This window comes from Marinococcus luteus (genome assembly GCF_900106595.1).
Taxonomy (GTDB): Bacteria; Bacillota; Bacilli; order Bacillales; family Marinococcaceae; genus Marinococcus; species Marinococcus luteus.
This window is the reverse complement of sequence record NZ_FNNC01000005.1, coordinates 171,788-264,582: the sequence shown is the minus strand read 5'-3', so window position 1 is coordinate 264,582 and position 92,795 is coordinate 171,788. Positions and strand designations below refer to the sequence as shown.

General features: G+C 49.4%; 93 protein-coding genes and 2 pseudogenes (1 of these 95 cut by a window edge). 35 read left to right on the top strand and 60 right to left on the bottom strand.

Annotated elements, in window-relative coordinates; all coding sequences use genetic code 11:
- Positions 1 to 181: 181 nt before the first annotated feature.
- On the bottom strand, positions 182 to 1,183 hold the full coding sequence (gene iolC / locus BLV22_RS11925; RefSeq protein WP_091615587.1) for a 5-dehydro-2-deoxygluconokinase: 1,002 nt from the start codon (positions 1,181 to 1,183) through the stop codon (positions 182 to 184).
- A gap of 257 nt (positions 1,184 to 1,440) precedes the next feature.
- On the opposite strand from iolC, the gene iolG reads away from it, so the two are divergent.
- From iolG to BLV22_RS15100, 3 genes are all read left to right on the top strand, one after another.
- Positions 1,441 to 2,466, top strand: coding sequence for an inositol 2-dehydrogenase (iolG, locus tag BLV22_RS11920; protein WP_245724087.1), 1,026 nt, complete (start codon positions 1,441 to 1,443; stop codon positions 2,464 to 2,466).
- A 15-nt stretch (positions 2,467 to 2,481) separates the two neighbouring features.
- Positions 2,482 to 3,279 (top strand): 5-deoxy-glucuronate isomerase, encoded by a 798-nt coding sequence (iolB, locus tag BLV22_RS11915; protein WP_091615581.1) that lies wholly within the window; start codon positions 2,482 to 2,484, stop codon positions 3,277 to 3,279.
- A gap of 108 nt (positions 3,280 to 3,387) precedes the next feature.
- Positions 3,388 to 3,540 (top strand): hypothetical protein, encoded by a 153-nt coding sequence (locus BLV22_RS15100; RefSeq protein WP_176967760.1) that lies wholly within the window; start codon positions 3,388 to 3,390, stop codon positions 3,538 to 3,540.
- Between the two features lie 19 nt (positions 3,541 to 3,559).
- Here the strand turns inward: BLV22_RS15100 and allB are convergent, their stop codons facing one another.
- The 10 genes from allB to BLV22_RS11865 form a co-directional block, all read right to left on the bottom strand.
- A complete protein-coding gene (gene allB / locus BLV22_RS11910; RefSeq protein WP_091615578.1) occupies positions 3,560 to 4,894 on the bottom strand; it encodes an allantoinase AllB in 1,335 nt (444 codons plus the stop codon).
- 15 nt (positions 4,895 to 4,909) lie between these two features.
- On the bottom strand, positions 4,910 to 6,163 hold the full coding sequence (locus BLV22_RS11905; protein WP_091615576.1) for a pyridoxal-phosphate-dependent aminotransferase family protein: 1,254 nt from the start codon (positions 6,161 to 6,163) through the stop codon (positions 4,910 to 4,912).
- A 14-nt stretch (positions 6,164 to 6,177) separates the two neighbouring features.
- Positions 6,178 to 7,419: an allantoate deiminase gene (gene allC / locus BLV22_RS11900; RefSeq protein WP_091615574.1), complete on the bottom strand. Its 1,242-nt coding sequence runs from the start codon at positions 7,417 to 7,419 to the stop codon at positions 6,178 to 6,180.
- 27 nt (positions 7,420 to 7,446) lie between these two features.
- Entirely contained in the window at positions 7,447 to 7,797 is a 351-nt protein-coding gene (gene uraH, locus BLV22_RS11895) for a hydroxyisourate hydrolase (RefSeq protein WP_091615571.1), read from the bottom strand.
- Positions 7,798 to 9,375, bottom strand: coding sequence for a factor-independent urate hydroxylase (pucL, locus tag BLV22_RS11890; protein ID WP_091615568.1), 1,578 nt, complete (start codon positions 9,373 to 9,375; stop codon positions 7,798 to 7,800).
- 14 nt (positions 9,376 to 9,389) lie between these two features.
- Complete coding sequence (locus BLV22_RS11885; protein WP_091615566.1) at positions 9,390 to 10,700, bottom strand: nucleobase:cation symporter-2 family protein; 1,311 nt, start codon at positions 10,698 to 10,700, stop codon at positions 9,390 to 9,392.
- A gap of 157 nt (positions 10,701 to 10,857) precedes the next feature.
- Positions 10,858 to 12,477 (bottom strand): PucR family transcriptional regulator, encoded by a 1,620-nt coding sequence (locus BLV22_RS11880; protein WP_176967759.1) that lies wholly within the window; start codon positions 12,475 to 12,477, stop codon positions 10,858 to 10,860.
- A 146-nt stretch (positions 12,478 to 12,623) separates the two neighbouring features.
- Positions 12,624 to 13,232, bottom strand: coding sequence for a TetR/AcrR family transcriptional regulator (locus tag BLV22_RS11875; RefSeq protein ID WP_091615561.1), 609 nt, complete (start codon positions 13,230 to 13,232; stop codon positions 12,624 to 12,626).
- Between the two features lie 27 nt (positions 13,233 to 13,259).
- The gene (locus tag BLV22_RS11870; protein ID WP_091615559.1) at positions 13,260 to 14,864 is read right to left on the bottom strand and encodes an ABC transporter permease; all 1,605 of its coding nucleotides are present in this window, start codon (positions 14,862 to 14,864) and stop codon (positions 13,260 to 13,262) included.
- On the bottom strand, positions 14,861 to 15,760 hold the full coding sequence (locus BLV22_RS11865; RefSeq protein ID WP_091615556.1) for an ABC transporter ATP-binding protein: 900 nt from the start codon (positions 15,758 to 15,760) through the stop codon (positions 14,861 to 14,863). Before BLV22_RS11865 ends, BLV22_RS11870 begins: the two co-directional genes overlap by 4 nt.
- Before the next feature lie 168 nt (positions 15,761 to 15,928).
- Here BLV22_RS11865 and uvsE point away from each other — a divergent pair, with 168 nt between their 5' ends.
- Positions 15,929 to 16,888: a UV DNA damage repair endonuclease UvsE gene (uvsE, locus tag BLV22_RS11860; protein WP_091615643.1), complete on the top strand. Its 960-nt coding sequence runs from the start codon at positions 15,929 to 15,931 to the stop codon at positions 16,886 to 16,888.
- A 40-nt stretch (positions 16,889 to 16,928) separates the two neighbouring features.
- On the opposite strand, the gene BLV22_RS11855 is transcribed toward uvsE, so the two are convergent.
- Positions 16,929 to 17,903, bottom strand: coding sequence for an NAD(P)H-quinone oxidoreductase (locus BLV22_RS11855; RefSeq protein WP_091615554.1), 975 nt, complete (start codon positions 17,901 to 17,903; stop codon positions 16,929 to 16,931).
- Between the two features lie 189 nt (positions 17,904 to 18,092).
- On the opposite strand from BLV22_RS11855, the gene BLV22_RS11850 reads away from it, so the two are divergent.
- Complete coding sequence (locus BLV22_RS11850) at positions 18,093 to 19,184, top strand: nitric oxide synthase oxygenase (RefSeq protein WP_091615551.1); 1,092 nt, start codon at positions 18,093 to 18,095, stop codon at positions 19,182 to 19,184.
- A gap of 107 nt (positions 19,185 to 19,291) precedes the next feature.
- Positions 19,292 to 19,621 (top strand): four-helix bundle copper-binding protein, encoded by a 330-nt coding sequence (locus BLV22_RS11845; RefSeq protein WP_091615548.1) that lies wholly within the window; start codon positions 19,292 to 19,294, stop codon positions 19,619 to 19,621.
- A gap of 44 nt (positions 19,622 to 19,665) precedes the next feature.
- Here the strand turns inward: BLV22_RS11845 and aroA are convergent, their stop codons facing one another.
- The 4 genes and pseudogenes from aroA to BLV22_RS11825 all read right to left on the bottom strand — a co-directional run.
- Complete coding sequence (gene aroA, locus BLV22_RS11840) at positions 19,666 to 21,012, bottom strand: 3-phosphoshikimate 1-carboxyvinyltransferase (RefSeq protein ID WP_091615545.1); 1,347 nt, start codon at positions 21,010 to 21,012, stop codon at positions 19,666 to 19,668.
- A gap of 78 nt (positions 21,013 to 21,090) precedes the next feature.
- Complete coding sequence (locus BLV22_RS11835; protein ID WP_091615543.1) at positions 21,091 to 21,387, bottom strand: hypothetical protein; 297 nt, start codon at positions 21,385 to 21,387, stop codon at positions 21,091 to 21,093.
- A gap of 68 nt (positions 21,388 to 21,455) precedes the next feature.
- Positions 21,456 to 21,797 (bottom strand): YolD-like family protein, encoded by a 342-nt coding sequence (locus tag BLV22_RS11830; protein ID WP_176967758.1) that lies wholly within the window; start codon positions 21,795 to 21,797, stop codon positions 21,456 to 21,458.
- Positions 21,798 to 21,918: 121 nt separating this feature from the next.
- Positions 21,919 to 22,284, bottom strand: a pseudogene (locus BLV22_RS11825) (family 4 glycosyl hydrolase); the annotation flags it as partial.
- Between BLV22_RS11825 and BLV22_RS11820 the strand changes: the two are divergent.
- The 5 genes from BLV22_RS11820 (at position 22,237) to BLV22_RS11800 (ending at position 26,013) form a co-directional block, all read left to right on the top strand.
- Complete coding sequence (locus BLV22_RS11820; protein WP_281241111.1) at positions 22,237 to 22,575, top strand: PTS sugar transporter subunit IIA; 339 nt, start codon at positions 22,237 to 22,239, stop codon at positions 22,573 to 22,575. The pseudogene BLV22_RS11825 and the gene BLV22_RS11820 sit on opposite strands and share 48 nt — an antisense overlap.
- 261 nt (positions 22,576 to 22,836) lie before the next feature.
- The gene (locus BLV22_RS11815; RefSeq protein WP_091615535.1) at positions 22,837 to 23,397 is read left to right on the top strand and encodes a copper resistance CopC family protein; all 561 of its coding nucleotides are present in this window, start codon (positions 22,837 to 22,839) and stop codon (positions 23,395 to 23,397) included.
- Complete coding sequence (locus BLV22_RS11810) at positions 23,394 to 24,485, top strand: copper resistance D family protein (RefSeq protein ID WP_091615532.1); 1,092 nt, start codon at positions 23,394 to 23,396, stop codon at positions 24,483 to 24,485. The genes BLV22_RS11815 and BLV22_RS11810 overlap by 4 nt, the downstream gene beginning before the upstream one ends.
- 105 nt (positions 24,486 to 24,590) lie before the next feature.
- Positions 24,591 to 25,220 carry an ABC transporter ATP-binding protein gene (locus tag BLV22_RS11805; protein ID WP_091615529.1) on the top strand — a complete coding sequence of 210 codons (630 nt, stop codon included), beginning with the start codon at positions 24,591 to 24,593 and terminating at the stop codon, positions 25,218 to 25,220.
- Between the two features lie 4 nt (positions 25,221 to 25,224).
- Positions 25,225 to 26,013, top strand: a complete 789-nt coding sequence (locus BLV22_RS11800) for an ABC transporter permease (RefSeq protein WP_091615527.1) — start codon at positions 25,225 to 25,227, stop codon at positions 26,011 to 26,013.
- A 339-nt stretch (positions 26,014 to 26,352) separates the two neighbouring features.
- On the opposite strand, the gene BLV22_RS11795 is transcribed toward BLV22_RS11800, so the two are convergent.
- Together BLV22_RS11795 and BLV22_RS11790 are read right to left on the bottom strand one after the other, a co-directional pair.
- The gene (locus tag BLV22_RS11795; RefSeq protein WP_245724086.1) at positions 26,353 to 27,150 is read right to left on the bottom strand and encodes a sulfite exporter TauE/SafE family protein; all 798 of its coding nucleotides are present in this window, start codon (positions 27,148 to 27,150) and stop codon (positions 26,353 to 26,355) included.
- 99 nt (positions 27,151 to 27,249) lie between these two features.
- Complete coding sequence (locus tag BLV22_RS11790) at positions 27,250 to 27,819, bottom strand: DJ-1/PfpI family protein (RefSeq protein ID WP_091615524.1); 570 nt, start codon at positions 27,817 to 27,819, stop codon at positions 27,250 to 27,252.
- A gap of 136 nt (positions 27,820 to 27,955) precedes the next feature.
- Here BLV22_RS11790 and BLV22_RS11785 point away from each other — a divergent pair, with 136 nt between their 5' ends.
- The gene (locus tag BLV22_RS11785; RefSeq protein ID WP_091615521.1) at positions 27,956 to 28,366 is read left to right on the top strand and encodes an ion channel; all 411 of its coding nucleotides are present in this window, start codon (positions 27,956 to 27,958) and stop codon (positions 28,364 to 28,366) included.
- On the opposite strand, the gene BLV22_RS11780 is transcribed toward BLV22_RS11785, so the two are convergent.
- The 3 genes from BLV22_RS11780 to BLV22_RS11770 are packed head-to-tail and all read right to left on the bottom strand — an operon-like array spanning position 28,361 to position 32,088.
- Complete coding sequence (locus BLV22_RS11780) at positions 28,361 to 29,368, bottom strand: LacI family DNA-binding transcriptional regulator (RefSeq protein ID WP_091615519.1); 1,008 nt, start codon at positions 29,366 to 29,368, stop codon at positions 28,361 to 28,363. The genes BLV22_RS11785 and BLV22_RS11780 overlap by 6 nt on opposite strands.
- Positions 29,369 to 29,383: 15 nt before the next feature.
- Positions 29,384 to 30,892 (bottom strand): UDP-glucose--hexose-1-phosphate uridylyltransferase, encoded by a 1,509-nt coding sequence (locus tag BLV22_RS11775; RefSeq protein ID WP_342706676.1) that lies wholly within the window; start codon positions 30,890 to 30,892, stop codon positions 29,384 to 29,386.
- Positions 30,893 to 30,909: 17 nt separating this feature from the next.
- Positions 30,910 to 32,088, bottom strand: coding sequence for a galactokinase (locus tag BLV22_RS11770; protein ID WP_176967757.1), 1,179 nt, complete (start codon positions 32,086 to 32,088; stop codon positions 30,910 to 30,912).
- Positions 32,089 to 32,232: 144 nt separating this feature from the next.
- On the opposite strand from BLV22_RS11770, the gene BLV22_RS11765 reads away from it, so the two are divergent.
- Entirely contained in the window at positions 32,233 to 33,270 is a 1,038-nt protein-coding gene (locus BLV22_RS11765; protein ID WP_091615516.1) for an ion channel, read from the top strand.
- 96 nt (positions 33,271 to 33,366) lie between these two features.
- On the top strand, positions 33,367 to 34,332 hold the full coding sequence (locus BLV22_RS11760) for a Gfo/Idh/MocA family protein (protein WP_091615513.1): 966 nt from the start codon (positions 33,367 to 33,369) through the stop codon (positions 34,330 to 34,332).
- A gap of 62 nt (positions 34,333 to 34,394) precedes the next feature.
- Here BLV22_RS11760 and yidA read toward each other — a convergent pair whose 3' ends face one another.
- Entirely contained in the window at positions 34,395 to 35,210 is an 816-nt protein-coding gene (yidA, locus tag BLV22_RS11755) for a sugar-phosphatase (protein ID WP_091615511.1), read from the bottom strand.
- Positions 35,198 to 35,482, bottom strand: coding sequence for a hypothetical protein (locus tag BLV22_RS15095; RefSeq protein ID WP_091615508.1), 285 nt, complete (start codon positions 35,480 to 35,482; stop codon positions 35,198 to 35,200). Before BLV22_RS15095 ends, yidA begins: the two co-directional genes overlap by 13 nt.
- Before the next feature lie 194 nt (positions 35,483 to 35,676).
- On the opposite strand from BLV22_RS15095, the gene BLV22_RS11745 reads away from it, so the two are divergent.
- Positions 35,677 to 36,696 carry a zinc-dependent alcohol dehydrogenase family protein gene (locus BLV22_RS11745; RefSeq protein WP_091615505.1) on the top strand — a complete coding sequence of 340 codons (1,020 nt, stop codon included), beginning with the start codon at positions 35,677 to 35,679 and terminating at the stop codon, positions 36,694 to 36,696.
- An 80-nt stretch (positions 36,697 to 36,776) separates the two neighbouring features.
- Positions 36,777 to 38,006, top strand: a complete 1,230-nt coding sequence (locus BLV22_RS11740) for an NADH:flavin oxidoreductase/NADH oxidase family protein (RefSeq protein ID WP_176967756.1) — start codon at positions 36,777 to 36,779, stop codon at positions 38,004 to 38,006.
- 10 nt (positions 38,007 to 38,016) lie between these two features.
- On the opposite strand, the gene BLV22_RS11735 is transcribed toward BLV22_RS11740, so the two are convergent.
- Positions 38,017 to 38,808: an SDR family oxidoreductase gene (locus tag BLV22_RS11735; protein WP_091615628.1), complete on the bottom strand. Its 792-nt coding sequence runs from the start codon at positions 38,806 to 38,808 to the stop codon at positions 38,017 to 38,019.
- A 35-nt stretch (positions 38,809 to 38,843) separates the two neighbouring features.
- Complete coding sequence (locus BLV22_RS11730) at positions 38,844 to 39,542, bottom strand: TVP38/TMEM64 family protein (RefSeq protein WP_091615502.1); 699 nt, start codon at positions 39,540 to 39,542, stop codon at positions 38,844 to 38,846.
- 209 nt (positions 39,543 to 39,751) lie between these two features.
- On the opposite strand from BLV22_RS11730, the gene BLV22_RS11725 reads away from it, so the two are divergent.
- The 3 genes from BLV22_RS11725 to BLV22_RS11715 all read left to right on the top strand — a co-directional run bounded on the left by BLV22_RS11725 (position 39,752) and on the right by BLV22_RS11715 (position 43,976).
- Positions 39,752 to 40,960, top strand: coding sequence for a multidrug effflux MFS transporter (locus BLV22_RS11725; RefSeq protein WP_091615499.1), 1,209 nt, complete (start codon positions 39,752 to 39,754; stop codon positions 40,958 to 40,960).
- 209 nt (positions 40,961 to 41,169) lie between these two features.
- Positions 41,170 to 42,885 (top strand): bifunctional metallophosphatase/5'-nucleotidase, encoded by a 1,716-nt coding sequence (locus BLV22_RS11720; protein WP_091615497.1) that lies wholly within the window; start codon positions 41,170 to 41,172, stop codon positions 42,883 to 42,885.
- 122 nt (positions 42,886 to 43,007) lie between these two features.
- Positions 43,008 to 43,976: a S8 family peptidase gene (locus BLV22_RS11715; protein ID WP_091615493.1), complete on the top strand. Its 969-nt coding sequence runs from the start codon at positions 43,008 to 43,010 to the stop codon at positions 43,974 to 43,976.
- A gap of 63 nt (positions 43,977 to 44,039) precedes the next feature.
- Here the strand turns inward: BLV22_RS11715 and BLV22_RS11710 are convergent, their stop codons facing one another.
- The 3 genes from BLV22_RS11710 to BLV22_RS11705 all read right to left on the bottom strand — a co-directional run bounded on the left by BLV22_RS11710 (position 44,040) and on the right by BLV22_RS11705 (position 45,621).
- Positions 44,040 to 44,759, bottom strand: coding sequence for a Na-translocating system protein MpsC family protein (locus tag BLV22_RS11710; protein ID WP_091615491.1), 720 nt, complete (start codon positions 44,757 to 44,759; stop codon positions 44,040 to 44,042).
- 276 nt (positions 44,760 to 45,035) lie between these two features.
- On the bottom strand, positions 45,036 to 45,200 hold the full coding sequence (locus BLV22_RS15090; protein ID WP_176967755.1) for a hypothetical protein: 165 nt from the start codon (positions 45,198 to 45,200) through the stop codon (positions 45,036 to 45,038).
- 91 nt (positions 45,201 to 45,291) lie between these two features.
- Positions 45,292 to 45,621 carry a hypothetical protein gene (locus BLV22_RS11705; protein WP_091615488.1) on the bottom strand — a complete coding sequence of 110 codons (330 nt, stop codon included), beginning with the start codon at positions 45,619 to 45,621 and terminating at the stop codon, positions 45,292 to 45,294.
- A 229-nt stretch (positions 45,622 to 45,850) separates the two neighbouring features.
- Here BLV22_RS11705 and BLV22_RS11700 point away from each other — a divergent pair, with 229 nt between their 5' ends.
- On the top strand, positions 45,851 to 47,050 hold the full coding sequence (locus tag BLV22_RS11700) for a DUF418 domain-containing protein (protein ID WP_091615485.1): 1,200 nt from the start codon (positions 45,851 to 45,853) through the stop codon (positions 47,048 to 47,050).
- Positions 47,051 to 47,083: 33 nt separating this feature from the next.
- On the opposite strand, the gene BLV22_RS11695 is transcribed toward BLV22_RS11700, so the two are convergent.
- Positions 47,084 to 47,272 (bottom strand): hypothetical protein, encoded by a 189-nt coding sequence (locus BLV22_RS11695; RefSeq protein ID WP_091615483.1) that lies wholly within the window; start codon positions 47,270 to 47,272, stop codon positions 47,084 to 47,086.
- Positions 47,273 to 47,290: 18 nt separating this feature from the next.
- Positions 47,291 to 47,533 (bottom strand): hypothetical protein, encoded by a 243-nt coding sequence (locus BLV22_RS11690; RefSeq protein ID WP_091615480.1) that lies wholly within the window; start codon positions 47,531 to 47,533, stop codon positions 47,291 to 47,293.
- 120 nt (positions 47,534 to 47,653) lie between these two features.
- On the opposite strand from BLV22_RS11690, the gene BLV22_RS11685 reads away from it, so the two are divergent.
- From BLV22_RS11685 to BLV22_RS11670, 4 genes are all read left to right on the top strand, one after another.
- Entirely contained in the window at positions 47,654 to 48,427 is a 774-nt protein-coding gene (locus BLV22_RS11685) for an ABC transporter ATP-binding protein (protein WP_091615477.1), read from the top strand.
- The gene (locus BLV22_RS11680) at positions 48,424 to 50,085 is read left to right on the top strand and encodes a putative ABC transporter permease subunit (protein ID WP_091615474.1); all 1,662 of its coding nucleotides are present in this window, start codon (positions 48,424 to 48,426) and stop codon (positions 50,083 to 50,085) included. The genes BLV22_RS11685 and BLV22_RS11680 overlap by 4 nt, the downstream gene beginning before the upstream one ends.
- A gap of 144 nt (positions 50,086 to 50,229) precedes the next feature.
- On the top strand, positions 50,230 to 51,111 hold the full coding sequence (locus BLV22_RS11675; protein ID WP_091615471.1) for a TetR/AcrR family transcriptional regulator: 882 nt from the start codon (positions 50,230 to 50,232) through the stop codon (positions 51,109 to 51,111).
- Positions 51,108 to 52,583: an MDR family MFS transporter gene (locus BLV22_RS11670; RefSeq protein WP_091615467.1), complete on the top strand. Its 1,476-nt coding sequence runs from the start codon at positions 51,108 to 51,110 to the stop codon at positions 52,581 to 52,583. Before BLV22_RS11675 ends, BLV22_RS11670 begins: the two co-directional genes overlap by 4 nt.
- Before the next feature lie 47 nt (positions 52,584 to 52,630).
- Here the strand turns inward: BLV22_RS11670 and BLV22_RS11665 are convergent, their stop codons facing one another.
- Positions 52,631 to 53,506 (bottom strand): NAD(P)-dependent oxidoreductase, encoded by an 876-nt coding sequence (locus BLV22_RS11665; protein ID WP_091615464.1) that lies wholly within the window; start codon positions 53,504 to 53,506, stop codon positions 52,631 to 52,633.
- 141 nt (positions 53,507 to 53,647) lie between these two features.
- On the opposite strand from BLV22_RS11665, the gene eutB reads away from it, so the two are divergent.
- Positions 53,648 to 54,610, top strand: coding sequence for a hydroxyectoine utilization dehydratase EutB (eutB, locus tag BLV22_RS11660; protein WP_091615462.1), 963 nt, complete (start codon positions 53,648 to 53,650; stop codon positions 54,608 to 54,610).
- A 17-nt stretch (positions 54,611 to 54,627) separates the two neighbouring features.
- Here the strand turns inward: eutB and BLV22_RS11655 are convergent, their stop codons facing one another.
- Positions 54,628 to 55,215 (bottom strand): hypothetical protein, encoded by a 588-nt coding sequence (locus tag BLV22_RS11655; RefSeq protein ID WP_091615459.1) that lies wholly within the window; start codon positions 55,213 to 55,215, stop codon positions 54,628 to 54,630.
- 166 nt (positions 55,216 to 55,381) lie between these two features.
- Between BLV22_RS11655 and BLV22_RS11650 the strand changes: the two genes are divergently transcribed.
- Complete coding sequence (locus BLV22_RS11650) at positions 55,382 to 56,593, top strand: cytochrome P450 family protein (RefSeq protein WP_091615457.1); 1,212 nt, start codon at positions 55,382 to 55,384, stop codon at positions 56,591 to 56,593.
- Between the two features lie 55 nt (positions 56,594 to 56,648).
- Here the strand turns inward: BLV22_RS11650 and speB are convergent, their stop codons facing one another.
- The 6 genes from speB to BLV22_RS11620 all read right to left on the bottom strand — a co-directional run bounded on the left by speB (position 56,649) and on the right by BLV22_RS11620 (position 62,308).
- Positions 56,649 to 57,524 (bottom strand): agmatinase, encoded by an 876-nt coding sequence (gene speB, locus BLV22_RS11645; RefSeq protein WP_091615455.1) that lies wholly within the window; start codon positions 57,522 to 57,524, stop codon positions 56,649 to 56,651.
- Positions 57,525 to 57,526: 2 nt separating this feature from the next.
- The gene (gene speE / locus BLV22_RS11640; protein WP_091615452.1) at positions 57,527 to 58,366 is read right to left on the bottom strand and encodes a polyamine aminopropyltransferase; all 840 of its coding nucleotides are present in this window, start codon (positions 58,364 to 58,366) and stop codon (positions 57,527 to 57,529) included.
- Positions 58,367 to 58,427: 61 nt separating this feature from the next.
- A complete protein-coding gene (locus BLV22_RS11635) occupies positions 58,428 to 58,976 on the bottom strand; it encodes a YwhD family protein (RefSeq protein WP_091615450.1) in 549 nt (182 codons plus the stop codon).
- 51 nt (positions 58,977 to 59,027) lie between these two features.
- Complete coding sequence (locus tag BLV22_RS11630; RefSeq protein WP_091615447.1) at positions 59,028 to 59,531, bottom strand: YwgA family protein; 504 nt, start codon at positions 59,529 to 59,531, stop codon at positions 59,028 to 59,030.
- 70 nt (positions 59,532 to 59,601) lie between these two features.
- The gene (locus BLV22_RS11625; protein WP_091615625.1) at positions 59,602 to 60,915 is read right to left on the bottom strand and encodes an HD domain-containing protein; all 1,314 of its coding nucleotides are present in this window, start codon (positions 60,913 to 60,915) and stop codon (positions 59,602 to 59,604) included.
- Positions 60,916 to 61,063: 148 nt separating this feature from the next.
- A complete protein-coding gene (locus BLV22_RS11620; protein WP_091615444.1) occupies positions 61,064 to 62,308 on the bottom strand; it encodes a dicarboxylate/amino acid:cation symporter in 1,245 nt (414 codons plus the stop codon).
- A gap of 238 nt (positions 62,309 to 62,546) precedes the next feature.
- On the opposite strand from BLV22_RS11620, the gene BLV22_RS11615 reads away from it, so the two are divergent.
- The 3 genes from BLV22_RS11615 (at position 62,547) to BLV22_RS11605 (ending at position 65,844) form a co-directional block, all read left to right on the top strand.
- Positions 62,547 to 63,389: a lipoate--protein ligase family protein gene (locus BLV22_RS11615; protein ID WP_091615442.1), complete on the top strand. Its 843-nt coding sequence runs from the start codon at positions 62,547 to 62,549 to the stop codon at positions 63,387 to 63,389.
- A gap of 132 nt (positions 63,390 to 63,521) precedes the next feature.
- A complete protein-coding gene (locus BLV22_RS11610; RefSeq protein WP_091615439.1) occupies positions 63,522 to 64,868 on the top strand; it encodes a sugar porter family MFS transporter in 1,347 nt (448 codons plus the stop codon).
- A 109-nt stretch (positions 64,869 to 64,977) separates the two neighbouring features.
- Positions 64,978 to 65,844: an MBL fold metallo-hydrolase gene (locus BLV22_RS11605; RefSeq protein WP_091615436.1), complete on the top strand. Its 867-nt coding sequence runs from the start codon at positions 64,978 to 64,980 to the stop codon at positions 65,842 to 65,844.
- Between the two features lie 47 nt (positions 65,845 to 65,891).
- Here the strand turns inward: BLV22_RS11605 and pta are convergent, their stop codons facing one another.
- Positions 65,892 to 66,896 (bottom strand): phosphate acetyltransferase, encoded by a 1,005-nt coding sequence (pta, locus tag BLV22_RS11600; protein ID WP_091615434.1) that lies wholly within the window; start codon positions 66,894 to 66,896, stop codon positions 65,892 to 65,894.
- Between the two features lie 363 nt (positions 66,897 to 67,259).
- Here pta and hemQ point away from each other — a divergent pair, with 363 nt between their 5' ends.
- Positions 67,260 to 68,009, top strand: a complete 750-nt coding sequence (gene hemQ / locus BLV22_RS11595; RefSeq protein WP_091615431.1) for a hydrogen peroxide-dependent heme synthase — start codon at positions 67,260 to 67,262, stop codon at positions 68,007 to 68,009.
- A gap of 118 nt (positions 68,010 to 68,127) precedes the next feature.
- On the opposite strand, the gene BLV22_RS11590 is transcribed toward hemQ, so the two are convergent.
- Positions 68,128 to 69,732 carry an FMN-binding glutamate synthase family protein gene (locus BLV22_RS11590; RefSeq protein WP_091615428.1) on the bottom strand — a complete coding sequence of 535 codons (1,605 nt, stop codon included), beginning with the start codon at positions 69,730 to 69,732 and terminating at the stop codon, positions 68,128 to 68,130.
- Between the two features lie 36 nt (positions 69,733 to 69,768).
- Positions 69,769 to 71,040, bottom strand: coding sequence for a kynureninase (gene kynU / locus BLV22_RS11585; RefSeq protein ID WP_091615424.1), 1,272 nt, complete (start codon positions 71,038 to 71,040; stop codon positions 69,769 to 69,771).
- A 257-nt stretch (positions 71,041 to 71,297) separates the two neighbouring features.
- Between kynU and BLV22_RS11580 the strand changes: the two genes are divergently transcribed.
- Complete coding sequence (locus BLV22_RS11580) at positions 71,298 to 71,903, top strand: trimeric intracellular cation channel family protein (RefSeq protein ID WP_079474554.1); 606 nt, start codon at positions 71,298 to 71,300, stop codon at positions 71,901 to 71,903.
- Positions 71,904 to 71,933: 30 nt separating this feature from the next.
- Here BLV22_RS11580 and BLV22_RS11575 read toward each other — a convergent pair whose 3' ends face one another.
- The 4 genes from BLV22_RS11575 to BLV22_RS11560 all read right to left on the bottom strand — a co-directional run bounded on the left by BLV22_RS11575 (position 71,934) and on the right by BLV22_RS11560 (position 74,632).
- Complete coding sequence (locus BLV22_RS11575) at positions 71,934 to 72,263, bottom strand: YnfA family protein (protein ID WP_091615422.1); 330 nt, start codon at positions 72,261 to 72,263, stop codon at positions 71,934 to 71,936.
- A 114-nt stretch (positions 72,264 to 72,377) separates the two neighbouring features.
- Positions 72,378 to 73,535 (bottom strand): cation:proton antiporter, encoded by a 1,158-nt coding sequence (locus tag BLV22_RS11570; protein ID WP_091615419.1) that lies wholly within the window; start codon positions 73,533 to 73,535, stop codon positions 72,378 to 72,380.
- A gap of 5 nt (positions 73,536 to 73,540) precedes the next feature.
- Entirely contained in the window at positions 73,541 to 74,038 is a 498-nt protein-coding gene (locus BLV22_RS11565) for a cation:proton antiporter regulatory subunit (protein ID WP_091615417.1), read from the bottom strand.
- Between the two features lie 27 nt (positions 74,039 to 74,065).
- The gene (locus BLV22_RS11560) at positions 74,066 to 74,632 is read right to left on the bottom strand and encodes an NADPH-dependent FMN reductase (RefSeq protein WP_176967754.1); all 567 of its coding nucleotides are present in this window, start codon (positions 74,630 to 74,632) and stop codon (positions 74,066 to 74,068) included.
- A 219-nt stretch (positions 74,633 to 74,851) separates the two neighbouring features.
- On the opposite strand from BLV22_RS11560, the gene BLV22_RS11555 reads away from it, so the two are divergent.
- From BLV22_RS11555 to adhP, 3 genes are all read left to right on the top strand, one after another.
- Positions 74,852 to 76,150 (top strand): arsenic transporter, encoded by a 1,299-nt coding sequence (locus tag BLV22_RS11555; RefSeq protein WP_091615411.1) that lies wholly within the window; start codon positions 74,852 to 74,854, stop codon positions 76,148 to 76,150.
- 263 nt (positions 76,151 to 76,413) lie between these two features.
- The gene (locus BLV22_RS11550) at positions 76,414 to 76,695 is read left to right on the top strand and encodes an iron-sulfur cluster assembly accessory protein (protein WP_091615408.1); all 282 of its coding nucleotides are present in this window, start codon (positions 76,414 to 76,416) and stop codon (positions 76,693 to 76,695) included.
- Between the two features lie 209 nt (positions 76,696 to 76,904).
- Entirely contained in the window at positions 76,905 to 77,921 is a 1,017-nt protein-coding gene (gene adhP, locus BLV22_RS11545; RefSeq protein ID WP_091615407.1) for an alcohol dehydrogenase AdhP, read from the top strand.
- Between the two features lie 89 nt (positions 77,922 to 78,010).
- Here adhP and BLV22_RS11540 read toward each other — a convergent pair whose 3' ends face one another.
- The 8 genes and pseudogenes from BLV22_RS11540 to BLV22_RS11505 form a co-directional block, all read right to left on the bottom strand.
- Positions 78,011 to 79,390, bottom strand: coding sequence for a sigma-54-dependent transcriptional regulator (locus BLV22_RS11540; RefSeq protein ID WP_091615404.1), 1,380 nt, complete (start codon positions 79,388 to 79,390; stop codon positions 78,011 to 78,013).
- On the bottom strand, positions 79,371 to 81,050 hold the full coding sequence (locus tag BLV22_RS11535) for a GAF domain-containing sensor histidine kinase (protein WP_091615402.1): 1,680 nt from the start codon (positions 81,048 to 81,050) through the stop codon (positions 79,371 to 79,373). Before BLV22_RS11535 ends, BLV22_RS11540 begins: the two co-directional genes overlap by 20 nt.
- A gap of 12 nt (positions 81,051 to 81,062) precedes the next feature.
- Positions 81,063 to 82,208: an iron-containing alcohol dehydrogenase gene (locus BLV22_RS11530; protein ID WP_091615399.1), complete on the bottom strand. Its 1,146-nt coding sequence runs from the start codon at positions 82,206 to 82,208 to the stop codon at positions 81,063 to 81,065.
- Between the two features lie 174 nt (positions 82,209 to 82,382).
- Complete coding sequence (locus BLV22_RS11525; protein WP_091615397.1) at positions 82,383 to 83,636, bottom strand: MFS transporter; 1,254 nt, start codon at positions 83,634 to 83,636, stop codon at positions 82,383 to 82,385.
- A 152-nt stretch (positions 83,637 to 83,788) separates the two neighbouring features.
- Positions 83,789 to 84,618 (bottom strand): annotated as a pseudogene (locus tag BLV22_RS11520) (ZIP family metal transporter).
- Positions 84,619 to 84,749: 131 nt separating this feature from the next.
- Entirely contained in the window at positions 84,750 to 85,097 is a 348-nt protein-coding gene (locus BLV22_RS11515) for a YflT domain-containing protein (protein ID WP_091615395.1), read from the bottom strand.
- Between the two features lie 88 nt (positions 85,098 to 85,185).
- The gene (locus tag BLV22_RS11510; protein WP_022793031.1) at positions 85,186 to 85,638 is read right to left on the bottom strand and encodes a hypothetical protein; all 453 of its coding nucleotides are present in this window, start codon (positions 85,636 to 85,638) and stop codon (positions 85,186 to 85,188) included.
- 679 nt (positions 85,639 to 86,317) lie between these two features.
- On the bottom strand, positions 86,318 to 86,578 hold the full coding sequence (locus tag BLV22_RS11505; RefSeq protein WP_022793030.1) for a metal-sensitive transcriptional regulator: 261 nt from the start codon (positions 86,576 to 86,578) through the stop codon (positions 86,318 to 86,320).
- Positions 86,579 to 86,806: 228 nt separating this feature from the next.
- On the opposite strand from BLV22_RS11505, the gene BLV22_RS11500 reads away from it, so the two are divergent.
- On the top strand, positions 86,807 to 87,442 hold the full coding sequence (locus BLV22_RS11500) for a class I SAM-dependent methyltransferase (RefSeq protein WP_245724085.1): 636 nt from the start codon (positions 86,807 to 86,809) through the stop codon (positions 87,440 to 87,442).
- A 19-nt stretch (positions 87,443 to 87,461) separates the two neighbouring features.
- On the opposite strand, the gene BLV22_RS15085 is transcribed toward BLV22_RS11500, so the two are convergent.
- From BLV22_RS15085 to BLV22_RS11470, 7 genes are all read right to left on the bottom strand, one after another.
- Positions 87,462 to 87,629 (bottom strand): hypothetical protein, encoded by a 168-nt coding sequence (locus BLV22_RS15085; RefSeq protein ID WP_176967753.1) that lies wholly within the window; start codon positions 87,627 to 87,629, stop codon positions 87,462 to 87,464.
- A gap of 32 nt (positions 87,630 to 87,661) precedes the next feature.
- Positions 87,662 to 88,210, bottom strand: a complete 549-nt coding sequence (locus BLV22_RS11495; protein WP_091615389.1) for a DUF2812 domain-containing protein — start codon at positions 88,208 to 88,210, stop codon at positions 87,662 to 87,664.
- Between the two features lie 149 nt (positions 88,211 to 88,359).
- Positions 88,360 to 88,794 (bottom strand): MarR family winged helix-turn-helix transcriptional regulator, encoded by a 435-nt coding sequence (locus BLV22_RS11490; RefSeq protein WP_091615386.1) that lies wholly within the window; start codon positions 88,792 to 88,794, stop codon positions 88,360 to 88,362.
- A gap of 1 nt (position 88,795) precedes the next feature.
- Positions 88,796 to 89,965: an MFS transporter gene (locus BLV22_RS11485; protein ID WP_091615383.1), complete on the bottom strand. Its 1,170-nt coding sequence runs from the start codon at positions 89,963 to 89,965 to the stop codon at positions 88,796 to 88,798.
- A gap of 120 nt (positions 89,966 to 90,085) precedes the next feature.
- The gene (locus tag BLV22_RS11480) at positions 90,086 to 91,066 is read right to left on the bottom strand and encodes a sodium:calcium antiporter (protein ID WP_281241110.1); all 981 of its coding nucleotides are present in this window, start codon (positions 91,064 to 91,066) and stop codon (positions 90,086 to 90,088) included.
- Positions 91,067 to 91,311: 245 nt separating this feature from the next.
- On the bottom strand, positions 91,312 to 92,163 hold the full coding sequence (locus BLV22_RS11475; RefSeq protein ID WP_091615378.1) for a MurR/RpiR family transcriptional regulator: 852 nt from the start codon (positions 92,161 to 92,163) through the stop codon (positions 91,312 to 91,314).
- 82 nt (positions 92,164 to 92,245) lie between these two features.
- Positions 92,246 to 92,795 carry the 3' portion of an aspartate aminotransferase family protein gene (locus BLV22_RS11470; protein WP_342706675.1) on the bottom strand. It continues 797 nt past the right edge of the window, so 550 of the gene's 1,347 nt are visible here — the last part of the coding sequence; its start codon lies off the right edge, out of view; it ends in the stop codon at positions 92,246 to 92,248.

Genomic DNA, 92,795 nt, shown 5'->3' with positions numbered 1-92,795 from the left:
TGGCCGGGTTGTACACCTTGTCGGTGGCGGACCGGGACTCCACCCATTCGCCGCCGATAAAATTTTTCAATGTCGTTACTGCTTGTTCCTGCATATTCTTCATCGTCCTTTCTGTATAAACAGATTATAGAATTGCTTTTTGAAGTACTTTCATATGATTATACCTGAGCATCGTGGCCTCTTAGGACTTTATGGTACCTTTTCTCACACTTTCATCAATGAATTCCTGTACTTCTTCCGCCTTCGGCATTGCTTCGGAGCAGCTGTGACGGGAAATGACAATGGCTGCGGACGCACCGCCAAAGTCCATCGCCCGGTCGACTTCCCACCCCTGAATCAGACCGTAAACAAACGATGAAGCATAGGCGTCTCCCGCCCCGAACGTTTTCAGCACTTCGGTTTCAAAGGTTTTTCCGGTGAAATAGTCCCCGTCTTTCGTGTAGGCAAATGACCCTTTGGCCCCGTGCTTAATCAGCACAATTTCTGCCGAGTGATTAAACCATTTCGCGGCAGTCTTATCGTCGCTTCCATCCATTTCTGACTCCATATTTTCCATCATATTGAACTCGTCTCTTGTTCCAATAATCAGATGGCTTTTTTCAGCCAGCAGGTTGTAGTACGTGGCGGTTTCTTCCTTTGATTTCCACGTCGCCGGACGAAAGTCAATATCAAAAAGCACCTTCGTTCCGTGTTTATGCGCATACTCTGCCGCGAGAAATACCGCTTCGCGGGAAGGACTCGCAGCAAGCGCCGTGCCGGAAAACATTACTGCGGATGTATTTTTAATGTATTCCTCGGAAATTTCGAGCGGGCTGATTTTCAGGTCCGCCACATTGTCTCTGTACAAAAGTATGCTGCAGTCTTCCGGACTGATAATCTCCGTAAAGGCAAGCCCGGTCACCGCGCCCGTGTCATCTGTTATTACATTTTCCGTATTAATGTTGTTTTCTTCAAAATAGCCGCGGATAAAATTACCCATCTGATCGTTTGCTATCTTGCCGATAAAGCCGGTGCTCAGACCAAGTCTCGATGCGCCGATTGTAATATTTGCCGGAGATCCTCCCACATATTTTGTAAACGTCCGCGTTTCTTCCATCGGACGGTTGATTTCGTTCGCGTTCATGTCAATCGTCAGCCGGCCCATGCCAACCAGATCCCTTGAACGGTTTTTTGGAAATTCCATTAAAACATAACCACCCTTCGTTATTTTAATCGATTTATGGTTAAGCGCTTTCCTCGTCTATACGTTTGATTCTAAAGAAAGCGCATTCAGATGTAAAGTATTTTTTTGATTTTTCTTTAATTTCTATTTAAAGGTTAAAAGCTGGCACATGTTTTCTGAAAAATCCCATTCTTTGATTGATGTAAGCGATTCATTAATGTATAATTCACATTAAGTTAAGCGCTTTCTTCAAAATACATTTTATGGAGGCTCCGCATATGGTTAATATAGGTGTCATCGGCGCCGGGCGCATCGGCCGGCTGCATATAGAAAACCTTCATCATCTTCCTGCCACTGTCCTCCGGGCTGTGGCAGATATAAACACCTCTGCTCTTGAAACGATCGAGCAGGCCTTTTCTCCGCAGTACGTAACGTCCAATGCCGAAGATATTCTTCATGATCCCGAAATTGATGCCGTTTTCATCTGCGCTGCCACCTCAGAGCATATCTCTCTGATTGACAAGGCCATTCAAAACAAAAAACATATTTTCTGTGAAAAGCCAATCAGCTTTGATATTGAAGAATCACGCCGGGTCGTCAAGTCGGCCAAGGAAGCAGGCCTTATTTTTCAGCTTGGCTTTAACCGACGCTTTGACCCTTCCTTCCAGCAGGTGCGTAAAATGCGCCTGAACGGCCAGATCGGCACCCCGGAGATGCTGCAGATCGTCTCCCGCGACCCTTCCCCGCCTCCAATGGACTACGTGGCGAAATCCGGTGGGCTGTTCGTGGATATGACCATTCACGACTTTGATATGGCCCGCTACATTATGGGAGAAAATATTGCGGCGATTTCTGTGCACGGCGGTGCACTGACCGATAAGCGGTTCAATGATTACGACGACATTGATACGGCTGTTATCTCTTTAACGTTTGAAAGCGGGGCTGTCGGTGTGATTGAAAACAGCCGGCGGGCAGTCTACGGCTATGACCAGCGTCTCGAGCTGTTTGGCTCCAACGGGGCAGCCACGGTGCCAAATCAGCCAATCCATCAGGTGGAATGGTGGCAGGACGATTTTATTAAATCGGAAAAGCCGGTGCACTTCTTCTTAGAACGGTATCAAACGGCGTTCGAGCGCGAGATTGCGATGTTCGCTGAATCCGTGCAGTCCAATACCCCGGCTGTCTGCACCGGCGATGACGGAATTGCCGCCCAGACGGCTGCCCTGGCTGCAGCAAGAGCCTGGAAAGAAAAGAAAACCGTGTATGTTGCTGATCTGGAATCCGAAACGATTGAAACCTCTTAGAAAGGATGTTTATGTATGCCAAACTTAGTTGTAAAACCAGATACCACCGCACAAAAAATCCACGATGTTACCCCGGAGAGCGCCGGCTGGAAATATGTCGGCTTCCAGGTATACCGTGTGCAGGAGGGCGAAAGCATTCAGGCCGAAACCGGCGATAACGAAGCATGCCTCGTATTGTTGAGCGGTAAAGCAGACATCCAGACCAGCAATGACTCCTTTGAAAATCTCGGCAAGCGCATGAGTGTTTTTGAAAAAATTCCGCCGTATTCGGTATACGTTCCGGCCAGGGACCGCTTTGAGGTAAAGGCGAATACAGATATTGAACTCGCCGTCTGTAAGGCACCGGCAACCGGAAAATATAACGCCCGCCTGATCGGCCCGGATGATGTAGGCACAGAAGACCGCGGCTCCGGATCCATGTCCCGGAGAGTGCATAATATCCTCCCGGACTCTGAGGAAGCCGAGAGCGTTCTCGTGGTGGAGGTATACACACCGGAAGGAAACTGGTCGAGCTACCCGCCGCACAAGCACGATACCGAAAACCTTCCGCACGAGTCCTATCTTGAAGAAACGTATTTTCATAAAGTGGATCCGGAAGAAGGCGGTTTTTTGATTCACCGCGTTTACGACGATCCGAGAGACCTTGATGAAACAATGGTAGTAAACAGCAACGATGTAGTGATGGTACCTAAAGGCTACCATCCGGTGGCGGCTCCTGCAGGCTACCAGGCTTACTATTTGAATGTGATGGCCGGGCCGGTGCGTAAATGGAAGTTCCATAACGATCCGGATCACGAGTGGCTGCTGAAATAAGCCTTTTCTGCTGCCGGGCCTTCAAATGAAAAATCATTTGGAGGCTTATTTTTGTACAAATAAGGATATATACTATACAAAAAGAAATTCACGGAAAGGAATGTTCAGATGGCTTTTCAAAAGCTCGCACGTACGATTTTAAAAGCAAACCGTGTTTCTGGTGATGTAAAGGCAGCCAAAAACGGTTCCCTGGGAAAACGCCTTGCGCGCCGCTCGGCCAACCGTACAGCACGTAAATTCATTAACCGCCTTCTGCGCTGAAAAAGTGGCTGCCGGATCATTATTCCTGCAGCCACTTTCCTTGTCTGTTTGTAAATGTATCCGTTTTTCCGTTATAAATTTCTATCCCCCGCTGCCAGACCGAATGGATCCGGTGCGGAAAACGATGGGCTTCAAACAAGCTGTGTTTGTGACGCATATGCATCGTTTGGCGTGCCACTGCCGTTTCTTCGTGAAGGTCGACCAGCACGAAGTCTGCGTCCTTCCCTTTTTCCAAGCTCCCTTTTTGACGCAGCCCAAAACGGTCCGCCGGTTTCTCTGCAGTCCAGGCTGCTGCCTGCTCCCACGGCAGGCCGTGCTTTGCTGTTAGCTCGAGGACACTTAACAGCGTGTATGGACCACCCGAAATACCTCCCCACGCCTGCCACAGCCCGCCTTCTTTCAACTCTTCCGGACACGGTGAATGATCAGAGGTCACCATATCTATCGCCCCCTGCTTCCATTTGGACACCAGCTCCTGCTGCACCGGAGTCCCCCGTAACGGCGGTGCGCATTTTGCTTCGGCGCCGCGTGTCCGCAGCGCTTCGTGGTCAAACATCAGGTAATGAGCGCAGGTTTCGAGTGTAACGTCCTGCCCGGCTGCTTTTGCGTGCTGAATCACCTCCACCGCCTCTGCGGAGCTGATATGTACGAAGTGAAGCGGACAGCCTGTCTGTTTCGCAAAAACGAGGGCGCGCTGCACCGCTTCGAGCTCTGCTTCCACCGGCCTGGAAGCTAAATAATCATCCGCTTCCGTGCGTCCCTGCTCCTCGAGCTGCCGGCTGAGCGTGCTCACTACCGGCGCGCTCTCTGCATGAAGGCCGAGCATTCCTCCGTGTTCAGCAATCACCTGCATGCCCCGCAACAGCGTTTCATCATCCGACCGTTCAAACTCCGGGTTACCGCTCGGCGACATGAAGGCTTTAAATACGCGTATGCCCCGTGCCGCCATGGCTGGAATGTGTTCTATTCCTCCGGGCACCAGGCCGCCCCAAAGCCCAAAGTCCAGGACAGATTTCTGCCGGCCGAGCGCCGCTTTTTCTTCTGCATTTTCGGTGGTGATCGTAGAAGGAATACCGTTTAACGGCATATCCATATAAGTAGTGATGCCGCCCGCTGCAAGCATCCGGGCCCCTGTTTCAAAGCCTTCCCAGTCCCGGCCGGGCTCGCTGAAATGAACGTGAATATCTACCGCTCCCGGCATTACGAGCATTCCATCAGCGTCTACCACGCTTTTTGCTTTGGTTTCATCAGAAACGCCAAAGGCTGCTATTTTTCCGTCCGAGACCGCCACCGTGGTTGCTTCTGTCCCGAGGGGGCGGACGACGGTTCCGTTTTTAATCAGCAGATCATACATTCTTTATGTGTCCTCCTATACTTCAGCCGCTGCTTTTGTATCTTTTTCCTGCATGTAAAAGGACAGTGCTGCCTGCTGCGAAGTGCCGGGGTTCACCGGGGCTCCGGCGTATAAAAGCACCGATTCGAGCGCTCCGAGCACGGCCAGCACGTTTTCCTTTCGGCAGCTGTAGCCCATGGAGCCGATGCGCCAGATTTTTCCGTGCAGCGGCCCGAAGGACGAGGCAATTTCAATTCCAAACTGCCCGAGCAGCATTTTGCGGACCTCATCTGCGTCAATGCCTTCCGGTACGTTAATGCAGGTGACGACCGGGAGCTTCGTTTCGCCTTCTACAAACAGCGACAGACCCATTGCTTTCAAACCAGCTGTCAGCGCTTCCTCGTGGTAGCGGTGCCGGGCAAATCGGGATTCAAGTCCTTCGTTGACGATCAGCCTCGCGCCTTCATGAAGCGCATAAACCATCGACGTCGCTTCGGTATGATGATTCAAACGGCGTGGGCCCCAGTAGTCCTGCAGCTGACTGAGATCAAAGTAATTACTCCGGATCATCGGTGCTTCCGGCTGTTTGTCTGCCTCTGTCGCAATTCCCCGCTCCACTTTTTTCCGCTCCTGAAAGCGGCGCTCGAGGCGCTCATTGTACGTGAGCGGAGCCATTCCGGACGGAACGCTGAAGCATTTCTGCGTACCGCCGATGACCGCATCGAGACACCATTCATCTGTTTTGACCGGCACTCCTCCGATCGTCGCCACCGCATCCACTACAATGTAGATCCCGCGTGCCCGGCAGGCGTGCCCGATTTCTTTAAGCGGCTGAATGCAGCCAGTCGATGTTTCGCCGTGCACCATCGCGACAATATCCGGCTGCACCCGGTCCATTTCCTCTATGACTTCTTCCGGGGAAAAGACAGTGCCCCATTCCTTTTCGAGCGTGTGAATCTCTGCGCCGTACCGTTCAGCAATCTCGGTCAAAAGATACCCAAACCGTCCATAAATGGGCACCAGCACTCGGTCCCCCGGATGAATCGCACTCGCAAGCACTGCTTCAATACCTGAACGGGAAGTACCGTCTACCGGAAAGGCCCATTCATTTTCGGTTTGAAAGATGCAGCGCAGAAGCTCCATCGTTTCATTCATAATACTCGTAAAAGCCGGATCAAACTGTCCGACCACCGGGGTGCTCATGGCACGGAGCACCCGTGGGTCCGCCTCTACCGGGCCCGGAGTCATGATCGTGCGGAGCGGCGGCTGAATTTCCTGGTGATAGCCCATATTTACTCTCCTTTCTAATACGCTAAACGAAACAGGGTTTCTTCAAGCACTTTTACTCCCTGCTCTAAGTCACTGGATTTGGTATATTCCTTCGGTGAATGGCTTACACCGGCTTCGCTTGGCACAAATAACAGTGCAGTCGGGTAATAGCTGCCCATTACCTGCGCATCGTGCCCGGCTCCGCTGATCATCAGCTGAGAGGGGATCTGCAGGCTTTCAGCAGCTTTATGCATCGTTTCATATACTGCCCTGCTCATCGGTACCGGCTCCACTTCCATCCAGCAATTCGAAGAAACGTTCATGCTGCATTGTTCAGCCTGCACGGCGTACAGATTTTCGAGCTCCTGCTCAAATTCTTCAAGCAGCGCTTTGCTGTGATGACGGACATCCAGGCTGAAAACGACTTTAGAAGCGATCACGTTCGGTACGTTTGGCGTAATTTCCATCTTGCCTATTGTGGCCACCATGCTTTCATCCTTCCGCCTGGCCATGGCGGTGATATTTGTAATCAGTTCACTTGATAACACCACCGCATCCTTGCGTTCCGGCATCGGAGTGGTTCCGGCGTGATTGCTTTCTCCTTCCACGGTAATGTGATATCTGCGCTGTCCGACAATATCTGACACCACTCCCACAGAAGCATTCGTCTTTTCCAGCGTGCCCCCCTGCTCCACATGAAGCTCGATAAAGGAGTCTATGTCTTCACGCTTGAGCGGAAGCGATGCCGGAGCTTCAAATTCACATGCCCGCATCGCCTGGCCGATAGAGATGCCGTCTGTATCCTTCAGGGTCTCTGATTCGCCCTCTGCCAGCCTGCCGGTAATATGGCCCGACCCCCAGAACGTGACCGGAAAACGACTTCCTTCCTCCTCACAGAATGATACGACTTCAATGCTCTGCTTCGGACGCCCGTAAGCCTGCTTCAGCCTTTCTACGGCAAGCATTGCAGCAGCTACTCCGTATGCGCCGTCATATATACCGCCGTTCACGACAGAGTCAATGTGGGATCCGGCCATAACAACCTTGTCCGTTTTTTCTGTCCCTTCAAAGCGTCCAAATACGTTTCCGACAGTGTCATAGCGGGCCTCAAGACCCATTGCCCCCATTTTTCCCTTTACTGCTTCCTGTGCCTGCTGCCACGATTCATCGTATAAAAGCCTTGTCACACCTCCGTCTTCTGTTTTTCCAAAGCCGGAAAGCCATTGCAGCAGCTGGTCGATCTGATCCTGAATTATGTTTGAAGAATGAACAGCCATACGTTCCCTCCTTTGCCTGGCTTTTAATCAGCTTCCCCGGTACGTTTGATAGCCGTAGGGAGATAACAGCAGCGGAAGGTGATAGGACGTTTCTTCCGCCGAAAGCGTGACCCGGAGAGCCACCGTTTCCAGAAAATGCGGCTCCTCCTGCGTCCATCCTTTCTGCCGGAGATATTCCCCTGTTTGAAATTCCACCTCGTACGCAGCTGTTTGAATATCATCTGCCTGCAGCAGCGGCTCATCCACCCGTCCGTCTGCATTGGTGACCCGTTCGGCTTCTTTAATTTTCCGGCTGCCATCCAGGCGGTACAGCGTTAAAGCTATACCTGCGCCCGGGCGGCCGGAAGCCAGATCAAGCACATGTGTTGTGAGCCCCATTTATATTTCTCCTTCGTCATCCAGATCTTCGCGATGCACCGCAAAGCGCTGGAAGCCGTACGGGCGGCGCGGCTCTGTATATACTTTGCCATCGCTTCCCGGAATATCTTCGACAACAGTATCCCACGTATGGTTCTGCGACTCGAACGAAACTTCCTGAAGCTGCGGGAACCGCTCAAGCACCCGGCGGCCGATATAATAGATCAGCTGCTGAATCGATGCTGTCTGTGTTTCGTGAAAGACAGCAGCTGCAATATCCTTCACCTGCTCAGCGGCTACATAGCCTTCCCCGTTCTGCCCGAAGGCGGTCTGCGGTGTTTCATATGTCCAGCCGATATTTAAATAAATAAACAACGGACGGTTGGAGTCCTCCGGCAGCGTCGTGTATTCATCCTGGATAAAGCCGACAAATGAATTGTCCACTACTTTCACGAGTTGGACGTCCTTTACATAGCTCTCCTGCTCGATAATTTCCGGAGCCCCGAACGACGTCCGCCCTACTTTTACCATCGCTGCAGGTTTTTCATTATGCGACTTTTTAAACACTACCCCGCTTTTGTATCCCGTATTATCGACATTTACTTTTTCAAAAGGAAGATGATCGGCGTATACTTCTGCGGTTTCAACATGATCATATTTTTCGAGAAACGCTTCCCCCACATAAGCAAGAAACCCTTCCACCGTTGCGCCTTCATAGCTGCCCAGGTGACGCTGGATAAAGTTTTTCATGGAATCTGTCGCCACCACCATACTGTTGTCGCCTTCGGTAAAGCTCGGCAGGAAGGCTTCCCCGGTAATATTGACGGACACATTCAAACCAAAGATCGTATTGTTTGTGCCCTCATACGGGGACTCCGGTATTGGCGTGATATCTGTAAATGGGATGGAAAACGTCCGGTAGGCAAACACATCGCCTTTGCCGTAGCTCATTGTTCTCCGTTTTTTACTGCTTGTTCTTGTCACTGTCTGTGACATGCGGGCCGGCTCTGCCGCGAGCGCTGCAGAAGATCCATGCTCTCCGGCAGCGGCGCCGTTGCCCATGTCTCCACTTTCGTTTGATTCACTTATTGTTTCCGTACGCTCATCTTCAATGATGACCTCGAGCCGCAGCAGAGCTATTCGGTGAATTTCCCGGATAGCCTGACGCTCTTCTTCCTCCTGGGTATGGTCCATACGTTCCTGTACGGCCTCTAAGATATCCTCTGTGGTCTTTCCTCTTACCGCCATAATAAACGGCATACCGAACTTATCCTGGTAACGCTCGTTCCATATACGCAGTTCTTCCTGCTGCTCTTCTTCCATCTCCGTTAAACCAGCGCTTTCCTGCTCGGAAGTAGATTCCTCACTCATCGGCTTCTTTTCTCCGAGAGCAGGGTGCGCCTGGATCAACGCACGCCGGTTCTCTTCCCCGGACGTCATAACTACGCCTGCCATCCGCTGATGCAGATCTTCAACAGATTCCATCGGTCTCACCGGTTCGACTGCCTCTGCCACCCACGGAGAATTCTCATACACACCTCCGAAAGTGTCGATAAATTCTCGGCGGGATAATTGGTTTACTTGTTCAATAGTCAGCATACACTACTCCTCCTTCAAGCTTTACTTTGTTTTTCTTCATTATATACATGTTCCCCCTTCCACCGTATGTTAAATAGGAGATTGATGAAAATTGCGGCTAAACTACCAGTGATAATACCGTCCCCGAAGATGATAGCGAGCCCTTCCGGAAGGCTTGAAAACAGCTCCGGTACTACTGTGGCGCCAAGCGCAAGCGACACGGAACACGCAACCACCATCTGGTTCGACTGTTCATTAAAATCGACATCGCGGAGCATCTGCAGACCTGCAACGACAACCATTCCAAACATGACGACGGTCGCCCCGCCAAGCACCGGTGTTGGAATGATAACAACCAGGGCCGCAACTTTCGGAATCAGCCCCAGGACAATCAGCGTCATAGCTGCCGAGAAAATAACGTTTCTCGTTTTCACTTTTGACAGCTCGAGCAGACCCACATTCTGGGCAAAGGTACTGTAGGGAAAAGCGTTGAAAAAGCCGCCGATAATGACTGCGAGCCCTTCAGAGCGGTAGCCCCGGACCAGGTCGTCTTCGTTCAGCTCACGATCCGTAATACGGGCAACTGCGTAGTAAGCACCGGTCGTTTCAACGACAATCACACTGCACACAATGATCATCGTGATAATCGGCCCAATTTCAAATGTCGGCATGCCGAAGTACAGCGGCTGAGGAAAATGGAACCACGAGGCTTCCATCACTTCTCCAAAGGAGACCTTTCCCATTACTGCTGCGGCTATCGTGCCGCCGGCAATACCGATCAGGACGGCGAGCGACCTCATAAACCCTGTAAACATCCGGAATAAAAGAATGATCACGGCGAGTACGCTGACAGATAAAAGCAGGTTAAAAAGAGAGCCGAAATTTTCGCTTCCTTCTCCGCCGGCCATATTTTTAATTCCGGTGGGAATAAGCGAAAGCCCGATAATCGTTACGACTGTGCCGCGCACAATCGGCGGGAACACCTTTTGTAATTTTCCAAAAAATCTGGCAAAGATAACGACAAACAGCCCGGCCACAAGAATCGATCCATAAATAGCTGTTATGCCGTAGTTGGTGCCAATACTGATCATCGGTGTCACTGCTACAAATGATACTCCGAGCATGACAGGCAGCCCGATGCCGATATGTTTTCCTCTCCACAGCTGCAGCAGGGTTGCTACACCGCAGGAAAGCAGGTCAATTGCCACTAAGTATGCCAGCTGTTCTGCTGAAAGCTCCAATGCGCGTCCTACGATAAGCGGAACGAGTATCGCTCCGGCGTACATTGCAAGTACGTGCTGAAGTCCCAATGAAAAAGTCCGAAGCCCGTTGGTTCCGTTAGCCATGATTAGGTGTTCCTCCTTTTATTATTACCTTACTATCCATCTTATAGGAGGTCCGGACTTGATTCATTAGTCGTTCTATATAAAATTATCAAAATGTTTTGGGCATTTCATCTATAATCATTAAGAAAACGAAGGGTTTTGTGCAGATTATCTTACATCATTCCGAGGAGAGGACGTTCTGCACCCGCAAAGCCAGCCGCAGCCGCATAGTCGTTTCGGGATTTTTCAATGAAACCCCTAAGCGCTCCTCGCATTTTTCCAGGCGGTAAAGCACCGTATTGCGGTGAATGTAAAGCCGTTTCGCTGTATCAGCCACGTGGCAGTGCGACTCGAGGTAGACGGATAACGTCTGCACAAGCCCCTGATCCTCCTGGCTCCCCTCTGTAAGTTCCTGCAGGACCGAGTGGCTGAACGAGGCCAGCTCTTCGGCGGGCAGCAGCCGGAGAAGCTGGGCGATATCCTTTGTATAATAGGAGCGGATAAACCCGCGTTCGCCGGTGAGCTGGCTGTTGTACAAGGTATTTTCCGCCTCTTTATAGGACGCCGGGGTATCAAGAAACGACCTGGCCGTGTTTCCGATGCCAAAGGATATCGAGCGGTCAAAAAAAAGCTGGATTCCTTCCTGCAGCTGCCGCAGTGCCTTCACCGAATCTTCATCTGCTTCTGCCTGCAGCTGCTCCGCTTCCCATAAAATAATACACTGCCGTTCTTTTTTGAAAAACCAGGCCGGGGAACGCCATTTGTCCAATTCGCCTTCAATGTATTCATACATGTGATCCATCTCCCGCTGCTGCTGGGTATAGGTGACCGGATGCCGGGGTTCAGGATCAAGCATGCCGACGGCGCAGCCGTAATTCCGGCTGTTTGGCAGCCCCATTTCCTCCGCCCGGTTTCGCGCTTCTTCATCGGACGAGTAGCCTCCATTAATGAAATTTTGAAAAAATTCGTCGCGGGCTCTTCGTTCATATTGAGCGATGGCACTCTGTTTCATGCGTTCGAACCCGATCACGTTTACCGCCTGGTCGATGATAAGCACAAGCCCATTGTCATAAATCGGAATTTCGCCGCCAATCACGAGGCACCCGCTGCGCGTTTCGTGCGTCCGCACCGGAAACAGTGTGTACGTCTGTGCTGTTTCCCGCACGCAGAAGCTGCTGTAGGTGCTGCCGGTTAAAAACAGATCCCGTTTTGCCCGCCGGTGCGCTTCGAGTACCGCCTGCGCTTTTTCCATCCCTTCGCCTGCATAGATCGGGCGGTCATATGCATCCAGCAGCAGGACCGGGAAACCGATGTAGTCGCATACTTCTTCAAGCAGCGCCGTCAGGCCTTTTCCATGCATCACATGATCGGTCAGCCGCTGGTGGATGTTTAACGCTTCGCGCAGCTCCCTTGTCCTTACCGAAAGCATGTCGTTAAGCATATCATTGACCATCGCTCCAAGACCGATATCCTCCGGCAGGGCAATAATAGGAAACTGCAGCTCGTCCGCCTTTTCGATGACGCTCTCCGGCAGCTCCTGCAGAAAACGCCCGATTTTAAGCCCAATGCCGGCGCACCCCACGGCGTCCATCCGCTCGATGAGCACACTCAACTCCCCGGGGCGGTCTTTGTAATGGTAGCCTGTCGTCACCAGCAGGTCGTCCTCCTGCAGATAATCTACAATGTCCGGTGCATCCATCATATTCACCTGCCGGATCTCCCGGATGTCCCCGTCTTTGCCAGCAAGCAGTGTTGCATCTTTCCAAACTGGGCGCTGCAGCGTTTCTCCTATGTTCACCGTTTCCGCCTCCTTGTGATACATATCCAACCTTTTATAAAACAATTGGTTATTTTAACTTTTACTGTAGCAGAAATAGTAATTCTCCCGCCAGTGGAAATTCCAGCAATCACAAAAAAGCCACCGGCAGCCGGCAGCTCTTCTGCTTATCTTTTGACGATACCGTACAAAAACAAATCATAAAAATGCGTCTGATATTCTTCAAGCGTCATGCTCCCCGGCACATCATCCCCCTGCTGAATCCGGTAGGCCATCATCTGCCGGAGCGAGATCACATACGACATGAAAAAATCAATATTTATATTTTCCCGGAGTATGCCCTGCGTTTTTGCCAGCTCCACCAGCTCCCGGAACACCGGCATAACTATCTTCTCGCCCCGGCTGCTGTAATCGGCCAGTACATGCGGATAATCCTGCATTAATTCCGTGAGAAAGCTTGATTGAAAAAACGATTCGTATTCCTTCATATCAAATATCTTCAAAAGCATATCTTCGGTCATCCCGTGCTTTCTGCTTTCTACAATCAGTTCTTCCATTTTACCTTTGGACTCCTGCATCACACCGTCGAGCATTTCGCTTAAAATGCCTTCTTTGTCTGAAAAGTATTTATAAAATGTGGCTTTGCTCGCACTTGCTTCCGCACACAGCTGCCCGATGGTGACCGCTTTTATCCCTTCCTGCAGAAACAGACGGTGCGCGGTTTCGACCAGGTCTTTCTTTTTTCTCGTTGTTCGTCGTTTTTTATTGTACGCCACGGCTGCTTCCCCATTTCTATCCTTTCTTTAAATGACCAAGTCTCTTTTTCTGATCATATACATTCCGACTGCTGTAAAAACGGCGAATATTGCCAGAAGAATTACTGTCGACCAGAGTGTCCATTCCTCTGCAGGCACCCCCGGAATCTGCGCGTATGGTGAAATATCACTCACCCAGTCCGGCAGCTGAAGCAGCGGTCCAATAAGCCCGATCAGGGTAAACGCTGTATACACAAGCCAGACGAGTGACAGCGCCTTTGGCCACAGGCCCATTAACAGAGCCGCCAGTCCAATAAATATCCAGACAGCCGGCGTCTGTGCGATGGCAGCGAAAAACACCTTCCATGCCCCGTCTGCGCTTTCAGTGTAGTAGCCGTAAAGCGCTCCGGCGCCAATACCGCTGATCACAAGCAGCATAAAACTCCCCACGCAGGAAATCAGGAGATAATCAAGCATCCACCGCGGACGCGGCACAGACTGAACCAGCAGAATTTCTCCCCGGCCGCTCTTTTCCTCCCGGATCATTTTGGTCATCACCTGCAGAGCATAGCCTGCTGCGAGCATGGCGAGAAAGGCCATATACGTGGCAAATAACGATTCTGCAAGCGTCGCTCCTTCGGCCTGGACGAGAAAATCTTCCCCGATTGGATTATCCGCAAAAAAGTCAGCAGCTTCTTCACTTATGGCCCCCATTGCCACTCCGTACAGGGCCGCACCGGCTGCCCAGCTCAGAAAAACCCAGCGAAATAAAAAGCTCTGCAGCCCAAGCAGGTGTGTCAAACCGCCCCCGGCCCGGGCTTTCCCGCCCTGAACCCGCAGCACCCCGGCCCCGTCGTCCCGGCGATAGTCTATATAAACAGCCGCCACTGCGAGCAGTATAATACCTCCGGCGAATAAACCGAGCGGCCACCAGCGCTCATCCACAAAGGCGCGCATTGCCTGGCCCCACCCAATCGGTGACAGCCACCGCCACGCATCTACAGAAGCCACATCGCCGACGGCCCGGAATAAAAACGCCAGGCCAAGCAGCGCAGAGCTGATGCCGGATGCCGCTCCGGCGCTTTCACTCACCTGAGCCATCAACAGGCTGATAGAGCCAAACATGATTCCGACACCGGCGACCCCGAGCCCAAATACCAGCGACCCTTCCCAGCTGAGCCCCTCTATCGTATAAGGCATGCCGGAAATGATAATGATGGCGATGAAGAGATTCGCAAGCACCATCAGTAAAAAAGCAGCTGTGGACATACTGACCCGGCCGACCACTCCTGCTTTCACAAGCTCCGATAGTCCGCTTTCCTCTTCTGCCCTTGTATTGCGGACGATCATGAAGATGCTCATAAACGCAGCCGCCACCGCCACGTATAAAAACATCTCATTTGTAATCATCGCACCGAACGTATAGTTTTCAAGCCCATAGCCGGGCCCGGCCATCGCCCGGAGTGCCGGACTTTCTAAAAGCAGGGCCCGGCCCTGCCGGTCTTCCTGCGTCGGATACGTCTCCGGAAAGCTGAGAATACTGAGCAGAAACAGTACTGAAATCGAAACGATCCAAATAGGCAGGCGCACTCTTTCTTTCCGGAGCATTACCCGAAACAGCCTGCCCGTTCCTGTGAACATTGACATGTTCATCTGGCTTCCCCTGCCTTCGATTCATAATGGCGAAGAAAAATCTCTTCGAGCGTCGGCGGCCTTGACTCCAGTGAAACCACACCTGCTGCTGCGAGTTCCTGCATGACTGGCGCCAGTCCTTCCGCATCCACGTAAAAGTGCACTTTCAACCCGTCTGCTTTCCACTGGTGGATGTCGCTTCGCTCCGCTAAAGAAGCGGCTGTCTGCTTCGTTTCTGCCGTAATGGAAATACGCGTTAAATGCCGCAACTTTTCAAGCGTTCCGGATTCAATAATTTTCCCTTCTTTAATAATACTGACCCGATCACACAGCTCCTCCACCTCTGCCAGGATATGGCTCGAAAGAAGCACAGCCTTTCCTTCCTGCTGCAGCTCCCGTACGCACTCCCGGAAGATAGAAGCCATTAACGGATCCAGACCCGAGGTCGGTTCGTCAAAAATATACAAATCCGCTTCCGAGGCGAACGCCGTAATGAGTGCCAGCTTCTGACGGTTTCCCTTCGAATACGTTTTGCTTTTTTTCCGCGGATCGAGCTGAAAACGTTCAATCAGCTGCTGGCGTTTCTCTTCATTAAAATCACCGTGCAGCTTTCCCAGAACATCAATCACCTGACCGCCGGTTAAATTCGGCCAGACGTTCACATCACCCGGTACGTAAGCCACCCGTTTATGAATATCTACGGCCTCGGTCCACGCGTCTTTGCCAAACAGTTTCACTTCACCACCGCTTTTTTTCAACAGACCAAGCATTACCCGAATCGTCGTGGACTTTCCGGAGCCGTTCGGGCCGAGAAATCCTACCGTTTCTCCTTCGCGGATCGTCAAATCCACATGTTCAAGCGCCGCATGCCTCCCAAAATATTTTGACACGCCCTCTAATTTCACCAGTTCATTCATGTCTACACCCCCCTAAATTGAACTTTTTAATTTTTATCGTTTAAACTATTTTATAATATTCGTTCAATTAAGTCACGGTTTATTTTTCATGCCCCTGCCTTTGAAGACTACGTCTGCGAATTTCTGGGTATGTGTAACAAAGATCTGAAAATGGAGGCAGTATGTATGATGACTTTACGACTCGGCTACGTATCTCAGGCTCTCGCTCTCTGGGACGCTTCTCCAGGAAAAACAATGACACTGACACGCTGGCAGAAAATGGACCCGGACAGCCGCGAGGATAAACTGCGGGAGGTCACCCGTTTAAATCTGGAGCACACGATCCGCATGCTTCATTACAATATCGCCCACGACATTCCCTTGTACCGTTTTTCGTCCTCTCTTGCGCCGCTTGCCACTCATGACGACGCCGCCTGGGATTACATAACGCCTTTTGCGGATTTATACAAGGAAATCGGCAGACTCGTGCGTGAACACAATATCCGTCCAAGCTTTCACCCGAACCAGTTTACGTTATTCACAAGCGACAAGCCGAATGTCACCGCCAATGCTGTGCAGGACATGGAGTACCATTACCATATGCTTGAAGCAATGGGTCTCGAACAGAGAGCATGGATCAATCTACACGTCGGGGGAGCCTATGGGGACAAAAAAGCGGCGGTGAAAAGGTTTCACGAAAACCTCCAGCAGCTACCCGAAAAAATCAAGGCACGGATGACTCTGGAAAATGATGATAAGACGTACACAGCAAGCGACGTGCTCGCTGTCTGTGAACAGGAAAAAATTCCAATGATGTTTGATTATCATCACTTTGAGGCTAATCACTCCGGGGATGAACGTCTGGAGGAGCTGCTGCCACGGTTTATCGATACGTGGGCACATACCGACAGCCGGCCGAAAATCCATCTTTCCTCTCCGAAATCGGCCGAGGCGTTCCGCAGCCATGCCGACTACGTGGACCCCGATTTTAATCTTCCGTTTCTTCAGGCCTTAAAGCAGATCGGCGAGCCTATTGATGGGATGATTGAAGCAAAGCAGAAGGACTATGCGCTTCTGCAGCTCGTCAGGGACCTCGCTTCGCGGCGGAACGTGACACGGACTGGCGGGGCAGAGCTCCGGTGGAAATGAAGACCAATAAAAAAAGAGCCTGAACGCAGGCTCTCTTTTTTTACCATTCCAATACGATTTTTCCGATGTTTTTATTGTCCTGCATATGCCGGTGCGCATCCGCAATCTGTTCAAATGAAAACACCGTGTCTACGATGGGACGGATGGGTCCGTCTTCAAGGTGCGGCATCGCGTGCTTCACAAAATCCCGGCTCAGTTCGGCTTTATACTCGTCGCTCCGCGGTGTAAGCAGCGTGCCGGTCAGCTGCACGCGCTTCATTAGCAGCTTCATCAGGTTCACATTCGGCACGTTCGCCCCCCCAAGCACACCAATTAAAACCCAGCGTCCATCGGTTTGAATGCTTTTCAGGTTCTGCTCCCAATAGGAGGCCCCGACAAAATCCAAAATTACGTTTACTCCCTGATCTCCGGTAGCTGCAAGTACCTCTTCCTCAAAATTCTGCTCTTTATAGTTAATGCGTACTTCTGCGCCGAGCTTTTGAGTAAATTCCAGCTTTTCCGCTGACCCGGCGGTAGTAAGTACACGGGCTGACGAAAGATGGCTCGCGAGCTGAATGGCCGCCGTGCCTACACCGCTTCCGCCGGCATGAATCAGAACGGATTCATGCTGATTCAGGTGCCCGATCCAATAAAGCGTCTGATAGGCCGTTAAGAATACCTCCGGCACGGCTGCTGCTTCGGCATACGTGAATGCCTCCGGTATCCGCATCACCCGGTCCGCCCGCATGACGGCATATTCTGCGTAGCCGCCGCCATTCACGAGGCCCATGACCCGGTCGCCCGGCGAAAACGGGTTCTCAGTGCCTGCTTCTTCCACCACGCCCGCCACTTCAATTCCGAGCACCGGGTTTTCGATATATCCGGCCTTGCCCTCCCGGTTTAAAATATCGGTCCGGTTCACGGCTGCTGCTTTTACCTTAATCAACACCTCGTCCATCTCCGGCTTCGGGGCATCACGATCCTGAATCTGCAGTACCTCCGGCCCGCCGGTTTCTGTAGTAATTACTGCTTTCATTGCTATCACTCACTTCCCTTTATCTTTCGTTTCCAGTATTCGCTTCCTCGAAGGACGTGTCAACTCGTACGTCTATCTACTACTGTTATCTATTTCCCGGGAAATAGCTTTTGTAAGATTGATTTTTCGATAATAGCAGCTAATACCTTTATAATGGAAAAAAGGCAAAAACTGAGGTGCAGACAAATAATGACCAATATAGAAGCATTAAAACAGGACGCATACGCATTTTTAGAGCAATATTACCGGGAAACAGACCAACCCTCGGAAGTTTTTCAGGCGCGCTGGGAAAACGTAGAGCAGGAGATTGAAGCTTCCGGGCATTACGAGCATACGTTTGAGGAGCTGTCATTCGGAGCGAAGGTCTCCTGGCGCAACAGTAACCGCTGCATCGGGCGGTTTTTCTGGAAAAGCCTGCAGGTCATCGACTGCCGGGACGTGTGTACTGAAGAGCAGACAGCTGAAGCGCTTCGCCACCATATCCATTACGCAGAAAACGGCGGGAAAATCATTCCAGCTATCTCTGTATTTCCTTCTGTCAAAAATGGGCAGGAGCGGATGCGCATATGGAACTACCAGCTGATCCGCTACGCTGGCTACGAGCGGGACGGGGAAATCATTGGCGACCCGCAGTCTGTTGCTTTCACAAAATACTGTGAATCGCTGGGATGGAAGGGTGCAGAAACATCGTTTGATCTTCTTCCCCTGGTCGTTCAGGTAAACGAAGGCGCCCCCCGGTGGTTTCCGCTCCGAGCCGAAGAAATACTCGAAGTTCCGGTTACCCATCCGGATAGCGATGCTTTTTCCACGCTCGGTTTAAAATGGTACGCCGTGCCGATTGTTTCGGATATGAAAATGGAGATCGGCGGTATCACGTATACGGCCGCGCCGTTTAACGGCTGGTACATGGAAACGGAAATCGGCGCCCGGAACCTCGCAGATCCGGATCGCTACGATATGCTCCCACGGGTTGCAGACGCGCTTGGCATCGACCGGGCATACGCGGGAAGTTTATGGAAGGACCGGGCACTTGTGGAGCTGAACCGCGCCGTGCTGCATTCGTATAAAAAAGCAGGCGTCAGCATGGTGGATCATCACACGGCCGCTTCGCAGTTTAGCCGGTTTGAGCAGCAGGAACAAAAAGCAGGGCGGGAAGTAACCGGTGACTGGACGTGGCTGATTCCGCCGGTATCGCCTGCCGCTACTCATATTTTTCACAGCTCCTACCGCAATATCATGCACACCCCGAATTTCTTTTACCAGCAGCACCCTTATAAATAATGATCCAAAGAAGCAGGCTTCGCCTGCTTCTACATATTTTACGTTTGAATAAATACCCCTTCCGGGAACCCCTATACCAGAACCTAATATTAGAAAGGATGATGAATATGAATTCTACACAGAAGGAATGCCTCGAAGCCTGCATCGAATGTATGAAGCAGTGCAATCAGTGCTTTAACGACTGCCTGCAGGAAGACGACGTGAAAATGATGGCCGAATGTATACGTCTTGACCGCGAATGTGCAGATATTTGCGCCATGACGGCTAAAGCCATCCAGTCCAATAGTCCATTGATGAAAGAGACCGCTCAGCTGTGTGCAGAAGCCTGCAAAGCATGCGGAGATGAATGTGCCAAGCACGATCACCAGCACTGCAAAGACTGCGCCGATGCCTGCTACCGCTGCGAAAAAGCCTGCCGGGAGCTTGCTGCTTCATAATTTCTGCGAAAAAGCCCCCTCCTAAAAAATGGAGAGGGCTTTTTTTATGAAAATTTCACCGGTACGCCGGCTGCTTCAAACAAATCGTAGAAGGTCGGACACGTTTTCGACACGCACCCCGGATCTTCAATATGGATGCCGGGCACCTTCGCCCCAATCAGTGAAAGGGCCATAGCTACCCGGTGATCATCGTACGAGTGAAGCGACACGCCGATCGGTGTCCCCGGGTATACTTTTAGACCGTCCGAGTATTCATCCACACGGATGCCCATTTTCTGGAGCTCTGTACAGGCTGCGTGAATGCGGTCTGATTCGTGATGACGAATATGCTCCACGTCCCGGATAGTAATCGGCGCATCGGCAAACGGAGCCAGGGCAGCGACGGTCAGCGTCTGATCGGACATTTCCTTCATGCTGAGCTCGAACCCGCCCGAAAGCTGTTCCGGGCCTGCAATTTCAATGTAGGTGTCACCTTTTTCCACACGGCACCCCATCTTTTCAAACACATCCACCATTCCTATATCCGGCTGGTTGGTGTCCATCGTTAAATTATTTATACGGACCGTTCCGGCCGTGAGTGCCGCAAGTGCCATAAAATAACTGGCTGTCGACGCATCTGCTTCAAGCGCCATGCTCCGGCCCTGAAAGCTCTTTGCCGGCACCTGCATATCGGTTAAATCCTCATTGTACGTGACCGGCACCCCGAACTGATTCATTAAATCGAGCGTAATGTGTACATAGGCATGCTGCACAATGTAATCCGGAATCCGGATACGCAGGCCTTCCTCTGTATAGGCGCCCGTCAGCAGCAGGCCGCTGATAAACTGGCTCGATAATTTCCCGGAAATGGTCACTTCTTTACCGGGGAGCCCGCCCGCATGAATTTCAAGCGGGTAAAACCCTTTTTTATCTATGTAATGAACATCGGCCCCGAGCGTTTCCAGGGCTTCCATTAACGGCTCCACCGGACGTTCACTCATCCGTTTGCTCGCTTCAACTTTGTAAACCCCGCTCCCGGCTGCTGCAAGCGGCCCCGGAAGGAAACGGGCTGTAGTACCGGCAGCGCCTATGTAAAGCTCTGCGTCCTCCTCCGGCCACCGACCGCCGCATCCGTGGATCGTGACCGTATCTCCTTCCACTTCGGACTTTACGCCAAGCGCCCGGAGAGCGCCGAGGCACCAGTACGAGTCATCGCTTTTTAAAATGCCTGAAAGGGTGGACGTGCCTTCTGCAAGCGCGGCCATGATCAGTGCCCGATTCGTAAAACTTTTGCTTCCCGGCACCGTCAAAGAGGTCTGAATCGACCCGGGCGAAACTGGAGAAACGTGCACTTTGTCTACATCCGTTAATGATGCCCACGGCGAGCGGGCCCGAAAATCTGGTGTACTCATAAAACATCCGTCCTCTGCATCTTTTTCTACATTACACCACGAACCAGTACTGCGCGCAACCAGCTTTTTCCCGAAGACTTATACCACCCCGGTAAGCGCCGGGCTGACCATAAACCAGAGCAGAATCACTGCCATAACAATCCAGCCGCTCAGCTTCATCCATCCCGGTTCCCGGCGTGAAAAAGCAATCATGCTCATAAATGCACTGAGTGCAAGCAGCAGAATGCCGATCGTCAGCAGCGACCCGAATAACGGCACGATGGGGCTGCTGTCAGGAAGGGAAAACGCGGCGGAAACAATGATAGATACAGCAATCAGCCCGAAACCTCCCAGGGAGGACGTTAAAGAAATTCTGCTGAATTTTTTATTCTTCATTTCATCCTCTCCCTTTCGAGTTCTTTTCTTGTCTTTCTTTCCCTCACGCATATTTCAAAAACATGCGTTTACGTTTCCAGATCCATAACATCCTGCACGTCCACACGACGGATGTCCCCGCCTGCTTCTATTTTAATTGTTTTGTTCAGCGCGTCCAGCTGCAGAATTTTTCCGGTCATTTTTATTTCTGCATAAGGGTCAAACACATGAAGCGTTACTTCCGCTCCAGCCGCCACAGCCTCCTGAAGGCGATGGGAAAACTCCTCAAGCTGCTGCTCATCCCAGAGAGGCCTGAACTTCATCCGGTCCTCTTTTTGATGACGCAGCCACATTTCCCGGTGCTCCGGCAGAATCATCCGGCTGGATTCCCATCGCATATTCGACCCCGGGGTTAATTTGTTTTCTTTCATCCGTAACGCCTCCTTTCGCTTCAGTATACACGAACGTTTGTTCTTTTTATAGTTCATCTTTAAACTATGGAAAAATTTTTCTGACAAAAAAGGCCTCCGGCATTCGGAGACCTTCATCATTTCAAGCCTTTTCTATCTGGAAAAACTGCGGCAAATGCTCCCTGTGGGCTTCGAGCATGTCATCAAGCATCTGTTTTGCTTTTGTGTCGGACGGAACGAGAGGATTAATGGTCATCGCGAGAAGAGCCGTCTGGTAGTTTCCCGTCACCGCAGCTTCAGCAGCGACCCGTTCAAACGACTTGATCTGCTGCACGAGTCCCTGGACTGCCATCGGAAGCTCCCCGACAGCCACCGGCCTGGAGCTGTCCTTCGTAATGACCGAGCTGACTTCCACCGCCGACTCCGCCGGAATTCCTGCAATGGCACCGCGGTTTCTCGTATTAACCGGCTGGATGTCCCGGGTGTCATTATATATCGAATTGATCACCAACCGTTTTCCACTACTCGACAGATACTCATGTTTTTCAAACGGGAGTTGTCTGCCCGGCATTTAATTGATGATGGTTTTCTCGATTCTGTCTTCGAACGGGAGAATGTGGCCTCGACTGCCTTCGGCAGCCTTGTCGCCATCCCCCACCCGGTTATGCCCAAAACAGAGGAAACATTTTTGAGCTTCTGTACGCTCGATAAGCCTGTTCGCTGGGGCGAGCGTCATGTGCAGCTTGTCTGCCTGTTAAATGTAAAAAAACAGCACCAAAGATCTTCAGGAGAGGTATGAGCTGCTCGGCCGGGTGATTGAACAGCCGAAATTAATTCAAAGGCTGTTAAAAGCAGAAACTGCTGAAGGGTTTCTCCAGCTCCTCGTCTCTTCTTAATCTCTTCAAGCAGAGAAACGCCCTTCCTCTTCTACTTTCACTTCCTGAAAAACGATTTTCGTAAATTATTCACATCCTTTCCTCCTTTTCGAACGTATTCTTTGATATAAAGGAAGAAGAAGCTTATAATCACGTTCTCGTTCATATAAAAGGAGGAAAAACCTATGCGCCGTTTAATCGCCTGCTTAGCCGCAGGTTTCCTGCTTTCGCCCGCAGTGGCTGAAGCACATACACACCTCGAAAGCTCCGACCCTGAAGACGGGGCCACGGTGGAAGCACCGGAAGACATCACGTTTTATTTTGACGGTCCTATTGAAGACTACAACGGAGTGACGGTCAAAGATGCAGAAGGAAATGACGTGGAAACCGCCGATGTTTCCATCGAACCCGGGGATCAATTGAATATAACGATGGAAGAGCCGCTCGAAGCTGGAGAATACGAAGCCTCTTTTGATATTGTCAGTGAAGACGGCCACATTATGGAGGACAGCTCTTCCTTCACCGTAGAAGAAGCATCCGAAGAAGAAGCGGCCACCTCCGATGACGCCTCCTCTTCCGAAAACAACGCGGAAGGAGCGGAAGAAAACGCGGAAGGCCAGACCGAAAGCGCCATTAATGAAGAAGAAGCCGGCTCCGGATTCGGCATAACCATCGGACTGATCGGTCTCGGTCTTGTCGCCGCCATCGTCGCCCTGTTTCTGTTCCGCCTGAAACGCCGGACATGATTCTCGCAGCAGGCAACGCTCTGCAGTATTTGTTTTTCGCTGTACTTGCCGGTACGCTTTTGCTTCAGCTTATTCCCTCAACGCACCGGCCGGCTCTTTCCATTCCGTTTTTCGTTCCGGCAGCAGCCGCAGCCCTCCTGCCGGCCGTTTCCTTCGTTCCCATCGTCCAGCTCACCCGCACGATAGCTTCGGGCAGGGACATGTCTTTTTTCGGGGCCCTCGAGCGCATATTGTTCCAGTACGAAGTAGGCCAGAGCTGGGTAGTCCTGTTTGTCCTGAGCTTTTTTCTGCTTGGGATATTTATTCTTTTCTTTCATTCCACGGGCATGCCGCGTGCTGCTGCCGTTGTCGGCCTCGTTCTTATTATGGGAATGATTGGCGCTCTGGGAGCATCTGGCCACGCTGCCAATGCGATTCCGCTCATCGGCGGGACGCTTCACTTTTTCCATCTGCTTGCCGTGAGTCTGTGGATTGGCACACTTTTGATGGTCAGCTGGTTTGCCGTTTCCTATAAACAGTGGGCTTCTTTTCTGGAATGGTTCACGCTGATCGCTGTCATGTGTGTCATCATTATCGCCTTTACCGGCGTAATCATGGGACAGCTGCTGACAGACCCATTTATCGGTTCATGGGCTCTTCCATACGGCGAAGCGCTCATATGGAAGCATTTGTTTTATATTGTTATTCTCCTTTTTGCTCTTTTTAACGGAATATTCATCCGCAGGCGCCTGCAGCAGAGCACGGATTACAATCCACGGCAGTGGCTGCGTGCAGAAAGCCTGACCGCTATGCTCATCTTTGTGATTACTGCTTTTATGACCGAGCAGGAGCCAGGCGGCAGTCTGCATTATGAAAACCCGGCCTTTTTGTTTCATGTGCTCTACCCTGCTTCCGTGCCGGACAGTGCTTCCTTTCAGCTACAGCTGCATCCCATCACCATTTTAAGTGTGTTATTATCTATTGGATTCTTATACTTGATGGCGCAGAGCTTTCATCGCGGACGCTCACCGTTCAGCGTTTTCGTTCTCGGCTGTATGTTTGTGCTGAGTGCATATACCGGTCTCGTATATATTCTGGATTTTGTCTGAGCAGGCAATCTGCCCAAGCGCTCATGGAAGTATTCATGAGTGCTTTTTTATTTACCCGCCTGTTATTTCCGGGTAATAATTTATACTAATGAAAGGAGCCGTTTTATGTTTCAGTTGAATGACGTAAAGTATAAAAACATTATTAACACGAAGCAGCTTACCATCCCTGCGGATGCCATTACTGCCGTTACTGGTCCAAGCGGCTCGGGAAAATCAACTCTTCTGCGTCTGCTCAATTATCTGGTCACTCCGGAAAGCGGCACCATTTCCTACCAGGGAAAACCCTTCTCCGAGTGGGAGCCTGTGGAGCTGCGCAGGCAGGTGATGATGCTTCCGCAGCAGCCGGTGCTGTTTGGAGAAACAGTAGCTGAAAACCTTCAGGCCGGAAGACTGTTCAGCGGGAGGGAAGAAGCTTCTGAGGAAAAGCTTACTGCTGCGGCGCAGCAGTGTATGCTTGATAAAAAGCTCAGTGAACCTGCCGAAAATTTGTCCGGCGGAGAACAGCAGCGTCTCTCCCTCGCCCGCCTGCTTCTTGCCGCCCCCGATGTCTATTTACTCGACGAGCCGACCTCAGCGCTCGATGAAGACATGGAATGGAACGTCATGGAACGATTTCTGGCTGAAGCACGGCGTTCTGCTAAAGGAGTTATTTTTATCAGCCATGCGACGGCAATGGCTGACCATTTTGCTGACCGCATTGTTCACTCAAATTCATTTACTGGCGGGGAGGTATGAAATCATGACTGAAAGCACCTCTATTATCGAGCTATCATTCTGGCAGATTCTTGCCGCCTACGTGTTTATCGTTCTTCTGCTCGCCATTGTGCGCTGGAGGAAAATTCCCCGGGAAAAAGAAATACTCATTTCTTCGCTCCGCATGACGTTTCAGCTGCTGTTAATGGGCTATGTGCTCATGTTTTTATTTGAAAATCCGAGCCCCTGGCTCACCTCGCTGATTGTCCTTTTTATGCTCGGCTTTGCGATCTGGAATATTTTTCAGCGCGTCCGTGGTCCTCTGACCCGGGAAATGAAGCGGGCGATTGCTGTATCAATGAGCATCGGCACCGTCCTCAGCCTGCTGTATTTCAACTTCGTAGTCATCCAGTTTGCTCCGTGGTTTAACCCCCGCTATTTCATTCCGATTGCGGGGATGATTATCGGCAATTCCATGACTGGTATTACCCTTGGGGTCCAGACGCTGACAGAGCACCTGCACAGCCAGCGCTCACGGGTGGAAGCAGCGCTCATGCTCGGAGCAACACCCAACCAGGCCACCCGTAAGGTTGTAAATCAATCCTTCGATGCGGCCATTCTTCCAACGATTAACAGCATGGTCGGCGCAGGGATCGTGTTTCTGCCCGGAATGATGACTGGACAGATTATCTCCGGCGTCAATCCTGTGACGGCGATCGGCTACCAGATCGCTATTCTTCTGGGCATTACCGGGGCCGTCGCCCTCACCGTTATTTTATTTACCCAGCTCGGCTACAAGACCTATTTTAACGAGCGTATGCAGCTGAAGGAGTAACAGAACGACTGCTTTATCTACACGTCAGAGGCATATATTCCTTCAGGCTGCTTTTTTGAAAAGCTTCACTTTTTTTTCCATTTGCCCGATATGAATAAGAGAAGGTATTCGTTTCCATATTGGGGGAGTGGATGAACGTGAAAGAAAAATTATTACAGCCGAAGAAGAAGAAAAACTGACCATGACTTCTGAAGCTGCGGCAGAGGAGATCGACGCTCTCGCAGAAGCGCTGAATATGGATGTCCAGAGAATTGAATACAATCGTTTCCCATTTCCAAACGGAAAACGACCAGTAAACAGCAAAAAAGATCCCAGCTCGATACGAGAGCCGGGATCTTTTTATGAGCTTCCGAAAATCAGCCTTAACGAAACAAAGATGAGACTGATGGCCAGCACGCGCAGAATAATAGCCCCTGGCAGCTTCGCCGCAAGCGCAGAACCAATCTGGCCGCCGATTACAGCACCAATCGCCAGCCAGAGTACACTCTCCCACTGAACGTGGCCAAAATAGGCATGCGCCGCTGTCCCCACTGCCGCCGAAAGCACCATCAAAAACATCGAGGTTGCTGTGGCAATATGAGGAGGAAAAGCCAGCAGCATTACCATGGTCGGCACCATGACAGAGCCTCCCCCGACACCAAACGACGTTGATATAACGCCGACAGCCAGAGCAATCGACAGGCCGATCCATCGATTGTATGAGTATTCATATGTATGGCCCGTAAGGTCTGTAAATGTCCGCCTGGTCGTCGGCCTGCCGGCGCTCCGCTGTTTGTTCTTCGGGCGGAACAGCAAAAACAGGGCCATGCAGAATAAAAAGATACCAAACGCGGTATAAAACGTATCTGTATCAAAAAACTGGGTCAGCCACGCGCCAAAGACTGCGCCCGGCATCATGGCAATCGCAAAATAGACACCGCTTTTATAATCAATCCGTTTTTGTCTCGAATACGTCCACGTGCTTGAAATGGCCGTAAACAAAAGGACTGCCATCGAGGTTCCGGCAATATCCGAGGCCGGCATCGGAAAGAACAGTGCAAGTATCGGTACAATAATAAACGCTCCGCCGAGGCCGACCAGCGAACCGCAGGCAGCGGCAAAGATGCCTGTGAGCAGCAGTAAAACAGCTTCCATCATGTCCTTGTCCTCTTTTCTTCTATGTAATCCAGCTCCATTTTAGCATGAACAGCCATCAAAAAAAGCCGGCTTATACAGCCGGCCCACCCGAATCCCGTCCTACGTTGTTACCGGAGCTTCGTTCACCTGTTTCACAAACTCCCGCATAATGGCAGGCAGATCCGGCCATGCGTGCCCGGAAACCAGGTTTTTATCCACATAATCCATTTCATCGATATATTCTGCGCCCATGCTTTCCACTTCCGGCTTGCAGGCCTGGTAAGCGGTCATTTTTCTTCCTTTGGCCACCTCTGCGATTGGTGTCAGCACGAGGCTTCCGTGGCACATAATCGCAATCGGCTTATCCTTTTCAAAGAAATGCTTCACGATTTCAAGCAGGTCTTTGTTCATCCGGATATGCTCCGGCGCTCTTCCTCCCGGGATAATCAGCGCATCGTAGTCAGAGACGTTTACGTCTTCAAAAGCAATATTCGCTTCGATGCCGTACCCCGGCTTTTCCGTATACGTTTCCCAATCCTCAAAGTCGTGAATTACCGTATGCAGCTTTTTGACACTGGCTGCTGCCAGGTCCACATGAAATCCTTCCTCCATACACCGAAAATACGGGTAATACACCTCCAGCGCTTCTACGGCATCACCAGCCACGATCAATACTTTTTTCGCACTCATCGTACACGCTCCTTTTCTGATTGATGGAAAGCTTACTTTTATTTTATACCCCTTTTGACGTAATAGAAATATGTTTTCTGAAACAATTAAAACGGGCACGGAAACTTAGCTTTGTTCCACAAAGGAGGATAACTATATGCTGCCTGGGCTTTTGCTCGGCCTCACATTTATTTTTGTATTAATCAATCTATATTATTTTTTCACGAACAAAACATATAAACATACGGTATTCAGTCCAGCTATGTTTTATAAGCTGTTTGTAGTTATGTTGAGCCTGACGTTTGCTTTTGCTTTGCTTTACTACTTTCTTTCTTTTTATGAAACCGTCTTTAGAATTAATGACCCTACCGACACCGCTGCTGAATCTACTTTCTTGAACTGTCTGTATTTTAGCGGCGTCACTATTTTATCTGTCGGCTACGGGGATCTTGTTCCTGTCGGCACCGCCAGAGCGTTTGCTCTTCTGCAGGCAGCTCTGGGCCTTCTTCTCCCCACCGCTTATTTTATGAAAGCGCTCGGCTCCTCGCAAAACAAAGAATCGTCATGATAAAAGTGGCCCGCAGCTTTCTCTTTTCTGCAGCTCGGTGGCCACAAGCACCGTTTTAGGCACCGTTCTCCGTCCATCGAGCCGCTCAAGCAGAAGGTCCACTGCTGTCTCCCCCATTATTTCTGTATAAACCTTCACGGACGTAAGCGGCGGATAAACAAATTTCGCGACGCTGACGTCGTTGACGCTCGCCACGCTGATGTCTTCCGGCACGCTGATCTTTGCTTCATGGAGCGCGCGCAGGCATCCGACTGCCATCGTGTCATTTGCCACAAACAGAGCTGTCGGCCTCGTTTCTGCGGCCTCAGCGGCCAGTTCGTTTTTTGTTAACTCATAACCATCCTGAACCGTGAATCGGCCCGTGCGTATCCAGGGCGCTGTTTGGCGGTCTTTTTCGTTCATCAGACGACGGAAAGTCTCTTCCCGTGGATCCGGAATCGTCCCGGTTTCTGACGGGTAGGACTCCCGTCCGCCAAGATAGCCGATACGCTTGTGCCCAAGCTCCCGAAGATAAGAAAGAACTTTTTCCGTCACGCGCTGAAAATCGGCAATGACAGAGTCAAACGTCTCTTCATCCGGAGTGGAGTCCACAAAGACGAGCTGCGAGCTGACGTGCTGCAGGTGTTCCGCCTGCGCCGGGCTGAATTTGCCTACGGCAATGACCGGCTCACTTTCACTCGTTTCCTGGGCCAGAAACTCTTCAAGCAGCAGGCGCCGGGCCCGGATACCCAGCTCGTCACAGCGCTTTTCAATGCCAAGGCGGATCGACAGATAATACAGATCTTCGAGCTCTTCCTGTTCGGTATACCAGTATACGATGGTAACCGCCTGCACAGTCTGTTTGCGTTTTGCGTGCTTCGTATAGTTCAGCGCTTCGGCGGTCTGGAAAATACGCTGCTTTGTGCTTTCCGCTACGGAGAGCGTGTCATCGTAGTTCAGCACACGGGAAACGGTCGCTATCGACACGCCGGCTTCTTTTGCGATGTCCTTTATCGTTGCCATGTCATCAGCTTCCTTTTATTTTTCTTTGAGCTTTAAGGGCAGCGTGTGCAAAAACTGAAGGAAGCCGCGGCGCCCGGCAGCATCCTGCTTGAAAACACCTGCGTGATGCAGCACCTCCATAAATTTTTTGCCCACGGCCTGTTCGACTTCCTGCCGCACCTCAGCCTTCGGCTGTCCCTGCAGCTTACCGCGCAGTTCTTCAGCCCACGTTTCGTGCTGCCCGGGTACCGTCTCTCCAAGCCCGGCGGCAAATTCAGTGATCTGATCGAGTTCACCGAGGAGCCTTGCCGGCAGAACAGCCAAGCCCATAACTTCGATCAGGCCGATGTTTTCTTTTTTGATATGATGCACTTCCTCGTGGGGATGAAACAGGCCGTAGGGGTGCTTCTCAGTCTTCCGGTTGTTGCGCAGCACTATATCCATTTCCCAGGCTCTGCCGTTTTTTCGTGCAATCGGCGTTACCGTATTGTGCGGTTCTCCGCTGGAGTAAGCTTCTATCTCAAGTTCTGTATCAGTATAATCCTGCCACGTTTTCCGTACAGCCTCCGCAGCCTCAATCACGCTTGTCTGCTCCTTTGAGCGCAGCCGCAGAACGCTCATCGGCCAGTGAACGATTTCCACGGTTAAATCCGTATATCCCAACACATCAAAAACGTTTTCCGGCTCTGCCTTTTCCAGGGCAAAGGTGTATCTTCCGCCCTGGTAGTGATCATGGGATAAAATCGATCCCCCCACTACCGGAAGATCGGCGTTCGAGCCCATGAAATAATGCGGAAACTGTTCCACAAATCCAAGCAGCCGGGTAAAGGTTTTACGGTTAATTTTCATATCCCGGTGGTATTCGCTGAGAAGAATGGAATGCTCCGGGTAATAAATATACGGAGAATACTGCAAATACCAACTTTCCCCTTCAAGCTCTGTCCGGACTAACCGGTGGTTCGACCGGGCCGGATGCCCGATCCGCCCCGGGTATCCTTCATTTTCTTTACACAGCACACACTTCGGGTACGATACCGATGCCCTCTTCTGCTTTTCCGCTTCAATATCACGCGGATCTTTTTCCGGCTTGGACAAATTGATCGTAATATCGACCGTCCCATAGGAAGACGCATACGGGAAATGAATGTTTTTGGCCACCCGGTCCATCTGAATATAGTTGGAGGCCCGGCTCAGCCAGTAAAAATAGTCGGTGGCTTCGACCGGGTCCCGGCGGTACTTTTCTTCAAAGGTCCGCTGGACGTCAGAAGGCCTGGGAAGGAAAATATTCATGATGTCTGCTTTAGCCTGCTCCCGCTTGTCGAGTAAATCCTCCACGATCCCTGTCTCCACCATATAGGAGGTGAGCTTCCCGAGCAGTTCCTCAAACGATCGCGCCCCGGCGGCTGCATTTTCATCAATCGCTTCGAGATGAAGCTCCCGCAGCAGCTGATTGCGTGCATACACCTTGTCTTCTGCATGAATTAATTTATTTTCTTCTGCCCAGTCGACGAGCGACATGATGACTGAATCCACCTGCATGGCCATAGAATCTCTCCTTTCCCTTACTTTTGCCCAGCCCGCGCCAGCTCCCGGGCGCCTTCACCGGCGGTGGCTTTGTAGAACGAAGGTTTAAAGCCTGTCTCTTTTTCATAGGCTGCTGCAATACTCTTCTCTGCCTCTTCCGCCTGTCCATGTTCCACAAAAGCGATCGCGCAGCCGCCAAAACCCGCTCCGGTCATCCGGGCGCCAATCACGCCGGGCTGCTTCTGGGCGGTTTCGGCCAGCGTGTCGAGCTCGGGACCGGTTACCTCATAATCTTCCTTTAACGACCGGTGGGACTCATTGAGCAACCGGCCAAACGCTTTATAATTTTCCGCTTTCAGCATAGCTGCTGCCTGCTTCGTACGGTCATGCTCGTAAATAACGTGCCGGGCTCTTTTTCGGACCGTTTCATTTTTAACCTCCTGACTGAGCTGGTTCCACTCCTCTACCGATAATTCACAAAGGTTCGTAATATCCCGGTGCTTCTGCATTTCTGCCAGCGCTTCTTCACATTCGGCCCGCCGCTCATTATAGGCTGAGCCTGCAAGCTCCCGGGATTTGTTTGTATTCATAATTAAAATGGTATATTTATCTGTCGGAAGCGGAGCGTATTCATATTCGAGCGTTCCGCAGTCAAGCAGCATGGCGTGCCCGTCTTTGCCAAACCCGATCGCAAACTGATCCATAATACCGGTCTGTACGCCGATATACTCGTTTTCCACCCGCTGGGCGTACTGGACAAGGGCTTTGATGGAAAGTCCCCATCCTTCCCATTCGTTGAGCAGCACGGCGGTGGCCAGTTCAATCGACGCTGACGAGGACAAACCGGCTCCGTTTGGGATATTGCCGGAAAAATAAATATCATAGCCGGTTTCGCATTGATAGCCTTCTGCTGCCAGAATAGCAAATATGCCTTTCGGGTAGTTCGCCCAGTCATGTTCCTTTTGAAACGAAAGATCATCCATTGATAGCGTTATCATTCCTTCGTTTAAAAAATTACCGCTTACAAACCTCAGCTGTCGGTCGCTTCGACCCGCTGCTGCTGCATATGTTCCGTTTGTAATCGCACACGGAAACACAAATCCTCCATTATAATCTGTATGTTCACCAATAACATTAATACGGCCGGGAGCAAAAAACAGCCGTTCCGCCTGGCGGGAAAACTGTTGTTCAAACTCTTTCATTACCACTGCCTCCATGCAATAGCCTCCTTCATTCTTTTTATCAGTATAGCGGAAAGCTAAGCGTAAATAAAGTTTTTACTAAAATTTTTACTATAAACTTTTAGATTTTTCCGGCCTTAATATGGGTAATGGTACTTTTAGCAGGGAGGAGGAGCCGGGGTGTTCTTTAATAAATTGTTTGAACGTTTAATTAATGTGAATACAGCCGTTATTTTTATGGTTACTGCCCTGGTGATCGGGGGAAGTTCCTTTGCGATTTATTACATAGAGCCGGAAGAATTCGGCAGCCCGTTCAACGGCTTCTGGTGGGTCATGACTTCTGTGACTACTGTCGGCTTCGGTGATTATGTTCCGCAGACCGCCCCCGGAAAGCTGTACGGCATTTTTCTGTACATGATCGGCATTGGTCTGATTTCTATCGTGATCAGTAAGGTTATTGATTTTATATATGTGTATAACCGCAGAAAGGAGCGGGGAAAATTGGATTACAGTGGAAAAGACCATATCGTCATTGCCGACTGGAGCAAGCATGCGAAAATCGCCATCCGGGAAATTTTAAACACGGAAAAAAATATTGAAATCGTACTTATCGATCAGTATGAAGAAACTCCGTATCACCACGACCGCCTGTTTTACGTCCGCGGTAACCCGGCCGATAAAGAAGTGCTGGATCAGGCAAACATCTGCGAAGCCCGGGCCGTATTTATTTTTCCCAATGAACTTACCATCAACGGAGAATATATTCATGATCCTTCTTACATTGACGGGAAATCATTATTAATTGCCACCAATATTCAGCGCCATTTTAAAGACATTTATACCATCGTGGAGGTCAAGGAGCGAAATAATATTCACAACTTCACCCATGTGGACGTGGATGAATTTATCGTCAGCTCAGAAATGATTTCGCAGCTGGCCGTACGTTCCGCTTTCAGCCGGGGCACTTCAAAGATCGTGTCACAGCTTTTGTCGAAAAGGCACGGGGAAGATCTGTATGAAATACCTAAACGCCCCTCATGGGGAACATACCGTGAAGCTTATATGGATCTGCTCGAAGAAGGGGCTACCCTCGTCTCAGACCACGATGATTTAAATATCAATCATAAGCTCGGCGAACGTATTCCGGAGGATGCCCGGCTCTTTGTCATCTGCCACGAAGATACGTATCATAAAATCAGTGGGAAGCAGGCAAAATAAAAATCTTCTGCACGATTTGACCGGAAATTATCTCCTAATTTTTCGGCTGCGTTATAATAGCCGGGTAAAACAACTAAACGAAAAGGTGTGACGCATATGAGTTTTAACTGGGGCATCATCGGCACCGGCAATATAGCCGGAAAATTTGCTAAAGCATTAAACGATGAGCATGGCGGGCTTCATTCCGTCTGCTCCCGCACTATGGATAAAGCCGAAAATTTTGCAGGTGATTTTAACATTGAGCACCCGTTTGACTCGCTGAACAAATTCCTTGAAGACGAAGCGCTTGATATCGTCTATATCGCCACTCCCCATACGAACCACTACGACATTGCCAGGCAGTGCCTCGAGAGCGGGAAACATGTGTTTTGCGAAAAGGCCATTACCGTTAATAAGCAGCAGCTCGATGAACTGACGGCGCTTGCTTCAGACCTGGACCTGGTGCTGCTTGAAGCAGTAACGCTGTATTTTCATCCGCTTCACCGGGTGCTGCAGCAAAAGATCGCAGAGGGGGTAATCGGCAACGTTCGTTCTATTAACGTCACGTTTGGCACTATTAAAGAGTATGATACCACCAACCGCTTCTTTAACCCGGATCTTGCCGGAGGCGCAATGCTTGATATCGGCGTATATGCCCTGTCGTTTGCCCGTTTTTTCCTGCAGGAGCAGCCGCAGGAGGTAACAACCATTGGAGAAATGGCCGGGAGCGGCGTCGATGACCAGTCCGGGATCGTTTTAAAAAACAGCCGGGGCCAGATGGCGACAATACAGCTCTCATTCAGCTCCAGGCTTCCCAAAAGAGGGATTATTGCCGGCGATAAAGGCTCAATTACTGTCGACAACTTTCCACGTGCCGACGAGGCAGTCATCGAGTATACCAGCGGAGAAAGCGAGCTCGTTGCTGAGGGCGAGACGCCAAAAGCACTGCATTATGAAATCCGGGAAATGGAACGGTATGTTTCCAGCGGGGACTATGCCCCTCTCCTGCAGTACTCTTCTGATGTGATGGCACTCATGGACGAATCCCGGCGGCAGTGGAATTTCCGCTATCCGTTCGAATAACCCGGATTTCCCGCTAAATACAAGTAAAGCCTTTATTCCGCATGGAATAAAGGCTTTTTTACTTAACGGAAGTGCAGCAGTACATTATTGATTGCCTCTGCCACCCCGTTTTCATTGTTCGTGGATGTAATAATATCAGCTGCCGCCTTGATTTCCGGAATAGCATTTCCCATCGCCACTCCGCATCCTGCTGCCTCTATCATAGATAAGTCGTTGCCGTTATCCCCGATGCACATTACTTCCTCCCGGGCGATGCCGAGCCGGGCCGCCAGATCCATCACCGCGTTGCCCTTACTTGCTTTTGGATGAAGAAATTCCAAAAAATGCGGCGTGCTGCGCATAATTTCATTTTTGGCTTTAATGTTTTCCGGCAGTAAAAGCTCTGTCCGGTCAATGTGTTCTTTATCGCCCACAAACATCACCTTCGGCAGCGCCACGGACGGCCCGACCTCTTCAAGCGTACGCACGCGCAAAGGTATACTATTCAGATAAGCATCAAGCACCGTGTATTTATCAATATCTTTTTGCGGCGTGTAAATATGCTTTTCACTAAAGTAATGCATGGCTATGGGCAGCTCCCGGCTCAGATGCTCAAGCTCCATAACGTCTTCGTACACCATATCGAGCTGGCTGACAACCCGGCTTGCGAATGTCTCCTGGACAAGCGCTCCGTTAAATACAGCAATATAGTCTCCCTCTTCCCGAAGTGACAGCTGATCAACGTAACGCTGAATACCCGGGAGCGGCCGTCCGGTACACAATACAATTTTGATGCTGGCTGCTTTTGCTTCCCGGACCGCCTGAATCACCTCCGGCGTCAGTGCGTGCTGATCATTCAGCATGGTTCCATCCATATCTACGGCTATTAGTTTGTACATACCAATCCTCCTTCGTATTTAAATATGTCCTGCCGGCCCCCACAGGAAATGCTCCTCCATATAGGCGAGCAGTTCTTTTTTCCACACTGCCCGCATACATCTTGTTCAACAAACGTATGGAGGACATTTAACGGAAATAACGGCTGCCCATCGGCTATTAAAAATTGAAAGCGCTGGCCGTGGATCGAGAATAAAACAGTATATCCCTGGAATTCTGCTGCTTTGTGGACAATTACATTTTCTACTTCAGTCATATCTGTGTTTTTCCGCACACCGGACCTCCTTTTTTTTTAGCGGGGACTGGCTTCTTCTTTATTAAGCGTAATAACATTCCTGTTGCTTTACAGAAAAATATAAGGTCATGCTTTCAGTATAACTTTTTGCTTAAAATTACGCCCGTCTCTTTTAAAAAATCGCTCTCCGGGGAATAAACAGTAAAAGCTAAAACATTCAAGGAGGCTATACAATGGCACCAGCACAAAACCGGGCTTTTCGGCTTCGTGAACCGGGAAGCATAGAAAATTTAGAGATGGCCGAAGAATCCATGCCGAAGGTACAGCGGGGAGAGGTGCTTGTCCGGGTAAAAGCTACTTCCTTAAACTACCGGGATCTCGCTATGGTCGAAGGCGGTTATCCGGGGGAACTGCGGGAAAACCTCGTGCAGCTGTCGGACGGCGCCGGTGAAATTGTTGAAGCAGGTGAAGATGTACGCCGCTTCCGCATCGGAGACCGGGTAGCCGGCAATTTCACCCGGGAATGGTTCGGCGGAAAGCGTCCTTCCTACATGGAACCATACGGCACACACAGTGACGGCTGGCTGACGGATTATAAAGTAATCAATCCGGAAGAGCTTGTTCGTCTACCTGATCATCTTACGTACGAGCAGGGAGCAACGCTTCCATGCGCGGCTGTCACTGCCTGGAATGCCCTGCACGGTCCTTCCCCGGCCGGCCCTGGGGACACAGTGCTGACGCTTGGCACCGGGGGCGTTTCTGTTTTCGCGGTGCAGCTGGCGAAAATTCTGGGGCTTCGCGTTATCTCGACTACTTCGAGCAGCTGGAAAGAGGAAAAGCTGCAGGAGCTCGGCTCTAACAACATCATCAACTACAACGACACGCCGGACTGGGGAAAACGTGCGGAAGAGCTTTCCAACGGTGGCGTAAACCGTGTGGTTGAAGTGGTCGGCCCTGCTTCGTTTCATCAATCGATTGAAGCAGTCGCTCCCGGCGAGGAAGTAGCTTTAATCGGCGTGCTTACAAGAACCGGGGAGAAAATCGATTACTATGACCTTTTCGGTAAAGCTTCCACAAGAACAATCGGTGTTGGCAGCCGAGATATGTTTGAATCCATGAACCGCGCCATCGCTGCCCATCAGCTGACACCGGTAATTGATACGGTTTATCCATTTGAACAGGCCCAGGAAGCCTACCGCCACCTGAAAAGCCAAAATTTCTTCGGCAAAATGGTTATTTCCCACGACCAGTAATAAAACAAGCGGAGCGCTTCTGTTACGCGCTCCGCTTTATTTTCTTCTTAATCCATTCGAGCAGTAAGGAGAGGATCACTTTGAAAGAGACCACAGCCGCTTCCCCGTTTACATTACATAATAAAAATGTGACATTTAAAAACCGCTTCGTTAAATCAGCCATGAGCGAAGGGCTTGCCACAAAAGTCCATCTGCCGGATGCTGACATCTTCCGGCTGTACCATACCTGGGCCAAAGGAGGCGCAGGCTTACTCATTACCGGGAACGTGATGATCAACCAGCAGGCGCTTGGGGAGCCGGGCAACGTCGTGCTTGAGAGCGAAAAGCAGCTTGGCCTGTTCCGCGCCTGGGCCCGTGCCGGCACACATAATGATACCCATTTATGGATGCAGATCAATCACCCGGGCAAACAGGTGCCAAAAGGTGTAGCCCGTGAAGCGGTCGCCCCTTCTGCTGTGCCGTTTGAATCAGGGATCCAGCGCTTCTTTCCCCACGCCCGGGCTCTAACCCATCCAGAAATAGAAAAAATCATCCGGCAGTTTGCCCATACCGCCTCCCTGGCCAGGCGTGCCGGTTTTACCGGCGTCCAGATTCACGCTGCCCACGGCTACTTGATCAGCCAGTTTCTCTCGCCCCGCCATAATCAGCGAACCGACGAATGGGGCGGTTCAATTAAAAACCGCTTCCGTTTTTTACGTGAAATTTTTAACGCTGTCCGCGAAGCCGCAGGGCCGGAATTTCCTGTTGGAGTAAAAATCAACAGTGCGGATTTTATGAAGGCCGGCTTTTCGGAGGAAGAATCCCAATATGTAATTAAAGAGCTCGAACGGCTTGGAGTCGATATGATTGAAATCTCCGGAGGCACTTACGAACGTCCGGAATTATTCGGAAAAAATGCTTCTGCCTCTACGCTTAAGCGTGAAGCTTATTTCCTGGAATATGCTGAAAGCCTGAAGCAGACTACAGAGGTTCCGGTGATTTTAACTGGAGGCTTCCGCACCCGTCCGGCGATGGACAGCGCGCTCCAGTCAGGAGCAGCCGATTTCATTGGTCTGGCAAGACCCATGGCTGTGTACCCGGATTACCCGGACAGGCTTCTTTCAGAAGCCCCGGTCCCCCGGATTGCTCCTGTCAAAACCGGCCTTCCGTTTATTGATAACCTGGGGATTATGGAGCTTGCCTGGTATAATCAGCAGCTCGCCCGGCTGAGTAAAGGCCGGAAAGCCGCACCCGGTTTTCCTCCTGTGTTCTCTTTAGCGCTTCTTCTGATGAAAAACGGAATAAACGTTATCCGGCAGCGAAGAGGATAAATTTTCCGCCTTAAAGTGCCTTTATCAGCCCGCCGTCCACGAGCAGTGTCTGGCCGGTCACGTAGGTATTGGCGAAGGATCCGTAAAAAACGACCTGCGCCGCAAACTCTTCCGGCTGCCCGTATCGTCCAAGCGGGATCGCTGCTTCTGATTCTCTCTGCACGTCCTCAGCACTCTTATTGTTCTGTTCGGCTTTTCTTCCGTCGAGCTCTGTTACCCGGTCTGTAGCTATTTTGCCAGGTCCCAGGGAATTAATGAGAATACCGTGCGGGGCGAGCTCCTGGGAAAGACTTTTGGCAAGACCCATCAAGCCGGCCCGGAATGTATTCGATAAAATTAAATTATCCAGCGTCTGTTTCATCGAAGAAGACGTAATGTTGACAATCCGTCCTCCTCCGCTCTCTTTCATTGAAGGCAGCACTGCGCGTGTTGCACGTACGAAGCTCATCAGGTTTAAGTCAAACGCCTTCTGCCAGTCATCGTCGTCAAAATCGTCAAACGTGACGGCAGGAGGGCCGCCGGCGTTATTAACGAGCACGTCGACCGGACCGAATGCTTCCACGGTATATTCAACAAGTGCTTTAATTTCTGCCTTTTTCGTAATATCGCATACATAATAACCAACCCGGCCGGGGGCGCTTAGAGACAGAAGCTCTTTTTCCGCCTCTTTCAGGCTCTCCTCCGTGCGGCCCGTAATCATGATATCAGCGCCTTCTTTTGCGAATGCGGCAGCCGATGCTTTTCCAAGGCCCCGGCTTGACGCCAGTACAAGTACCGTTTTTCCTGCAAGCTGCAGATCCATATTTTTCTCCCCTTCTTGCTGCGGCCTGGCTGCGTTCATACCGGCGGCTGCAGCTGTTTAGTTTCTTCTTTTAATTCTTCGGTGTTAAATTCGTCCTCTACCTTTCGTTTAAGTACATAGCCGAGCACGGCTATCACTACCGCAAGCACTCCCAGGATAATCATCTTCATCGGCTCAAAAGAAAGAATACTCGAACCAAAAAAGCCAAGCAGGACAGCCCTCGGGACGGTACCCAGCACGGTTGCACCCAGATACTGCCGCCAGCCTACGTCCATACGGGCACTGAGGGACGTTAATAAATCATAATGAAGCACCGGGATGAGCCGGAGCATTAATAAAAATTTGAAGCCGTGTTCCTCTAGCTCTTCCTTGATTTTGTCCAGTTCCTCCATATTTTTTTCATCTAAATTTAAGTCGCCCGCCCTGCGTCTTTTCGTAAAAAAAGAAACGGAAGCGCCCAGAACGGCTCCAAGAAAAATAAGAAACGCGCCCAGCCAGTGCCCAAACAAAAATCCGGCAGCTATAGCGACCACTGGCAGAGGAATCAGCAGGTACGGCCGGATCACAAATAACAGCAGCAGGACGACCGGCCCTAAAAATCCGATACTTTCCATCCACCCTTTCACATCTTCAGGGTTGAGATGAAGATAAAAACGCGAAAGCAGTAGAATCAGAATGGCGGCACTCACCGTAATTGTCAGCCGCAGAGCGTAATTTTTTAATTTTTTTTTCATGACGCCTTCCTCCTCAATATCTATCTTTATTATAACGGAGAAGCGGGTTAACACGCCTTATTTTCCCAAAAATTATATTTGTAAAAGCGGCTTGTTTTTATGAGTACGGGCAAAAAACTTTCCATCTTTTCTTTTTTTAGGTAAGCTGAAGCAGGTTTAGGCTTTTTCCTTTATTTATTTATATCTTCGCTTAGAAAGGCGGTCTACATATGAACCAATTAACCAGCTTCAAGCGGGCCCGTTTTGTTGTCCTGCTCGGAGCACTTGCAGCACTGATTCCTTTGACTATTGATATGTACCTTCCCGCCCTTCCTGATATTACCGCTTCCTACGAAACCAGTGCCTCTATCGTACAGTTGAGTTTAACGGCCTGTCTGCTCGGGCTCGGCGTTGGCCAGCTCGTCGCCGGAGCCCTCAGTGATGTGTACGGACGTCGCCGGCCTCTGATTGTCGCACTGATCGTTTATATTGCAGCATCAGCCGCCTGTATTTTTGCACCGAATATTTCCATCCTGATCGCCGGGCGTTTTATACAGGGCTTTGCTGCGTCAGCCGGACTCGTTATTTCCCGGGCAATTGTCCGGGATGTCAGCAGCGGGGCCGAACTCACGAAGCTGTTCGCCCTGTTGATGCTCGTCAACAACCTTGTTCCACTGCTCGCCCCTTCTATTGGGAGCGGGGTGCTCCTTTTCACCAGCTGGCCCGGAATCTTTTTAACGCTTTCTATACTTGGTACTATTCTACTGCTGATCACGGCGTTCCGGTTAGGCGAGACCCTCCCTGAAGACGACCGGGTGCCGAGCAATCTCGGAACTACCTTCAGCAATTTTCTCTCTCTTCTTAAAGACCGGCAGTTTTCGGGGTACGCTCTGTCCCAGGGCTTTATGATCGGGGGAATTTTTGCCTACGTGGCCGGTACCCCATTTATTTATCAAAATATATATGGCGTCTCCCCGCAGGTGTTTAGTATTCTGTTTGGGTTAAACGGACTCGGCCTTCTGCTGGGAACGTTTATGGTTGGCCGTTTTGCTTCGGTCATTCCTGAAAGAATATTTCTTGAATCCGGACTTGTGATGGCTTTTGTCGCCGGTCTGGCTTTGCTTGTGGTCGTTATTTTTGAAGGACCGCTCTGGGGCATTGTACTGCCTATTCTGTTTTTTGTTACCTCTATCGGCTTTGTCGCCACTTCGTCGTTTTCTCTTGCGATGGAAACCCAGAGCCATATCGCCGGCAGCGCCTCAGCGCTTTTAGGTCTTCTCCCGTTTGTGCTCGGCGCCGTTACGGCCCCAATGGTTGGCATTGCCGGCGAAGACACAGCCATCCCCATGGGGCTGACTATCTTTTTGATGAGTGCGTTAGCTCTCGCAACATATGTATTCATGGCTAAACGCGGTGGACCGACAGAAAAGCCGGCTTAATATTCTAAAAGAATCACGACTTTGGATGCGAAAAAACAGAGAGCACAGGCATAAATTTTCTCAAATACTGCAGTATAAGTCTGCCCGTCCCTGGGTATATGCTCACTCTTTTTCCCTCTGTTCACAAGCAGTAACTCCTGCTTATTGGCAAAAGATCAAAATTTTCTTACATTTTAATTAGTTCTTTTATACATATCAGGGGGGATTATATGAACAATTCAAATTTACGATGGGGGATTGCTGCCGGCGCTTCTGCCGCTGCTTTCATGCTTCCCGCAGCCAATGCCGGTGCGGCGGAAGGGGAAACAGAAGTCACAGTCATTCATGCCAATGACATCCATTCATCCATTGAGGATATGGGAAAGCTTGCCGGCTACATTGATGAGAAAAAAGCGGAGTCTGATCACGTGGTGTTCGTCAGCCCCGGGGATATTTTCAGCGGAGACCCGGTAGTCGATTTACAGGACGGAGCTCCCATGGTCGACTTAATGAACGATGTCGGACTTGAAACGATGACGATCGGCAACCATGAATTTGATTACGGTCAGGAAGTCTTCGCCCAAAATGAAGCAGACAGTGATTTCACCTGGCTCAGTGCCAATACATCAATCGAAGACAGCTCCATCCCTATCGAAGAACCCGCCGCCTATGATGAAATTAACGTTAACGGCATCGATATCGCTCTTCTTGGACTGACCCAGGCACCACCTGCCACAGCGCCTGACGGTATCGAGGGCCTCAGCTTTGACAATGATTATGCAGGGGTGGCGGAATCATACGAAAGCCTTGGAGAAGACTCAGACCTTTTTATCGGCCTCACTCACATAGGCTACAGCGAAGATGAGCAGCTGGCAGAGGACGTGGAATTTTTTGACGCCATTATTGGCGGCCATACGCATACCGTCCTTGAAGAGCCAGCCGTCGTGAATGGCACACCTGTTGCCCAGGCAGGCTCAAACCTCGACTTTATCGGAGAAATGACCTTTACCCTTGATGATGAAACCGGAGAAGTAACAAACACTGAAGGGCAATTACACGACATCGAGAGCATAGAAGCGATGAATGAAGACGTTCAGGTGAAAGCGGATGATTATATAGCAGAAGCGGATGAGCTGCTGGGAGAAGTCATCGGGGAAACAAATACCGGCCTCTCAAGAGACAGCCGCTATGAGGAAGACGCCCCGCTTGGTAACTTCTGGACCGATTCCATGCGCTACACAACAGATACAGACGTTGCTGTTTATAACAATGGCGGCCTGCGGGCGGGCATCGACCCCGGAGATATTACTGCAAGAGATATTTATTCCATTGAACCATTTGGAAATAATATCGTTGAAATGAATATGACGGGGGAAGCTCTCGAAAATGTAATCGAGCAGTCCTATAATCGCAGTGAGCAGGTGGACCTGCAGACGTCCGGACTGAACTACACCATTTATACGACCGAAGACGGTGCATTTAACGGAGCCGAGCTCACTATTGACGGAGAGCCGATCGAAAGCACGGAAACATACTCGGTCGCGCTGCCAAACTTCCTCGCGGACGGCGGGGACGGCTATAATTTCGAAGGGGAAATTATCCAGCCTGATGCCGGACTTGTGACCAACAGCATGATCACCTATGCTGAATTCTTAATGGATACGGAAGGTGCCGTGGATTATGAAACGCAGGGACGGATCAACCTTGAAGTCGGGGAACCGGCCGTTGAAGAACCGGAAGCTCCCGTTGAGAATGTCACAAAAGAATGTATTATCGATGAAGTGCATGAACTGGTGCCAAACGGCAATCCAAACAAAAATGACTCCGGCTTTAACCGCGGACAGCTGATTTCTGTACTTCAAAAGTATAAAAACGGCAAAGATGTAGAAGTTCCTGCCGAAGCAGAGCCGGCAAAGGAATGCATCGATCAGGCTCAAGCAGAGTAATAAGGCCACACGCTTCAGGACCGGGAATCGCCCGGTCCTGATTTTTTCTGGTTTACTTTTTCTTTTGATCATGCCTTTTCATAACAGGAAATGCTATTACATCCTGATGAGGGGGCATTATTATGAGTTATGTATCTTTAGTTCCGTTCCGAAAAGAGAGCGACGTCTCTGCCGCATCCTACGTGCCGGCTGGAGTGGAAATGATCGAAGCACCATCGCAGTGGGAGGAAACGTTTCAGGGAGCGGGCAATGTTATCGCAGTTATTGATACCGGCTGCCAGACAGATCACCCTGATCTGCAGCATCAAATTATCGGCGGGCGCAATTTCACCAGCGACTACCGGGGGAATCCAGCGTTTATTGAAGATAATAACGGTCACGGCACTCATGTGGCCGGCACTATCGCCGCTGCCGACAACGGCTTCGGTATAGCCGGAGTTGCACCTAAAGCCAGGCTGCTGATTTTAAAAGCACTGAACGGATCAGGAAGCGGGAGCATGCAGGGAATTATCGACTCCGTCCGCTACGCGGTCTCCTGGCGCGGAAGCAACGGGGAACGGGTGCGTGTGATCAGTATGTCTCTCGGCGGTCCACAGGACGTTCCTGAGCTGCACGAGGCCATTAAAGAAGCAGTTGCGGCCGATATTGCTGTTGTCTGCGCCGCTGGAAATGAAGGAGACGGGGACATTGATACTGCAGAGCTTGCCTATCCGGGCGCCTATAATGAAGTTATTCAAGTCGGGGCGGTGAACTTTTCCAACGAATTGACCCCGTTTACAAATACCAACGATGAAATTGATCTCACAGCTCCAGGGGCTTCGATATTATCTACGTATGTGGGGAGTTCCTACGCCCGGCTGAGCGGCACTTCCATGGCAGCTCCTCACGTTTCCGGCGCCCTTGCCCTTGTAACCAACTGGGCGGAAGCAGGCTTTGGCCGGCGCATTTCCGAGCCGGAGATGTATGCCCAGCTGCTCCGCCGCACTGTTCCTCTCGGCTATCCATTGAGCGCAGAAGGCAGCGGCCTGCTGTTGCTCGGTACTGTCGAACGTCTCGCCCAGACACTCCAAAGCGAAACCGCTGGCTTTTAATCCATCGGCCATACAAAAAAGGCCATGCCGCACATCCGGCATGGCCTTACATATACCATACAGTTATTTCGCCGCCGGTACAGGGTCTGTAACAAAAACTACAACACTTGTGTCATTGTAAAAATCCCAGTCCACGAAAATATCATGTACTTTCGCTCCAAACAGACTATCAAAGCGTATTTCATTTAAAAGCTGTTTTTCCAGGCGGCGCTTCGCCGTTTTCAGATTTGCTCCGTGACCCAGGTTGATTAACTCCTTTTCAATCAGAATTAAAATACCTGTCCGGGCCGCTATTAATGTTCGTTCATTAATCTGGTACATTGCAATATCGTCAGGGATTTTTTCTGTTTTGGCGCTGACATCGTTCACTTTTCTTTTAATATTTTCTTCGTATTCCGGTCGTTTTTGGTCGTTTTTGATTTTTAATTCCTGCGAATTCATGGCAGTAATCATGCCCGACCGGTTTTCGATATTCCAGTCAAAGTAAAACTCCCAGCCCTCTATATCTGCAATCCTTGACAGGTAATGCTTCAATTCCGGAAGAATCTGCTCCATCATCGTCTCCCGAAGCTCTTCCACGGCTTCCTGATTTCTCTGCCCCATGATTACCTGCTCCATCGGGGACAGAAATTTGCGGATATGCATTACGATGCAATGAGGGTCAATGCTGACGTAGACCGATTCAGGGCCCTTCCCAAAGTGATCCCGTAATAGCTTTCCGAGATAGCTTCCCAACTGCTTCTGCTGCTCCTGGAGATCTTCACTTGAGTAATTTTCCGCCATGCCCGCTCCTCCTCTTAATATATACCGTTTGTATTCAAAGATCCCGAAAAAAAGATCTATGTATTCATTGAAAAATAAAGGCCTACCTCCCCGGGAAGGCCGGCCATTGTGCCCACAAATACCACCTTGATAAATGATATTCTATTATTACATTCCCACCCCGGCGCTTCGTTCAATCGTTTAATTTCAATCATCTGCGTTTAACCCGCATTTTTATTAAAAGAGCCCATGTAAAAAGCCGGACACTTTTTTCAAGTACCGGCCCTTTTTCGGTATTCACTTCATACTCCGTACATCAAAACGGCTCCTGCGTTCATTGGCGAGCAGCCTGTGGACAATTTCCTGCCGGCTTTGTGCACGCATGGTACGCTGGGTTTTTATGAAAAAAATCACGGCGGAAAAAACAGCTCCAATCAACAGTCCAATCAAAAATCCAAGCATGAAACCCCTCCCAAATAGTGGTAAAATATTAAAATTACCATAACAAGGACATAGAGAGTCTTAGAAGCTGCTTCCTGTTATGTACGAAGTGTTATAATTCCGGCTCGTAGAATTCTACGCGGAGTCCTTCAAGCGTAAGTTCTTCCGGCTTCCATTCTCCTTCTTCAAGCAGCCCTTCCCGGGTAAAAACAAGGGAATCCTTGTCCTGAAAATCTTCAAGCTCCCAGTAGAGCACCCGTTGTTCTTCCTGATAGATCTCAAGGTACGCAGCATTTGAATGTTCCTTTGCGTGCCCTTTAAATAAACCAAAAGGAAATGTTTTTTTGGACCGGTCTTCCATTTTTCTGAACGTGAACTTGTGTGTTTCATCAACGGTCCCGTGTATTTCATCTTCCTGAATATTAATTTCTATTGTCCTCAACGTATCTCTCCTTCTCTGTATTTATTTCGACTGATGGTGATGTATGAATAAAAAGTCCTGTACATTTTAACGCTATACATAATTGTAGATAAATAACATATTTACCATACTTCTTTACTACCCTCATTTTTTCCCCTGTAATCTTTCTTTCAGGAATTACCGTAACCTTTTCTTCCTTTGTACGTAGGTTTGATATACTGTATCCAGTTCCTAAGAAGGAGGCAATCAGATGGCGCAGGCAGTATCCCTAAAAGAACGTATACATACTATCGACATGCTCCGCGGTTTTGCCCTGCTCGGTATTATACTGGCAAACATGGCTGCCTTTAAAGCTTTAGGCTTCAGCCAATACGCAGACACGGTAAATACCAGCCTGACGGAAACCACAGCAGCCGATCAAACCATTAATACGCTGCTGGACTTTTTTGTGATTGGAAAATTTTATCCCCTGTTTTCCTTTTTATTCGGACTCGGATTTTATATGTTCTACAAGCGTCTTGTAGAAAAAAACCTTTCCGCTGACCGTATTTTTCAGCGCCGGCTTCTTTTTTTGCTGCTTGTCGGCATGATTCATCTCGTGTTTTTATGGTCCGGCGATATTCTTCATTTATATGCGGTGACCGGCTTCTTTCTGCTCATGTTCACCCAGAGAAGCAATAAAGCAGTTTTAGCATGGGCGCTCGGGCTTATCCTTGCTTCGGGATTCTTTATGACGCTTCTCTTAACTGCAGCCTCTGCGGGTACTGCCTCAATGAACCCCGGGGCTTCCGCCGAGCAGTCTGTTGCGTCCGGCATTTCTGTCATGGCAAACGGATCCTACGGCGATATTTTATCCTATCGGCTGAATAATGAAGTCGTATTCGTGCTGCTCCAGCTTCCATTCTCTGTGCCCTTTATCCTTGGGTTATTTCTCCTCGGCTTCTATTTTGGACGCCGGAGCATGTTTACAGATGCCGGGTCTCATATGAAGTCATGGAAGCGGCTCTGGATACACAGCCTGTGGTTCGGCCTAGCCCTAAATACTGTTGTGACAGCATTTAAACAGGAATGGACCCCTCTCCCTGCCGGCATCAGCACCGGGATCGGAGATGGCCTGAATTATATGGCCGGACCGGTGATGATGCTGTTTTACGTGTCATCCTTTGTGCTGGCCGCAAGAAACACTGGCCTGCGCCGGGTTCTGCTTCCTTTCGCCTCCGTGGGCAGGCTCGCTTTGACGAACTACCTGCTGCAGACTGTAATTGCTGTCCTCTTGTTTCATGGCTACGGCCTGGGGCTGTTCGGAGAGGTTTCTGTTACTGGCGGGTTTACTGCAGCGTTAATCATTTATATTTTCCAGCTCGCCGGCAGCCATTGGTATGTGAAAAAATTTTCCCAGGGGCCAATGGAATACCTGTGGCGCAAATGGACCTACGCCCGTGCAGCGTGAACCTAAAAGGCAGCCGCTCAAGCGCAGCTGCCTTCATTGCTCCGGTTCTTTAGTAATGTTTTTATTCCACCAGTCTGCTGCCTGCTTGCGAAACACGAGCAGCGTGCAGCCAAACAAACACAAAATAGCGGGAATCCAGTTTGGCACACTGGCTAAAATAAATAAAAATACGCCAATGCCGTTAATAAGCGTGGCCAGATTCATCATTGTTTTCGGTTTCAATGCGTCTCCCCCGTTTGGCTATGTTAATTTTTCCGTTGGATAAAACTCAATTTCCCGGCTTTCCCCAGGTTCCAGGTGTTCTTCACAAAAATGCTCCACAATGTCTTTTAAGGAATCGGAATCAGATGCAGCGTAGCGTTCCTTTAAATAGCTGTTCACTTTTTTCTTTTGCTTCCGGTGCGCTTTTGGTACCATCAAAAAACCAATCATTTCACCATCAGACGTACGATCCAGTCTATCTGCCAGTTCTTCATAGGTCATTTCAGCCCTCTGCCTCCTTACACGGTACGTTCTTTTATCATTTCCATTATTTTCTATATCATTTATGATGAACATGTCTGTTCATCTGCCCACAGCATATCATACAAAGGAGGGCCCGACATGCATGATTCTACCGCAGTAGAAGTAAATCAGCTGACAAAACAATTTAAGGGGGCCACTGCTGTACACCCGTTGAATTTCGAGGTCCATGCTCATGAAATATTCGGCTTTCTCGGACCAAACGGTGCCGGTAAAACAACGACAATGCGAATGCTCGCCGGCCTGCTTGAACCGAGCAGCGGGGATGGATACATTCATGGCAAATCGATTAAAAATCACCCACTCGAAGCAAAACAGCAGCTTGCCTATCTGCCCGATAAACCAGATATCTATCCAAAGCTCACAGGATGGGAATTTCTTCAGTTTATTGCTTCTGTATTTAAACTTGATAAAAACATATGGATAGAGCATGCAAAGAGGCTTCTGCACCGGTTTGATTTAACAGAAAGCGCCGGCAGGTTAATGGAGACGTATTCACATGGCATGAAACAGAAAATTGCTTTAACCGGTGCCCTGATTCATCAGCCGTCTGTTATTTTTCTGGATGAACCTACGGTCGGGCTCGATCCGAAGAGCTCACGAGACCTCCGGGCCATTCTGCGCGAAACAGCGGCGGACGGTACTGCTGTTTTTTTCTCCACTCATATGCTCGACGTTGCTGACCAGCTTTGTGACCGAGTCGGAATCATTCATCGGGGAAGGCTTCTGCAGACTGGCACCCCTGAGGCGCTTAAACAGGAACACGCCAGTCATGCCGGAGGCTCTCTGGAGGATGTCTTTCTCCGCATGACAGAGCAGCACGAAACCGAAGGCCCTGAAGGGGAGGTTCCGTGATAAAAACGCTCTGGTATTATCAGAAAAAAACCCTGCACCATCAGTATGAGGCTCTGCCGGCGGGGCGCAAAGTATTATACATCACTCTTACAGCTTTGGCCCTGTTTATTATGATTCCCTTTGGTCTCGGCATAGCTGCGGCTGGGGACGTCTTCTCTACGGAAAGCTTGCGTGCAGTCATCGTTTACCTACTGCTGAGCACCCTTGCTGTTATCACTTTTGTGACCATGCCGCGCACCTTTCAATTGTTGTTTGGCTCAAAAGATATTGAGTTCTTATTCACCCTTCCCATTCGTTCGAGGCACCTGTTTGCCATGCAGTTTTTCACCGGATGGGCCGGCTTCCCTCTGCTTTCCTTTTTATTATTAACCGGGCTGAGCATTATTATCGGGGCCGTTTCCGGAGCTCATCTTTTGTTTTATCCGGCCGCTGCTCTCCTTTTTTTCGGGTTGTCTGTTTTTGGAGCAGGCCTCGCGTTTTTATTGAATCTGTTTCTTGTTTATATTCTGCCGGCCCAGCGTGCCCAACAGCTGACTACTGTAATCAGTTTCATATCTGCCGCCCTGTTTATTCTGGCCGCACAGATGCCAAACATCATTATGCAAAACGATAACACGTCTCTTACCATTGAAGCAGCTCCCGCATGGCTTCCCACGCAGCCGGTGGCAGCCGCTCTTTTCGCTTCTTTTCGGGGGGAAGGCGCAGGAGTCATTTATGCAGCTGCCTGCCTCGGAGCATTGGCGGTCATAAGTCTCGCCTCTCTGTGGTTCGTGGAAAAACACTATTTTTCCTCCTGGCAGCGGGCCACCGAGCCCGTTGGAAACAAAATCAAATCGACCCGGCCCGGCGCAGCCCGTTCTGTACCCTATGCCATTGCCCTTAAAGAATGGCGGACCGTGCAGAGAAATCCTAAAGAATGGACCACCTGCTTCACGTTTGCCCTTATTCTTATTTTAATGTTCATTAATTTTTTTGGCAGCGACTCGGCGCTTGCTTCCCCGTGGTCAAATCCAGCCTCCGCCTGGAGCAGTGTGCACGTAATGCTGGGCCCCGCCATTCTGCTCGGTCTGCAGCAGTTTGCCGCGGCCGCATTTGGACGGGAGGGCGACTCCCGCTGGATGCTGCGGGCTCTTCCTGTGACGCCCCGGCAGATTGTCTTTGGAAAATTTCTGGCTCACTGGGTTATGACAGGAACAGCACTTGCAGCACTTGAACTGATCGCCTTTCTACTCTTTGGGTGGAACATCGTCCTGGTTTTCGCCGGGCTTGCGCTGACGCTTTCCCTCACGGCTGTTGCCGCGGCTTCCGGTGTCTGGGCTGGAGCTTCCGGGGGAACATACAATGAAAAAAATCCGCAAAAGCGGGTGCGGTTCGATACAGGAGTGGTATCCTTCTTTCTCAACGTTCTGTACCTTCTGCTTTTTTTCGTCCCCACCTGGATGATTTTAAGTGCCGGCCTGTCCCTTCAATCAAAATGGAGCGGCCCCGAGCCGGCTTTTCTCCCCTTATGGGACACAGCCCCGTGGCCATGGATCAGCCTGCTGGGCACCGGGGGAGTTCTGTCCGCTGCAGGGCTTACCCTCCTGATCGTATATCTCCATCTGCGCCATGGAACAAAAGAGCTCACAGAGCGGGGCGTTGATTATTTAGATCCATAAACCTGCCCGTCTTCCGGCAGGTTTTTTTGTGTCAAAATCTCTAAGCTCATTACTTGATTCTCTCCATGGCAAATGCTACGATACCCCTTGTGACTAAACGTTCACCAGAAGTAACCACAAAGTCAAAAGGGGGTCGAAAACTGCATGGCAGATCGTAAGGATGAGCTTTTGGAAGCAGCACTGCATCTGTTTGTGAAGCAGGGCTTTCACTCCACATCCATCCAGCACATCACAGCAGCCTGCGGTATATCCAAAGGCGGCTTTTATAAGCATTTTGATTCCAAAGAAACGATGCTTTTAGAGCTGCTCCGCAAAGTGCATGAAAACATGCTTCACGAGGCCGAAAACTATCAGGGAACACAGCATGAGTCCGAGTTCAAGCGTCTCGAAGGCAAAATACGCATCGAACTGGAGAAATTCACGGAGTACCGCCCGTTGTTTCAGATGCTTTTCACAGAGTTTCCTCCTCATAAGGAAAACAAAATTTCCAACTACTTAAACCGTATGCGCCGCTTTTTTCAGGATTGGCATGAACAATCGCTATTGGAAGCCTTCGGCCCCCGGGTGCACCCTTATGTGAGCGATCTGGCTGTGATTCTCGAAGGAATCATGCACTCCTATTTAACCCTTATGACCTGGCATGTTTCCACCCTCCCGTTGAACCAGCTGTCTGCATTCATCGTAGAGAGGCTTCATTCCATCGTTAAAGATGACAATGACCTGCAGGCCCAGCTTCCGAGAGGATGGGCAGGAGGAGATGAGCCCGTACAGGGCATGGAAAGCATCCGCTGCGAAGCCGAAGCACTGCTTTTATTTGTGAAAGCTCGGCATACGCAGGGCGAACTGCCTGAAAAAACGCTTCAAACAACGGAAATGCTTTACGAAGAGTTCAAGGCAGAAATCCCGAGAGAATTTTTGATCGACGCTTTACTGCATCAGCTGCAGCACCACGCGGAGCTCCATACACACACGCAGAAGCTGAGTGCAAAATGGAGCGCATGGAAAGGAGAGAAACACATACTATGAGTTCTTCATCTTGGGACATCCCCACCCGGCAGAAGGCAGCTATGATTACTGCCCTGCTGCTTGGCGCCTTTATGGGAATTATTAACGAAACACTGCTCGCCACCGCCCTGCCTTCAATTCAGGAGGCCCTCGGGGTCACGCAGGGAACCGTTCAGTGGCTGACGACGGCCTTTTTAATGACAAACGGCATTATGATTCCAATCTCCGCATTTTTAATTGAGCGCTTTACTACCAGAGGACTATTTTTGACTGCTATCGGCTTATTCGGCATCGGCACGTCTATCGCCGCTATCGCCCCGTCATTTCCAGTTCTTTTGTTTGGACGTGTGGTCCAGGCTTCCGGGTCCGGCATCATGCTTCCGCTTTTAATGACGGTGCTTCTGGCCATTATTCCAGTGGAACGCCGCGGCACAGCGATGGGCATGATCGGGATCGTTATTTCATTCGGTCCGGCTATCGGCCCGACTCTCTCCGGCTTTCTACTCGAGCTGTTTCCGTGGAGAGCCCTGTTTATTACCGTGCTTCCAATCGTAGCGCTGACGATTATTACCGGGGCTGTCTTCTTGAAAAACGTTACCGAACTGGGCAGCCCCAAGATTGATGTATTATCCATTATTCTTTCTTCCTTTGGGTTTGGCTCCTTTTTATACGGCTTCGGAACAGCTTCCGAAAGCGGCTGGGGCAGCCCGGTCGTTCTTACCGCCGTGATTGTTGGCGCCCTGATTATCGGTTTATTCGTCTGGCGTCAGTTTACGTTAAAGTCGCCGATGCTCGAATTCCGGGTGTTTAAGTTTAAGATATTCAGCCTCGCCATCGGTATCACTATGGCCGTTTTGATTTCATTAATAGGAGCAGAAACACTTCTGCCACTGTTCATGCAGAATGTATTAGGCTTTACACCGCTCGAATCCGGCTTAATGCTTCTGCCGGGAGCAATTGTGATTGGGATTATGTCGCCGATTACAGGCCGTTTGTTTGATGCCTTCGGCGCGAAATGGCTCGCAATTACCGGACTTTCCATTGTTACCATCACTACCTTTATGTTTACGAACCTTTCGCTTGAAACGTCGTTTACGTATTTAACCATTGTATATGCGGTCCGTATGTTCGGGCTCGCCTGCGCACTAATGCCGGTCATGACGTCAGCGTTAAACCAGCTGCCGATGAAATGGTACGCCCACGGCTCGGCTATGGCGAATACGCTGCAGCAGATTTCCGCTTCTATAGGGACCGCCCTATTGGTTACATTTGTCGCCTTAGGTGCCCAGCAGTATCAGCCTGCCGCTTCGACTTCCGCAGAAGCGGCTCCCCAGCTCGCGCAGGTAGCAGGGTTTGAGTGGGCCTTTATGGGAAGCACTGCACTTGCCTTTGTAGCCCTGGTCCTCTCTCTCTTCCTAAGCTCTCCAAAAAGAGAGAAGGAAATGACCCGCCAGGCAAACGAAGAACAGCAGAATAACGCTCCCGCTAAATAGCAAAATACCCCGGCAGACCTAAAAAAACGGCCTGCCGGGGCATTTTTTTATTCGCTTCCTTTTGCCAGCAGCTTATACACCGCCGCAAAGTCTTCATCGCCCATACCGTACTGCTTTGCCAACGCATACGCTTCACGGACTGAGCCGGTAACCGGCAGGGAAATTCCCGCCTGGTACGCTGATTCCTCAAGCAAATGTAAATCCTTGTAGGCATGCTTCAATGGGAACTGGGTTTCGTAGCTTCCGCTCAGAAGCATATCCCGCTTTCCAGCCACGGCAGGAGCCGTCGTCGGCACCTGAAGCAGCACATCAAGCGCCTGCTCCTTATCAAGGCCCAGTCCTTCTGCTGCGTGCAGGCCTTCCGATAAGCTGGTCATGGCATGCATCAGCGTTAAGTTGACGGACATTTTCATCGCCGATCCGCTTCCAGTGCCTCCCATGTAATGGACATTTTTGCCCATAATTTCGAGAAGCGGCTGTACTTTTTGTACATCCTCCTCACGGCCGCCGGCAAGAAACACAAGCTCTCCCTTTTCAGCGGGCCCTTTAGATCCGGATACCGGCGCATCCACGAGGCGCATTTCCTTCATTTTTGCAGTTTTGGCCATCTGCCGGGTAAAGCTGGGGTTGACGGTGCTCATGTCCACCCAGATTTTCCGGCTCGTTTCGCCGGCAAGCAGGCCATCCACGCTGTTAGCTATTTCCTCTACTGCTTCAGGGTTCGACAGCATCGTGAATACGACATCCACCTTGGAAACCAACTCTCTCGGCGTTTCCCGCCACCCCGCTCCTGCGTCGATAAGGTGCTGTGCTTTCTGCTTGGTCCGGTTATAAATCGTAACCTTTTCTCCGGCATCCATTAAATTTTTCACCATGTTTGAACCCATAATCCCTGTTCCAATAAACCCAACTCTCACACTCATTCATCCTTTCTGCGCACACTTCTATTTGGTTGTTCCCTATCCGCAACCTGGCAAACGTCCGCCAGATCGTATTGTTTTCGCTTCTCCGCTTATGTTTAAATAAGTATAATTATAAATTTTGCTACAGCAGGAGATGATTCTATGTTAACACTTCAGGATGCCTGGGAAGCAAGACAGCGCTTACGTCCGGTGCTTCCGGAAACACCGCTCCTTTTTTCCCAGCCTCTTACAAATATTGCCGGCCAGCCCGTGTACTTAAAGCTCGAGCAAATGCACGTGACCGGCTCCTTCAAGCTCCGGGGTGCGACGAACATGATTCGTTCCCTGACTCCGGAGCAGCGGGCCCAGGGTGTAGTCACATTTTCCACCGGCAATCACGGCTTTGCAGTAGCAACAGCAGCAGCCAGTCTCGGCATCCGCTCCGTTGTGTGTGTCTCAGAAAACGTACCGGCAAATAAAGTCGAGGCGCTCAAAGCAAGCGGCGCTGAGCTGCATGTGGAGGGCAGCGGCCAGGACGAAGCCGGAGAAGTCAGCGCCCGCCTCGTCGAAGAGGAAGGGCTGACTCTTATCCCTCCCTTTGACCACCCTTCTGTCATCGCCGGGCAGGCAACAATGGGACTCGAAATCATCGAGCATCTGCCCTCCGTGAAGCACGTGCTCACCGGCCTGTCCGGTGGCGGCCTGCTGTCCGGCCTCGGTCTTGCCCTGAAGGAACAAATTCCTGACCTTGAGCTTAGCGGTTTGTCCCTCCGGGAAGGAGCTGCTATGGATGAGAGCCTGAATATCGGCAAGCCGACCCTCGTACCGGAGGCCCCAACACTTGCTGACAGCCTGCTCGGGGGTATCGGCCTCGAAAATCGATATACCTTTTCCATGGTTCAGCGCTATGCGGATCAGCGCCTCCGGCTGCATGAAGACACAATTGCCCGGGGCATGGCATTTTTATACGATAAGCATAAAATGGTCGTGGAGGGTGCAGCCGCTGTCGGCGCCGGCGCCCTTTTAGACGGACTCGTGTCCGTTAACGGCCCAACTGTCCTCATCGTTTCCGGCAGCAGTGTGGACGTGCACACACACCGCGAGGCAGTCGCGCCGTATATTTAATCAGGCGCCGGCTGCAGCTATATTTTCTTTTCTTCCCGCTGACGCGACCGGTACGGAGATAAAGAAAGCAGATCCATGGCGTCCTGCTTTTTTATTTTTTCCCATTCCTTCCGGCGCTGGGCGAACCATTTACGGTAATTTTTGTTTCCCATCTGCTTTTTCAAAAAAGAAAGGCTTTGAAGCGGGCCCTCTTCGGTACTCAGTGTTGTCAGCTGCAGCTGAAATGCCTCTTCCTTCTGCAGCCACGCGTCCATCTGCCTTGGAGACATTAATACGTACGGCACCCTTCCTTCATACAGACGGCGATAAAGCAGCAGCCGGTAGTCCGCCCGGATGAGACGGTCGGCTTCCTCCTTCTGCTCCCGGAATTTTTCCGGAAAACGACGCGCGATTGCTTTCGCTTCCCTTTCTTCCACAGCAGCCCGCTGTTCAATATAACGGGGCGTATCAGCAACATAAAACGCACGACTGCGGTAGCTTTTAAAAAACGGCAGCTCCCGTTCCCAGGCGATGTATCCGTGTTTATCCTTTTCTAAATCATCGTTGCGGTATAGACGGCGGCATTCGATTTCATTCCATTTACGATTCCATTCATGATAGATCATATTTCGCTATACCTCCGCAAAGGATGGATTTTCCTACATTCTAATTGTTTCTTCTTCAAACAACAATGATGATGCTTTCGAAAAAACGGGAATATAGTTAACCTGTTCCCGTTTCTTCAAGATCCGGGCCTTCCCTTCCTCATCCTACTATAAAGGAGCCGATCGTATGGATAATAATTTCAGCAGCAAAGAAGCCGGCTTATTCACTCATGCCTTTAACCAGAACCCTTATCCCGCTTTTCACTCTCTCCAGCAGCACGATCCGTTGCACCAGGCCTTAATGCCCGACGGCCATTACGCCTGGATCGTCACCCGGTACGAAGACGCTGTCGCTGTGCTGAAAGACACTCGCTTCATTAAGGATTTCACTGTCTTTTTAAATGAAGAAGAACGCGCCGAAGCACAGAAAAATATTTTTTCCCAAAATATGCTTTTTGCGGATCCCCCGGACCACAAAAGGCTGCGCGGACTCGTTCAGCAGGCGTTTACACCAAAAATGATCGAAGAGCTCCGGGGCAGGATTACAGAAATTGCAAATGAGCTGATAAATGATATGCAGGGCCGCTCCCAAATCGATATTATCGATGATTTCGCTTTTCCACTGCCTATCATTGTTATTTGCGAAATGCTCGGTGTGCCAAGCGAGGACAGAGATAAATTCCGTACCTGGTCCAACACCCTCGTCGAAGCCTCCAATGACCCCGGAAAAGCCGAAAAAATTCAGCAGCACACAGAGGAATTCACCGCCTACCTCAGGGATTGGATAGCCATCAGGCGGGAGCAGCCGAAGGATGACATGGTGAGTAAGCTCATCCAGGCAGAAGAGGCAGGCGACCGTCTATCCGAGCAGGAGCTTTACGGCGTCGTTTCACTGCTAATTATCGCCGGCCACGAAACGACGGTAAACCTCGTTGCAAACGGCCTGTTTGCCTTAATGACTCACCCGGAGCAGATGCGCAAGTTACAGCAGCAGCCGGAGCTCATACGCCCGGCTATTGAAGAAATGCTCCGTTTCGAGGGCCCGGTTGAATTCAGCACCGACCGCTGGGCCGCTGAAACATTGGAGCTCCAGGGGAAAACGATCAACAAGGGGGACCATGTACTCGTCGCGCTTGATGCAGCCAACCGCGATCCGGAAGCATTTGAAGACCCGGATGTTTTCGACATCACCCGCGGCCAGAGCAAACACCTTGCTTTTGGCAAGGGCATCCATTTCTGCCTTGGGGCCCCGCTTGCCAGAGTTGAAGCTGAAGTCGCCGTGAATACGCTGCTTGAACGCTTCCCCGGGCTCCAGCTGGACACGGCTTCCACTGACCTGGAATGGCGTCCCGGCATACTCATGCGCGGCCTCACGGAGCTTCCCGTTCGTCTCACGTAAATAAAAGGCCGGAAAACCTCATGAGGCTTTCCGGCCTTTTTGATGGCCTCAGCTTCTATTTCGTCCAGCCAAGAAGCATCTCCCGGATACATTTTCCAGCCGCAATCGCGGTCTGATCGCCGCTGTCGTACGGCGGTGAAATTTCTACAATATCGGCTCCGACCACATTAACCTCCGAGGCGGCAATCGCGTGAATGGCTTCCAGCAGCTCCTTTGACGTTATGCCGCCGGCTTCCGCCGTGCCTGTGCCCGGAGCGTACGCCGGATCCAAAACATCGATATCAATCGATACATACACCGAGCGGCCCTGCAGCTCTTTCAAATCCCGCTGCAGCGGTTCCGCTACTTCAAACGGGGAGAAATGCATGCCCGACGTGCGGGCGTAGTCGAACTCTTCTTTTTCCCCGGAGCGCACTCCATAGGAATATACATTTTCCGGTCCTATTTTTTCACAGATTTTCCGTACCGGGGTGGCGTGGGATAATGGCTCTCCTTCATAGTCTTCGCGCAGGTCCGTATGCGCATCGATATGAATAAAGGCGACAGAAGGGTCATATGCGCAGGCCGCCTGCATAATCGGCCAGGTCACGAGATGCTCTCCCCCTATCCCCAGGGGGAATTTGCCATCCGCAAACAAACGCGCCGCCGTCTCTTGAATAATCTCTACGCTTTTGGCCGGATTACCGAACGGAAGCATCATGTCCCCGGCATCGTGATACGAATAATCCTCCAAATGTCTGTCCAGATAGGGGCTGTATTCTTCAAGGCCGATAGAGGTCTCCCGGATCCGGTTCGGACCAAAACGAGAGCCCGGGCGGAAGCTGACCGTCCAGTCCATCGGCATGCCGTACAGCACGACGCTGCTTTCCTCGTAGGAAGCAGAACTTCCGATAAATACCTTTCCTGTATAAGCCGGATCAAAGGCGTCCATCGTCACTCCCCCTTCCGTTCAAGGCCCCGCTGCACAAAAGCCGGAAGCGCAAACGCAGCCTCGTGTATATCCGCCGTATAGTAATGAGTATCCAGCGCTTCTGCCCGGCTGCGGTGCGCCTCTTTCGGCTTGTACTGCTTCGAGCCGATGGTAAACGTCCAAAGACCGCTCGGATACGTAGGAATGTTTGCAGTATATACATCGGTATGAGTAAATATTTCTTTTACGTCGTTGTATACTGTCCGAAGCAGGTCCGCGTGAAACCACGGATTGTCCGTCTGGGCGACAAAGATGCCGTCCTCCTTCAACGCCCGGTGGATGCCTTCGTAAAAGCCTTTTTCAAACAGCTTGACTGCCGGCCCGACCGGTTCCGTGGAGTCCACCATGATCACGTCATACGCTGCTTCACTTTCCGCGATATGCATAAACCCGTCGGCAACCTGCACGTCCACCCGCGGATCATCAAGCGCTCCAGCAATGGAAGGCAGGTATTTTTTTGAATACTTCACCACCTGGCCATCGATTTCCACAAGCGTGGCTGCCTCCACAGAGGGGTGCTTCAGCACTTCCCGGATAACACCGCCATCGCCTCCGCCGACAACCAGCACATGCTTCGGTTCGGGGTGTGCTGCAAGCGGAACGTGGGCCATCATTTCATGATAGACGAACTCGTCTTTTTCTGTCGTCATAACCATGCCATCAAGCAGCAGCATATTCCCGAACTCCGCCGTTTCCACCACGTCGAGCTGCTGGAAATCAGTCTGCTCGGAATGCAGCGTTTTCGTAACACGTGCAGTAATGCCGAAATGCTCCGTTTGTTTTTCTGTAAACCACGTTTCCATAGCCTTTCCTCCTCTTTTCACAGACGAAACGTGCGGGAAATATCCCCGCACGCCCTGTTTTTTATTGCTCTGCCGCTCCGCGGAAGGCTTCATACAGCTCTTCGGTCGAATTGTCCCACATGTTCCGGTTAAATGCTTTTAAATATTCCTGCAGAATGTAGCGGGAATGCTCATCCATGTGCGCAATTGCTATGCGCCCTTTAATTGCTTTATCCAGATTGTTCACATGCTCCGGCATACTTTTGTACGCACGGCGGGCTTTTTTGTCCACGAGCATTTCGCAGGCGCCAAGACCGGCGTAAAACGGGCCGTTTTCGCCCTGCTCCGTCGATACCCATACGAGCCAGTACAGCTTGCCGTCCGGGACGTTGCTTTTATCAGGACCAAATTTCACCCGTTTTTCCGGTTCGGATCTGGCGTGCAATGCTCCCATGTCAATAAATGCCGCGTCTTCGGCCGGGTCGATGAAAACGGGGGTCACATGGTCCAGACTGAGGGCGCCGGCGTTAAAGCCGCCGTCCCCTTTCGTAGCGTCCCCGCTTAAAATATTGAACTGGCTGCCACGTTTCTTTTCAGCGCCTTTATTATTATCTTTACTGAATTCACTCATTCGGAAAAGCTCCTCCTTTAATCGTTCCTTATTCTTATCGTACCTGTTTTCTTACTGATTCTGCAACGATTCGATATATTCCCAGCCTTCCTCGAATTCTTCCGGGCGGTAATTCTGGCTTTTTTTCAGCTCGGCCACCCGGGCTTCCACCGCTTCTTTGGACAGATGATCAAAATAAAGCATGGTGGAAACAAGCTCTAAAAACCGGGCACTCTGGCTGTTCAGACTTTGAAGTACAGGCTTTGCCCGCTCGGCCGGCCAGTCGAGCGGAAACTTCTCCAGAAACGAAGTTCCGTCTTCCGAAAGCTCATACCGGTACTGATAGTAGCCGGATTTTGTTTCTTTGCACTCGGTGATAAGGCCCAGGCCGCACAGTTCTTCGAGCCGGAGCGTCAACTCCTCTGAATAAGGGCCGTACATACGGAACGTATATTTTTCCTGAAATGGAAGGTTCAGCTTTTTTCCAATGTATACGATTTTCTGCAGTTTTTTTCGTCCAATAACTTCTTTTGTATCCTCAAGCAGGGCCATGATCTTAGCGTGATCCGGTAACATAATGCCGCTCCCCCTCCCTTTCTGCTGCTTTCTTTATGTATCTTCCGGCTTCACCGGAAGGACGGCGGGATCACCGTTCTATTTTCCCTAATTTTAAATGAAGTATGTCCTTAATCTGCTGCTTCGTGTCTTCCTGCCCGGGCTCTTCGAGAACCTCTGACGGATAGTATAGTTTATGATCGGTCCGCTTTTTACCCGAAATCGCTTCTACCACATCCGACTCTCTCGACAATTCGCGGAGACGGCGATCCGGCATCAAAAGATGAATAGGCACCCGGTCCTCTTCCTCCCCGGGCCGGTAAAAATCATACGGCAGATCCGACGAAGAATCGACGACCAGGTAATACGCAGGATCTACACCGAGATCTGCAAACAGCTGCTGCAGACGAAGCCATTCATTCATCATAAAGTGCTGGTCAAATTCCACATATTTAAACAGCCGCCTGTTCATAAAGCGCCGGCACAGATCCTGAAGTATCGCATCTTCTTCCTTCTGCCACATCAAAAAGTAATACATAACGACCGATTCGTCGAGGTCCAGGTAATCCTCAAGCGTAATCGCGCCTCGGAAAAAGCTTTCAAAATGGTCCGGGGGATATTTAAACGGATAGTCCTCGTTTTTAAGGTCTTTAACTCGCTGTAAAATTTTTGTCAGTATCACTTCCGCACTCCGCGTTACCGGATGAAAATACACCTGCCAGTACATCTGGTACCGGCTCATAATATAGTCCTCAACCGCATGCATGCCGGTTGCCTTAATAACTACCTGGTCTTCTGTCGGCCTCATGACCCGGAGTATACGCTCCATATCAAAATGACCGTAACTGACCCCGGTGTAAAAGGCGTCCCGCTGCAGGTAATCCATCCGATCCGCATCAATCTGGCTGCTGATCATGCTGACAATCAGTTTATTCGGATGAGTTTTCTCTATCACGTCTGCGACCTGCTGGGGAAAATCCCCGCCCATCCGCCGAAGAACGGTATTCACTTCTGTATCACCTAAAATGATATGGCGTGTCCATTCTTCATGATCTGTATTAAACACTTTTTCAAACGAATGGGAAAACGGGCCATGGCCGATATCATGGAGAAGCGCCGCACTCAGGCAAAGAAGCCTTTCGTCCCCATTCCAGTGCGGACGGCCTTCAAACACCTCGATAATCCTGCGCATGATTTCATACACGCCTAAGGAATGGTTGAAGCGGGTATGCTCCGCTCCGTGAAACGTCAGAAACGTCGTTCCAAGCTGGCGGACGCGGCGCAGCCGTTGAAATTCTTTTGTTCCCACCAGATCCCATATGAGTTCATCACTGATATGAATGTAGCGGTGGACTGGATCCTTAAATACTTTTTCTTCTGGAAGCTTCTTATTCCCAACCGGCATGGTCATTGCGTTCCTTTCCGTCTCTGTTTCAGCGGGCCCGCTGATCGTATATTCCAATACTGTTATTATAGCAATTTCTTTCCTCGCTTAGCAAAAAAAGCAGCCATAAAAAATACCGGCAGCATATTGCCGCCGGTACTTGTTAAAATTATTCTGTTCCAATATGCTCTATTTCTTCTCCCCGTTTTCGTTTCTCCGAACGGTCGATTACAAACGCGCATACTGCGTCGCCTGTTACGTTCAGGGAAGTCCGGAGCATGTCCAGCAGACGGTCAATACCGATAATCAGGGCAATGCCCTCCACCGGCAGTCCAACCTGGGTCAGCACGAGTGAAAGCATGATCAGGCCTACGCCTGGAACGCCGGCAGTCCCGATACTGGCCAGAGTAGCTGTCAGGATAATGACAATCACCTGGGTAAAGGAAAGATCAATGCTGTACGCCTGGGCGATAAACACTGCCGCAACGGACTGCATAATACCGGTGCCGTCCATATTAATCGTCGAACCAAGCGGCTGCACAAAGCTTGATACCGGCTTGCTTACCTTCAGTCGTTCCTGGGCCATTCTCATCGAAATCGGCAGCGTACCACTCGAACTCGATAAACTAAAGGCGACGGCCATCGCCGGGAAGAACTCCCTAAAGAAGGTGAGCGGATTGCCCTTGCCGAGTAAAGAAATCGCAAGGGTATACACGATACCTGCCTGCAACACAAGAGCAAGAATAACTGCGAGAGCGTACATGAGAATGGACTGAAGGCCGTCCAGTCCCGCTTCCCCAATAGCAGAAGCGATCAACGCAAACGCGCCGAAAGGGGCTGTGTACATTACAATCGTAACCAAAAACATGAGAATATCATTCAGCTGTTCAAAGAATTTTGTTACCATCGATACTTTACTTCCGAGCATGGCGAGGGAAATACCGATGAAGATACCAAAGGCAATAATTTGGAGCATATTTGCTTCCGCCATCGCCTGTATCGGGTTATCCGGAATGATGCCGAGCAGAGTGTCAGCTATGGAAGGTGCTTCTTCTGCGTCGTAGCTGGCGTTTTGAATATCAAAGTCCCCGCCGGCACCTGGTTGAAGCACATAAGCAACAATAACGCCGATGGTCAAGGCAATCGCAGTCGTGGCAAGGTAAAACACAATTGTCTTGCCGCCAATCCGTCCGAGGTCTCTCGGATTTAAAGCTGCAGCCCCGAGCGTAATCGACACGAACACAATCGGTACTACGAGCATCGTAATTAAGTTAAGGAAAATTTCGCCGACAGGATACAGTAAGTATGTATCTATTGGATTGTAGACGCTGTCCGGTCCAAAGCTTAAAATGATTCCTGCGATCACACCCGCAACAAGCGCTATTAAAATCCAAATCGTCAGTTTCTTGTTCATATTAAGGTCCCCCTTTTTAAATATAAATATTATGAATATTCTCTCTATGTTGTTTTTGGGCCCTCCACTAAAAACTCTCTCAAGCAGATACCGTAATTATACTGTTCATTACCCTGTTTGGAAAGAAAAAATCCTAGTTTCTTCTATATATTTACTGCCTTTTAATATCTCACATAGAAATGGCAGTGTTATAATAAGACCGGTCAAAATGAAAATGACTAGAATCGGGGTACATAAAATGGAAATGAAAAATATTTTTGCCGGTAAAGAATGGCGGTGGATCGATCATTCAGTAACAGGAATTAATATGGATCCATTGCAATCTTTTGCCTTTGATGATAATTTTTGTGTGAGTCTCGGAGAGGGTTCTTCCCCTTCTGTTATGCGTGCCTGGGTCCATGCCCCCACCGTTGTCCTCGGTATTCAGGATACCCGGCTGCCCGCTGCGGCCGATGGGCTTGAATACCTTCGGGAGCAGGGATATGAAGTTATTGTCCGCAATTCGGGTGGTCTTGCTGTCGTGCTTGATGAAGGAATTTATAATCTGTCCCTCATTTTTAAAGAAGAACGTCGGACATCCATTCATGCCGGTTATGAATGGATGTGGTCATTTATGCAGGAGGTTTTCGACGACAGTCCCGGGTATATCGACGCTTATGAAATCGTCGGCTCGTACTGTCCGGGCTCTTACGATTTAAGCATCGACGGAAAAAAATTTGCGGGAATTTCGCAGCGGCGTATTAGAGGCGGGGTAGCGGTGCAGATTTATGTGGGCGTTACCCGGAGCGGCGCTGCCCGTGCAGAAATTTTACGGGAATTCTACGAACGTGCCGCTGCTGATCAGGCAGACACAAAGATCGCCTGGCCGGCCGTTGTTCCTTCTGTGATGACTTCCCTCGAAGAGCTTTATGGCACCGCCTTTTCCATTCAGGACATCAACCGGCGCATCCAGCAGACAGCAGAGCGTCTGGGTGCTTCTGTGTATGATGATCAGCTTACAGAGGATGAACAGTCCCGTTTTACGCATTTCTACGACAGGGTGCTTGCAAGAAACAAAAAAGCGACCCAGCCACACTCATAGGAAAACCTTACACAGCCCAAAACAAGTATTATTTGCGGCTGTTTTCTTATGGATTTATTTAATGGAAATGTTTGGGATACTATCGAACGTGGAAGAATTCTGTCAGGACAAAAAATTAAAGGTGGGTATATGATGTCTAACGGCTTAAGCAAGGGCTGGATATACTTTTTTGGAGCCCTTGGGGGCTTATTGTACGGTTATGAAACCGGTGTTATCTCCGGCGCTCTCATTTTCATTGATCAGGACATTCCTCTTTCGGACTTCCTGCAGGGTGTCGTCGTCAGTTCGCTGCTCGCCGGGGCTATTGTTGGCGCAGGCCTGAGCGGCTATGTATCGGATAAATTCGGCCGAAGGCGGGTCGTATTTGTAATCGCTCTCGTCTACTTAATTGGCTCCCTGGTTCTTGCATTTTCTCCAAATGCAGGTGTACTTATTACCGGCCGTGTTATTCTCGGCCTTGCAGTCGGGGGCTCAACTGCGCTTGTGCCGGTTTATCTATCGGAAATGGCTCCGACAAGCCAGCGCGGCGCGCTCTCGTCTTTAAACCAGCTGATGATTACTCTTGGTATTTTACTTGCATACCTCATCAACTACGCCTTCACTCCAATTGAAGGATGGCGTTGGATGGTCGGGCTCGCAGCCGTACCGGCGATTCTGCTTATGATCGGCGTAATCTTTATGCCGGAAAGTCCGCGTTGGCTGATCAAACGGAACCGTGAACAGGAAGCCCGGAACATCATGGGCTTAACACGCGACCAGGCAGAAATCGAAGATGAAATGAAACAGATGAAGGAAATTGAAAACATTGAAGAAGGCACCGGCGATCTCCTGAAGGCCAAATGGCTGCGGCCAATGTTAGTAGTCGGCTGTCTGCTCGCTGCCTTTCAGCAGCTGATTGGTATTAACTCCGTTATTTATTATGCGCCGACCATTTTTACCGAAGCTGGACTCGGTAATGCCGCTTCAATTCTTGGAACAGTCGGTATCGGTACAGTAAACGTATTAATGACTCTCGTAGCGATCGCAACGATCGACAAGCTGGGACGGAAAAAGCTGCTTTTGACTGGTAATATTGGTATGGTCAGCAGTCTCGCAGCGCTGTCCATTATTCTGTTCAGCGTCGAGCTAACTACTACCGTTGCCTGGCTGATCGTGGTCTTCCTTGGCGTATTTATCATGTTTTTCTCCGCCACGTGGGGGCCGGTTGTCTGGGTTATGCTTCCAGAGCTCTTCCCAATGAAAGCCCGCGGCGCAGCTACTGGTATTACAACGCTCGTACTGTCTCTGGCCAACTTAATTGTTTCCTTAACGTTCCCTATTCTATTAGGGGCTATAGGCATCAATTGGGTTTTCGTTATCTTCGCTTTCATGGGCGTTCTTGCCTTCTTATTCGTACTGCGGTTTATTCCGGAAACCAAAGGACGCAGTCTCGAAGATATCGAAAAGGATCTTCGCGGAGGATTATCCTCCAAATCGTAAAAGCTTTTTTAGACGGACGCTCCCGGGAGTGTCCGTCTTTTTTCTGGTTTTAATTATCCAGGGTACGGAAATACGTAGCATACATACTTATTTCTGAAGGAGGAAAATGATGAGCGAAGAAACGAACGAAGAGCTTTATAATCCAATGGCGGACAAGTATCTGCCGATGACCTCGGTAAAAAGCGGCAAAGAGCATACGGTAGCCCGGGGAGTGCACGCTTATACGAATAAGATCGTTAATCTCTGTACTATCGAGCAGCATGATAATAACAACAACTGGGTGCTGGTTGATACCGGCATGCCTAAATCCTCGGATAAAGTGGTTCAGGCTGTCGAGGATTTATACGGCACCAACAATAAACCAAACGCCATTATACTCACGCACGGTCATTTTGATCATGTCGGTACAGTTGTGGAGCTCGTTAAAAAATGGAATGTTCCCGTTTACGCCCACCCGGAGGAAATGCCTTATCTGACCGGAAAGAAAGCATATCCGCAGGCGGACAGCTCTGTAGACCGCGGACTCGTCGCGAAGATGTCGCCGCGGTTTCCAACCGAGCCGGTCAATCTGGGAGACTTCGTACAGCCGCTGCCTTCCGACGGTTCTGTCCCTGAGTTGAGCGAGTGGAAATGGCTGCACACACCGGGACACACGCCCGGACACATTTCATTGTTCCGGGAACAGGACCGGACGCTCATTGCCGGTGATGCTTTTGTTACTGTAAAACAGGAGTCCCTCTCCCGTGTTACGACGCAAAAGCTCGAAATCCACGGCCCGCCGAAATATTTAACGATGGACTGGGTCGCCGCTAAAAGCTCCGTTGAAAAACTAAACCAGCTCGAGCCAGCCGCTGCAATCACCGGCCATGGCATGCCGGTTCGCGGCAGCGCACTGCGGGACGGGCTGCAAAAGCTTGCAGACGACTTTGATACTATAGCTATACCGGAAACACAAACGCATGATACAAGGCAGTAGCACAAAAAAGGCCTTTCGGAGTTTTTACCCGAAAGGCCTTTTTTCATTTATGATTCTTTATTTGCTACTGCTTCGCGTTCAGTAATAGCCTGCTTGGCCGTAATAAGGGAAAGCTTGTACACATCGTCTATGCTGCACCCTCTAGAGAGATCATTCACCGGCTTGTTCAGGCCCTGAAGAATCGGGCCGATGGCATCGTAGCCGCCGAGACGCTGGGCGATCTTATAGCCAAGGTTTCCAGACTCCAGACTCGGGAAAATAAATATATTCGCCTCGCCGCGAAGCGGTGAATCCGGGGCTTTCTTTTGAGCCACCGCCGGCACAAATGCAGCATCAAACTGGAACTCTCCGTCAATGACAAGATCAGGGCGGGTTTCCTGAGCCGTTTTTGTTGCTTCGGATACCTTCTGCGTTTCCATGGAAGCGGCCGATCCTTTTGTAGAGAAGCTGAGCATCGCTACTTTTGGATCGATATCGAATGATTTTGCCGTTTCTGCAGTGGAAATAGCAATTTCCGCCAATTCTTCAGCACTTGGGGATATATTAATGGCACAATCCGCAAACACGAATTTCTGGTCCTCTTTCACCATAATAAAAACGCCGGATGTTTTTTGAATACCTGGTTTTGTTTTAATAATTTGGAGCGCCGGACGCACGGTGTCACCGGTAGAGTGAGCTGCCCCGCTGACGAGCCCGTCTGCAAAATCCATATATACAAGCATTGTACCGAAATAATTGACGTCCGTCAGCTTTTCTTTTGCGGTCCGCTCTGTCTCTTTCCCTTTCCTACGGGAGACAAAAGCAGTTACAAGCTCGTCCATTTTTTCATACGTTTTCGGGTTGAAAATAGTAACGTTTTCCAGGGACACGCCTAACCTCTGTGCTCTGGCTTCAATTTCCTCTTCATCTCCGATAAGAATAGGAGTAAGCACATTTTCTTCCCCAAGACGTGAGGCTGCCTGAACGACGCGGTCATCGTCTCCTTCCGGCAGTACGATGGAAGGATGTTCTTTTTTCACCTGATCATAGATGGATGCGAAAAGATCGCTCAACAAAATTCCTCCTCAAAATATTGTAAAACAAGTGTATATCGTGTTGATTTCATTGTAGTAGTTCTTCAGATAATTAGCGAAACTCCTGCAAAGGGGCATTCGTTTATTGATTGTGAAAATACCTGCACAGTTTTCATACATTAGCATACTCCTTCTGTGGGAAAAAATAAACCGGGACGAATAAATTCAATGATTTATAAATTTTCACACTTTTGTTTCTCCTTAATTCCTGATACAGAAGGGATAATCGTTTTTTCACGATGATAATGCCCGTGTCACAAATTGCTCAATCATATTCGTTTTGGACGCTAGTGTACTGTGGTATAGTGGGCATCGGAAGGTTTAGATGAAGGAGGAATCATGATGAGCGAAGCTTCTCAAACACTGGACGGCTGGTATTGCCTGCATGACTTCCGCCACTTTAACTGGCATGCATGGAAGCAGGTGCCAAGCGAAGAGCGCGACCAGATGGTTAACGAATTCCATCGTATGATTGAAGGATTTCAGCAGGTGGAAGAGGCTGAGCAGGGCAGCCATGCTTTATACACGATCGTGGGTCAAAAAGCCGATTTTGTTATCATGGTGCTCCGTGAAACCATGAAAGAGATTCACGATATTGAGCTTGCTTTCGATAAATCCGGGCTGGCAGCTTACACGACTCCTGCCTACTCATACGTTTCCATCGTAGAGCTCGGAAACTACTTGCCCCCGGAAGACGGGAGCGATCCTCTCGAGAATCCGTGGATCCGCGGCCGCATTTACCCTATCCTGCCAAAATGGGAGCATTTCTGCTTCTATCCAATGGATAAAAAACGGGAAGGCGAAGACAACTGGTATTCGCTTCCGATCGACAAACGCCGCGAATTAATGAAAGCACATGGCATGACCGGCCGTCAGTATGCCGGAAAAGTAAAACAGATTATTACCGGATCCACCGGTCTTGATGACTGGGAATGGGGAGTCACTTTATTTGCTCATGACGCCCTCCAGTTTAAAAAACTCGTATACGAAATGCGTTTTGACGAAGTCTCTGCCCGTTACGGCGATTTTGGAGCCTTTTATGTCGGAAATATTCTCGAACCGGAAAAAATTCAGGCATATTTTTCTGTATAGTACAACGAACCGCCAAAGTGAGCATACACTTTGGCGGTTTTTTTATCTTTGAGCATACTGCAGAAGACGTGTATTTCCCGGGAAATACTTTCACTCCCAGCGGCGTTTTAAAATTTTCTCAAACCCTGCTTTGCGTTCCTTCCATTTTTCTTTCTACAATGTCTTCTACGGAATACGTACGGCCATCCATATCTTTATAAATAAGATTATTCCGGTTAAATTCCGTCGGCGAATGGAGGCCGGCCGCCACCGCTAAATTATGCATCCCTTCCCGCATGGAAATAATAAAATTGGTGACGCGGTAGGATTTTTCTTCAATATCAAGAGCTTCCTGCCGCTTCGGATCAGTCGTGGCCACCCCGACCGGGCACTCGTTTGTGTGGCACACCTGCGCCATGATACAGCCGACGCTGACCATGAATCCTCTCGCCACATGGATCAAATCTGCGCCAAGGGCTAGCGCCGTGACTGCCTTGTTCGGCGTTAACAGCTTCCCTGAGGCAATGATGGTGATTTTGTCCCTAATCCCTGCTTCAAGCAGTGCTTCTTCAAGCATCGGCAGCGCTGAAAAGAGCGGGAGGGCTACACTGTCCGCCATTTCTTTGTAGGAGGCTCCGGTGCCGCCCTCGCTGCCATCCAGCGTGATAAAGTCGGGAAGACTCTCTGAAGTCTTCAGCTCCTCCGCCAGTTTGGAAGCATGCTGTCTTGAGCCAAGAGTAATTTTAATGCCGACCGGCTTTTCACTCAGCTGCCGCAGTTCTTCGAGAAAGGACATCAGCTTTTCTGTTGTTTCAATATCTTTAAACCGGTTCGGACTGTCTATCGTTTTCCACGGCTCCACATTCCGGACAGCGGCAATTTTTTCGGTAACCTTCGCCCCGTCCACGTGTCCGCCGCGCTGCTTAGCTCCCTGAGCCAGCTTGATCTCTACAGCCTTTACCTGGTCGTAAGCTGCCTGTTCCTGAAACAGCTGCCGGTTAAAGCTGCCGGCGCGGTCTCTTGCCCCGAACAATCCCGGGCCAATCTGCCACATAATGTCCGCTCCGCCCTTCAGATGGTAGTCCGACAGGCCGCCTTCCCCAGTGTTCATCCAGGACCCGGCCGCCCGGGCATTTCCTATGGATAATGCTTCAATCGCCCGGTCTCCGAGCGACCCGTAGCTCATGCCTGACTGGCCGATGAGCCCCTTAACACGGAAAGGATGCTTGACCCCGCTATGTTTTCCAAGCGTAAGAATGTCCTGTTCATCAAGCAGAAACGGATCGAACGATTCCTCCACCCGGTGCTCCTGCCTTGTAAATAACCGTTCGTTGTCGATTTCGTATACTTTGGACGGAACGGCTTCTGCCTTCCGGTCCCTGCGTACATCCTCTTCAAGCGTCGGATACATGTCGTTTACGATATAATAGCCATTCGTATTAAAGTCTTCTTTCGACCCGTAGCCAAGCATGCGTGTTTTGTATTTACCGGCTTTTACCGTAGAAATGAACTGCTCTCTTGAAAATGGTTTCCCCTCAAGATCGTTGTTAAATAAATACTGACGAAATTCCGGCCCTGTTTTTTCAATTAAATAACGCATCCTCCCGAGAACCGGGAAATTTTTTAAAATAGCGTGCTGCCTCTGCCGACGGTCCTTAACGTACATCCAAAGCACCAGCCCTCCCGGCGCCAAAACGATAAGAGCAATTAACAGCCCCAAAAGAACAATAATAGCTGTTTCCATCTCCGGACTTCCTCCTTTCACTTTCTCTCACTTTTTTCAGGCAATCGTTCCGCGTTCATTTGAAAACTGCAGGTATTCTTCATTGTCTATGATTCTTTTCAGCGTTTCTACCGCCAACCGCACTTCTTCATACGTATTGTACAACGCCACCGGCGCAATCCGGATGTATGAAGGTGCCCGGAAATCAGGCACGATGCCCTCAGCTTTCAATGCGTTGCAGATGCCGGCGGCATATTCATGTTTAAGAAGCACATGTCCGCCTCTTGCAGCCGGGTTCCGCGGGCTTACCACCTTCAGGCCGCTGCCAATGCCAGAGTCAATCAGATCGATCATATAACCGGTTAACTGCAGAGACTTTTTCCGGATTCGTCCGATTCCTGCTTCCCCGAACATTTCCAGAGAACCGATCAGCGGAGCCATACTTAGCACATGCGGGGTCCCGATTTCGTATGCTCCGGCCGATTCTTCCGGCTCGAGGGTATGCTTCATATCAAACTGCACAGCTTTTTTTGAACTGAACCAGCCCGCAAGCCCCGGTGATCCCCCAAAATGCTTTTCATGAACATACAGCCCTGCAACAGCCCCCGGTCCTCCGTTCAAATGCTTATAATTGCACCAAACAGCAAAATCGACGCCCCATTCGTGAAGCTCATGCGGTACTGATCCGACCGAATGACAAAGATCGAGGCCGACCATAATGCCACGGGCGTGTGCTTCTTTCGTTAACCGCTCCATATCGAGCACCTGGCCGCTCCGGTACAATACGCCTGGAAGAAACAACAGAGCCGTATCGTCATTCATCCTATCAATAATTTCCTCTTCATCAAGTATCCCGTCCCGGTCCGGCACCTGAACTAGCGCCTCTTCCCCCAGACCGCGCAGATCAAGCTGACTTTTTAATGCGTAAATATCGGTGGGAAAAGCCGCATCATCTGCGAGTATTTTGTACCGTTTGCCAGCAGGCTGATAAAAGGTAGCAAGCATCTGGTGAATGTTTACGGTCGTCGAACCGGTAACAATCACTTCTCTCTCTTTTGCCCCGAGCAGCGGAGCCGAGGTTTGGGCCAGCTTTTCCGACAGGTAGTACCAGGGATGGCTTCCGTTTGTCCATCCCTCAATACCCAGCTGCTTCCACATATTCATGATTTCCTGTACGCTTTTTTCGGCCCGCTCCGACAGCAGACCGAGCGAGTTTCCATCCAAATAAATCGTCTCTCCCATATAGAATTCCCGGCGGTACTTCCGGAGTTCATCATTGTCATCCAGTTTTTTCGCATAAGCCTTTGTATGTAAGTTCACTTTATTCATAGGACCCCTTCTTTTTGTATAGATATTATTTTTAGTCTTTATTTTATATATGATTCCCCCGGCAACTGAAACATTAACTGCTCTTTGCACCATCGTAACAGAAATATTCTGCCTATCTCTTTATCATAGGCACTGGGTTGCTATTTTTGCAGTTACAGCTTATAATCATTCTCGGACTATAAGTGTATATGCCGTCGCTGCCTTTCCGGCAGCGATTTTTTATATGAAGACGCGTCAACCTGGAAAGGGGGATCTGAATGACCTGGGATATGCTGACGGTGATCGGCACCATCGCTTTTTCCATCAGCGGGGCAATTGTCGCTATGGAAGAAGACCTTGATATATTTGGAGTTTTGTTTTTAGGATTTATCACAGCGTTCGGAGGAGGAGCGATTCGAAACATTCTGATCGGGGTCCCTGTGTCGGAGCTTTGGAGCCAGGGGCTGTTTTTCCAGGTTTCCTTTTTTTCTATTCTGCTGTTTGTATTGTTCCCAAATATTTTAATGAAGCACTGGCACAGCTGGGGCTCATTTTTTGACGCCATCGGCCTTGCTTCTTTTGCGATGCAGGGGGCCCTCTTTGCAGTAGAAATGGGGCACCCGCTCAGCGCTGTCATCGTGGCAGCGGTGCTCACAGGCAGCGGCGGCGGACTGATCCGTGACGTACTGGCCAACCGAAAACCGATGGTGCTTCACTCAGAGGTCTACGCCCTGTGGGCGCTGGTCGGCGGCTTATTTATCGGTATGGGCTGGGTTACCGGCGGCTTTGGCCTGTTCCTGTTATTCGTTCTGCTCGTTTCCGGCCGTGTATGCTCCTACCGCTTTCAATGGAAGCTTCCCCACCGAACGATCCCATCCATGTAAATTCCTCCCGGCGGTCTCCGTCGGGCTTTTTTATACTCCGCGGGGCGCCCACAGCATAATACTTACGCCGATAATGCAAAAAGCAGCCCCGATCCAATCGTATGTGTCCGGACGCCAGCCGTCGATCCACCAGCCCCAGAGCAGGGACATAATTATAAATATACCGCCATACGCTGCATAAACTCTTCCAAATGCCGGAAACACCTGAAAAGCCGCAATTACCCCATACATTACAAGCCCTGCTGCTCCGAACAAGCCATAATACCCTGGACGTGACTCTCTTATCCACTGCCAGACCAGATAGCCGCCGCCAATTTCCATAATTCCTGCCAGCACAAATAAAAGAATGCCTGTAAGCATGTAAGCCTCCTCCTTCTCTCGCTTCAACATACCGTAGAGATGATTAAAAATAAAGCCTTCGTAAAATGATATAAAAAAGGCTGCTCTTTTATGAGCAGCCCTCAAAGCTTCATCCTATACCGTTTTTTTGCCTCTTTTCTTTCCGTAAATACTTGTGGCAAGCTCAGGTGCTTTCTGGAACAAATATACCCCGGCGAGAGCCGAAAGAAGAATAAAAATACTGCTGAAGGTCCGCAGGGTGCCTGTAGCAAGTGCTGCCATAATAATGGAAAATTCCCCGCGTTGGGTTAAAGATAAGCCTGCACGCAGCGCTACTTTGGATGACAGGCCGTACAGCTTTCCCCCTGCAAACCCGACGATTATTTTCGCTGCTACCGACCAGGCAAGCAGCACGAGAAGCATCGGAATCATCGGCACCCCTTCCCCGACTTCAATGGTAGTGCCGAAATAAACAAAAAACATTGGGAGAAGCAGATCCCGAAAACGTACAACCAGGCCTTCAAGCACATCGCTCCGTTTTACTTCAGCCAGGATAATTCCTGCCAGAAAAGCGCCCAGCACCTCTGATAAATTCAGGTATAGAGCAATGCCGCCGTAAGTAAGCGCAATACCGAACACGAAAAGGAGAAAAAAATCTTCATCCATATAACGGTCCACAAATGAACGCAATTTTCGGAAAACGAATATTCCGAGCAGAATCGCTCCTGCGACCAATATAATAATTTGAACGAAGGTCCATCCGAGCGTGCCTATAGTAACTCCGCTGCCTACAGTCATGCTGACAAGCACCGCCACAAGCACCGGGGCGAATAAATCCTCAAAAATGAGAAGGCCGAGTATAAATTCAGACTCCGGGTTCACCATTCGTTTGGAGCTTTCAAGCATTTTGGCGGTGATCGAAGAGCTTGTAGCGTAAGAGACGCCGCCTATGATTAAGGATTCGAGCCATCCGAGGCCAAACGCCAGCGTAATACCTACGGTAACCCCGAAGCTGAGTACAATATCCAGAATCCCGGCCCGGAAAACCTTTGTTGCAACATGGATAAGCTGCCGGACCGGAAACTCCATCCCCAGCATAAAAAACAGCAGGACAATACCAATCTCACCGGCAAAATACAGCAGGTGTGAATCTGCCAGCCAGCTGCTGACGACAATTCCAATTAATAGATAGATGATGACATCGGGGAAACGCATTTTAAAAGACATCCATCCCCCGATAAAAAGTATGAGCAGCATCAACCCCGCAGCAAGCAGATCAGGCATTTCCGGCATAAGAATTATCCTTTCGCCTTACAAACTTCTTCAAAGCGCCCAATACTATCTTTTTTTCCGACAACGAGCAGGGTATCCCCGGCCTGAATGATGAAATCATCCTCCGGCTTCGGAAGAATATCTTTATCCCTCATGATGCCGACAATGGAAACTCCTTCCGGTATTGACATCTGGGCTTCTTCCACTGAGCGGGCATCCATCTGGGAGCCTTTTTTCACTTTAATCCAGTCGACAAGCATTTTTTTTCTTAAGAGACGGAAACGCTCAAAGCTTTCTTCATCCACCGGTTCATCGTGAATGCCAAGCAGACGGGCGCCCAGCTCCTTCGCTTCATCGGAGGTGAATATAGTTGAAAAAAGCGCTTCGTCATCGTCTTCGTCTTCGACAAAATAGATTTCTCTTTTACCACTATGGTGTACGATCATGACCGTGATAATACCGTCCCGGTTTTCAAACGCTACCCGTTTTCCTACCCCCGGAAGGTCATGTTCTCTGATCCTCATTTGTCATTCCTCCTGTGAGCCTTTTCTTTATCCGTCAAAACGATGCATCCAGCTATTAAACGCCTGCACGAACTTTTTTGCGTGCTGCGTGGTTTTTTCATCCTCAAGCGTACCCAACTCTTTGTTCATTTTTCCTGCCACCTTCGCCACCAGCATTTTCGGCCCGGGCATTACGTAAGCTTCGGCAGCAGTAAGTGTCTGCCGGATCTGATACTGCGATAAAGCCGTGCCGCCGCCCCCGGGAGTCGCTCCGGCAAGCGCAAAAGCACGATGGGTCAAAGCGGAGTGGGCAGGCGGACTGGACGCCCAGTCCAGGGCGTTTTTGACAACGCCCGGCATCCCGTTGTTGTATTCAGGGGTGACGATAATAACCCCGTCCGCACGCATCATTGCGCGCTTCAATTCTACGACGGCTTCCGGAGTTCCTGCTTCTTCTACATCGGCATGATAAAGTGGAATGTGATGCAAAAACGCTTCTTCAACCTCCCAGTGCTCTGGAAACTCTGCTTTCATTAAATCCAGCAGCTTCCGGTTGTAGGATTCCTTCCGCAGGCTCCCGCAGATCACCGTTACATTCATTTGTTCCTCTGTCATAAGTCTCACCGCCTTTGCCTTCATCTTTTAGCTTCATTATACATTTTTTCTGTTCTTTTACTCTAGCAATCACACTTTTTTCTAAAAGTATTGAATCGTATTTTGACTTCTATATATATTTATATTAGCATATGCTTATATAATAAATTCAGCAATTGTTTTATTAAAATTAGAAAGAAACGGATGCCGCATCGTTTTCGGCCCGGCCTGGAGGTATGTATGAACACCCTGCTCGCAGTTGTTATTTTTCTTATCACGCTCGTATTGGTTATTTGGCAGCCGAAAAATTTAAATATTGGCTGGTCTGCCTGCGGAGGTGCTATTATCGCTCTTATCGCAGGTGTTGTCAGTTTTGGAGACGTCGAAACCGTTATTGGAATCGTATGGAATGCCACGCTCGCCTTTGTTGCTATTATCATTATCAGTCTGATTCTCGACAGAATTGGATTTTTTGAATGGGCTGCCCTGCATATGGCAAAAATCGCCGGAGGCAGCGGCCTGCGGATGTTTGTTTACATAATTCTGCTCGGAGCCGTCGTTGCTGCGCTTTTTGCCAACGACGGTGCTGCCCTTATACTGACGCCTATCGTTCTCGCGATGGTCAGAGCGCTCGAATTTAAGGAACGCATGATTCTTCCGTTCATTATGGCCAGTGGTTTTATCGCTGACACAGCTTCCCTGCCTCTGATTATTAGTAATCTCGTAAACATTGTTTCTGCCGACTTTTTTGGCATCGGCTTTGTTGAATACGCGACCCGGATGATTGTGCCGAACTTTTTCTCTATCGGGGCGAGTCTTCTTGTCCTGTATCTTTTTTTCCGCAAGGATCTTCCCGGGCGGTATGACGTCACAAAAGTTAAAAATCCCAAGGACGCGATCCAGGACATAAAAATGTTCCGGCTTTCCTGGGTGGTGCTCGCGGTGCTGCTAACCGGGTACTTCGTCAGCGAATTCGTAGTAGTCCCCGTCTCTGTTATTGCCGGTATCGTAGCATTATTCTTTCTGTTGATGGCCCGCCGCAGCCCGGCCGTTGAAACAGGCAAGGTGTTGAAAGGGGCTCCGTGGGATATCGTTTTCTTTTCAGTGGGAATGTACGTCGTAGTTTACGGCCTTCAGAATGCCGGGCTTACCGAGCAGCTGGCAGTTGTGATACAGGCTGCTGCTGATGAGGGATTATTTGTCGGCACACTTTCGATGGGCTTTATCGCCGCTCTCTTATCTTCTGTCATGAATAACATGCCAACGGTGATGATTGATGCTCTGGCTATTTCTGAAACAACTGTTTCCGGCACCGTACGCGAAGGCCTTATTTACGCCAATGTGATCGGCAGCGACCTGGGACCGAAGATCACACCAATCGGCTCACTCGCCACCCTGTTGTGGCTTCATGTGCTGCGGCAGTTCGGCTTTCATATTTCCTGGGCGTATTACTTTAAAGTCGGTATTATTCTGACCATTCCTACACTCTTTATTACTCTTGTCGGCCTGTACGTATGGCTGTTAATCATTGGCGGCTGACCGGAAGCGTTCTGTCATTTCCCGGGAAATATGGAACCTTCTCCGTTTGGGACATCGGCACCCGCCAGGTTTCCTGTATGAATTAGTTGAATAACAGTAATATTGTTGTTACCCTTGGCAGAGTTGCAAATGATAATTATCCAGCGCCCGGCTCCGGCAGTTTACACTTACGGAGAGCAGGGAATGTATTCAGCAGTTTGCAGAGATAGAAAAAAAGGTATAGATATATTCTATACAGGCTTAAAAATTAAGGAGGCTCACTCTTGGAAATTACAAACGGTGCTAAAGCAGTACTCGAACCGCTGATGGAAGAAAACAACATGGACCACCTTCGCGTGGCAGTCGAAGAAATGGAAGACTCCTCTCAAATCGGCCTTGTTCTTCAGGATCCACAGGAAGACGACCAGGTGGTAGAAGCAAACGGCATTAAAGTAGCAGTGGACAACCGCGTTACAGACTTAATGCAGGACGTTACGCTCGACACGCAGGAAAACGAAGACGGCGAAACACAACTCGTCATGGCTGGCCTTCCTGAAGCTGAATAACAACCCCCCAAACAGTTCTGCTTAAACAGCAGAGCTGTTTTTTTGTTTTTAGAGCCGTTTTTTGTCGCATTGGGCCGGAATTTCGGCTCGCTTCATTAACTATTTATAACCTGCCTGCTTTTACCAGCTTTTTACTGCATTTACAATATTGGCACGCTCCTTGCATATACATAGAGTGCATCCTGCAAAATTATAAGGAGGGTTCACTCATGAAAGCAGCAGTAGTTAATGAATTTCATCAAAAACTGGAGATTAAAGATATTCCGGTGCCCGAACTTGATTACGGGGAAGTGCTTGTCAAAATTCATTCATGCGGGGTCTGCCATACCGATTTGCATGCGGCCCACGGTGACTGGCCGGTTAAACCTAAGCTTCCTCTCGTTCCGGGACACGAGGGCGTAGGTACAGTAGAAAAGGTTGCAGACGGCGTCAAATCCATCAAAATCGGCGACCGCGTCGGTATTCCGTGGCTTTACTCTGCCTGCGGTGAATGCGAATTCTGTCTTTCTGGAAGAGAAACGCTCTGCCAACAGCAGTTGAATGCCGGTTATTCCGTGGACGGAGCCTACGCGGAATACTGTAAAGCTCCTGCCCACTATGTGACAAAAATTCCGGACAGCCTGGACTTTGACACAGTGGCTCCACTTTTCTGCGCCGGGGTGACAACTTACAAAGCGCTCAAAGTATCTGAAGCCAAACCGGGGGACTGGGTCGCTATTTTCGGTATCGGCGGACTCGGGCACGTTGCCGTCCAGTATGCAAAAGCTATGGCCTTAAACGTTGTAGCTGTCGACATAAGGGACGACAAACTGGAACTCGCAAAGGAAATGGGAGCAGACATGACGATCAATAGTATGAATGAGGACCCCGGCAAGGTTCTGATGGAGAAATTAAACGGCGTAGAAGCAGCCATCAGCGTAGCCGTCAGCCCAAAAGCGTTTGAACAGGCCTATTCCACAGTTAAACGGGGAGGAAATTTAGTCATTGTCGGACTTCCAGTCGGCGACCTTCCTATTCCAATTTTTGATACGGTTTTAAACGCGGTAAACGTAAAAGGTTCCATTGTCGGCACACGCAAAGACCTGCAGGAGTGTCTCGAGCTTGCGGCTAACCGCAAGATTCGCCCGATTATTGAAACGAAGGAATTGGAGGATATTAACGACGTGTTTGACTCGATGGAAAAAGGCGATATCAACGGCAGGATTGTCCTCAAAATCCAGGACTAGATTCCCGTAAACTTACGAAACGCTTACACAAAGCAAAACCCGGACGGGCGCCTCTTCCCGCCGGGTTTTGCTGGTTTTTCTGCCGGAATTTATTCATTCAGCCAGTAGCGCAGCTTTCTCGTATTCACTCCGAGCATTTCTGCTGCCTCCCGGCGGTTTCCACGGGTGAGCATTAAAGCATGGTCGATAATGTCCTGAATGCTTTTCTTTTCTTCAGTCCGTATAGCTTCAACGGTGCTTTCAAGCGATAAATATTTTGTCTCTTCGAGTTCCTGCTTTTTTTCTCTAAGCCAATCCCCGGATACAATTCGGTTACTGGCCGCAGTCTTCCGGCTTGAGAGTCTCATGTTTAAATGGCGGCGTTCAATCCTTCCGTCTGATTCTGCGGCGGCCCGGACCAGCACGTTTGTAAGCTCCCGGATATTGCCCGGCCAGTGGTGAGCCTGTAACGCATCCAAAGCTTCCGGACTGAGCGCTGTGTTTTCCGGAACTTCTTTGCGAAGAATCGACTGGACCATCGCGGGGATATCTTCCTTTCGTTCCCGCAGAGGCGGAATAGTCAGCCGGACGACCTCAAGCCGGTACAGCAGATCCTCACGAAAATTCCCTGCTTCTGCCGCAAGGTGCAGATCCTGGTTTGTGGCAGCGATGATACGGGCTTTTGTTTTAATCGGGCGTTCACCCCCCACCCGGTAAAACTCTTTCGTTTCGAGTACCCGCAGCAGCTTCACCTGGGTTGAAAGCGACGCTTCTCCAATTTCATCGAGTAAGAGCGTCCCTTCCGAGGCCAATTCAAAATATCCCTTCCGTATTTTGCCCGCCCCGGTAAACGCCCCTGCTTCATGGCCAAACAACTCACTTTCAAGCATCTGCTCCGGCAGAGCTCCACAGTTCACTCCAAGAAATGAACGCTTCTCCGGCCCGGCAAGCTCATGAATGAATCGGGCGGCTACCTCTTTTCCAGTACCGGTCTCTCCGTCGATTAAGACCGTTAATGGTTTAGGCGCAAAACGAGCAGCCAGCCGGACGACTTCTTTCATTACTTTGCTTTCACCGGTTATCAGGCCGCTTCTTGCAGCCGTCTGTTCAATGTTGTTTAAAGCCTCCTGGTCCAGCCGCGGCTGCTGTATTTTCTCTTCAATAATGCTGATATCTTCAAATGGTTTTTCAATATAGTCCTCCGCCCCAAGCTTAACTGCTTCCACAGCGGTATCGATCGTGCTGTATCCTGTCATAACAATACAGCGGCAGGAGGGCTGTGCCTGCTTCAAGTCTGCGAGCAGCTTCAATCCATTTGTATCTGGCAGCTTTAAGTCTATAAATGCCAGTTCGTACAAATGGTTCTGGCCGCGAAGGCGTTCATATTCCTTCCCGTCATGGGCAAGATCAATATGATGGCCCTGCTCTACAAGCAGATAACGAAAAAACGTGCCGATATCATAGTCATCGTCAATGACTAATATCTTCATACTCATCTCCTCCTCCATGAACCGGCAGCTTCAATTGAAAGGCACTTCCTTTTCCCTCTTCGCTTGTGAACATCAGCCGGCCCCCGTTTTTCTCTGCAATATCTTTACTTACCGACAAGCCCAGCCCGGTCCCGTTCTGTTTTCTTTTTGTGGTGAAAAAAGGTTCAAACACCGACGGTTTCTGACTCTGGGAGATGCCGCATCCATTGTCTTCGACCTCAAGCACGACGCTTGAATGAACAACATTGGTTTTAATCTGAATCTTTTTATCTGTCTCTCCGCTGTCCTTTAACGCGTCTTTTGCATTCAAAAGCAGGTTGATAACCACCTGGCCGACCTGATGAGGTCCTGCCTGGACAAACGGCAGACCGGGGGTGTAATGCTTTTCAATCAGGATATTCTCTTTTTCAATCTGAAAGCCAATCAGGCTCAGCACATCTTCAACTGCTATATTCACGTCGCATTCTGTGCTTTCTTCTTTTTCCGGCCGTGAGAAGGAAAGCAGGTTTTGCACGATCGTCCGGCAACGGCGGCCCCCTCTTTCAATCGCCGCAGCCAGCTCCTTCGACGGCCCTTCCTCTGTCAGACTCCGCTGCAGTATCTGGGTGTTGCCGATCACCGCCGTCAGCGGGCTGTTTAACTCATGCGCCACCCCGGCAGCCATTTCCCCAATCGCTGCGAGCTTTCCGGAATGCTGAAGCTGGGCTTCGGTTTTAATTCGCGCTGTTACATCTTTAATGTAAATAAGCAGCCCTTTCATCTCTCCGTCCCCGTCCCGGACTGGATACGTCTGAATATCACACACACGGCCGTTTTTTAACGTCATCTGGTAGTTTTTCATCGATTCACCGTGATAGCTTTCTTCAATTGGACAGAATGTATTCGTATCATGAAAAAGCAGGTCATGGCAGGGCCTGCCTGTCACCGCTTCCGGTGATTCATTAAAAAAACTGTAGGAGGCCTGGTTGCAGCGGACGATCCGATGGTCGTTATCGGTTAATATCAGAAGATCCGCTACGGCCTGAAAGGTTTCCTCCCATTCTTTTTTGCCCTGGTACACCTCCTGATACAGTCTCGCGTTCTCCATCATGACGGCAATATGATCCGAAAGCTGCCGGAAGAAGCTGATATCAGACTGGTCGCATTCAATCCGTTCAGCGGCGGCAAAGGTGAGCACGCCGATGGTCGATGTTTTTATCCGAAGCGGTATGACACATGCATAATGAAAATTCAAAGCAGAAAGCGTCTGTTCTTCCACAAATGTATATGTGTCGGCAGATTTCCATTCATGGAGAACAATCATATTATGCTCTATTGCCTTCCAGTACAAAGATTCTTTTTTCGGAAGATGCATACCTACTGCGGAATTCTCTTCATAGAGAGGATAGACACTTTTTAACGACATTGCTCCCTGCTCGATTAACGATAAGCTTACCCGGTCGATCGGATACAGTTCATAAATGGTTTCAAGAATATGCTGCAGCGACATCTCCATTGTACCTGTAACCTGAAATCCTTTTGCCACCTCGCTTAAAATTTCAAGCTTACGATTCTTTTTTTCCAGCTCCGCAATCGTCGCTTTCAAATCTGTATAATAGCTTTTTTTCGAGGCACGGACCCCGGTTAATTTTTCAATCACCATTTCCTTTTCTGTAAACATACAGATGCTCCTTTATTCGTAAGCCTTTTTGAACAGCATTTCGATATCCTTCAGAGCCACGTCCCGGGGATTGGTGATCATGCATGCGTCTTCAAGAGCAATGCGGGCCATGCTTTCAAAATCAGGGTCTCTCAGACCGACAGAGTGCAGTGTCTTCGGGGCACCGATATCGTCTGCAAGAGCCCGGACGGCCTGAATGCCGTGTCTGGCACGAACCATTTCTTCCCCGCCCGCAGAAGCGCCGAAAATATCTCCAATGGCGGCAAAACGGGAAGGAGAAGCAATAAGATTAAATTCCATGACGTGCGGAAGCAAAATGCTGTTAATCTCTCCGTGTGGAAGAGCGTAGCGTCCACCGATCGCGTGGGACATCGCGTGTACCGCCCCCAAAATAGCATTGGAAAACGCAAGTCCCGCCTGCATGCTTGCCATCGCCATCGCACGTTTGGCTTCCACATTCGTATGCGATGCCACCGACGGCCGCAGAAATTCAGCCGCCAGTTTCATCGCATTAACCGCCTGCACATCGGTCAGCGGCGTCGCTGCCGCACTTACATATGCTTCTATGCCATGGGTAATGGCATCAAGGCCGGTAGCTGCTGTAAGCAGATGATCTTTGGTCATCAATACAAACGGATCGACAATCGCAATATCCGGCACGAGCGATTTGGAAACGATCGTCATCTTTTTTTTCCGAGCTGGATCGACAATAATCGAAAATTGTGAGACCTCGGAGCCCGACCCGGCAGTTGTCGGCACCATAATGACCGGCGGGAGGGGACTGTGGATATGATCTACGCCTTCGTAATTTTCGATTTTTCCACCGTTGCTCACAATGACAGCCACCGCTTTAGCCACATCCAGCGCACTTCCTCCCCCAATGCCAAGTACAGCGTCACACCGGGCTTTATGATAGGCCGCTGCACCTTCTGCTACCTGGGCTGTGTCAGGGTTCGTACTGATATTTGAAAACAGATGATAATCAAGGCCGGAAGTCTGTATACTTTCTACAGCCTCGGCTGTCCAGCCGGCTTCTTTGACGCCCGGATCACTTACTACCAGTACACGCTGCGCTCCCAGGCGTAAAAAGCTCTCACCCGTCTGCTGAATCGAATGATCCCCGAAAATGATTTCGGGAGCCATAAATTTTGAAATCATATCCTCACCACCGTATTTAATTGGAAGCTCTTTATGAGATTGAAAACGTTTACTTAATATGTCTTTATTATCTCTCACCCTTGTTTAATGTGCAAAGACTTCCTGCTCCTGTTTTAACGTAAAAATCCGCGGGCTTATGGGCCCGCGGAACAAAATATTTTAGTAATAAAACGGTCAGGAGGGTTTCGGCGATAAAAGAGCAAAAACCAAAGCCGTAGCCGGCAGAAGCATCATAAGCCATAATATTGCCGTATAATTATTGAACCAGTCGTAAAAAATGCCAAACGGCAGTGGTCCAAGAGCAGAGCCAATAACCATCACAGTCTGGGCAATGCTTTTAATACTTCCTAAGTGCCTTGGGCCGAAATAATTGGGCCACACAATGCTTAACACAATACGCTCAAAGCCGTGCGCTATCCCCCACAGCACTCCAAAAATGATAGCTCCTGTCCAGGAATTAATCGCCAAAAGCACCAACAGTGAAACAATATGTACCCCAAATGTCATTGCAAGCACATAATGCACAGCAACGCGGTCCACCAAATATCCTACAGCAAATGTTACCGGAAAACCGATAAAAGCCATTAATGAAAGAATCAATGCCGCAAGCGAAATCGAAAGACCTTTGCCTTCTACAATAGATACTAAATGGAAGGTGACCCCTGTGTTTACAATTGCCGGAACGCTGACACAAAAAAGAATAAGCCAGAACGCTCTGGTCTTGCGTGCTTCCTGAAGGGTCCAGCTTTTTTCCTGCATGGCTTTTCGCTGCGTCCGGGTCTCCCCATGGGCTCTTGATCCTCTGCCATCGGGCTCCTCGCCAACATCCTGCGGCTGATTCCGCACCACTAAGAAGGCCAGAGGCACAAAAACCATAAGTAACAGTCCAGCCCAAATTAACCATGTGTCCCGCCAGCCGACCATATGAATCAGCCATGTATTCAATGGGGGCAGGGCAGCTGCACCGACGAAGCCGCCAATCGCCATGACACTTAAGGCCCGGCCACGCTTCTGCACAAACCACTGCGGCACAAGTGTATTAGGAACCAGGGTCAGCGACCCCTGGCCGAACAATCGAATAGCAAAAAAACCAATAAACATCATTACAGCGCCTGTTAGAAAGGCATTCCAAATACAAGCCAGAGCCAAAAGAATTCCTGCGGCCCCCATTACCAGGCGCTGGCCAAGGCGATCAATTGCGCGGCCGACGAAAAAAAGAGTAATACCGGCAGCCAGAGTACCAACAGAATAAATACCAGAGACAAAGGAACGTGAATACGAAAAATCCTGAATATAATAATCAATAAAAATAGAAATCGAATACGTCTGGCCCGGTCCGGAAAAAAACATACTTAACGCGGATAGAGCTACAATTGCCCATCCGTAAAAAATAGGACCCGCCCCGTTTTTTGGTTTATCAGCCCACATGTCGAAGCTCCTTTTTCAGCATTTTCTCCAGAAACTATTAATGAAATTCAGCCTCCCGGTCCGGGTGCTCATCTATGCTACTTTATCACAAAAGGGTACATGAATTTTATCCCTAATTCGTTAAAAACAGCCTGCCGGATGAAAAAAAGCCTTTATTGCAGCATAAAAAGCTGAAGCAGAAAAAACCTTCTCTGCTTCAGCCACCCTTTGTATCCTAAAGCTACATCCAGTATCATCATGACGCTGAAACCGATCATCAGGCTGAAGGTAGCGAGCCGGACATTGACCTTTTCCTGCGAACCGGAGATGACCTCCTTGGCAACGACAAATATCATCGCTCCTGCTGCAAAACTGAGAGCAAACAGAAGCAGCGGCTGAATGATGATGACTGCAGCAGCACCAATCACTGCAGCCACCGGCTCTACAAAACCGGACAGCTGACCGTAAAAGAAGCTTTTCTTTTTCGATACTCCGTCCCGGCGAAGCGGCATTGATACTGCTGTTCCCTCCGGAAAATTTTGAATACCAATGCCAAGAGCAAGCGCTACTGCTCCGGCGAGCGTGGAGCTGCTGAATTCCGAAGCCAGTGCCCCGAACGCTACACCTACAGCGAACCCCTACGGAATATTGTGCAGAGTAATCGAAAAAACGAGCATTATGGTCCGGTGCTTGGCATACTTGTCTGTTATTTCCGTAAAATACGTGTCTTCTCATTCATCACGGGAATGACCCTGTCGAGCAGCAACAGAAAAACACCCCCGAGTAAAAAACCAATAACAGCTGGAATATAGGGTATCTGTCCCTGCTCCTCCGCCATATCAATGCCGGGAGAAAGCAGCGATCAAAAGCTCGCAGCAATCATAACCCCGCCGGCAAATGCAAGCATACTATCCATCAGCTTCTGATTGTTTCTGTTCGTAAAAAACACCACCGCAGCGCCTGCAGCGTAGGAGGCAGGGCCGCAAACCACTCCATAGTACAATCCCTTTTTACTCTATTAAAAAAAGTTTCCCTAAGGAAAATCTAACGCTATTCTATTCCTTACTGTAAAAGCTTGTCAATCGACAAACGTAAAGCCGCCCCCGGCTTGAGAGCGGCTTTATTCTGTTACTGTTAAATAATCGTATTGACGCCTTCAGTATCTGTCACAATGAGAAGGATTTTTCCTTCATCGAGTTCATCCTCATACTCATGGGCTTCTTCCTGGGATAATCCAATTTCCTGCAGTTTGTTCCGAAGCTCGTCACCTTTTTTGCTGAACATATTTCCTACCGCATTTTTTAATCCTTCTTCTTTCATGCCGACAGTGTTCGCATTCGCATTCTCCGCGATACGGCCGGTACGGTCGTTATCGTGGGTCATAACGTACACGTTACTTTTATCAATGCCCTTTTCAGCTAAACGCTGAACGTCCTGCTGCAGTGCTTCGTCACTTGTATATTCTCTAACGAACGGTTTCATAAAAACCTCCCTTATATTGTTTACTGCTATCCTAATAAACCATTCTCTCTCTGTTTAAACCATATCCAGGCAAATTCCCTCTTTTCGTCTAGAGAGCATGCGGGTCTATATAGTCCAGAAACTTCGTTTCAAATAAATGCACATTATAGTTCACCAGGCCTACGACTGTTTTTGTAATAAAAGAATCTTCGTTTTTCTCTCCGGGCTCGTACGTGGATTTAACAATTCCGTATTCTTCAAATGTGTCATTGTGAATTGTTTTTAAATCTTCTCTCGCCTTCTCCAGGTCTTTCACGGTGTAAGTAACCTGTGAGCCTGCCTCGCAGCAGTCCGGAAACCGTCCACGGAGTAATTCTGCCGAACGTTCCATAATGTTTAAAATAATCGCTGATTTATGCTTTTGGGATTCCATCGTTTCAGGCTGAAGCTTTTCAATATCTTTCATGTGATATTTCTCCTGAATGATAATATCATCCAAAAAAAGAATAATTGCATGGATCTTGTCTGAGATAAATACTACTTCACGGTCCTCTCCCTGCATTATGAAGCCACCTTTATTAATTTTTGTTTAACTTACGCCAATCGCCCTAAAATCTATACCCTATTTATTCTGTTATCATCCGGTAAATTTGAAAAATGGAATATTTCTTTAAAATTTTGATGGTACATCCCGTGCTTAATATACATGCTAAAAATATAATAATGGTATAAATAAGTTCGATTGATTTGTATAGTGTCACCCAGAGCCTGGACTAACTCTTCTGATGGAAAATATTATCCAGTATGCCAGGGAAGCTGCTCCTGTTCTCCACTAATTAAAAAATTTTGAGGTGAAGCTTCCCTGGATGATCTCAGTATCGGTTATTCGTCCTTGGATATTTAAAGGATTTTCCTTTCGATACGCTCAAAATTGATAAAACATTTATTCGGGCATGAATGGCGTTTCACGTGAAACAGCTATTGTAGAAAGTATCCTGCACCTGGCGTCACATTTGCATTTCCACGTTATCGCGTAAAATATTGAAAACCCCGCTGCAATTAAACCTTTTACGGCAGAAAAAATGTCATGAATATCAAGGGTACTTATACAGTCCGCCTGTTACCAGGGATGATTTATTTAAAATGTCTAAGAAAAACGACAATATTTCATACTAAAAAATCCGCGCTCTACATGGAAGAACGCGGATTTTAGTCATTTAAAATTTCATTAACACTGTTTATTATCTGCTTTTAACCAGCAGATTAACAGCTTCCTGGATCAGCTCTTCGCTGTCTTCACCTTTTTCTATCTGTTCACGCACGCATTCCTCGAGATTCGTACTCACTACCAGACCGATCGCACGATCAAGCGCTGTACGTGCAGCATTCATCTGGGAAACAAGCTCTTTACAGTCTTTTTCTTCTTCCATCATCCGAAGAATGCCGCGGACCTGCCCTTCTACCCTTTTTACCCGGTTTTTCATTTGATCATTGTATTCCATGAAAGGCTCCTCCTTTCAAGAAGAGTATTTATTTATTTTTCCTTCATTTTTTATATTACCCGCGTGGGTATATGAAAAATATAAACGATGCTTTCCTGTTTGTCAAATGTGTATCATATGCTGCGCCCCGGCAGCCATTGCCTCCCGTGAACTCCTTCAGCCTTGCAATTCCCTTCCTTCTTTCTATATGATGAGAAGACTAAACTATACAGATAGCGGTGACTATTCGTGTTAAAAGACACAGGAGAACGAATCATCCCTTCAGAAATGAAACCGACCAACGGTATGCTGCTTGAGCATCTGGCCCGCTATTATTTTGCCATGCCGTACGCCAGGGGCCGCGTGCTTGATATTGCCTGCGGGGTCGGCTACGGGGCCCAGATGACAGCTAAAGGAAAGAAACGGGAAGTAGACCATGTGCTCGGCGTCGACATTGATTCTGAAGCGATCACATTTGCCCAAAAGCACTATTATCATCCTCAGCTTTCTTTCCAGACAGGAGATGCTCTTGATGAGAACCTGCCCATGCAGATAGGCACGTTCGATACGATTGTTTCCTTTGAAACCATTGAACACGTGCCCGATGACCGTATTTTTATGAAACGCATGTACGCCCTGCTCCGCCCTGGAGGTACACTCATCGTTTCTACGCCCTTCGGCCAGGGAAGGCACATGCCCAGCAATTCCCCTTTTCATTACCATCAGTTAACGACTGAGGAATGGGAGGAGCTCTTATCAAGAAAAGACTGGCCCTGGGAGAAGCTGCAGCTGTACTATCAGCAGGGCGTCGCTTTCGAACGTCCAGACCGTCCGGGTGTCCACTACCCTCTCGGCATTGCTGTATGTATTAAACCAGAGGCATGAATAAAGCAAGATCCCGTGCCTATTCCGGCCGGGATCTTTTTCTGAGTTCGTTTCTTTCACGCAGTATCGCCAGCTCTGTCACGAGCTTTTTCTGGTCTTCATACGAGATGTTTCCTTCAAGCTTTGATTGAATTTCTTCAAATCGTTCTTTGTCCTCTTCATTCAAATAACGAAGCTCTTCTTCCATGAAGGCCGTCCTTTCATGTACAGGATAAAATATCATTCTGTGCCGGTACTGACAATCTGTTTAGCCTGGATGATAACAGCAAGCGTCCGGAGCCACCGGATCACGGTAAAGGCTACTATCCCCGTGAACAATGAGAGCATAAAAAAGGCGAAATTCACCGCCACACCCGGCAGGTTCAAATCAATTATCACTAAAAACAGAAATACTATAAACAAAAGGACGCTTACTGCAGCTGTAACCCCCCACCTCCGGCACTTTTTCCGGTACTCTTCCAGAAAATAAAGCGTCCAGTGGTCCTGAAAGGACGAAGCATCTTTCTCTCCTTCAAATATGTGGAGTACCGGAGAGGAACACAGAAGTGTCCATTCATCTTCAGAAATTTTCCGCAATCCCTGATAATCTTTCGACATGATGAACTGATATTCCTTTTCCTCTTCCCTTACTTCCGACAAAGAATAGCCGAGCAGAGAGCAGTCCTGAGCCTGCCACCCTTTTTGGCGCTGCTCCTTTAAGCGGTTTTTTTCTTTATCGTAGGTGGTGAAAGGCATAAAAGAAAATAAAAATTTGGTTTCTCTTCGCAAGTAAATATACACCTCCTATATATGGAATATACACGAATGGATTTTGATAAGAATAAAACGATGAAGGGCAATAAACGCCGGGGAAATAATAGGATTATACGAAGTATATATCTTTATGCTACCATGAGCTGCCTGCCGTCACAAATACTCTACCTGGGCTCCACTTCGGCTCCAGCCCCGTCCGCCGCTTTTTTCATGAGTCTGAGAAGCGTCTGCTTTTCTTCCTCTGTAAACTCTTTTGTCATAATATCTGTCCATTCCCGCATCGCTTCTGAAATTTCTTTTTCTATTTTCCAGGCCGCTTCAGTAAGAAAAACGATCTTTTCTCTCCGATCCGAAACGCTCTCTTTTCGGTAAAGATACCCTTTTTCTTCAAGGCGTTTTATAGCGCGCGTAATTGTAGCCTTATCCATCACTATTTGCCTCGTAATGTATTCCTGAGGGACATTTTCCTGATCGTATAACGTTAAAAGTACAAGCACTTCTGTATTCCCTAAACCAAAATGATTGAACCGTTTATCAATATATTGATGAGTGTAACGCTGAATAACAGCCGCCCATTTACCAACAGAATAAACAGTCATACTATTTCTCCTCCTCCGGGGTTTTGCGTTTCCCGAAAGCTTTAAACAGAAAAACCATTGCTGCCACTACAAGGGCCGTGATGCCGGAAAAAGCATAAATGAACTGATTGGCGCCGATCGAACTACCCGCCAGACGACCGACAACATCCAGCACGAGCGGTGATATAAACTGCCCGAAATACATAAAGCTCTGCACTACTGCCATTGCCAAAGACATTTGGGCGGCGCTTGACACCTTCGTCACACGGTCAAAAATCAGCGGAATAACTGTGCCAAGCCCAATACCTATCAAAACGATACCTATCGTAATTAATGCAGCCCGGCCGCCAAACGCGATGAGAACAAAACCAACACCGGTTACAGCCAGCTGCAGGGGTACTGTCCATCTCCCCATCCGGCCTGTGATGCTGCCAAGCATCGATCCTGCTGCAAAGCCTCCTACGTTTAAAGAAGCAATCATCACGCCGGTAAGGGAAGCGGACGCAATGTTATTCTCCTGCAGAAAGATTGCCATGTTCGTCGGAATGGAATAAAAGAATAAGAAGACAATAAACATACCACCGGCAAGAGCAAAAATAGGCTTTTCCACTCCCCTTGATGTGCTGCCATCTGACGCCGATACCGCTTCCGGCTTCTGTTTCGGAAGAAAAAAGAATACAAGCACAAGCACCAGCAGGGCCAGGCCGTAAACAGCAAATGTCAGCCTCCACAAAATACCTGCCAATATGCCCGCAAGCACAATGGAAATAATACCGCCCAGTTGATTGGAGGCGCTCACTTTTCCCATCATGATTGTTTTTTCTTTACCTTCATAAAAATCCGGGATCAGGCTCGTGGATATCGGCATGATCAATCCGACGGCAATACCGAGCACCGCTCTTGAAACGAGTAGCAGCCAAAGCGTTGGAGCAAAAGCTCCTCCCAAACCTCCAATGACGTACAGGGTGAGTCCGGCTGTTAAAACAGATTTTTTGGACACTCGTTTCGTGAGCCGGCTTGATATAAAAGTAAATGGAATGATGAATAATGCATGCAGGGTATTGATTAATTTGATTGAGGTTTCATTGGCGTCCGGAAAAGCTTCAGAAATAGCACCGAGCGCCGGAGAAATAGTGGCTCCCGCCATAACGGTGATTAATGAAATGGATAGAATAGCCAGCTTTTGAGACACTCTGATTACTCCTTTGTCTGTATTTCACTCTAGCCACCATATAAATAATTAGTTGTTAATGCAACTAATATGCCCGGCTATATTCTCCTGCCACTAAAAAAAGCAGGCGGCTGCCTGCTTTTACGTGCTTCCGTTATAAAATAAAATGGAAGCAATCATAACCATATAACCGATCACGACTACAAGCGAGGGCATCATGTAGGTGAAAGCATTTTTGGTCCGATCCCTTTTCACAATAATCATCACAAGTCCTGTGAGCACAAACCCTGCAACGGCTATTATGGTTGTCTGATCGCTTGTATCCATCCAAATACTGCCGCCGCGGTAGAATACGTCCCCGATGGCTGTTACAAGTACGTTAAAGATGTTACTTCCAAGAATCGTACCAATCGCCATATTCACATTGGCCAGCCGGAGCGCTACAAATACGCTGACAGCGTCCGGCAGGGAGGTGGCAGTCGCGACCAGAATACTGCCGACCGCCGTAGCACTGATACCTGTAGTGCTCGACATCAGGTCTCCGGATATAGACAGCGCACTTCCGGATACAAAGATAATCGCAGCGAATGTGATAAATTTAATAACGGTTCCCCTGATATTTACATTCTGATCCGGCGAAGCTTTTTTCCCCTCGTCAGCAGTATCCTTCTGCTTTTTAGATATATAAAGCATCCCGCCCGTGTAAATAGCAACCACCAGCACGCTGATAACACTTATGCCAAAAAAGGAGAGTGGGTAGTGAAGCATTAGTCCGCCAGCTGTGACTATACAGAGCAGAAGCGCGATAACAGCTGTATAGAGATGATCGTCTGATACTTTAAGAAACAACCGTTTGTTTCGAAAGTAAATATCCAATAAAAACAAAAAGAAAATATTAAAAATAATACTTCCGAGTCCATTGCCTACGGCAATATCGGCATTGCCGATCACACTCGCCGAAATAGTTGCGGTTAATTCAGGAAGAGAGGTAGCAACGGCCAGCAGAATAGTGCCCGCCAGCAGCCCGCCAATCTTCGTATTTCTACTGATGATATCTGCATAGCCTGACAATTTCACAGCTGAAAACACTGAAACTGCGGCAGAGATTATAAATGCAACAATTGATAGAGTAGCGGTAATAAAGCATTGACTCCTTCCGTCTGTTCACGACCCATGACCTGGAACCTTCAATATTTAAGAACTCTTTCCCGTTTTACCCTCTCGAGTATAACAGTAACCTTCTTTTCCTCTTCTCAAAAATTTTTGAATACCGGTGGTTTTGTGCTTCAGCCCATTAAAAAGCCTTTACCCAACAGGTAAAGGCCGACAGTCTGCCGCATCACGATTTTACCTTCCTGATCTGCTTTTCACTCAAACACCCCAAAAGTATCCCACACTTCTTCAAGGTCCTGAAGTTTTTTCTCAAAGCCGCTTTGCTTCTCCCGGCCCGTATAAATTAATAAAGCGTTAATAACACTAAGAGGCCCCACAAATGAATTAATTAGAGCAGGCATTTGGCTTTCAGCGGTTAGCACGCTGTCAGCATGCGGTACTAAAGGCGAAGCCCAGTTATCAGTAAGTGCTGCCGTTTTAGCTCCCTTGTCCTTTGCGTATGAAAATACCTCAGTCGTGCGCTTCGTGTATCTGGCGTAGCTGATGCCAATGACGAGGTCCTTTTCGTTTAACCCATATAGAGTGTCCGCCTGTTCTTCTATCAACTCAATCATTTCTACTTTATCAATCATCATTGCCAGGTAGTAGTGCATAAAAATTCCCAGCGCCTTCGCGCTCCTATTAGCAATGATATATACACGCCCTGCGCCGACAATGTCCTGGACTACTTGATGGAAAGCGTTCATATCAAGCTGTTTCATCGTAGCCTGGATATTGGCCTGCTCTCCGTGGAAGATTTGTTGAATACCCTGGGCTTCATCTTTATATACTTCTTCACTTAAATACATTTTTTCTGCGGTAGAGAGCTGCTGCTGTAAAGAAACCTGCATCCGTTCCTGGAGGGCTGGGTAGCCGGAGAATCCTAATTGCACTGCAAATCTAACCACAGTAGCATCTCCCACTCCCACCTCCTCTGCCAGTTCACCGACTTTTAGAAACGTGACTTGATTCGGATGCTGTAAGATGTACCTTCCCAGTTTTTGTTGAGCCTTTGTCATCGAGGACATTTTTTCTGCAATCAATTTATATACGTTTATATCCTTCATTATTCTCTTCCTTTTTACCAGATGACTTTCCCTTCAGCTTAACATTTTTCATTTTTGATTACGCTTCAATCATTACCTGCTCTTAAATATCAGCGAGGGCCTGCTTATGTGCCTGTAAAGTTCGTTCAATATCCTCTTCTGTATGGGCGATCGACATGGAATAACGATTGAGGGGCTTCGTATAAATTCCTAATTCCAACAGTTTGCAATCGATTTGTTTTCGAAAATCCATGTTCACACGCTTTAAATCCCGGTGACTGTGAATAGGCGATTTGGTAAAAAGAAAGTTGAAGATGCTCCCTTTTCCTATTGTTTGAACGGGAATACCTGCTTCGCTGTAAAGTGATTCGATGCCTTTGCGAAGCGCCATGGTTTTTTGAAAAATTCCTTTTAAAGCCCCTGGCTCCTCTAAAAGCGCTATCGTTTCCAATCCGGCTGCCAACACCGTGGGATGCCCGTTATAAGTCCCGCTGTGAAACAGAGCTTTGCCTTCTTCTGAGGAATTGCCGGCCAGAATATCTTTACCCCCGTCCGGGGAACTGACTTCCATGATATCTTTACTTCCTCCTACAGCCCCAACCGGGAATCCTCCCCCCAGAACTTTACCTAAAGTTGTAAGGTCAGGCGTAATC

Excerpts from the sequence above, each read along its gene's own strand:
- iolC (WP_091615587.1), bottom strand. The coding sequence starts at position 1,183 with ATGGAATTTCCAAAAAACCGTTCAAGGGATCTGGTTGGCATGGGCCGG.
- iolG (WP_245724087.1), top strand. The coding sequence starts at position 1,441 with ATGGTTAATATAGGTGTCATCGGCGCCGGGCGCATCGGCCGGCTGCAT.
- iolB (WP_091615581.1), top strand. The coding sequence starts at position 2,482 with ATGCCAAACTTAGTTGTAAAACCAGATACCACCGCACAAAAAATCCAC.
- BLV22_RS15100 (WP_176967760.1), top strand. The coding sequence starts at position 3,388 with ATGGCTTTTCAAAAGCTCGCACGTACGATTTTAAAAGCAAACCGTGTT.
- allB (WP_091615578.1), bottom strand. The coding sequence starts at position 4,894 with ATGTATGATCTGCTGATTAAAAACGGAACCGTCGTCCGCCCCCTCGGG.
- BLV22_RS11905 (WP_091615576.1), bottom strand. The coding sequence starts at position 6,163 with ATGGGCTATCACCAGGAAATTCAGCCGCCGCTCCGCACGATCATGACT.
- allC (WP_091615574.1), bottom strand. The coding sequence starts at position 7,419 with ATGGCTGTTCATTCTTCAAACATAATTCAGGATCAGATCGACCAGCTG.
- uraH (WP_091615571.1), bottom strand. The coding sequence starts at position 7,797 with ATGGGGCTCACAACACATGTGCTTGATCTGGCTTCCGGCCGCCCGGGC.
- pucL (WP_091615568.1), bottom strand. The coding sequence starts at position 9,375 with ATGCTGACTATTGAACAAGTAAACCAATTATCCCGCCGAGAATTTATC.
- BLV22_RS11885 (WP_091615566.1), bottom strand. The coding sequence starts at position 10,700 with ATGGCTAACGGAACCAACGGGCTTCGGACTTTTTCATTGGGACTTCAG.
- BLV22_RS11870 (WP_091615559.1), bottom strand. The coding sequence starts at position 14,864 with ATGAACATGTCAATGTTCACAGGAACGGGCAGGCTGTTTCGGGTAATG.
- BLV22_RS11865 (WP_091615556.1), bottom strand. The coding sequence starts at position 15,760 with ATGAATGAACTGGTGAAATTAGAGGGCGTGTCAAAATATTTTGGGAGG.
- uvsE (WP_091615643.1), top strand. The coding sequence starts at position 15,929 with ATGACTTTACGACTCGGCTACGTATCTCAGGCTCTCGCTCTCTGGGAC.
- BLV22_RS11855 (WP_091615554.1), bottom strand. The coding sequence starts at position 17,903 with ATGAAAGCAGTAATTACTACAGAAACCGGCGGGCCGGAGGTACTGCAG.
- BLV22_RS11850 (WP_091615551.1), top strand. The coding sequence starts at position 18,093 with ATGACCAATATAGAAGCATTAAAACAGGACGCATACGCATTTTTAGAG.
- BLV22_RS11845 (WP_091615548.1), top strand. The coding sequence starts at position 19,292 with ATGAATTCTACACAGAAGGAATGCCTCGAAGCCTGCATCGAATGTATG.
- aroA (WP_091615545.1), bottom strand. The coding sequence starts at position 21,012 with ATGAGTACACCAGATTTTCGGGCCCGCTCGCCGTGGGCATCATTAACG.
- BLV22_RS11835 (WP_091615543.1), bottom strand. The coding sequence starts at position 21,387 with ATGAAGAATAAAAAATTCAGCAGAATTTCTTTAACGTCCTCCCTGGGA.
- BLV22_RS11830 (WP_176967758.1), bottom strand. The coding sequence starts at position 21,797 with ATGAAAGAAAACAAATTAACCCCGGGGTCGAATATGCGATGGGAATCC.
- BLV22_RS11815 (WP_091615535.1), top strand. The coding sequence starts at position 22,837 with ATGCGCCGTTTAATCGCCTGCTTAGCCGCAGGTTTCCTGCTTTCGCCC.
- BLV22_RS11810 (WP_091615532.1), top strand. The coding sequence starts at position 23,394 with ATGATTCTCGCAGCAGGCAACGCTCTGCAGTATTTGTTTTTCGCTGTA.
- BLV22_RS11805 (WP_091615529.1), top strand. The coding sequence starts at position 24,591 with ATGTTTCAGTTGAATGACGTAAAGTATAAAAACATTATTAACACGAAG.
- BLV22_RS11800 (WP_091615527.1), top strand. The coding sequence starts at position 25,225 with ATGACTGAAAGCACCTCTATTATCGAGCTATCATTCTGGCAGATTCTT.
- BLV22_RS11795 (WP_245724086.1), bottom strand. The coding sequence starts at position 27,150 with ATGATGGAAGCTGTTTTACTGCTGCTCACAGGCATCTTTGCCGCTGCC.
- BLV22_RS11790 (WP_091615524.1), bottom strand. The coding sequence starts at position 27,819 with ATGAGTGCGAAAAAAGTATTGATCGTGGCTGGTGATGCCGTAGAAGCG.
- BLV22_RS11785 (WP_091615521.1), top strand. The coding sequence starts at position 27,956 with ATGCTGCCTGGGCTTTTGCTCGGCCTCACATTTATTTTTGTATTAATC.
- BLV22_RS11780 (WP_091615519.1), bottom strand. The coding sequence starts at position 29,368 with ATGGCAACGATAAAGGACATCGCAAAAGAAGCCGGCGTGTCGATAGCG.
- BLV22_RS11775 (WP_342706676.1), bottom strand. The coding sequence starts at position 30,892 with ATGGCCATGCAGGTGGATTCAGTCATCATGTCGCTCGTCGACTGGGCA.
- BLV22_RS11770 (WP_176967757.1), bottom strand. The coding sequence starts at position 32,088 with ATGGAGGCAGTGGTAATGAAAGAGTTTGAACAACAGTTTTCCCGCCAG.
- BLV22_RS11760 (WP_091615513.1), top strand. The coding sequence starts at position 33,367 with ATGAGTTTTAACTGGGGCATCATCGGCACCGGCAATATAGCCGGAAAA.
- yidA (WP_091615511.1), bottom strand. The coding sequence starts at position 35,210 with ATGTACAAACTAATAGCCGTAGATATGGATGGAACCATGCTGAATGAT.
- BLV22_RS11745 (WP_091615505.1), top strand. The coding sequence starts at position 35,677 with ATGGCACCAGCACAAAACCGGGCTTTTCGGCTTCGTGAACCGGGAAGC.
- BLV22_RS11735 (WP_091615628.1), bottom strand. The coding sequence starts at position 38,808 with ATGGATCTGCAGCTTGCAGGAAAAACGGTACTTGTACTGGCGTCAAGC.
- BLV22_RS11730 (WP_091615502.1), bottom strand. The coding sequence starts at position 39,542 with ATGAAAAAAAAATTAAAAAATTACGCTCTGCGGCTGACAATTACGGTG.
- BLV22_RS11725 (WP_091615499.1), top strand. The coding sequence starts at position 39,752 with ATGAACCAATTAACCAGCTTCAAGCGGGCCCGTTTTGTTGTCCTGCTC.
- BLV22_RS11720 (WP_091615497.1), top strand. The coding sequence starts at position 41,170 with ATGAACAATTCAAATTTACGATGGGGGATTGCTGCCGGCGCTTCTGCC.
- BLV22_RS11715 (WP_091615493.1), top strand. The coding sequence starts at position 43,008 with ATGAGTTATGTATCTTTAGTTCCGTTCCGAAAAGAGAGCGACGTCTCT.
- BLV22_RS11710 (WP_091615491.1), bottom strand. The coding sequence starts at position 44,759 with ATGGCGGAAAATTACTCAAGTGAAGATCTCCAGGAGCAGCAGAAGCAG.
- BLV22_RS15090 (WP_176967755.1), bottom strand. The coding sequence starts at position 45,200 with ATGCTTGGATTTTTGATTGGACTGTTGATTGGAGCTGTTTTTTCCGCC.
- BLV22_RS11700 (WP_091615485.1), top strand. The coding sequence starts at position 45,851 with ATGGCGCAGGCAGTATCCCTAAAAGAACGTATACATACTATCGACATG.
- BLV22_RS11690 (WP_091615480.1), bottom strand. The coding sequence starts at position 47,533 with ATGACCTATGAAGAACTGGCAGATAGACTGGATCGTACGTCTGATGGT.
- BLV22_RS11685 (WP_091615477.1), top strand. The coding sequence starts at position 47,654 with ATGCATGATTCTACCGCAGTAGAAGTAAATCAGCTGACAAAACAATTT.
- BLV22_RS11675 (WP_091615471.1), top strand. The coding sequence starts at position 50,230 with ATGGCAGATCGTAAGGATGAGCTTTTGGAAGCAGCACTGCATCTGTTT.
- BLV22_RS11670 (WP_091615467.1), top strand. The coding sequence starts at position 51,108 with ATGAGTTCTTCATCTTGGGACATCCCCACCCGGCAGAAGGCAGCTATG.
- BLV22_RS11665 (WP_091615464.1), bottom strand. The coding sequence starts at position 53,506 with ATGAGTGTGAGAGTTGGGTTTATTGGAACAGGGATTATGGGTTCAAAC.
- eutB (WP_091615462.1), top strand. The coding sequence starts at position 53,648 with ATGTTAACACTTCAGGATGCCTGGGAAGCAAGACAGCGCTTACGTCCG.
- BLV22_RS11655 (WP_091615459.1), bottom strand. The coding sequence starts at position 55,215 with ATGATCTATCATGAATGGAATCGTAAATGGAATGAAATCGAATGCCGC.
- BLV22_RS11650 (WP_091615457.1), top strand. The coding sequence starts at position 55,382 with ATGGATAATAATTTCAGCAGCAAAGAAGCCGGCTTATTCACTCATGCC.
- speB (WP_091615455.1), bottom strand. The coding sequence starts at position 57,524 with ATGGACGCCTTTGATCCGGCTTATACAGGAAAGGTATTTATCGGAAGT.
- speE (WP_091615452.1), bottom strand. The coding sequence starts at position 58,366 with ATGGAAACGTGGTTTACAGAAAAACAAACGGAGCATTTCGGCATTACT.
- BLV22_RS11635 (WP_091615450.1), bottom strand. The coding sequence starts at position 58,976 with ATGAGTGAATTCAGTAAAGATAATAATAAAGGCGCTGAAAAGAAACGT.
- BLV22_RS11630 (WP_091615447.1), bottom strand. The coding sequence starts at position 59,531 with ATGTTACCGGATCACGCTAAGATCATGGCCCTGCTTGAGGATACAAAA.
- BLV22_RS11625 (WP_091615625.1), bottom strand. The coding sequence starts at position 60,915 with ATGCCGGTTGGGAATAAGAAGCTTCCAGAAGAAAAAGTATTTAAGGAT.
- BLV22_RS11620 (WP_091615444.1), bottom strand. The coding sequence starts at position 62,308 with ATGAACAAGAAACTGACGATTTGGATTTTAATAGCGCTTGTTGCGGGT.
- BLV22_RS11615 (WP_091615442.1), top strand. The coding sequence starts at position 62,547 with ATGGAAATGAAAAATATTTTTGCCGGTAAAGAATGGCGGTGGATCGAT.
- BLV22_RS11610 (WP_091615439.1), top strand. The coding sequence starts at position 63,522 with ATGTCTAACGGCTTAAGCAAGGGCTGGATATACTTTTTTGGAGCCCTT.
- BLV22_RS11605 (WP_091615436.1), top strand. The coding sequence starts at position 64,978 with ATGAGCGAAGAAACGAACGAAGAGCTTTATAATCCAATGGCGGACAAG.
- hemQ (WP_091615431.1), top strand. The coding sequence starts at position 67,260 with ATGAGCGAAGCTTCTCAAACACTGGACGGCTGGTATTGCCTGCATGAC.
- BLV22_RS11590 (WP_091615428.1), bottom strand. The coding sequence starts at position 69,732 with ATGGAAACAGCTATTATTGTTCTTTTGGGGCTGTTAATTGCTCTTATC.
- kynU (WP_091615424.1), bottom strand. The coding sequence starts at position 71,040 with ATGAATAAAGTGAACTTACATACAAAGGCTTATGCGAAAAAACTGGAT.
- BLV22_RS11580 (WP_079474554.1), top strand. The coding sequence starts at position 71,298 with ATGACCTGGGATATGCTGACGGTGATCGGCACCATCGCTTTTTCCATC.
- BLV22_RS11575 (WP_091615422.1), bottom strand. The coding sequence starts at position 72,263 with ATGCTTACAGGCATTCTTTTATTTGTGCTGGCAGGAATTATGGAAATT.
- BLV22_RS11570 (WP_091615419.1), bottom strand. The coding sequence starts at position 73,535 with ATGCCGGAAATGCCTGATCTGCTTGCTGCGGGGTTGATGCTGCTCATA.
- BLV22_RS11565 (WP_091615417.1), bottom strand. The coding sequence starts at position 74,038 with ATGAGGATCAGAGAACATGACCTTCCGGGGGTAGGAAAACGGGTAGCG.
- BLV22_RS11560 (WP_176967754.1), bottom strand. The coding sequence starts at position 74,632 with ATGACAGAGGAACAAATGAATGTAACGGTGATCTGCGGGAGCCTGCGG.
- BLV22_RS11555 (WP_091615411.1), top strand. The coding sequence starts at position 74,852 with ATGAACACCCTGCTCGCAGTTGTTATTTTTCTTATCACGCTCGTATTG.
- adhP (WP_091615407.1), top strand. The coding sequence starts at position 76,905 with ATGAAAGCAGCAGTAGTTAATGAATTTCATCAAAAACTGGAGATTAAA.
- BLV22_RS11540 (WP_091615404.1), bottom strand. The coding sequence starts at position 79,390 with ATGAAGATATTAGTCATTGACGATGACTATGATATCGGCACGTTTTTT.
- BLV22_RS11535 (WP_091615402.1), bottom strand. The coding sequence starts at position 81,050 with ATGTTTACAGAAAAGGAAATGGTGATTGAAAAATTAACCGGGGTCCGT.
- BLV22_RS11530 (WP_091615399.1), bottom strand. The coding sequence starts at position 82,208 with ATGATTTCAAAATTTATGGCTCCCGAAATCATTTTCGGGGATCATTCG.
- BLV22_RS11525 (WP_091615397.1), bottom strand. The coding sequence starts at position 83,636 with ATGTGGGCTGATAAACCAAAAAACGGGGCGGGTCCTATTTTTTACGGA.
- BLV22_RS11515 (WP_091615395.1), bottom strand. The coding sequence starts at position 85,097 with ATGAAACCGTTCGTTAGAGAATATACAAGTGACGAAGCACTGCAGCAG.
- BLV22_RS11510 (WP_022793031.1), bottom strand. The coding sequence starts at position 85,638 with ATGCAGGGAGAGGACCGTGAAGTAGTATTTATCTCAGACAAGATCCAT.
- BLV22_RS11505 (WP_022793030.1), bottom strand. The coding sequence starts at position 86,578 with ATGGAATACAATGATCAAATGAAAAACCGGGTAAAAAGGGTAGAAGGG.
- BLV22_RS15085 (WP_176967753.1), bottom strand. The coding sequence starts at position 87,629 with ATGGAAGAAGAGCTTCGTTATTTGAATGAAGAGGACAAAGAACGATTT.
- BLV22_RS11490 (WP_091615386.1), bottom strand. The coding sequence starts at position 88,794 with ATGACTGTTTATTCTGTTGGTAAATGGGCGGCTGTTATTCAGCGTTAC.
- BLV22_RS11475 (WP_091615378.1), bottom strand. The coding sequence starts at position 92,163 with ATGAAGGATATAAACGTATATAAATTGATTGCAGAAAAAATGTCCTCG.